This window comes from Leuconostoc citreum (genome assembly GCF_007954785.1).
Classification (GTDB): Bacteria; Bacillota; Bacilli; order Lactobacillales; family Lactobacillaceae; genus Leuconostoc; species Leuconostoc citreum.
Map to the genome: position 1 here is coordinate 1,268,771 of NZ_CP042410.1, position 115,343 is coordinate 1,384,113.

The 115,343-nt window shown below is 39.5% G+C and carries 111 protein-coding genes, 2 tRNA genes and 3 rRNA genes (2 of these 116 running past the window's edge); 13 read left to right on the forward strand and 103 right to left on the reverse strand.

Going from position 1 to position 115,343, the window contains the following annotated elements:
- Together FGL72_RS06240 and FGL72_RS06245 are read left to right on the forward strand one after the other, a co-directional pair.
- Positions 1 to 331, forward strand: partial view of a redoxin domain-containing protein gene (locus FGL72_RS06240; RefSeq protein WP_085698751.1) — the 3' portion only. Its footprint begins 236 nt before the window's first position; the window shows 331 of its 567 coding nt (coding positions 237-567); the start codon falls outside the window, past its left edge; it ends in the stop codon at positions 329 to 331.
- A gap of 13 nt (positions 332 to 344) precedes the next feature.
- Positions 345 to 2,027: an FAD-dependent oxidoreductase gene (locus FGL72_RS06245; RefSeq protein ID WP_146992859.1), complete on the forward strand. Its 1,683-nt coding sequence runs from the start codon at positions 345 to 347 to the stop codon at positions 2,025 to 2,027.
- A gap of 20 nt (positions 2,028 to 2,047) precedes the next feature.
- Here FGL72_RS06245 and FGL72_RS06250 read toward each other — a convergent pair whose 3' ends face one another.
- From FGL72_RS06250 to gmk, 18 genes are all read right to left on the reverse strand, one after another.
- A complete protein-coding gene (locus FGL72_RS06250; protein ID WP_004905769.1) occupies positions 2,048 to 2,851 on the reverse strand; it encodes an alpha/beta fold hydrolase in 804 nt (267 codons plus the stop codon).
- Positions 2,852 to 2,879: 28 nt separating this feature from the next.
- Positions 2,880 to 4,289: a dihydrolipoyl dehydrogenase gene (gene lpdA / locus FGL72_RS06255; protein ID WP_004905771.1), complete on the reverse strand. Its 1,410-nt coding sequence runs from the start codon at positions 4,287 to 4,289 to the stop codon at positions 2,880 to 2,882.
- Positions 4,290 to 4,291: 2 nt separating this feature from the next.
- A complete protein-coding gene (locus tag FGL72_RS06260) occupies positions 4,292 to 5,614 on the reverse strand; it encodes a dihydrolipoamide acetyltransferase family protein (RefSeq protein ID WP_085698748.1) in 1,323 nt (440 codons plus the stop codon).
- Positions 5,607 to 6,587: an alpha-ketoacid dehydrogenase subunit beta gene (locus FGL72_RS06265; RefSeq protein WP_004909115.1), complete on the reverse strand. Its 981-nt coding sequence runs from the start codon at positions 6,585 to 6,587 to the stop codon at positions 5,607 to 5,609. Before FGL72_RS06265 ends, FGL72_RS06260 begins: the two co-directional genes overlap by 8 nt.
- Position 6,588: 1 nt before the next feature.
- Positions 6,589 to 7,725: a thiamine pyrophosphate-dependent dehydrogenase E1 component subunit alpha gene (locus FGL72_RS06270; RefSeq protein ID WP_004903237.1), complete on the reverse strand. Its 1,137-nt coding sequence runs from the start codon at positions 7,723 to 7,725 to the stop codon at positions 6,589 to 6,591.
- A complete protein-coding gene (locus FGL72_RS06275) occupies positions 7,718 to 8,728 on the reverse strand; it encodes a lipoate--protein ligase (protein WP_004905777.1) in 1,011 nt (336 codons plus the stop codon). Before FGL72_RS06275 ends, FGL72_RS06270 begins: the two co-directional genes overlap by 8 nt.
- 151 nt (positions 8,729 to 8,879) lie before the next feature.
- Positions 8,880 to 9,281, reverse strand: a complete 402-nt coding sequence (locus FGL72_RS06280) for a rhodanese-like domain-containing protein (protein WP_004903241.1) — start codon at positions 9,279 to 9,281, stop codon at positions 8,880 to 8,882.
- A 61-nt stretch (positions 9,282 to 9,342) separates the two neighbouring features.
- Complete coding sequence (locus tag FGL72_RS06285; RefSeq protein WP_004903243.1) at positions 9,343 to 10,026, reverse strand: adaptor protein MecA; 684 nt, start codon at positions 10,024 to 10,026, stop codon at positions 9,343 to 9,345.
- 70 nt (positions 10,027 to 10,096) lie between these two features.
- Complete coding sequence (gene spx / locus FGL72_RS06290; RefSeq protein ID WP_004903245.1) at positions 10,097 to 10,531, reverse strand: transcriptional regulator Spx; 435 nt, start codon at positions 10,529 to 10,531, stop codon at positions 10,097 to 10,099.
- A gap of 140 nt (positions 10,532 to 10,671) precedes the next feature.
- Positions 10,672 to 10,788, reverse strand: a 5S ribosomal RNA gene (rrf, locus tag FGL72_RS06295).
- A 91-nt stretch (positions 10,789 to 10,879) separates the two neighbouring features.
- A 23S ribosomal RNA gene (locus FGL72_RS06300) occupies positions 10,880 to 13,791 on the reverse strand.
- 192 nt (positions 13,792 to 13,983) lie between these two features.
- Positions 13,984 to 14,056 (reverse strand) — tRNA-Ala (locus tag FGL72_RS06305).
- Between the two features lie 114 nt (positions 14,057 to 14,170).
- Positions 14,171 to 15,720, reverse strand: a 16S ribosomal RNA gene (locus FGL72_RS06310).
- The 16S, 23S and 5S rRNA genes sit together here with 1 tRNA gene alongside, the layout of an rRNA operon.
- 431 nt (positions 15,721 to 16,151) lie before the next feature.
- Positions 16,152 to 16,520 (reverse strand): hypothetical protein, encoded by a 369-nt coding sequence (locus tag FGL72_RS06315; protein WP_004899984.1) that lies wholly within the window; start codon positions 16,518 to 16,520, stop codon positions 16,152 to 16,154.
- A gap of 12 nt (positions 16,521 to 16,532) precedes the next feature.
- Positions 16,533 to 16,913 (reverse strand): CvfD/Ygs/GSP13 family RNA-binding post-transcriptional regulator, encoded by a 381-nt coding sequence (locus tag FGL72_RS06320; RefSeq protein ID WP_004899987.1) that lies wholly within the window; start codon positions 16,911 to 16,913, stop codon positions 16,533 to 16,535.
- Between the two features lie 40 nt (positions 16,914 to 16,953).
- On the reverse strand, positions 16,954 to 17,463 hold the full coding sequence (locus FGL72_RS06325) for a peptidylprolyl isomerase (protein WP_004899989.1): 510 nt from the start codon (positions 17,461 to 17,463) through the stop codon (positions 16,954 to 16,956).
- A 43-nt stretch (positions 17,464 to 17,506) separates the two neighbouring features.
- Entirely contained in the window at positions 17,507 to 17,719 is a 213-nt protein-coding gene (gene rpoZ, locus FGL72_RS06330; RefSeq protein ID WP_004899992.1) for a DNA-directed RNA polymerase subunit omega, read from the reverse strand.
- 11 nt (positions 17,720 to 17,730) lie between these two features.
- The gene (gmk, locus tag FGL72_RS06335) at positions 17,731 to 18,327 is read right to left on the reverse strand and encodes a guanylate kinase (protein ID WP_012305066.1); all 597 of its coding nucleotides are present in this window, start codon (positions 18,325 to 18,327) and stop codon (positions 17,731 to 17,733) included.
- A gap of 257 nt (positions 18,328 to 18,584) precedes the next feature.
- On the opposite strand from gmk, the gene FGL72_RS06340 reads away from it, so the two are divergent.
- Positions 18,585 to 18,926 (forward strand): hypothetical protein, encoded by a 342-nt coding sequence (locus FGL72_RS06340; protein WP_004899998.1) that lies wholly within the window; start codon positions 18,585 to 18,587, stop codon positions 18,924 to 18,926.
- A 23-nt stretch (positions 18,927 to 18,949) separates the two neighbouring features.
- On the opposite strand, the gene FGL72_RS06345 is transcribed toward FGL72_RS06340, so the two are convergent.
- The 28 genes from FGL72_RS06345 to FGL72_RS06480 form a co-directional block, all read right to left on the reverse strand.
- On the reverse strand, positions 18,950 to 20,026 hold the full coding sequence (locus tag FGL72_RS06345; RefSeq protein ID WP_040189914.1) for a hypothetical protein: 1,077 nt from the start codon (positions 20,024 to 20,026) through the stop codon (positions 18,950 to 18,952).
- Between the two features lie 29 nt (positions 20,027 to 20,055).
- Positions 20,056 to 20,406: a hypothetical protein gene (locus FGL72_RS06350; protein WP_004900002.1), complete on the reverse strand. Its 351-nt coding sequence runs from the start codon at positions 20,404 to 20,406 to the stop codon at positions 20,056 to 20,058.
- 155 nt (positions 20,407 to 20,561) lie between these two features.
- Complete coding sequence (locus FGL72_RS06355; RefSeq protein ID WP_085699707.1) at positions 20,562 to 21,143, reverse strand: hypothetical protein; 582 nt, start codon at positions 21,141 to 21,143, stop codon at positions 20,562 to 20,564.
- Positions 21,143 to 21,544 carry a DUF948 domain-containing protein gene (locus FGL72_RS06360; protein WP_004900007.1) on the reverse strand — a complete coding sequence of 134 codons (402 nt, stop codon included), beginning with the start codon at positions 21,542 to 21,544 and terminating at the stop codon, positions 21,143 to 21,145. Before FGL72_RS06360 ends, FGL72_RS06355 begins: the two co-directional genes overlap by 1 nt.
- A 129-nt stretch (positions 21,545 to 21,673) precedes the next feature.
- Positions 21,674 to 23,230: a ribonuclease Y gene (rny, locus tag FGL72_RS06365; RefSeq protein WP_004900009.1), complete on the reverse strand. Its 1,557-nt coding sequence runs from the start codon at positions 23,228 to 23,230 to the stop codon at positions 21,674 to 21,676.
- Between the two features lie 99 nt (positions 23,231 to 23,329).
- Positions 23,330 to 23,797, reverse strand: coding sequence for an SsrA-binding protein SmpB (gene smpB, locus FGL72_RS06370; RefSeq protein WP_085699709.1), 468 nt, complete (start codon positions 23,795 to 23,797; stop codon positions 23,330 to 23,332).
- A gap of 26 nt (positions 23,798 to 23,823) precedes the next feature.
- Complete coding sequence (gene rnr / locus FGL72_RS06375; RefSeq protein ID WP_004907333.1) at positions 23,824 to 26,148, reverse strand: ribonuclease R; 2,325 nt, start codon at positions 26,146 to 26,148, stop codon at positions 23,824 to 23,826.
- A 71-nt stretch (positions 26,149 to 26,219) separates the two neighbouring features.
- Positions 26,220 to 26,456 (reverse strand): preprotein translocase subunit SecG, encoded by a 237-nt coding sequence (gene secG / locus FGL72_RS06380; RefSeq protein WP_277750946.1) that lies wholly within the window; start codon positions 26,454 to 26,456, stop codon positions 26,220 to 26,222.
- Between the two features lie 86 nt (positions 26,457 to 26,542).
- Positions 26,543 to 27,316 (reverse strand): TrmH family RNA methyltransferase, encoded by a 774-nt coding sequence (locus FGL72_RS06385; protein ID WP_004905141.1) that lies wholly within the window; start codon positions 27,314 to 27,316, stop codon positions 26,543 to 26,545.
- A 60-nt stretch (positions 27,317 to 27,376) separates the two neighbouring features.
- Positions 27,377 to 28,291, reverse strand: coding sequence for a membrane protein insertase YidC (gene yidC / locus FGL72_RS06390; RefSeq protein WP_085699711.1), 915 nt, complete (start codon positions 28,289 to 28,291; stop codon positions 27,377 to 27,379).
- A gap of 51 nt (positions 28,292 to 28,342) precedes the next feature.
- A complete protein-coding gene (locus FGL72_RS06395) occupies positions 28,343 to 28,615 on the reverse strand; it encodes an acylphosphatase (protein WP_004900024.1) in 273 nt (90 codons plus the stop codon).
- Positions 28,593 to 29,699 carry a sensor histidine kinase gene (locus tag FGL72_RS06400; protein ID WP_085699713.1) on the reverse strand — a complete coding sequence of 369 codons (1,107 nt, stop codon included), beginning with the start codon at positions 29,697 to 29,699 and terminating at the stop codon, positions 28,593 to 28,595. Before FGL72_RS06400 ends, FGL72_RS06395 begins: the two co-directional genes overlap by 23 nt.
- A gap of 9 nt (positions 29,700 to 29,708) precedes the next feature.
- Complete coding sequence (locus FGL72_RS06405; protein WP_004900027.1) at positions 29,709 to 30,398, reverse strand: response regulator transcription factor; 690 nt, start codon at positions 30,396 to 30,398, stop codon at positions 29,709 to 29,711.
- A gap of 98 nt (positions 30,399 to 30,496) precedes the next feature.
- A complete protein-coding gene (locus FGL72_RS06410; protein WP_004907344.1) occupies positions 30,497 to 31,042 on the reverse strand; it encodes a DUF177 domain-containing protein in 546 nt (181 codons plus the stop codon).
- A complete protein-coding gene (locus tag FGL72_RS06415) occupies positions 31,039 to 32,232 on the reverse strand; it encodes a nucleotidyltransferase (RefSeq protein WP_004905144.1) in 1,194 nt (397 codons plus the stop codon). Before FGL72_RS06415 ends, FGL72_RS06410 begins: the two co-directional genes overlap by 4 nt.
- The gene (locus tag FGL72_RS06420) at positions 32,229 to 32,987 is read right to left on the reverse strand and encodes a class I SAM-dependent DNA methyltransferase (RefSeq protein WP_085699715.1); all 759 of its coding nucleotides are present in this window, start codon (positions 32,985 to 32,987) and stop codon (positions 32,229 to 32,231) included. The genes FGL72_RS06415 and FGL72_RS06420 overlap by 4 nt, the downstream gene beginning before the upstream one ends.
- A gap of 47 nt (positions 32,988 to 33,034) precedes the next feature.
- Entirely contained in the window at positions 33,035 to 33,406 is a 372-nt protein-coding gene (gene rsfS, locus FGL72_RS06425) for a ribosome silencing factor (RefSeq protein WP_004900035.1), read from the reverse strand.
- A gap of 20 nt (positions 33,407 to 33,426) precedes the next feature.
- A complete protein-coding gene (yqeK, locus tag FGL72_RS06430) occupies positions 33,427 to 34,017 on the reverse strand; it encodes a bis(5'-nucleosyl)-tetraphosphatase (symmetrical) YqeK (protein WP_146992861.1) in 591 nt (196 codons plus the stop codon).
- Positions 34,010 to 34,648 (reverse strand): nicotinate-nucleotide adenylyltransferase, encoded by a 639-nt coding sequence (locus FGL72_RS06435; RefSeq protein WP_004905147.1) that lies wholly within the window; start codon positions 34,646 to 34,648, stop codon positions 34,010 to 34,012. Before FGL72_RS06435 ends, yqeK begins: the two co-directional genes overlap by 8 nt.
- 13 nt (positions 34,649 to 34,661) lie before the next feature.
- On the reverse strand, positions 34,662 to 34,976 hold the full coding sequence (gene yhbY / locus FGL72_RS06440; RefSeq protein WP_004905148.1) for a ribosome assembly RNA-binding protein YhbY: 315 nt from the start codon (positions 34,974 to 34,976) through the stop codon (positions 34,662 to 34,664).
- Positions 34,976 to 36,121 carry a ribosome biogenesis GTPase YqeH gene (gene yqeH / locus FGL72_RS06445; protein ID WP_085699717.1) on the reverse strand — a complete coding sequence of 382 codons (1,146 nt, stop codon included), beginning with the start codon at positions 36,119 to 36,121 and terminating at the stop codon, positions 34,976 to 34,978. The genes yhbY and yqeH overlap by 1 nt, the downstream gene beginning before the upstream one ends.
- Positions 36,111 to 36,647, reverse strand: coding sequence for a YqeG family HAD IIIA-type phosphatase (locus FGL72_RS06450; protein ID WP_036058343.1), 537 nt, complete (start codon positions 36,645 to 36,647; stop codon positions 36,111 to 36,113). Before FGL72_RS06450 ends, yqeH begins: the two co-directional genes overlap by 11 nt.
- A gap of 112 nt (positions 36,648 to 36,759) precedes the next feature.
- Entirely contained in the window at positions 36,760 to 37,419 is a 660-nt protein-coding gene (locus FGL72_RS06455; RefSeq protein ID WP_004905150.1) for an aggregation-promoting factor C-terminal-like domain-containing protein, read from the reverse strand.
- Between the two features lie 270 nt (positions 37,420 to 37,689).
- Positions 37,690 to 38,928, reverse strand: coding sequence for a PTS sugar transporter subunit IIC (locus FGL72_RS06460; RefSeq protein ID WP_004900053.1), 1,239 nt, complete (start codon positions 38,926 to 38,928; stop codon positions 37,690 to 37,692).
- 88 nt (positions 38,929 to 39,016) lie between these two features.
- Positions 39,017 to 40,015 (reverse strand): D-2-hydroxyacid dehydrogenase, encoded by a 999-nt coding sequence (locus FGL72_RS06465; RefSeq protein ID WP_004905151.1) that lies wholly within the window; start codon positions 40,013 to 40,015, stop codon positions 39,017 to 39,019.
- Positions 40,016 to 40,168: 153 nt separating this feature from the next.
- Positions 40,169 to 40,771, reverse strand: coding sequence for an ATP-dependent Clp protease proteolytic subunit (locus FGL72_RS06470; protein ID WP_004900057.1), 603 nt, complete (start codon positions 40,769 to 40,771; stop codon positions 40,169 to 40,171).
- A 126-nt stretch (positions 40,772 to 40,897) separates the two neighbouring features.
- A complete protein-coding gene (gene whiA / locus FGL72_RS06475) occupies positions 40,898 to 41,842 on the reverse strand; it encodes a DNA-binding protein WhiA (protein ID WP_004905152.1) in 945 nt (314 codons plus the stop codon).
- Positions 41,842 to 42,816, reverse strand: a complete 975-nt coding sequence (locus FGL72_RS06480; RefSeq protein ID WP_004900061.1) for a gluconeogenesis factor YvcK family protein — start codon at positions 42,814 to 42,816, stop codon at positions 41,842 to 41,844. Before FGL72_RS06480 ends, whiA begins: the two co-directional genes overlap by 1 nt.
- A gap of 248 nt (positions 42,817 to 43,064) precedes the next feature.
- Here FGL72_RS06480 and FGL72_RS09760 point away from each other — a divergent pair, with 248 nt between their 5' ends.
- The gene (locus FGL72_RS09760) at positions 43,065 to 43,187 is read left to right on the forward strand and encodes a putative metal homeostasis protein (protein ID WP_004900063.1); all 123 of its coding nucleotides are present in this window, start codon (positions 43,065 to 43,067) and stop codon (positions 43,185 to 43,187) included.
- 52 nt (positions 43,188 to 43,239) lie between these two features.
- On the opposite strand, the gene uvrA is transcribed toward FGL72_RS09760, so the two are convergent.
- The 33 genes from uvrA to FGL72_RS06645 all read right to left on the reverse strand — a co-directional run bounded on the left by uvrA (position 43,240) and on the right by FGL72_RS06645 (position 86,135).
- Complete coding sequence (gene uvrA, locus FGL72_RS06485; RefSeq protein WP_004907372.1) at positions 43,240 to 46,110, reverse strand: excinuclease ABC subunit UvrA; 2,871 nt, start codon at positions 46,108 to 46,110, stop codon at positions 43,240 to 43,242.
- Positions 46,111 to 46,229: 119 nt separating this feature from the next.
- Positions 46,230 to 48,236 carry an excinuclease ABC subunit UvrB gene (gene uvrB, locus FGL72_RS06490; protein ID WP_004900068.1) on the reverse strand — a complete coding sequence of 669 codons (2,007 nt, stop codon included), beginning with the start codon at positions 48,234 to 48,236 and terminating at the stop codon, positions 46,230 to 46,232.
- 72 nt (positions 48,237 to 48,308) lie between these two features.
- Positions 48,309 to 50,468: an LTA synthase family protein gene (locus FGL72_RS06495; RefSeq protein WP_004905154.1), complete on the reverse strand. Its 2,160-nt coding sequence runs from the start codon at positions 50,466 to 50,468 to the stop codon at positions 48,309 to 48,311.
- An 85-nt stretch (positions 50,469 to 50,553) separates the two neighbouring features.
- Complete coding sequence (locus FGL72_RS06500) at positions 50,554 to 50,820, reverse strand: DUF1797 family protein (protein ID WP_012305061.1); 267 nt, start codon at positions 50,818 to 50,820, stop codon at positions 50,554 to 50,556.
- Positions 50,792 to 51,850 (reverse strand): lysylphosphatidylglycerol synthase transmembrane domain-containing protein, encoded by a 1,059-nt coding sequence (locus tag FGL72_RS06505; RefSeq protein ID WP_004905156.1) that lies wholly within the window; start codon positions 51,848 to 51,850, stop codon positions 50,792 to 50,794. Before FGL72_RS06505 ends, FGL72_RS06500 begins: the two co-directional genes overlap by 29 nt.
- 17 nt (positions 51,851 to 51,867) lie before the next feature.
- Positions 51,868 to 52,875 (reverse strand): LTA glycolipid anchor biosynthesis glycosyltransferase, IagA/BgsA family, encoded by a 1,008-nt coding sequence (locus FGL72_RS06510; protein ID WP_004900074.1) that lies wholly within the window; start codon positions 52,873 to 52,875, stop codon positions 51,868 to 51,870.
- On the reverse strand, positions 52,876 to 54,105 hold the full coding sequence (locus FGL72_RS06515; RefSeq protein ID WP_085699719.1) for a glycosyltransferase family 4 protein: 1,230 nt from the start codon (positions 54,103 to 54,105) through the stop codon (positions 52,876 to 52,878).
- Positions 54,106 to 54,247: 142 nt separating this feature from the next.
- The gene (locus tag FGL72_RS06520; RefSeq protein ID WP_004900081.1) at positions 54,248 to 56,029 is read right to left on the reverse strand and encodes an ABC transporter ATP-binding protein; all 1,782 of its coding nucleotides are present in this window, start codon (positions 56,027 to 56,029) and stop codon (positions 54,248 to 54,250) included.
- A 1-nt stretch (position 56,030) separates the two neighbouring features.
- The gene (locus FGL72_RS06525) at positions 56,031 to 57,749 is read right to left on the reverse strand and encodes an ABC transporter ATP-binding protein (protein WP_085699722.1); all 1,719 of its coding nucleotides are present in this window, start codon (positions 57,747 to 57,749) and stop codon (positions 56,031 to 56,033) included.
- Between the two features lie 136 nt (positions 57,750 to 57,885).
- On the reverse strand, positions 57,886 to 59,868 hold the full coding sequence (locus FGL72_RS06530) for an ABC transporter ATP-binding protein/permease (RefSeq protein ID WP_004900085.1): 1,983 nt from the start codon (positions 59,866 to 59,868) through the stop codon (positions 57,886 to 57,888).
- A 38-nt stretch (positions 59,869 to 59,906) separates the two neighbouring features.
- Positions 59,907 to 60,404 (reverse strand): NUDIX domain-containing protein, encoded by a 498-nt coding sequence (locus tag FGL72_RS06535; protein ID WP_004905159.1) that lies wholly within the window; start codon positions 60,402 to 60,404, stop codon positions 59,907 to 59,909.
- 29 nt (positions 60,405 to 60,433) lie between these two features.
- A complete protein-coding gene (locus FGL72_RS06540) occupies positions 60,434 to 61,084 on the reverse strand; it encodes a YfbR-like 5'-deoxynucleotidase (RefSeq protein ID WP_176606018.1) in 651 nt (216 codons plus the stop codon).
- A 64-nt stretch (positions 61,085 to 61,148) separates the two neighbouring features.
- Positions 61,149 to 63,695 (reverse strand): bifunctional lysylphosphatidylglycerol flippase/synthetase MprF, encoded by a 2,547-nt coding sequence (gene mprF / locus FGL72_RS06545; protein ID WP_004907382.1) that lies wholly within the window; start codon positions 63,693 to 63,695, stop codon positions 61,149 to 61,151.
- Positions 63,682 to 64,419 carry an alpha/beta fold hydrolase gene (locus FGL72_RS06550; protein ID WP_004905161.1) on the reverse strand — a complete coding sequence of 246 codons (738 nt, stop codon included), beginning with the start codon at positions 64,417 to 64,419 and terminating at the stop codon, positions 63,682 to 63,684. The genes mprF and FGL72_RS06550 overlap by 14 nt, the downstream gene beginning before the upstream one ends.
- 51 nt (positions 64,420 to 64,470) lie before the next feature.
- Positions 64,471 to 64,842: a preprotein translocase subunit YajC gene (gene yajC, locus FGL72_RS06555; RefSeq protein ID WP_004900100.1), complete on the reverse strand. Its 372-nt coding sequence runs from the start codon at positions 64,840 to 64,842 to the stop codon at positions 64,471 to 64,473.
- Between the two features lie 88 nt (positions 64,843 to 64,930).
- Positions 64,931 to 66,148, reverse strand: a complete 1,218-nt coding sequence (tgt, locus tag FGL72_RS06560; protein WP_004900103.1) for a tRNA guanosine(34) transglycosylase Tgt — start codon at positions 66,146 to 66,148, stop codon at positions 64,931 to 64,933.
- 161 nt (positions 66,149 to 66,309) lie between these two features.
- A complete protein-coding gene (locus FGL72_RS06565) occupies positions 66,310 to 66,921 on the reverse strand; it encodes a JAB domain-containing protein (protein ID WP_085699726.1) in 612 nt (203 codons plus the stop codon).
- A gap of 29 nt (positions 66,922 to 66,950) precedes the next feature.
- Positions 66,951 to 68,354 carry an MFS transporter gene (locus tag FGL72_RS06570; RefSeq protein ID WP_085699728.1) on the reverse strand — a complete coding sequence of 468 codons (1,404 nt, stop codon included), beginning with the start codon at positions 68,352 to 68,354 and terminating at the stop codon, positions 66,951 to 66,953.
- A complete protein-coding gene (locus tag FGL72_RS06575) occupies positions 68,351 to 69,532 on the reverse strand; it encodes a bifunctional folylpolyglutamate synthase/dihydrofolate synthase (protein WP_085699730.1) in 1,182 nt (393 codons plus the stop codon). The genes FGL72_RS06570 and FGL72_RS06575 overlap by 4 nt, the downstream gene beginning before the upstream one ends.
- Before the next feature lie 105 nt (positions 69,533 to 69,637).
- The gene (cshA, locus tag FGL72_RS06580) at positions 69,638 to 71,206 is read right to left on the reverse strand and encodes a degradosome RNA helicase CshA (protein WP_004900112.1); all 1,569 of its coding nucleotides are present in this window, start codon (positions 71,204 to 71,206) and stop codon (positions 69,638 to 69,640) included.
- A 38-nt stretch (positions 71,207 to 71,244) separates the two neighbouring features.
- Positions 71,245 to 72,381, reverse strand: coding sequence for a serine hydrolase domain-containing protein (locus FGL72_RS06585; protein WP_004905167.1), 1,137 nt, complete (start codon positions 72,379 to 72,381; stop codon positions 71,245 to 71,247).
- A 20-nt stretch (positions 72,382 to 72,401) separates the two neighbouring features.
- Positions 72,402 to 73,736 (reverse strand): UDP-N-acetylmuramoyl-tripeptide--D-alanyl-D-alanine ligase, encoded by a 1,335-nt coding sequence (locus tag FGL72_RS06590; protein ID WP_004900118.1) that lies wholly within the window; start codon positions 73,734 to 73,736, stop codon positions 72,402 to 72,404.
- Between the two features lie 113 nt (positions 73,737 to 73,849).
- Positions 73,850 to 75,226 carry a 23S rRNA (uracil(1939)-C(5))-methyltransferase RlmD gene (gene rlmD / locus FGL72_RS06595; protein WP_004907390.1) on the reverse strand — a complete coding sequence of 459 codons (1,377 nt, stop codon included), beginning with the start codon at positions 75,224 to 75,226 and terminating at the stop codon, positions 73,850 to 73,852.
- Positions 75,227 to 75,356: 130 nt separating this feature from the next.
- Entirely contained in the window at positions 75,357 to 75,623 is a 267-nt protein-coding gene (locus tag FGL72_RS06600) for a type B 50S ribosomal protein L31 (protein ID WP_004900125.1), read from the reverse strand.
- A 104-nt stretch (positions 75,624 to 75,727) separates the two neighbouring features.
- Complete coding sequence (locus FGL72_RS06605) at positions 75,728 to 77,014, reverse strand: UDP-N-acetylglucosamine 1-carboxyvinyltransferase (RefSeq protein ID WP_004900127.1); 1,287 nt, start codon at positions 77,012 to 77,014, stop codon at positions 75,728 to 75,730.
- Between the two features lie 80 nt (positions 77,015 to 77,094).
- Positions 77,095 to 79,554 carry a phenylalanine--tRNA ligase subunit beta gene (gene pheT, locus FGL72_RS06610; protein WP_085699734.1) on the reverse strand — a complete coding sequence of 820 codons (2,460 nt, stop codon included), beginning with the start codon at positions 79,552 to 79,554 and terminating at the stop codon, positions 77,095 to 77,097.
- 2 nt (positions 79,555 to 79,556) lie between these two features.
- On the reverse strand, positions 79,557 to 80,606 hold the full coding sequence (gene pheS, locus FGL72_RS06615; protein WP_012305059.1) for a phenylalanine--tRNA ligase subunit alpha: 1,050 nt from the start codon (positions 80,604 to 80,606) through the stop codon (positions 79,557 to 79,559).
- A 317-nt stretch (positions 80,607 to 80,923) separates the two neighbouring features.
- On the reverse strand, positions 80,924 to 81,286 hold the full coding sequence (locus tag FGL72_RS06620; RefSeq protein WP_085699736.1) for a winged helix-turn-helix transcriptional regulator: 363 nt from the start codon (positions 81,284 to 81,286) through the stop codon (positions 80,924 to 80,926).
- A gap of 71 nt (positions 81,287 to 81,357) precedes the next feature.
- Positions 81,358 to 82,224 (reverse strand): ROK family protein, encoded by an 867-nt coding sequence (locus tag FGL72_RS06625; protein WP_004900140.1) that lies wholly within the window; start codon positions 82,222 to 82,224, stop codon positions 81,358 to 81,360.
- 20 nt (positions 82,225 to 82,244) lie between these two features.
- Positions 82,245 to 83,702, reverse strand: coding sequence for a sucrose phosphorylase (gtfA, locus tag FGL72_RS06630; RefSeq protein ID WP_146992863.1), 1,458 nt, complete (start codon positions 83,700 to 83,702; stop codon positions 82,245 to 82,247).
- A 231-nt stretch (positions 83,703 to 83,933) separates the two neighbouring features.
- Positions 83,934 to 84,317, reverse strand: coding sequence for a VOC family protein (locus FGL72_RS06635; RefSeq protein ID WP_004907397.1), 384 nt, complete (start codon positions 84,315 to 84,317; stop codon positions 83,934 to 83,936).
- Between the two features lie 65 nt (positions 84,318 to 84,382).
- Positions 84,383 to 85,114: a DUF6198 family protein gene (locus tag FGL72_RS06640; RefSeq protein ID WP_004900146.1), complete on the reverse strand. Its 732-nt coding sequence runs from the start codon at positions 85,112 to 85,114 to the stop codon at positions 84,383 to 84,385.
- A gap of 4 nt (positions 85,115 to 85,118) precedes the next feature.
- On the reverse strand, positions 85,119 to 86,135 hold the full coding sequence (locus FGL72_RS06645; protein ID WP_004900149.1) for a zinc-dependent alcohol dehydrogenase family protein: 1,017 nt from the start codon (positions 86,133 to 86,135) through the stop codon (positions 85,119 to 85,121).
- A 189-nt stretch (positions 86,136 to 86,324) separates the two neighbouring features.
- Between FGL72_RS06645 and FGL72_RS06650 the strand changes: the two genes are divergently transcribed.
- Positions 86,325 to 87,293: a LacI family DNA-binding transcriptional regulator gene (locus FGL72_RS06650; protein WP_085699891.1), complete on the forward strand. Its 969-nt coding sequence runs from the start codon at positions 86,325 to 86,327 to the stop codon at positions 87,291 to 87,293.
- Positions 87,294 to 87,325: 32 nt separating this feature from the next.
- Here the strand turns inward: FGL72_RS06650 and FGL72_RS06655 are convergent, their stop codons facing one another.
- From FGL72_RS06655 to FGL72_RS06690, 8 genes are all read right to left on the reverse strand, one after another.
- Entirely contained in the window at positions 87,326 to 88,246 is a 921-nt protein-coding gene (locus FGL72_RS06655; protein WP_085699889.1) for an NAD(P)-dependent oxidoreductase, read from the reverse strand.
- Positions 88,247 to 88,265: 19 nt separating this feature from the next.
- Entirely contained in the window at positions 88,266 to 88,667 is a 402-nt protein-coding gene (locus tag FGL72_RS06660) for a cytidine deaminase (RefSeq protein ID WP_004905938.1), read from the reverse strand.
- A 51-nt stretch (positions 88,668 to 88,718) separates the two neighbouring features.
- Positions 88,719 to 90,506, reverse strand: a complete 1,788-nt coding sequence (gene pepF / locus FGL72_RS06665; RefSeq protein WP_186727994.1) for an oligoendopeptidase F — start codon at positions 90,504 to 90,506, stop codon at positions 88,719 to 88,721.
- A gap of 87 nt (positions 90,507 to 90,593) precedes the next feature.
- Positions 90,594 to 91,631 carry a competence protein CoiA gene (locus FGL72_RS06670; protein ID WP_085699887.1) on the reverse strand — a complete coding sequence of 346 codons (1,038 nt, stop codon included), beginning with the start codon at positions 91,629 to 91,631 and terminating at the stop codon, positions 90,594 to 90,596.
- A 48-nt stretch (positions 91,632 to 91,679) separates the two neighbouring features.
- Positions 91,680 to 93,119 carry an ABC transporter substrate-binding protein/permease gene (locus tag FGL72_RS06675; protein WP_186727979.1) on the reverse strand — a complete coding sequence of 480 codons (1,440 nt, stop codon included), beginning with the start codon at positions 93,117 to 93,119 and terminating at the stop codon, positions 91,680 to 91,682.
- A 94-nt stretch (positions 93,120 to 93,213) separates the two neighbouring features.
- Positions 93,214 to 93,966 carry an amino acid ABC transporter ATP-binding protein gene (locus tag FGL72_RS06680; RefSeq protein WP_004900167.1) on the reverse strand — a complete coding sequence of 251 codons (753 nt, stop codon included), beginning with the start codon at positions 93,964 to 93,966 and terminating at the stop codon, positions 93,214 to 93,216.
- Positions 93,963 to 95,411 (reverse strand): ABC transporter substrate-binding protein/permease, encoded by a 1,449-nt coding sequence (locus tag FGL72_RS06685; protein WP_004907404.1) that lies wholly within the window; start codon positions 95,409 to 95,411, stop codon positions 93,963 to 93,965. Before FGL72_RS06685 ends, FGL72_RS06680 begins: the two co-directional genes overlap by 4 nt.
- Positions 95,412 to 95,553: 142 nt before the next feature.
- Positions 95,554 to 96,615 (reverse strand): BMP family lipoprotein, encoded by a 1,062-nt coding sequence (locus tag FGL72_RS06690; protein ID WP_004900172.1) that lies wholly within the window; start codon positions 96,613 to 96,615, stop codon positions 95,554 to 95,556.
- A 203-nt stretch (positions 96,616 to 96,818) separates the two neighbouring features.
- Here FGL72_RS06690 and FGL72_RS06695 point away from each other — a divergent pair, with 203 nt between their 5' ends.
- Complete coding sequence (locus FGL72_RS06695) at positions 96,819 to 97,802, forward strand: sugar transferase (protein WP_085699885.1); 984 nt, start codon at positions 96,819 to 96,821, stop codon at positions 97,800 to 97,802.
- A gap of 28 nt (positions 97,803 to 97,830) precedes the next feature.
- Here the strand turns inward: FGL72_RS06695 and FGL72_RS06700 are convergent.
- From FGL72_RS06700 to zapA, 13 genes are all read right to left on the reverse strand, one after another.
- Positions 97,831 to 97,901: transfer RNA gene (locus tag FGL72_RS06700), tRNA-Cys, on the reverse strand.
- A gap of 80 nt (positions 97,902 to 97,981) precedes the next feature.
- A complete protein-coding gene (locus FGL72_RS06705) occupies positions 97,982 to 98,377 on the reverse strand; it encodes an immunity protein Imm33 domain-containing protein (RefSeq protein WP_040189881.1) in 396 nt (131 codons plus the stop codon).
- Between the two features lie 49 nt (positions 98,378 to 98,426).
- On the reverse strand, positions 98,427 to 98,729 hold the full coding sequence (locus FGL72_RS06710) for a hypothetical protein (RefSeq protein ID WP_004900181.1): 303 nt from the start codon (positions 98,727 to 98,729) through the stop codon (positions 98,427 to 98,429).
- Complete coding sequence (locus FGL72_RS06715) at positions 98,713 to 99,495, reverse strand: YibE/F family protein (protein WP_085699884.1); 783 nt, start codon at positions 99,493 to 99,495, stop codon at positions 98,713 to 98,715. The genes FGL72_RS06710 and FGL72_RS06715 overlap by 17 nt, the downstream gene beginning before the upstream one ends.
- Positions 99,492 to 100,571 carry a YibE/F family protein gene (locus tag FGL72_RS06720; RefSeq protein WP_133286271.1) on the reverse strand — a complete coding sequence of 360 codons (1,080 nt, stop codon included), beginning with the start codon at positions 100,569 to 100,571 and terminating at the stop codon, positions 99,492 to 99,494. The genes FGL72_RS06715 and FGL72_RS06720 overlap by 4 nt, the downstream gene beginning before the upstream one ends.
- Before the next feature lie 5 nt (positions 100,572 to 100,576).
- Entirely contained in the window at positions 100,577 to 101,503 is a 927-nt protein-coding gene (gene dnaI, locus FGL72_RS06725; protein ID WP_085699880.1) for a primosomal protein DnaI, read from the reverse strand.
- A 1-nt stretch (position 101,504) separates the two neighbouring features.
- The gene (locus FGL72_RS06730) at positions 101,505 to 102,842 is read right to left on the reverse strand and encodes a DnaD domain protein (RefSeq protein WP_146992868.1); all 1,338 of its coding nucleotides are present in this window, start codon (positions 102,840 to 102,842) and stop codon (positions 101,505 to 101,507) included.
- Entirely contained in the window at positions 102,829 to 103,449 is a 621-nt protein-coding gene (gene coaE / locus FGL72_RS06735) for a dephospho-CoA kinase (RefSeq protein ID WP_085699876.1), read from the reverse strand. The genes FGL72_RS06730 and coaE overlap by 14 nt, the downstream gene beginning before the upstream one ends.
- Positions 103,449 to 104,180 (reverse strand): DUF975 family protein, encoded by a 732-nt coding sequence (locus FGL72_RS06740; RefSeq protein WP_040176600.1) that lies wholly within the window; start codon positions 104,178 to 104,180, stop codon positions 103,449 to 103,451. Before FGL72_RS06740 ends, coaE begins: the two co-directional genes overlap by 1 nt.
- An 8-nt stretch (positions 104,181 to 104,188) precedes the next feature.
- Positions 104,189 to 105,031: a bifunctional DNA-formamidopyrimidine glycosylase/DNA-(apurinic or apyrimidinic site) lyase gene (gene mutM, locus FGL72_RS06745; protein ID WP_085699874.1), complete on the reverse strand. Its 843-nt coding sequence runs from the start codon at positions 105,029 to 105,031 to the stop codon at positions 104,189 to 104,191.
- Positions 105,032 to 105,207: 176 nt separating this feature from the next.
- On the reverse strand, positions 105,208 to 107,613 hold the full coding sequence (locus FGL72_RS06750) for an endonuclease MutS2 (RefSeq protein WP_085699872.1): 2,406 nt from the start codon (positions 107,611 to 107,613) through the stop codon (positions 105,208 to 105,210).
- A gap of 65 nt (positions 107,614 to 107,678) precedes the next feature.
- Complete coding sequence (locus FGL72_RS06755) at positions 107,679 to 108,200, reverse strand: CvpA family protein (protein WP_004900200.1); 522 nt, start codon at positions 108,198 to 108,200, stop codon at positions 107,679 to 107,681.
- Positions 108,197 to 108,601 carry a cell division protein ZapA gene (gene zapA / locus FGL72_RS06760; RefSeq protein WP_004900204.1) on the reverse strand — a complete coding sequence of 135 codons (405 nt, stop codon included), beginning with the start codon at positions 108,599 to 108,601 and terminating at the stop codon, positions 108,197 to 108,199. Before zapA ends, FGL72_RS06755 begins: the two co-directional genes overlap by 4 nt.
- A gap of 72 nt (positions 108,602 to 108,673) precedes the next feature.
- On the opposite strand from zapA, the gene rnhC reads away from it, so the two are divergent.
- The 3 genes from rnhC (at position 108,674) to FGL72_RS06775 (ending at position 110,625) form a co-directional block, all read left to right on the forward strand.
- A complete protein-coding gene (gene rnhC / locus FGL72_RS06765) occupies positions 108,674 to 109,600 on the forward strand; it encodes a ribonuclease HIII (RefSeq protein WP_048801701.1) in 927 nt (308 codons plus the stop codon).
- Between the two features lie 30 nt (positions 109,601 to 109,630).
- The gene (locus tag FGL72_RS06770; protein WP_004907417.1) at positions 109,631 to 109,927 is read left to right on the forward strand and encodes an AFWIR motif membrane protein; all 297 of its coding nucleotides are present in this window, start codon (positions 109,631 to 109,633) and stop codon (positions 109,925 to 109,927) included.
- A 209-nt stretch (positions 109,928 to 110,136) separates the two neighbouring features.
- The gene (locus FGL72_RS06775) at positions 110,137 to 110,625 is read left to right on the forward strand and encodes a hypothetical protein (RefSeq protein WP_004900212.1); all 489 of its coding nucleotides are present in this window, start codon (positions 110,137 to 110,139) and stop codon (positions 110,623 to 110,625) included.
- A gap of 44 nt (positions 110,626 to 110,669) precedes the next feature.
- Here FGL72_RS06775 and FGL72_RS06780 read toward each other — a convergent pair whose 3' ends face one another.
- The gene (locus tag FGL72_RS06780; RefSeq protein ID WP_040189873.1) at positions 110,670 to 112,043 is read right to left on the reverse strand and encodes a carboxylesterase family protein; all 1,374 of its coding nucleotides are present in this window, start codon (positions 112,041 to 112,043) and stop codon (positions 110,670 to 110,672) included.
- Positions 112,044 to 112,064: 21 nt separating this feature from the next.
- Positions 112,065 to 112,649, reverse strand: coding sequence for a TetR/AcrR family transcriptional regulator (locus tag FGL72_RS06785; RefSeq protein ID WP_004904292.1), 585 nt, complete (start codon positions 112,647 to 112,649; stop codon positions 112,065 to 112,067).
- Positions 112,650 to 112,818: 169 nt separating this feature from the next.
- Here FGL72_RS06785 and FGL72_RS06790 point away from each other — a divergent pair, with 169 nt between their 5' ends.
- A complete protein-coding gene (locus tag FGL72_RS06790) occupies positions 112,819 to 113,331 on the forward strand; it encodes a ClbS/DfsB family four-helix bundle protein (RefSeq protein ID WP_004900220.1) in 513 nt (170 codons plus the stop codon).
- Between the two features lie 11 nt (positions 113,332 to 113,342).
- On the opposite strand, the gene FGL72_RS06795 is transcribed toward FGL72_RS06790, so the two are convergent.
- On the reverse strand, positions 113,343 to 113,816 hold the full coding sequence (locus FGL72_RS06795) for a TspO/MBR family protein (protein WP_085699870.1): 474 nt from the start codon (positions 113,814 to 113,816) through the stop codon (positions 113,343 to 113,345).
- A 115-nt stretch (positions 113,817 to 113,931) separates the two neighbouring features.
- On the opposite strand from FGL72_RS06795, the gene FGL72_RS06800 reads away from it, so the two are divergent.
- From FGL72_RS06800 to FGL72_RS06810, 3 genes are all read left to right on the forward strand, one after another.
- On the forward strand, positions 113,932 to 114,558 hold the full coding sequence (locus FGL72_RS06800; RefSeq protein ID WP_040176595.1) for an NAD(P)H-binding protein: 627 nt from the start codon (positions 113,932 to 113,934) through the stop codon (positions 114,556 to 114,558).
- A gap of 44 nt (positions 114,559 to 114,602) precedes the next feature.
- Entirely contained in the window at positions 114,603 to 114,944 is a 342-nt protein-coding gene (locus tag FGL72_RS06805; protein ID WP_004900229.1) for a hypothetical protein, read from the forward strand.
- Positions 114,945 to 115,098: 154 nt separating this feature from the next.
- Positions 115,099 to 115,343 carry the 5' end (the start) of a GNAT family N-acetyltransferase gene (locus FGL72_RS06810; protein WP_085699868.1) on the forward strand. Its footprint extends 292 nt past the window's final position, so 245 of the gene's 537 nt are visible here — the first part of the coding sequence; its start codon is at positions 115,099 to 115,101; its stop codon lies off the right edge, out of view.

A 115,343-nucleotide genomic window follows, 5' to 3' on the forward strand; every position in this document is an offset into this window, starting at 1 on the left:
TCATAAAGCCTGGGCCGAAGCAACAGATACCATCGCTAAAGTAAAATATCCAATGCTTGCTGATCCCGCTGGCAAATTAGCACGTTTCTTCAATGTCTTAGATGAAGACGCCGGTTTAGCATTCCGAGCTGTCTTTATCGTGAATCCTGAAGGGAAAATTCAGTCTTATACAATCAATAATATGGGTATTGGTCGTAATGCCGAAGAAATTCTCCGTACACTAGAAGCCGCACAATTTGTGGCTGAACACGGCGATCGTGTTTGCCCAGCAAATTGGCATCCAGGCGAAGACACCATTGCTCCTAGCTTAGATCTAGTTGGTAAAATTTAAGAGGCTTAAATTCATGACAAAACCCCACATTTATGACACTTTGATTATTGGTGGTGGTCCAGCCGGGCTTTCTGCTGGTATTTATGCTGGCCGTGCCACGATGGACACATTGATTATCGAAGGCAACCAAATCGGTGGACAAGTTACAACCACATCAAGTGTCGCCAATTATCCGGCGGTAAATACCATTGAAGGTACTCAATTGGTGAATAACATGAAGCAACAAGCTGATGCGTTTGGTGTTAACTTTGTATCCGATACCATTACATCAGTTGACTTTAGTCAACCAGCAGTTAAAACCGTTTCAGGCAAGCAAAATACTTATCAAGCTCGCAGCGTTATTATCGCAACCGGCGCCCAACCTCATCAAGTTGGTTTTACAGGTGAAAAAGAATTTCGTGGCCGTGGTGTTGCCTATTGTTCAACTTGTGATGGCGAATTATTTAGCGGTTTGGAAGTTTTTGTCATCGGTGGTGGTTACGCCGCAGCTGAAGAAGCTGAATATTTAACACGTTTTGCTAGACATGTGACTGTTGTAATGCGCTCCGATGATTTTACTTGTCCGCCACTAACAGCCGATCGCGCGCGACTTAATGACAATATTACGGTTTGGCCAAACACTGAAGTGCAATCTGTTTCGGGTAAAGATTATTTAACTGAAGCTGTCTTTATTAATAATCAAACACATGAAAAGAAAGTCTATCATGTTGCTCAAGGTGACAACACTTTTGGCATGTTTATTTATGTTGGGACCGACCCGCAAACTGATTTATTCACAGAAAAGTTAACACTGGACGATGATAAATACATTATCGCTGACAACAAATGTCAAACTAATATTTCCGGTGTCTTTGCTGCTGGCGATGTGATTGCTAAGCCACTACGTCAGATTGTCACTGCGGCGGCTGATGGTGCAAATGCTGCAACAAGTGCCGAAGTTTATGTCACAAATCTTAAGAAAGCATTGCATATTCCTATTCAACGCACACAGATTACAAAAAAACACCAGCAACCTGACAATATGCGACAACAATCGCAGCTGGGAGATGAACCACATACTGCAACCCAACATCAAGGACAATGGTTCGATCAAAATTTAATCAAGCAACTCCAACCTATTTTTGACCAACTATCCAAAACAGTCATTCTGTCTCAAATCACAGATAATAGTGATAAAAGTCATGAATTATCGTCATTTTTAACCGAATTAGCTGCATTAAGTCAACATTTAACGTTGCGTATCACCGAAGCAAAAGCCGCCGACATGCCATTATTACCACATTTTACGTTGCTCAATGAAAATAATGCGGCAACAGGTATTGCATTTAGTGGTATTCCCACTGGTCATGAATTAAACTCGTTAGTACTTGCGCTATACAACGTTGCTGGCCCAGGACAAAAACTTGATACGCAGCTTCAATCACGTATCAAGGCTTTACCAGCAACTGATATTAAAGTTGGTGTGTCGCTAACCTGTCATTTTTGTCCAGATGTTGTTGCTGCCTGTCAGCACATCGCAGCTCTTAATCCACATGTCTCAGCTGAAATGATTGACTTACAGCTTTTCCCTGACATTAGAAATTCGCATCACATTATGAGTGTGCCAGCGATGATGATTGATGATCAACCAGATATTATTTTTGGCAGTCAAACGATGTCAGATATCGTGACAGCAATTGAAAATGTAAATGCATAAATAAAAAAACGCCACACAACTCAGGTGGCGTTTTTTATTGAGATTATTTTCTGTATAAAATTGCTAACAATTTGATTAAAGGTGTCTGGTGCTTCAATATGTGGTATATGACCGGCATCTTTGATAATAACATATTCGCCTTTAGTAGCTAATTGGCTTGTCACCACTGCATGTTGGGCTGGCCACAGAGGCGATTTATCACCCGCAATAAAGAGATGCGGGACTTTTTCACGCGCAACGACATCACGCCAATCTTGCAATAGGCTATTAAATAATAATGGTGCATTATATTGAAAATCAAATGGCTTATAATGCAGACTAATTTGACGTTTCATTTGTTCTGATAGCTTAATATTGGTTAATTTCGTACCAGGAAGCTTGCTCATTGCTTCAGTAACATGCTCAAAATCGGCTTGAAATAAACCAAATTGCCAGTCTTTTTGCTTAACCATGACCGGGACTTGATCTTCTGTAATGATGCCCAAAACGTTATCATCTCCATATAATGACAAGTAGGCCCAAATCGAGCTAGCCCCCATTGAATGCCCTAATAATATAGGCTTTTTTAGCTTAAGGCTTGCAATTAATTCAGCTAAATCTTGCCCATGACGTGATAATCGCATCCCATAGTCAACATTGTCACTATCACCATGATTACGTCTATCATAGGTAATCACTTGTAACCCGTTTGCAACAAGCTGATCAATCTGTCCAGACCACGTCGCCTGATTACCTGAATAACCGGCAACTAATATGATTGGTTGTCCAAAACCATAGATATGATAGTCTAACATCACATGATCATTTGTTGTCAGTTTTGCCATGTTACTCCTTTTAAGTTCAGAAAATCTGTTAAATATGAATTGGTAAACCATCCGCTAATTCAGCTGTATCCATGATGGCTTCGCCTAATGTTGGATGTGGATGAATTGTGAGTGAAATATCATTGGTGGTCAAACCATTTTCAATCGCCAGTGATAACTCTGATATCAAATCAGAAGCACTGGGACCAACGATTTGCGCACCTAACAAGCCATGTGTTGCTGTATCACTAATTAGTCGAATAAATCCGGTTGTCTCATCCATCGAGATAGCACGCCCATTAGCGGCAAATGGGAATTTAGCAATCTTAACATCTAGTTGCTTTGCCTTAGCAGACTCTGGCGTTTCGCCAGTTGTCGCCAACTCAAACTGTGTATACGCCACGGCAGGCAGAGAATAGTGCAAGTCATGTGCTTGAGCTTCACCAGCGATCGCAGCAGCAGCTATTTTACCCTGAAAGCTCGCCTTATGTGCTAGCTGAGGGCCAATTGTTACATCCCCGATTGCATAGATATGTGACACATTTGTTTGCATGGTATCCGCAATTTCAATTAAACCTCGGTCACTTAGCTTGATATCCGTATTATTTAAACCTAATCCATCTGTATTAGCCCGACGACCAACAGCAACTAGCAAATAATCGCCAGTTATCGTATGTTCTTCCCCATCTACTTCATAAGTCAAACTAACATCTTGGTCAGTTTGTTGTGCTGATTTTGCCATGGCAGATGTCACGATATGACCACCATGTTGTTCAAAATCGGCTAATACTGGTTTCGTCATTTCCGCATCAAAACCATTGAGCGTATGATCTAATCCTTCAACAATTGTGACTTCGGTACCTAAGTTAGCGTAAGCACCACCAAGTTCTGACCCAATGACCCCGCCACCGACAATAATTAATTTTTTGGGAATATTTTCCAAACTCAAAGCCCCAGTTGAATCAATAATTCGGCCACCAAAAGGCATACTAGGGATTTCAATTGGTCGCGAACCTGTTGCTATAATGGCGTTGTTAAATTGTAGCAATTCATGGCCGTCCTCTTGCACCACATTCAATGTTTCATTATCGTTAAATGTCGCTTCACCTTTAATGATTTCAACGTGATGCTTCTTTAATAACATACTGACACCACTCGTTAAAGTATTGACAACTTTATTTTGTTTCCAATCTTGTACTTTTTGCCAATCTAATGTAGCACCATCGATATGCAAACCAAATGGTGTTTCTGCCAATGCATTACGATAATGATGTCCAACATTAATCAATGCCTTTGATGGAATACACCCAATATTTAGGCAGACGCCACCAATATTTTCACGTTCGATAATCGTGACATGCTGTCCCAATTCCGCTGCACGAATCGCTGCGACATAACCACCAGGTCCTGAACCGATTATTACTGTATCAATTTCACGTGCTTGTGCACCAACAACCATTATTAAACCTCCATTAGCATATAAGCCGGATCAGACAATAATTGCTTCAAATAATTCAAGGCACTTTGTCCTAACATGCCATCAATTAATCGATGATCATATGTCAAAGACAACTTCATATTTTGTCCAACAACAACTTCGCCATCATCGTTGATGATCGGTTCCTTCACAATTGAGCCCAATCCCAAAATCATGACTTCTTTACCGTTAATAATTGGTGTAAACCATTCACCACGAGCAGAACCGATATTAGAAATCGTCATTGTGCCACCCTGCATTTGTTGCGGCTTAATACTACCATCACGAACAGCCTCGGCTAATGCTGCTATTTCTCGTGCGATTACCAAAATTGACTTGCGATCTGCATGTGCAATGACTGGTACGAATAGGCCAGATGGGGCATTGACCGCTATGCCCATATTGACATCATCATGATAGACGATTTCTTGTGTGGCCATATCCAAACTAGCATTTAATTCAGGGAATTTCTTGGCCGTTGCTGCCAGCGCTTTAACGACATAAGCAAGGTAGGTCAAGCGAATGCCATCTTCAGATGCCTGTAGTTTGAATTGACGACGATGTGCCACTAATTTGCTAACTTCAACTTGGTCAAAATTAGTTACCGCTGGGATATCCGTATGTTGCGTGCTCATTGCTTTCGCAATTGCCTTTCGGATTGGCGTCATCGGCTGACGGCCTTCTCGCAAAGGCTCAGGGATATCAATGGCGTTGTGTTTTGCTGGCTCTTGTTTAGGCTGTGGCGCAACTGGATTAACAGCAGGTTGAATAGTTGCTGTATCTGCTCCCGCTGCTGCTTCATTAGGATTAAACTTTTCAACATCCGCCAACGTCACATGACCATGACGACCAGTCGCAGGTACTTGCGTGAGATCAATCCCCTTTTCAAAGGCTAGATGACGTACTGATGGCATAGCTAGGACATGCCCATTAGCTGTTTGAACCGTTGATGATTCAACGTCAACTGAGGTCACTGTAGGTGTATCTGCTACTGTCTGTTGACTCTCAGTAGCAGAATCTGTGTTTGTTGTTGTTGCATCGGCTTGTGGTGAGGCAGACGCACCACTACCATCCCCATCAAATTCAATTAAATTATCGCCTACAGATACCGTTGTGCCAGCATCCACAAATATTTTAGTGACCTTTCCGCCGTAGGGTGATAAAATTTCTTGAATTAATTTATCATTCTGAACTTCGGCAACAGGGTCGTCCATTGCAACCTCGTCACCCACTTTAACCAACCATGAGGTAATATCTCCCTCAGCCATGCCTTCACCAATATCTGGCATTTTGAAAATCTCAGTCATAATTAACAACCTCCATTACTTTAGCAACCACATCATCAGCTTTAATCATCCAGTCATTTTCAGCTTGACCAAACGGATAAACTGAATCCGGTGCTGCCACGCGCCCAATTGGTGCCTTTAAATTAAGAATAAAGCGTTCCGAAATTTCGCTCATGACGTTAGCCCCAATCCCTGCCATACGTTGCGCTTCTTGTACAACAACAACACGTCCGGTTTTTGCGACTGTGGCGCCAATACTTTCGATATCTAATGGGGAAACTGTCCGCAAGTCCAAAACCTCAGCAGAGATATTTGACTTCGCCAATGTTTCGGCTGCTTTAAGCGCAACAGGGACACCACCGCCATAAGAAATAATTGATACATCACTACCTTCTCGTGCAACAGATGCCTTATCTAGGGGTGTTGTATAATAACCTTCTGGCACTTCCCCCTTCAATGAACGATATAAATGCAAATTTTCTAAAAAGACAACAGGATCATTGGATTCTATGGCGCTTAATAATAGGCCTTTTGCATCAGCTGGATTAGCTGGCATGACAACACGAATACCGGGAATTTGCGACACCATGCCTTCCAAATTATCCGCATGCATTTCCGGTGTTTTCGTGCCACCACCATAAGGCGCACGTACCACAATTGGCATTTGACGTGTCCCATTAAAGCGGAATCTATTCCTTGCCATTTGTCCAGCAATTGAATCCATGACTTCGAAAACAAAACCAAAGAACTGGATCTCCATGACTGGTCGATAATTTTGTGTAGTCAAACCGATTGCTAAACCACCAATACCAGATTCCGCCAGAGGCGTATTAAATACACGATCTTCGCCATACTTTGCTTGCAGTCCATCTGTTGCACGGAAGACACCACCGTTTTTACCAACGTCCTCACCAAAAATCAACACATCATTATCTTTTTCAAGCGCTAAATCCATCGCTTCTCGTACTGCATCGATATAACTTTTAGTAGCCATGTTACTTTCCCTCGCTTTCGAAACGCTTAATCTGTTCTGACATCGCATAACTTGGGACTTCAAGCGTATTTTTGACGAAATCAGAGATTTTTTGCTTTGGTACATTATCAGCAATCTTAATCTGTTCATCGATCAGAGTATTCACTTCAGCAATATAAGCATCTTCTTTTTCCTGATCCCAGATACCTTTAGTTGTAATATATTTTCTCATGCGTATTAATGGCTCTTTTTGCCACCAAGCATCGATATCATCTTGCGTACGATAGCGTAATGGATCATCACCGGCAGTTGAATGTGGTTCCAAACGATCTGTGATTGCTTCAATCAGAACTGGTCCTTTGCCACTCGTAGCCCAAGTACGAGCCTCTTTTGCAGCTAGATACATCGCAATAGGATCGTTGCCATCAACAACCAAACTTGGTATTCCAGCAGCCCAACCTTTTGCAGCTAGATGCTTCGCAGCTGTTTGTAACCGTCGTGGTGTTGAAATCGCATAACCATTATTCTGCACGAAGAACACAGCATTGGCTTGATAAGCACCAGCAAAATTAATGCCTTCATAGAAATCACCTTGCGATGTACCACCATCACCAGTGTAGGCGTACACAACAGCATCTTTTTGTCTCTTCTTTAAACCAAGTGCAATACCGGCAGCTTCAACGTATTGTGCACCAATGATAATTTGTGGCATCCAAGAATTTACTGGCTTATCATCAGCCGTAGTGAAGACATTTCCTAGTACGTGTCCTCGCGACCATAGAATAGCTTTCCAAATTGGCCAACCCTTAACAATAATTTGTGGAATATCACGATATCCTGGCATTAGCCAATCGTCATCGTTAAATGCATATGAGGAAGCCATTTGTGATGCCTCTTGTCCAGCTGTTGGCGCAAAAAAGCCAAATCTACCTTGCTTAGCTAATTTAGTTGAGCGAATATCCAATTGGCGGCTTAATAGCATACGCTTCATGATATTAATTAAATCATCATCATCTAACTCAGCACGCTTTACTGCAGTTTCATCAACAATGGCCCCATCAGCAGCCAGCACACTTAACATTGGAAATGTATCGTCTTGTGCCGCAATCTGATTATCAAAATCCAATGCTTTCTTATTTGTGTCTACAATATCAACCATGAACCTTTACCTCATCTTTCTGAAAAAAAGTTGTCAATAACTCGTCTTGTGTAATGCTACCAAAATATTGGCCATCCGCATTTCGCGCAAGTACCTCGCGAATAGCATCGCGTGTAAAGGGAATACCTATAAACTGTGCTTTAATTTCACGCCAATCTCTAACGCCCAAAAAATCACCCGTGAAGTTAATATCCGTTATTTTACCAGCCACAGCATCAATATGAACATCAATGCTCCCACCAGTATATTTTGCATGATTATTATACATAAATTCTGGGCTCTTACCATAATTCCAATCCCATGTTGCAAATTGGTTATCACGTAATGCTAGTATGGCTGATTTTTGTTCCTGACTTAATTTGTATTCTTGATCTTTTCCCTGATTGGATAAGTAGTATGTCAATTGTGAAATAAATTGATCAATGGTTAAGTCAGTTGGCGCGTAATCTTTAATATTACCTACACGCGCACGTACCGATTTAGCAGCTTTAGAAATAAATTTCTCATCAGCAACATTCAATGCACGAACCATGGCGTCAACATCTGTATCCCATAGCAGTGTCCCATGATGCATCAAGTAGCCACCTGCATATCTTTGCGCATTGCCCGATACTTTTTTACCTGCAATTTCCAAGTCATTTCTACCAGACAAACTGACACGAATACCTAACGACTCTAATGCATCAGCCATCGGTTTGACAAACTGATGAAAATCGACCTTAGCACTGCTCGCCACTGGCACAAAAAAAGTAAAACAAATATTTCCTAAATCATGATAAACAGCCCCGCCACCAGATACACGACGCACAACTTGAATATCATGTGCTTTGACATAATCTTCATTCACTTCGGAAAAAGTATTTTGATTTTCACCAACAATGATTGCGCGTTTATTTTGCCATAAAGCAAAAATTGGTTCGTTAAGCTTTAAATTTCTTAAAAGCCATGCATCCATCGCAATATTTGTATAAGCGTCTTGATTAAAATAATTAATATACCGCATTGCTTTACCTTCCTATTGTAAGCGCTTCCATACTACACCTTTAATTATACGCTTGTTTACTGAAAATTGAATACCCTTTTCATGATTCGTTTATTGATCTAGCAAAAGAGCTGATAATGTTATCGTCATAACATTATCAGCCCTATAAAAATTATTTTGTTTTTTTACCATTATATTGCGCAAAACCGCCACGCAAAAGAAAGATGTTATGCCTATCATAACCCTGCTTCTTCAATGACTTACTAGCACGAATAACATCACGTAGCCGCTCACCATATAAGAAAATATCGCGATCTTTACGTAAACCAGACTTGCCCTGTGTGAAATTCATCGCTGGCATATTACGGGCACCCATGATATGTGAGCGCTTATAAGACGCAGACTCTCGAACATCAACAATCTGGCCAGATTCTTCAGATATTTTATCAGCAAATTCTGCTGACTTTAACAATACACCAGTTGATTTTGCAGTCATAATAACCCACAACCAAGTTCCCAATGTCATTAATAACCATAAAACGATTAACATTAGAATCGTCACTACTAAATTCATGTTCTACCTCTTCCAACTTACATCAATTGTTTTATTATATCAAAAATTAACACGGTTAGCTTTAAAAAATACGATTAATTTCTTCCAGTGCATTGTCTTGAAATACTATTTCAGCGTGTTCTCGCAATACATCCATATCCTGATTACTTTCTTCAGCGAATTCAATCACTTGCGCTTTGTGGTCTGCCAGCATATCACTCGTCAAATCATCATTGCGGAATCTTAACGTTAAATAAAAGATTTTGTCGTAACGATATAAGTCTGATTCAACGGTAACACCACGCAGTAGCTGAGATATTGTAATTATTGTTTCAAAATTGGGCAACTTCAGAGTTAAAATATTACTTACTGGTTCTGTTTGCTTATCTGCGATCATTGGATGAGCCTCACCATCATCAGATTGTTGCAACTGAGAGCGTCGCTCTTCAGAAACATCATCAACACTATCTTGCTTGTTTTTAGCATAAGACATTAAATTATTTATCACATCGCCAACCTGCTCATCTTCATTTAAACGAGAAATAAATAATTCAAGACCATTTTTGTTTGGTAGTATTTGGAAAGTCACCTGATCATCGTCACTAAAATCATGATCAACATCTACTTCAGATAAAATACTATAAAAAAACGATTCTATCTTATCATGATTACCCAATAATTCCATGATTGAAATACCACGTTCTTTTAAATCGTTGTTTTCAATCATGACACGAATGGTATTATCATTAATGCGTTCCATCTCCATTATGGTCACCACCTTTCATCACTATTTTAGTCATACACAAAGTCAAAAGTAAAGAAAAAAGACTGACTGTTCAGCCTTCTTCAACTATTAAATCTTTGGCCTTTTCATTAAAATCAGCCTTAAAAGTCGCTCGAATCAATTCTCTTTGGCGTACTTCGCGTGGCAAGAAGCGACGAATGTCATCATCATTATAACCAACTTGCATACGTCGCTCATCAATAATGATTGGCCGCTTTAATAACGAAGGATGCGTCACAATCAAATCAATTAATGTATTGATAGAAATATTATCTAAATCAAGGTTAAGTTGAGAAAATATTTTGGAACGCTTAGAGATAAGTTCTTCTGTTCCGTCTTCTGTCAGACGAAGCATTGCCTTGATTTCTGCAACACTTAAAGGCGTTTTATTTAAATTACGTTCAACATAGGGAATATCATGATTTTCTAACCACTGTTTTGCTTTACGGCATGAGGTACAACTTGGTGACGCGTATAATGTAACCATAGCATGCTGCCCTCCTTACTTCGAAGTAATTAAAATATATAATTGTAAACAAATTACCATACTCAATTATAACAAATACGAATAAAAAAGTATATAAACGCATAAAAAAAGCACTCTTCTCAGAGCACTCCCTATGTACGGCACCGCATCTTCCTATCCTCGCAGCCAGCGATCCGGCAACTACTTTCGGCGTGATAGAGCTTAACTTCTGTGTTCGGAATGGGAACAGGTGTGTCCTCTATGCTATCAATACGACACCTTTGAGTTATTCACTCAAAACTAAATAGTATCAAATTCTTTCTCTTCATTAAACCACTCATATTACGTTTTGAACTTCCGTTCTTGACTTTGGTTAAGTCCTCGACCGATTAGTACTAGTCCGCTACATGCCTCACAGCACTTCCACTTCTAGCCTATCTACCTCATCATCTCTAAGGGGTCTTACTTCATTAAGAATGGGAAATCTCATCTCGAGGCGAGTTTCACACTTAGATGCTTTCAGCGTTTATCTCATCCAAACATAGCTACCCAGCAATGCTCCTGGCGGAACAACTGGTACACCAGCGGTTTGTTCACCCCGGTCCTCTCGTACTAAGGGCAACTCCTCTCAAATTTCCTGCGCCCGCGACGGATAGGGACCGAACTGTCTCACGACGTTCTGAACCCAGCTCGCGTACCGCTTTAATGGGCGAACAGCCCAACCCTTGGGACCGACTACAGCCCCAGGATGCGATGAGCCGACATCGAGGTGCCAAACCTCCCCGTCGATGTGGACTCTTGGGGGAGATGAGCCTGTTATCCCCAGGGTAGCTTTTATCCGTTGAGCGATGGCCCTTCCATGCGGAACCACCGGATCACTAAGTCCTACTTTCGTACCTGCTCGAGTTGTAGCTCTCGCAGTCAAGCTTGCTTATGCCTTTACACGCTACGAATGATTTCCAACCATTCTGAGCAAACCTTTGAGCGCCTCCGTTACCTTTTAGGAGGCGACCGCCCCAGTCAAACTGCCCGCCAGACACTGTCCACGATCGCGATAAGCGACCAGTGTTAGAATGTTCATACAACGAGGGTAGTATCCCACCGTGCGACTCCGTCTAGACTGGCGTCCAAACTTCTACGTCTCCTACCTATGCTGTACAAGCAGCACAAACATTCAATATCAAGCTACAGTAAAGCTCCATGGGGTCTTTCCGTCCTGTCGCGGGTAACCCGCATCTTCACGGGTATTTAAATTTCACCGAGTCCCTCGTTGAGACAGTGCCCAGATCGTTACGCCTTTCGTGCGGGTCGGAACTTACCCGACAAGGAATTTCGCTACCTTAGGACCGTTATAGTTACGGCCGCCGTTTACTGGGGCTTCAATTCATACCTTCGCCGAAGCTAAGCACTCCTTTTAACCTTCCAGCACCGGGCAGGCGTCAGCCCCTATACTTCATCTTACGATTTTGCAGAAACCTGTGTTTTTGATAAACAGTCGCCTGGGCCTATTCACTGCGGCTCATGTTGCCATGAGCACCCCTTCTCCCGAAGTTACGGGGTCATTTTGCCGAGTTCCTTAACGAGGGTTCTCTCGCTCACCTTAGTGTTCTCCACTCGACTACCTGTGTCGGTTTGCGGTACGGGCAGTGTAATACTTCCTAGAAGCTTTTCTCGGCAGTGTGACATCTCAGACTTCTCTACTTTATTTCGATCCGCATCACAGCTTGTCCTTATAGTAGAAAGCATTTCACTCTCTACAAAACTTACTGCTTGCACGCACATATCCATCAGTGCGCATCTGGTAGCCTCCTGCGTCCCTCCATCGGTCAAACGCATTACTACTGGTACAGGAATCTCAACCTGTTATCCATCGACTACGCTTCTCAGCCTCGCCTTAGGTCCCGACTAACCCTGGGTGGACGAGCCTTCCCCAGGAAACCTTAGTCATTCGGTGGACAGGATTCTCACCTGTCTTTCGCTACTCATACCGGCATTCTCACTTGTAAGCGCTCCAGCAGTCCTCACGGTCTACCTTCGTCGCCCTTACAACGCTCTCCTATCGCGCACTTACGTGCACCCGCAGTTTCGGTAATATGTTTAGCCCCGGTACATTTTCCGCGCAATGGCACTCGACTAGTGAGCTATTACGCACTCTTTAAATGGTGGCTGCTTCTAAGCCAACATCCTAGTTGTCTATGCACTATCACATCGTTTTCCACTTAACATATATTTAGGGACCTTAACTGGCGATCTGGGCTGTTCCCCTTTCGACGGTGGATCTTATCACTCATCGTCTGACTCCCATTCATACATATCTGGCATTCGGAGTTTATCAAACTTTGGTAACCCGAGATGGGCCCCTAGGCTTAACAGTGCTCTACCTCCAGTATGCTTATAATGAGGCTAGCCCTAAAGCTATTTCGGAGAGAACCAGCTATCTCCAAGTTCGTTTGGAATTTCACCGCTACCCACAGTTCATCCGAGCATTTTTTAACATGCACCGGTTCGGACCTCCAGTAAGTTTTACCTCACCTTCATCCTGACCATGGGTAGGTCACCTGGTTTCGGGTCTACAGCATCGTACTATTCGCGCTATTCACACTCGCTTTCGCTGCGGCTCCGGTCTTTCCACCTTAACCTCGCACGATACCGTAACTCGCCGGTTCATTCTACAAAAGGCACGCCATCACCCATTAACGGGCTCTGACTTCTTGTAGGCGTCGTGGTTTCAGGAACTATTTCACTCCCCTTCCGGGGTGCTTTTCACCTTTCCCTCACGGTACTGGTTCACTATCGGTCACTAGGGAGTATTTAGCCTTACGGGATGGTCCCCGCAGATTCCGACCGGATTTCACGTGTCCGGCCGTACTCAGGATCCTGAAAAGAGTGTGCTCTATTTCGCTTACGGGGCTATCACCCTGTTTCGCCAAGCTTCCCAACTTGTTCTGCTATAAAACACTTTTGTAACTCTTATTTATCAGTCCTACAACCCCAACATGCAAGCACGTTGGTTTGGGCTCTTCCCCGTTCGCTCGCCGCTACTTAGGGAATCGATTTTTCTTTCTGCTCCTGCTGCTAATGAGATGTTTCAGTTCACAGCGTATTCCGTCGTCTATCCTATGTATTCAGATAGCGACAACTCTTTTCGAGTTGGGTTTCCCCATTCGGAAATCTCTGGGTCATAGCGTACTTACCGCTCACCAAAGCTTATCGTAGTTAGTCACGTCCTTCATCGGCTCCTAGTGCCAAGGCATCCACCACGCGCCCTTATTAACTTAACCTATACAACTTGCGTTGCGGTTTCGTTTTATGAGTTGGTCATTTTTCAGACCTGCGATTAAACCGTTCTTTTTAAAGAACTTCTTTTTGTGTTGTTTCTCGGTTCAATTTAGAATAATGTTTCCATTACTTTTAAAAGAATTTGTTACTATTCAGTTTTCAATGTACAACCAAGACAATCTTTCGATTGCCTATGGAGAATAGCGGGATCGAACCGCTGACCCCCTGCTTGCAAAGCAGGTGCTCTCCCAGCTGAGCTAATTCCCCATAGGATCATCTTTTGAACATGATACCTATTACAGTACCACACTCAAAACTAAACAAAACTTTGAACATTTGAACTTGCAATCTAATGCACTGTCACTTTCCGATTATCCTTAGAAAGGAGGTGATCCAGCCGCAGGTTCTCCTACGGCTACCTTGTTACGACTTCACCCCAGTCATCTGTCCTGCCTTAGACGGCTCCCTCCCGAAGGTTAGGCCACCGGCTTTGGGCATTACAAACTCCCATGGTGTGACGGGCGGTGTGTACAAGACCCGGGAACGTATTCACCGCGGCGTGCTGATCCGCGATTACTAGCGATTCCGACTTCGTGCAGTCGAGTTGCAGACTGCAGTCCGAACTGAGACGTACTTTAAGAGATTAGCTCACCTTCGCAGGTTGGCAACTCGTTGTATACGCCATTGTAGCACGTGTGTAGCCCAGGTCATAAGGGGCATGATGATCTGACGTCGTCCCCGCCTTCCTCCGGTTTGTCACCGGCAGTCTCGCTAGAGTGCCCAACTGAATGCTGGCAACTAACAATAAGGGTTGCGCTCGTTGCGGGACTTAACCCAACATCTCACGACACGAGCTGACGACGACCATGCACCACCTGTCACTTTGTCTCCGAAGAGAACACTTCTATCTCTAAAAGCTTCAAAGGATGTCAAGACCTGGTAAGGTTCTTCGCGTTGCTTCGAATTAAACCACATGCTCCACCGCTTGTGCGGGTCCCCGTCAATTCCTTTGAGTTTCAACCTTGCGGTCGTACTCCCCAGGCGGAATACTTAATGCGTTAGCTTCGGCACTAAGAGGCGGAAACCTCCTAACACCTAGTATTCATCGTTTACGGTGTGGACTACCAGGGTATCTAATCCTGTTTGCTACCCACACTTTCGAGCCTCAACGTCAGTTGTTGTCCAGTAAGCCGCCTTCGCCACTGGTGTTCTTCCATATATCTACGCATTCCACCGCTACACATGGAGTTCCACTTACCTCTACAACACTCAAGTTAACCAGTTTCCAATGCCATTCCGGAGTTGAGCTCCGGGCTTTCACATCAGACTTAATCAACCGTCTGCGCTCGCTTTACGCCCAATAAATCCGGATAACGCTCGGGACATACGTATTACCGCGGCTGCTGGCACGTATTTAGCCGTCCCTTTCTGGTATGGTACCGTCAAACTAAAATCATTCCCTATTTTAGCATTTCTTCCCATACAACAGTGCTTTACGACCCGAAAGCCTTCATCACACACGCGGCGTTGCTCCATCAGGCTTGCGCCCATTGTGGAAGATTCCCTACTGCAGCCTCCCGTAGGAGTTTGGGCCGTGTCTCAGTCCCAATGTGGCCGATCAGTCTCTCAACTCGGCTATGCATCATTGTCTTGGTAAGCCTTTACCCCACCAACTAACTAATGCACCGCGGATCCATCTCTAGGTGACGCCGTAGCGCCTTTTAACTTTATATCATGCGATACTAAGTTTTATTCGGTATTAGCATCTGTTTCCAAATGTTATCCCCAGCCTTGAGGCAGGTTATCCACGTGTTACTCACCCGTTCGCCACTCGCTTGAAAGGTGCAAGCACCTCTCGCTGCGCGTTCGACTTGCATGTATTAGGCACGCCGCCAGCGTTCATCCTGAGCCAGGATCAAACTCTCAATTTAAATGAATTTAAATTCATTGTTTGAAGATGTACTCTTCGATTAAACTGACTAATTGCTATATCTCTATAACGACTATCCGTTTATTGTTTGTTACGAATTGACTTCGCAAATTTGTTTTTGTTATTACTGCTAATAACTAGTCACAGATTCGTTTGTTCAAAGTTTTGTTCAGTTTTCAATGTGCTACTTGTTGTCGCTGAGACAACTATATTATCTTATCAGCTTTCGCTGCCGTTGTCAACACTTTATTTCGTCGCTTACTTTCGCTCGCATCGCTTTCGCTTTTTGACAACTTTATTACTATACTTTATTCTTCTCGCTTTGTCAACTACTTGCTCGCAATAATTAATAAAATATTTGTTGTTATCCTCTGTTACCAGACAACTATTAATACTATACACCGTTTTTTAAAATTGTCAAGCCTTTTACAATTATTCTTCAAAACTAACAAAAGATGTTGTTTGTAGTGTTTCTAATAGTGTGTGTAGCTTATTAGCTGGTACAAACTTAAGCTGATAATTCAAGGCTTTTTCTACCGCATCCATATTAGGCACTTCGAAAGAATACAATGACATTAATGTGCCGTTATCTTCTACACTTGTTAGCTCGCCCAATCGCCATTGATCAAAATCCACCGATCCCAACGTTTGAAATTCTCGCAATACGGCCCCTAGTGAGGTGTCGTGGTTATGCCTATGCATCTTTGCAGTGAAAAAATGGTACCCATTGGTATCTTCTTTAACTAAAAAATAAGGTAAATCATTTTTAACTGATATAGCTGTTGCTGCAATAAGTGACATTCTTTCTCTCCTTCACTGACCAATACGCGTTAAAGCTTCTTTGATCCACGCTTCGCGGTGTTTTTCAATGGCAGAAAAACCATAGTTCAAATGATTATTTGTCCAAAAATGCTTACGAAGATTAACATTCTTTGGTAAAACTTGTGATGCGTGCATGTCCTCTTGACGCAAAGACAGGCTTATTTTTTTATTATATTGTTCAATATCCAGCACTGTCACGACAACTGGCTTGCCGATACGTAGCTCATGTTTTAAATCGTGTACTATGCCTGATTTACATTCAGAAATATGAATCAATCCCTGTGTGTGATCATCTAATAGTACAAAGGCGCCATATGGTTGTATCCCAGTTACACGACCACATAGCTTTTGCCCAATATGGTAAGTTGTCATAATTAAAACCTCATTTTTATTATAACAAAAAAGCAGACCCTTAGTCTGCAATTTCTATCGTATTGATGGTAACATTCTCTTTTGGCTTATCGTACATGTCAACAGCAACGCCTGCAATTTTATCGACAACTGCCATATCAGAAATCACTTGTCCAAAAACAGTATGCTTACCATTTAGCCATGGCGTTTCTTCAGTTTGAACAATAAAGAACTGTGAACCATTGGTGTTTGGGCCGGCATTCGCCATTGAGAGCGCCCCGCGTACATTGCGCAACTTGTCCGAAAACTCGTCTTCAAAACTACCGCCCCAGATACTTTCACCACCCATACCTGTACCATTAGGGTCACCACCTTGCACCATGAAATCTTTGATCACACGATGAAAAATACCGTTGTCATAGTAACCGTTTTTAGCGTGCGTTACAAAATTTTCTACAGTTTTAGGTGCAAGATCAGCAAATAGCTTAACTTGAATATCACCTAACGTTGTTTTAAACGTTGCAACTGGACCGGCATAATTTTGTGCATCTTGTTGTGGGTATTCTGTCATATCAAGTGTTCCTCTATATTATTTAATGTGTCTTAACGCGATGTTAAACTTGGTCTTCTAAATCGGGATCAATAATAACATCCCCATTTTCAATTTCTTCTAAAGCTTTACCAACTGATTTATTTGATTCGAACTTTTCTTGCGTGGCTGGTAAACCCGCGTCGAGTTCCCTGGCACGCTTAGCACCAAGGGCAATTAATTTGTAACGAGAATCAACTTTTTCAAGTAGTTTGTCAACTGAGGGGTAAAGTAACATAATAAATCTCCTTATAACGTTTTTTCAAAAACGCGCGCGACCCGAAGGCGCTCTGCTGTAATAATTGCTTTAATACGTTCTACCGCATGAATAACCTGATCGTTTTCCACCGCATAATCGTAATTTATCATTTGCTTAAGTTCTTCACGTGCTGCAGTGACACGCTTTTCAATCACTTCTTGCGAGTCTGTTCCACGTCCAACCAAACGCTCACGTAAGTTTGTTAAATCAGGTGGTGTCAAGAAGATATAAATGCCTTCTGGCATCTTTGATTTAACTTGTAATGCACCTTGAACATCAATCTCAAGAAAAACATCACGACCACTAGCCAATGTCTCATCAATAAAACTCTTAGGTGTACCGTAATAATTGCTGACATACTGTGCATACTCTAGCATGTCACCATTTGCAATTTTCTCTTCAAATTCGTCATGTGAAACAAAGAAATAGTCTTCACCATCTATTTCGCCAACGCGTGGCTGTCGCGTTGTTGCTGAAATAGAATACTGAAAATCAATCCCGTCTTCGTTAAAAATAGCCTTGCGCACTGTCCCTTTTCCAACGCCGGAAGGTCCAGATAACACAATTAGTAAACCACGCTGCGTCATCATTTTTCCTCTTTAATGTACTAATGGGAATATTATACAGGTTTTAAGCGCTAGACACAACGGTTAGCTAGTTCTTATAATAAACTGAATATATGTTCCCCTAAGTTCAAACAGCCAATTAAAGCATTTAATTGGCTGTTTGAATGATATTTTAAAAAAATAAGAGATTTAAAAAAGATTAAATCTGATTAATTTATTTGCTTTTTTGAACATTTGTTCGTATGATAGACATATCAAGACATGCAAGGAGTGGATTAATGCAGAACTATCTTATACAAAATCCAATTGAATCTTTCTTTCATCACACCATAACTGCTATAAAGAAACGTTTTTCTCCTAAAAAGCGTGTCCCCTTGAAAGAACAGTTAACTGCTGAGGAATTAATTACACGTTTAGAATATGCTTTAAATAGTGAGGAAGCTGTTACTATACAGATTAACGATTCCTTATTATCTGAGGAGGTGTCTGATTTATTTGGTTACGTCTACCAAGATAATCATGGCCATGTCCTACTACAATCACCCTCTACACATCAGTTCCATAAAATATTGCCAGGAACCATTCGTCATATCACGCATCAAAAAAGATACAGCTGTTAGTTATCAGCTGTATCTTTTTTGATTTAAGCACGCGTCGCTGTGTCATCTATCGACATGTCTGCTAACAGATAATTTAAGGCACTAACATCAATGTAGCGATCAACGTAATCTAAATTATCTATCTTATCTTTCAATCCTGTGATGGCCTGCTTGCTGCTTAAGAAGGTCAAATACGACTTAAGCTCCCCGCCAATACCATCCAAGTCTTGCCATTCTGGTCGCCAATAATCTAATAAATGATGAACAGTGAACGCCTTGAGTGCCTCAGCTGACCAAGAATCATGCGTCAAACCATATTCTTTTGCCATCCCCTCATGGAACGCATATAGCATCGCAGTGACATTATCACTAACAACGTCTTTAACTGATGCTAATTTGAACTGCCCCAATTTAATTTTTGCATATGCAAGCTCGGTTTCAAGCACTGAATCTGTTATTGAAATAGTCGATTCTTCAACCTCCGCGTTTTTTAATGACCGCAAAACCGGTGATAATCCCTTAAACGTTTCATGGATAACAGCTAAATTAAAGTCATCATCAGCTTCATTTTCTGATAAGAACTTAAACTGTAATGTATCGATGGCCTGAGAAGTTTTCATCATCTCTGCAACATCCTTACCTTGCCACTTAAAGAAATTAATCGCCATAACGGTTCTCATAATCATTCGCCAAAAGTTGATATCAAACTTTGGTGCCTGTGCCACAAAACGAGGATTAACACTCGATTCTTTTACGATAAACTTTTGCATATCATATAATACTGGGACAAGCATGACAAAGTATCGCCAATCTTTATCATCACTATTCACTAGTGTCGCTTGCATAACTTCACTTAAATTAACAGTTGCGCGCTCATTACTTGTAAACGCTGAAAAATTCTGATTTACCATCATCGCAATCACATCGTCTAAAAAGAATGAGGCAACCTCAAATGTCTCCCGACTATACTTGTCATGGTGTGTCAGATAGTAACGTGCTCTTAAAAACCCAGCAAATTCATCATAATTAAAAGGTGGTAATTTCTCTTCATGTTGCTTTTTATGCTGCTTTTGGTTAATATGCTTTATCTTTTTTATTTGCGCTGACTTTCCTTGTTTCATCTTTATTCGTCTACCCTTCTCAATGCATATTAGACACTAAGGTCTAAACTATATTTGCCATTACCAAATTCACGTAAACGAAACTGAAATACCTGCTCGCCACGAGATAATTCTGGTGTTTTAATTGTAGCTTGTCGGCTACCCTCAAGTTCGGCAATTTCAACAGCACCATTAATTGCTGACATAACTGGTGCGAATTCCTTTGCATCTGCCGATACATAAAACAACTCCGCATGCCCGTAAGTAGCAGATTTGCGAATTAAATTAACGGATACTTTATAACGGTTGGCATCAAAAACAATATGATTGAAATTGTAATCGTGTACGTAGTGGAATAGGGATGATAAAAATGCTGTTGCCTCAAATTTGTCTTTTGCCATTAAATCTTATTGCGTGATAGTTAACACGCTTCCTTCTCATTTGTCTTTTGTTAATTTCTATTGTACCTGTAAAAATAACAGGTTACCAGAAATTATTATGAAAGATGTTTTATCATAAATCAAAAAAAACTTGATTCTGTAATCAAGTCCGTATATTACTTATCTTTTTTTAACTTTTCTTGCACATCGTCTTTAATTTCAGTAGCCTTTTCAGTGGCTACTTGTGCTGTTTCGTCGACTTTCTTAGCAGTTTTTTCAACAGCATCATCAACGTGGGATTCAGCTTCTTGAGACAAATCACGTAACGCCTCTTCTAAGGTTAAGTCATCTTGTGTCAATTCAATATCTTCATTGCCAAACTTATCACGCAAATCGTGTAATGAATCCTGTGCTTTATCAACATAAGTAGCGGCTAAATCTTTTGCTTTATCAACATAAGGTGCTGCTTGATCAGCTAAATTTTTAACTTGTTCCGCTGCTTGGTCAATTTGTTCACCATATTTATCTTGCCCCTTAGCCTTAAGCTCTGAAGCACGATCTTTGGCCATTTCAGTCACATCACCGGCAAAATCAGCTGCAACATAGGCTGCATCATAGGCCTTGTTACGTAATTTGTCACCGGTTTCACTAGCCTTTTCTTTTAATTCATCTTGCTTATCTTTAGGTAAGGCTTTAAATGCTGCTATTGCAGCAGCCCCAGCTAATATACCTGCTAAAAATACTTTTGCTTTTGACATCACTTTTTCTCCTTTTTAGCTGCTTTTTTGTTTTTATATCGTTCCATGGCTGTTTTAGCCATTGCCGAAGCCACACCGCTGGCGCCAAAACTAGTAGCTGCCTTTGCTGTTGAAAATTTACTTGTGACATTCTGAACTGTCGCGTTCAACTGTGACACTGTTACGGATAAGTCGGCCACAGCCTGGACAGTTGGATCTAATGTTTTAACTTTACCATTAACATCATTTAACAATGTATTGGCATTACCAAGAATTTCATTACTCGACCTAGCTATAGTGTCAACATCGACTGTGATAATACTCAAAGATCTTGTTAACCTGAGTAAAAAAACGCCAATAAACAATACCAGTAAAAGAAATGCTATGGCAAAAATAATAAGCGCAAGCTGTCCTAGTTCCATAAATCCCTCCATATGTTAATGTTTGTTCTTGTTAATTGTTGATTTGATGATAACTATATAAAATTTCTCTCGTATAGTACTTCTAGTATAACAAAAAAAGTTACTCAATGAAATGAGTAACTTTTTCTCTTAGTGTGCGTAATCTGTTGCACGTGTTTCACGTACGACTGTTATCTTGACATGTCCCGGATATTCAAGTTTTTCCTCAACATCTGTTTTTATGTCATGCGCTAACACTGTCGCTTGCAAATCATTTAATTTAGTTGGTTCAACAATGACGCGTACTTCACGCCCAGCTTGTATAGCAAAAGCCGTTTCAACACCATCATAGTGATTAGCGATTGCTTCCAAATCTTTTAGACGTTGAACATAATTTTCTAATGATTCGCTACGTGCCCCAGGTCTAGCAGCACTAATTGCATCTGCAGCTGCTACAAGCTCCGAGATAGGAGAAATTGTCTCAACATCACCATGATGTGAAGCAATTGCATTAATAACAACTGGTTTTTCGTTAAACTTTTCGGCTAGGCGAACACCTAGTTCCACATGGGAACCTTCAACTTCGGCGTCCACAGCTTTACCGATATCATGTATTAAACCAGCGCGCTTCGCAAGCGCGACATCCATTTTAAGCTCTGCTGCCATCATTCCCGCAAGTTTTGCGACCTCTATCGAATGTTGCAACACATTTTGACCGTAAGACGTACGATAGTTCATACGACCAATCATTTTAATCAAATCAGGGTGAAGACCACGTAAACCAAGTTCAAATACCGCTTCTTCACCTTTTTCACGTATTGTTTCGTCAATTTGCCGCTTTGCTTTTTCAACCATCTCTTCGATGCGTGATGGATTGATACGGCCATCAGCTACAAGAGCATCTAACGCCATCTTAGCAATCTGACGTCTAATTGGATCAAACCCACTCAATACGACTGATTCAGGGGTATCGTCAATAATTAGATCAATACCCGTTAATGATTCTAATGTCCGAATATTACGACCTTCACGGCCAATAATACGGCCTTTCATGTCATCGCTTGGCAAATGGACAACTGAAACAGTGACATCAGCCACTGCATCTGCAGACGACCTTTGAATTGCTTGCACGATAACATTACGTGCACGTTTTTCGGCCTCACTGGTTGCGTCTTCTTCATATTCTTTAATCAGAGCGGCGCGTTGTCTCACCAAACGTTGTTTCGTTTTGCTTAAAATTTGTTCTTTCGCATCTTCAGGCGTTAGTTGCGCAATTTCCTCTAACTTTTCTTTCTGAGATGTGACCAGGTTATCAGCAAGTTTCTGCTTATTATTCGCATCATCTAATCGCTGTTGTACCTGGTTTTCTTTTTGAATCAATTGTGCATCACGTTGATTCAAGGCCGCATCTTTTTTGTCGAGGTTTGAGATACGGTCTTCAAGCCGTTGTTCTTGTTGTTGCAGCTGCTTTTGACGATCTTTGAAATCATTATCAACTTGATGTCGATAATCTTGCGCCATTTCTTTTGCATCAGTCTTAGCTGCACGTGTTAAACTTTTAGCTTCATTATTCGCTTGTTCAAGAATGTTATCTGCAATTTGTTTCGTTGAAGTGATTTTCTTTTTGTCAGATGACAAATGTAGATAATACCCTACACCAATACCAATTACAATTGCGAAGAGCGCCGAAATGATTGTCACTGCCATGAGTTTCTTTCCTTTCAGCTTGTGAAATTTTATTATTCACATATATTAAGTATATCTATAAACATAGATAACGTCAAACAAAAAAAGGCTAATTAGCCCTTAATGTTTTAACCGTCGACCGAGTTCACGTTCTTGATCCCGGCGCTTAATATCATCACGCTTATCGTATTGCTTTTTACCCCGACCAATACCAATTAATAACTTGGCAAAACCATGCTTGAGATAAACTTTTAGCGGTACAATTGTCACCCCCGGTTCAGTGACGGCTTTTTCTAATTGCCTGATTTCACGCTTATGCAATAATAATCGCCGCGTGCGTAAGGGATCAACATTAAAACGATTACCTGCCGTATAGGGTGCAATGTGAACGTTTGTTAACAAGGCATTGTCATCATGTATTGTGACAAAGCCATCTCCTATTGTAATCTGGCCTGCACGTACAGATTTAATTTCCGTACCAGTCAATGCTATGCCAGACTCAAAAGTCTCAGAAATAGCATAATTAAAGCGTGCCTTGCGATTTTGTGCTAACACATTATGCTGATCTTGTTTTTTGTTTTTAACCATAATGACTAGCCTCCAGCAAAATAATTTTAGAAATTACGCTTTGAATCACGTTTTTGCCCTTGTTTTGCATCTAATGGCCCACGTTTTGGCTTTGGACCCTCTGATTTCCCACGACGTTCATTTTTTCGGCGTTCATCGCGATTACGGCCCTTACCAAATTTACCAGCAGACTTTGATGCTACACGGATAGCTGTTGTTGGTGCACTTTCAGGATTAACTAACATGAAATCAACTGTACGTTCTTCCTTGTTGACCCGCAAAACCTTGACTCGCACTTTTTGACCAATTTGGAAAATACGATGTTTTGATCGCCCAATAAGTGCCGCATGACCTTCATCATATTCATAATGATCATCAGTTAAATTAGAAATGTGCACAAGCCCTTCAACGGTATTCTCTAAACTAATAAACAAACCAAATTTTAAGGCAGAATTGATAACACCTTCAAATTCCAAGCCCACCTTATCCAACATATACTCGGCTTTTTTCAAGGCATCGACATCACGCTCCGTGTCAATTGCACGTCGCTCACGCGTGCTGGTATCTTCACCAATTTGAGCTAATTTATCAGCATACTTAGCTTGTGATGCCACACCAAGGCCATGTTTAGCGTACCACTTAATTAAGCGATGAACCGTTAAGTCAGGATAACGGCGAATAGGCGATGTGAAATGGGTATAATATGAAGCCCCCAAGCCAAAATGTCCAACTGGATCCGGTGAATATTTAGCTTGCTTCATTGCACGTAACATCATAGTTGAAATCATTTGTTCAGCTGGGTCACCTGCAACATCTGACATCAATTGCTGAAGCATCGTTGGTGTCACTTTACTAGGATCGCCATAAACAGGATGTCCTAAAGCCTTTGAGAATTCAAAGAATGATTTTGCACGCTCTTCATCTGGCGTCTCATGAATACGATACAAAAACGGTACATCTAGTTTGTCAAAATGTTCAGCTACAGTTTCATTGGCAGCCAACATAAATGACTCAATCATACGTTCTGCTGTACCACGTTCTCGTAGCTTAATGTCCACTGCCTTACCGTCGTTATCGACAATAATTTGTGCCTCAGGGGCATCAAATTCAATGGCACCACGTTTTTTACGCATATTATAAAGAATTTCGTGCAGCTCGCCCATCACTTTAAACATTGGGGTTAACTGTGCATATTCTTCTTGAACAAAGACATCGCCTTCAAGAATTTTGTTAACAGCGTCATAAGTCATCCGTGCATGTGACTTAATGACCGATGTATGCAAGCGATGGCTAACAATTTTGCCGGCTGGATTAATTTCCATTTCAGCTGACATCGCTAAGCGAGCAACATTTGGGTTTAACGAGGCAATACCATTAGAAATATTACGTGGTAACATGGGAATAACGCGATCAGTCAAGTAAACCGAAGTCCCACGATGATATGCTTCGGCATCAATCAGAGAGCCTTCAGTGACATAATGAGACACATCCGCTATGTGTACACCTAAATGATAATTACCATTATCCAATTTCCATGCCACAACAGCGTCATCAATATCCTTTGTATCCGCCCCATCAATGGTAACTAGCGTTTGATCAGTAATATCCTCACGCCCTGCCCAGTCTGAATCTTGGACATCAGTTGGTATTTTAGCGGCTTCGTCTAATACCTCTTTAGGAAATTCACTTGGGACTTTTTTGGCATGGACAATTTGTAAAATATCCATGCCCGGCTCATCTTTATAACCCAATGTTTCAGTGACATGTGCGACTAATTCGCGTGGATGCACTTTGTCAGGGAACCGCGTTACTTCAGCAACCACTACCTGTCCATCATTAGGTGATAGACCTGTTTTATCAATCAATACTTTAAAATTGATTGCCTTTTTATCGCTTATTTTTAGTTCGCCAATCATATCTTTCACTTCAGAACCTAATGAAAATGTCCCAACAATGTTTTCATAAGCGTGTTCTAATATTTCTTCCACTTTACCTTCTGGCCCTCTATCAGGCGAAGGAGAAGGCTTAATTGTGCTCACGCGAACTTGATCCCCTTGCATCGCTTGCAAAGTGTTTTCCGGATTAATGAAAAAGTCTGGCAATTCATCATCATATTTAACAAAACCAAAGCCCTTATCGTTGGCACGATATGCGCCAAGAGTATAACCAGTATTGGGATTATATTGATATTTGCCTGCATCAAATGTCAGCTCACCATCACGAACCAAGGCATCCATAGCATTAACAACACGCTTATATTCAGCAATGCTAGTCATACGTAGGCCATCAGCCAAGTTTTGAGCAGTAAATTCTTGAGATTGATTAGCTTTTAGAAAACCACTAATCTGGTGTTTTAATTCTTCTAATGTCATTTATTTTTCTTTCTAAATTTTATACAAAATAAAAAGTCAGTCTACAAAAAAGCAAACTGACCATTATAATTTTAGTGTGCAGATAGATACATCAATACAAAACCAATGACGAACCAAAGTCCGCCTAAAATGGCAGTTGCACGACGCATAACAGCCTCAAAACCTCGAGACTTGCGTTCCGCAAACAAATCGCCCGCGCCACCAGATAATGCTGATAACGCATCTTGTTGCTTACTTGGTTGCATCATGACTGTTACAATGAGTAAGAAACCCACAACAATCAGAGCAATAGTGAGTGCTTGTTCCACAGTCATAACCTCTACTTTAAATCTTTATTCTTTATTATAGCAAAAAAAATTGTGACTTGCATAAAAAATATTTTTACGCAATGAAATTAATTTCCTGCCGCTAAGCTAAACATCAAAATACCACCTGCAATGGCAACGTTAAGGCTTTCTGCTTGGCCTTGAATAGGTATATAAAGATTAGCAGTTGTCTTGTCAGCAAGAGATTCAGCCATTCCTTGACCTTCATTACCTACAATCAATGCAAATTGCGTGCTTGGTTGAATCGTACGATAAGATTTTGCTGCTTCATTAAGCTGTGAACCGTATACTGGTAGACCATTAGCCGTCAAAGCATCTGTCCACTCATGCAAATCACCATTTAGAATTTCCAAATGAAATTGTGATCCTTGCATTGCCCGCACCACTTTTGGCGAATAAGCATCTGCAGTACCAGTACCCAAAACAACGCCACGGAAGCCAGCAGCATCTGCAGTACGTACAAGTGTTCCTACATTACCAGGATCTTGAATATTATCTAAGAATAACCAAGCGCCATCATGTACATATGTAGGATCAAACGTTTTATCTGGCAATGAAATTTCAGCAAAAATACCTTGTGGTGTATTTGTACCTGCGATATGCTTTGCGACTTCTTCGCTCACCTCAAAAGCTGGTACACCGTGTGGCACATCATTTAAATGTTCAGCCATTTGTGCTTCAGTCGCCATAACTGCATGAAATTTAGCCTTAGCCTTAATAGCCTCTTCAACTAAATGCCAGCCGTCCAAGAGATATGTTCTGTTTTCTTGGCGACCCTTTTTTGTTGCAAGTTTAGCCCATGCTTTTACACGACTATTTTGATTTGATAAAATACGATCCATTATTTTCTACTTTCCTTTTGTAAAACTAACAAAAGTACGTCAAGATTTTGACGTACTTAATTAGCGCTGTTGCTTGCCTGCATTACGTGGCTTGCCGTTGCGCTTTGACTGCTTATCCTTAGTGGTCATATCATCTGTCGTCTGTTTTTTGACAGCTGGTTTAGCAGTTTCAGACATCAAATCATCAGCCGTTTTCTTAATCTTAAATTCCAATGCCACACGTTTTTCAAGACCTGGTCGTTGGAAATGTTGAATCAGCGTTTGAATCAGTGCAAACAAACCACCAACAACAAAGTACAAACCAATGGCACCGCTGGCAATCATGGCAAAGCCAAAAATCATAATCGGACTAATAAACATCATTGCCGCCGACGTCTTTTTTTGCTCTTCCGGCATGTGTTGCATGGCTAACCATGCTTGAATGAGGTAAACCAAACCAGCAATAATTGCAAAAACAATTTGTGGGTGACTTAGATTAAATCCCAAGAATGATGCCCCTTTTAATGCAGGTGCATGCAAAATCGCTGAATACAATCCTGAGAATACCGGTAATTGCATTGCCATGGTTAGAAAAGAAATACCACCAATAACACTGACATCATTTTCTCGGTACAATGACATCATTGCCATGCTAGCTTTTTGTTGTTCTGCGGTCGTTCCTGCTTTACGTGACAAGGCTTGCAATTTGTCAATTTCAGGCTTCAAAGTTTGCATCTTAATCTGATTGATGGTTGTATTAACCTGTTGGTTCAAAAAGAATGGTAGCAAGACCAAACGCAAAATTGCCGTGATAATGATAATTGCCCAACCGATACCATTGGGACCACCAATCACATGCGCAATATTTGTCATAATATCGGCTAATGGATGCCCGATCCAACGGTACATCTTACTGTGTTCATCATAACCGCCTGTAATTAAAATGATATCTAAAATTACAAAAGCCGCAGTCAAAACGCGCTTTACTTGTTTCATATTGTTTATTTTTCTCCTGGTTACTACAGAAGTTCATTATACCAATAATTCTTACCTAATAGCAAAGTTATTCGCATTAAAAGTCGCAATTAGTTTTTTAGTGACCCCATCAACTTGACTATAAAAACCTGGGCCCGTTGCAATATCATGCAAAAAAACAGCCATATTTTCAGCATCCCCTTGTGCTGCAATTGTGACAGAACCATCTAATTCGTTTTTTACCCAACCTACAATATGATGTTTATCAGCGGCCTGTTTTGTGTACCAACGAAATCCCACGCCTTGTACACGTCCTATGACATTAATTTGATAGCTTTTGATCATTTTTATTCTCTCGCTGTAGTGGTAACCGAATCGTAAACACCGATCCTGAGCCGAGTGCACTCTCTAACGTAATCTCCCCACCGTAAGCTTTAACTAGCCGTTGTGCGATACTTAATCCCAAGCCGTTACCTCCCTTAGCACGAGATCTCGCTTTATCAACACGATAAAAGCGGTCAAAAACACGTGCCGCATCCTCACTTGATAACCCTTCACCAAAATCTTGAATCCCAATTTCAACGCGATTAGTCGTTTGCGATAGTGCAAAATGAATTTCCTTACGATCAAGTGAATACTTCACAGCATTATCAGCCAAAATAATCAAAATCTGTTCCATATGGTCTTGCCGGACTTTGACATTAGCATCTTGCGTTAAATCGTCATCCAAAGTGAAAATAAAATCAGGATGAATCAATTTAAAGTTGTCAAACACACGATGCACTAAGCCACCAACTTCAGTCACTTCTTGTACGTTTTCAATCGGAATTTGTTCAGCACGTGTTAAGTTTAACATCTCGTTAATCAATGTTTCCATTCGCTGCATTTCAGCCAAGGAAGATTTTATCGAGTCCTCTAGGACTTCCGGCTCATCTTTACCCCAACGATTAAGGAGATCCATATGACCTTTAACAATGGTAACAGGTGTGCGTAATTCGTGAGAAACATCCGACACAAATTGTTGTTGCGCTCCAATCAAGCTCTGTAAACGATCTATCATGCGATTGAGTATATTCACTAAATCATAAAACTCATCATTTACATTTGCACGAACGGCTCTGACGTTGGTCATCGGATCGTCTTCAAAAGCTTCGATTGTTGTCTTAATCGATTTTACTGGTCTTAGAATATACCGTGTTAACATAAAGGCAAAACCAAAAACAAAAAGTCCACCTAATAAAATTGTGATACCAAGCCATTGATAAAGGGTCTCAGGTAATCGGCCATAGTATTGTTTTAAAATCTGCGATAATACAAAAGCAAAAATAATAAAGATAACAAAAAAACCAGACGCCATCCCCAATGCTAATTGCCAACTCAATGTGAAACGACGTAAGGTTTTTTCAGTTGTTTTTTTAGTCTCTGTCATTATAATCAATCAGCTACGCATAACATATCCAGTACCACGTACCGTCTGAATATATGAGGCCTTACTTTCTGGATCATCAATCTTATTACGCAAATATCGAATATAAACATCAACAACGTTGGTTTCAACTTCGGAATCAAATCCCCAAACTTCTTTCAACAATTGCTCACGTGATTGCACCACATTAATATTCTCAACTAAAGTAAGCAACAAATCATATTCACGCTTAGTCAAATTGATAATTTGATCATCACGACGTGCAATGCGATTTTCTTTTTCAATACGTAAGTCCTTAAAATTAATGATAGCACGATGCTTATCACTCGACTCTGTCTCAATTGCAATACGACGCAATAATGAGCGAATACGTGCTAGCAATTCTTCAATAGCAAAGGGTTTTACCAAATAGTCATCCGCCCCATAATCCAAACCTGATACACGATCAATGACTGAATCACGCGCTGTCATCATAATAATTGGCGTTTTCTTTGATTCACGCAAGCGACGTGCTACTTCAAGCCCATTTAGTTCAGGCAACATCAAATCAAGCAAGATGACATCGTAATTATTTTCCAATGCTGAATCAAGCCCAGAACGCCCGTCCAAAACAGTTTCAACTTCATAACCCTCGTGTTTGAGTTCAAGACCGATAAACTTTGCCAAGTTTTCTTCATCTTCAACAATTAATACTTTACTCATTCTTTGTCCTCAACATTTAAATCGGCTCATTGCCGAATCCATATTTCTTTTACTTCCCCTTATTCTAGATTAATTTTTTCCTTTTTGCAAGTATTTTCTCATTCTTTGAAAAAATCATCTAATTTTGCAAGCCTGGGGTCTAATTCCGCTTCTTTTTTCGCTTTTTTCTCATTTTCAAAAGTTTCTTCGCTAATAACATGCCAATCATTCCCCGATGGTAGAGTATCAGAGGCCTTTTCTTCAGCCGTTAAAATTTGTAGCGGTAATGAAGCTACGATATTATCTAAAATAGCCGTATCAACATCGAGTGTATCACTTTCTAAAACAAAAACTGCTTCTGTTTCTTCAAATTCTGTTAAGCGCGTTTCATCTTCGATATACCGTTCATCAAACGTCATATCAATATCTCGCAGTACGGGTGCCAACGATCGAGATGATGGCACTGTTACTTTTCCAGTGACTTGGATATGTAACAATAAATCATCATTATCGTAGTAGCGAATAAAACCTTTAACGTTTAGGGGGGTTAGCCCCAGAATTGTTTTTGGGAATCTTTCTTTGGCTAGTGATGCTAGTTCAAGTACTTCATCAAATTCCAACGAACTTTGCCGAAATTTTTGAAGTTGGTTTTTATTATATTTCATTTATCTTCCTTTGTATGAGCTTGTGTAAAATGAATGGGTTGCCGTGCGATATCTTGTTGCTGACCTGGTTCACGAGCTAATAATTGCCAAAGTTTTCCTGCCTTAAAATCTAAACGCAGATTGGCTTTGGCTAAATGCTGATCAACCTTACTAATGAGTGGTAAGGTGGTTGTTTTTTTAGCACCATTCAGATAAGCTTGCCCCTTGTCGGTAAAACCCAAAATACGTAAATAAGGGTCCTGCATCGCTGCTTGCATTTGGTCTACTTTAACATTTAATAATGTATACAGTAGTGTGCGCTGAATACGAGCAAACGTGTAACGCTTGGACTTGACGGCCTTGATAAAGCTTTGATAACTTTGCGGTCCTGGTTCACCAAGCGCAACTGCAGCTAGCCGATGCTCTAGTCCTTCTGCCATTTGGTAAACTTGTCCTAATTGTCCTATTGTATCAGTCATCAAACGATATTTTAATAACGGCCAGAATTGTGACTCAAAATCAACAGTATGATTAGCAGATGAAATATCAACTAGTGTCTGATTAGGCACCACGCCCTTCACTTTTTCTAGTTTGCCCTTATGAAGTGCGAGTCGAATCGATGATGCTGACGCGATTGTTTGATCATCGGTGAAACTTTGGTCATGATAGCCTGCGGCGACGCGCTGAATAGCATGTAATTTAATTGGGGAATTCAAATTTAGTATCGCTTTAGCATAACCAAAAGCTAAAATATCATTTGGATCTTCTAATTTAAAGCCTGTTTCTGATTCCAATTGTGTTGCATAGGCTTGCGCAAACGTTTGGTTTTTCTCTTGAAAAGCCTTACCTCCCTGAACACTAGGTGCTTGTTTTGCTAGGTTTAAAAAATCAACCGTTGCGTGCTCACTGCCAAAAACAACATCTTCAACGCCAAGTGCAGTTAATAATTTAATTGCTCCCTCAGCGAATAAATGACTGGGTTGTACCGCATAAAAAGTTGGTAGTTCGATAACCAAGTCAACACCATTTGCTAATGCGGCCTGAGTACGTGTCCATTTGTCAAATAAGGCTGGCTCACCACGTTGCACAAAGTTTCCAGACATTACAGCAATAACCACATCTGCCCCTGTTACCGCCTTAGCTTGCTGAATATGATAAATATGCCCATTATGAAACGGATTATATTCTGTTACGAGACCAACTGCTTTCATATTTTCACCGCCTTAAAGAACCAACGTGATGTTTCATCGTTGACTGAATGATTACCAAAATCAGCCATTACTTGCACGTCTTTAAAGCCTGCTTCTTCGAGGGCTTGCTGGTAAACAATCAAGTCATACGTTTGCTCATGATGAATCTCTCTAAGTATTTTGAAACCATCAATCGCCTCATCATAGACAAAGAACTTCAAATCATGATCGACACTATTAATGCTATCTCCAGGGTATGATGTCCACATGAAAATATTGTCTGCATCATCATCATTGTTATAATAATAGTCTTGATACAACTCATTCACCTGATACGGTGTAATGACGTCAAACAATAATTGCCCGCCAGTATTTAAGTGCTGTGCGGCTTGTGCTAGAGCTGCTTTAAAATCATGTAGGGTAGGCAAATAATTAAATGCGTCCGCAAAGCTAATAATTGTGTCATAAGTCTTTGGCCAGTCTGACCAATCACGCATATCTGCTTGCAACAAGTTGATATCAACTTTTGCCGCTTGCGCATGCCGTTGTGCTAACGTCAACATATCAGCAGATAAATCTAAAACGTCCACTGCGTAGCCATCTTCAGCTAGTAGTACGGCCAATCGACCAGCACCACCACCCAAATCTAAAATCGTCCCTTTTGTTGTATGCACCTTAACGAATGCTAACCAAGCCTCGTACATATTATCATCAAATAATTGATCATACTTTTCGGCAAAAGTCGAATAATTTTGTTGTAAGTTTTCATCAGTCATATATTATATTTTAACAGAAAAAAAGACAAGCTGCTGCTTGTCTCAAACTAGTCTGCTATTAATAATGTCGTTAAATCAACATATGGCGCATCATGCCACAACCGTTCCAAATTGTAAAAGTCACGTTGTTCGGTTGAAAAGACATGCACAATCACATCCCCCAAATCGACCAGAACCCAGTCAGCTGATTGAAACCCTTCAATTAGTTTCACTTCACCGCCTGCTGCTTGAACCTTATCTTTCACTTCTGTCACGATAGCCTGCACTTGACGGTTAGAAGCAGCATCTGCAATCACAAAATAATCTGCCATCAAACTCACATTGCGCATGTCTAATGCCACAATATTATTTGCTTTTTTACCATCAATAGCTTTTACCGCTGTTTCTAAAACAGTATTCACATCTAACGCTGTTGTCAAAATTAATCCCTTAACTTTCTTTAATTTAATAGTCCCCGGTTTAACCAGTAATTATAAGTCGTGATACTTTTTGGATAAATCGGCGTTTCTTTTTTCACTAACCGTAACACAGTATGCACAATCTGGTAGCGCACACCAGCGGCCAGTGATTGATCAGTTATCTGACGTGCTGTTTCTACACCAGGGAAATCACGTCCTTTTTCTAAATAATCAGCCATAAACAATACCTGAGATAATGGTGTCATTTCCTCGGCACCACCTGTGGTATGCTCACGTACTGCATTTAAAATTTCGTCATCTTCAATACCGAGTTCATCTCGAATAATCTCAGCCCCAACAACCCCATGCCAAATATAGTTGCCCCAATTAAGTAAATCAGAGTTCAAATGTTTTGCTTTAATCACAGAGAGAAATGTTTCATCTGAAAGTTCTTTGGCATAGTCGTGTACCAGTGCCGCGACTTCTGCTTTATCTTCGTCAACACCATTATCATGTGCTAGTTTCACCGCATAATCACGTACACGCACGCTATGTTGAAAACGATAATCAGATAATTTGTCTGCAACGCGTGTCTCCAGTGTTTGAATTGTACCATTAAAATAATTAGTCATAAATGCCTCTATACAGATTATACTCCTGAATAAAGCATGCTTCACGTTCCGGAACTAAATAATTAATACTTTGATTTAATCTTAACTTTGTTCGAATGTCTGAGGAACTGATAGCAATATCTGGGACATCTAGCCAAACAATAGGATAGTCTGACTCATGCCGATTACCACCGCGTGCCCCAGCAACAAAAGTCACCAATCGCGTCAACTCATCAATATAGTCCCAAGTCGCTAATTTACTGACTTTTTCACCACCAAGGATAAAAAAATACTCATTTTCAGGATGTTGCTCAACCAAATCGCGCATTGTCTGGTACGTATACGATTTCCCACCTTGTCGAATTTCACGTAGCTCGATATCAAACAGTGGATTACCCATGATGGCCATTTTAACCAGCTGTGCACGATATGATGGCTCAACGGCACTAGCATGTGTGCCGTCAACTGGAACAGCATTAGGCATCCAAAATATTTTTTCTAATCCTAATTGTTTGCCAATACTTTCAGCTAGTATCAATTGCCCAATGTGTGGCGGATTAAATGTTCCGCCAAATATACCAACACGTTTTTTAGTCGGCATGGTCACAGTATCGGGTTGAATTTTTGGGTAAACCGTATACGTCCCATTCATAGATTTTACCGCCTTAAATCTTAGCTAGTGCGACTGAAATTTTTTTATATTTATCTTCTTCAGCAGGCAAAAACAAAACTAAGGTACGACCAATTGTTTGCGCCACTGTAATATTGGAGTGTGCTTGAATAAAATCTGCTACGTCTTTGACACTCTCATCAGCACCTTGCTGTAAGCTAACTTTTATTAATTCCCGTTTTGCTAGTGCTAAAACAATTTCATCGACCCATTTTTGTGTTAAGCCATTCTTACCAATCGAAAAAATAGGTGATAGTGTGTTTGCCTGTGAACGTAAAAATCTTTTTTGTTTTCCTGTAAGTTCTAACATTAAATCATTGCCTTTCTAATAAGGACTGAAACACCTTGTGGCGCCCAACCCGAAACTTCAATACCCGCGGGCACAGTTACCCAACCTAACCCTGCAAACACAATATCACTTTTTTCTGTTGTATGGAATTGATGTTTAACAAGCGTCGATGTGGTGACTTGTGTTGGCGATGGTGCTAATAGGTTCCCGACATGTTTTTGATAAAAATCATCCGCGCCTAGTAGCTTTGTACGATGTAAATTTAAATTATTTTCAAAATAAGCAGTTACTGCACTACGTTGTCCTGCTTCAAAATCAAATCTGGCCAGACCACCAATAAAAATTGTCTGTTCCGGATTTAGTTGGTAAGTACGTGGCTTGATTTCGTTCTTAGGTAACGCGTACTTAAGATTCTTATCATCTAACACATGAGCAATTTGATCACGCTTGATAATGCCAGGTGTGTCAATCAAAAATTGACCATCAGCTAACGGAATTTCAATACGATCTAAGGTGGTTCCTGGGAAACGAGACGTCGTAATTAAATCAGTGACACCTGTCCGAGATTTGATAATTTGGTTAATCAACGTTGATTTACCAACATTGGTTACACCAACAACATAAACATCGCGCCCTTGTCGTAGCGTATCTACCTTGTCTAACAAATCATCTAAATTTTGTGGCTTAGTTGCTGAGGTCAAGAAAATGTCAGCCGGCTGAATACCTTGTGCCTTGAGCTCCGCCTGCAACCAATTTTTTAGACGGTTTTTATTCAATAATTTAGGTAGTAAGTCAACTTTGTTCGCAACAACTAAAATTGGATTATCCTGACCGACGAAGCGTGGTAATCCTGAAATTTCAGAACCTGTGACATCAAAAACATCAATAACATAGACAATCAATGCCTTCGTCTCAGAAATCTGATGCAACAACGTTGCAAAATCATCGTTTGTCAGCTCTACTGGTTGAATTTCATTGTAGTGTCTTAAGCGGAAACAACGTTGACAAAGCAGTTCATCACTATCAATTGTCTTCTTAAGTGCACTCATTGGTAAATAACCTGATTTATTTGCATCCGTCACTTGCATCAAAGCACCACAGCCGATACAGCGAATGCCCTCTGATAATTGTTCTTGGATATATGTTTCTGTTATTTCAGTTGTCACGAAGTGATTTCTCCCATTTCAAGTGTGGATGTGCTTTAAAAACAATTTTTTTAACAATTTTTTCAACGCTACGGTTTATCCAAGTCTGCCACATGTCAGACTCGATTAAACGTTTTACTAAAACGCTTCTCACCCCTGCCCCATGAGCCGCCCAAACATCTGTAAGCATTTGATCACCTACCATTATGACAGACTCACGCTTTAAATGATGCGTTCTTAAGACATGAAGTATGCCACGTGGTAAAGGCTTTAAGGACCAAGACACAAATTTCACTCCCAGTGGCTCGACGGCTTTAGCAACACGTTTAGTGGTATTGTTTGAGACCACAATCAATTCGATGCCACCCTCGCGTAAATCTTGCAACCATTGCTTTAATTCAGGGGTGCCATCTGGATTATTCCAAGCCAATAACGTGTTGTCTAAATCAGCCAATACTGTCGTAATACCGTGGGCTTTTAAATCTTCAACTGTCAAATCGTATATTCTTTCTACCATGTAGGTAGGCGTAAAATGTTCTAAGCGCATCGATAATCCATCATCCATTTTATTTATTCTATCTTATTATACACTACTATCTTGTTAATTTATAACAAGTCGCACCAGACAAAATAAAAGGTAACAGTACGCTGTTACCTTTTTAATACCAATTATTTGATTGCCAATGAGAAATTGCATTATCAACCGTACCATAGCGCTCCGCGATATATTTTTGCATTGCTTCTAATTGCACATCATAGTTTCCACGGTAATTCTGACCTGGCACATATTTATCATAATATGATTCTGCCAATTGTCCAATACCATAATAAGCACCATTTGTTGCATGTGCATCGCCATGGCTTTCACGTGTAATCAGCCACTGAATGTCACCCGTATTAGTCACTGGCTTTGGCGCTGCTGTGGCCACTACGTTTGCAGATTGTGACGATGGGACTGACAATTGATCGTTGGTTTTTGGTTCAACAGCAACCTGCTGTTCATTCATATCAATATGATTCAGTGTTTGTGTTTGCACCGCTGGTGCTGGTTCAGCCTTCGCTTCATTTTGTTTGACACTAGCTTCTGCTGTCAATTGCTGTGTACGCTCTGGCTGATGGCTTTTACTAGCACTAAGCTGGATACTATTGACATCTGATAATGATTTTACAGCGTCATCAATACCAATAACGTTAACCTTTTCACGATCTGGCTTAGTATAGGTCACATGTTCTTGATTGGCATGTGTTGGTGTTCCAAAAATTCCCAAACCACAGCTTGTAATTGTTGCACTTGTAAGTAATATTTTCTTTAACATCATGCTTTCTATTGTCTAATCCCAATGTTACAAAAGCATGACACCAGTTACTAAATGAACATACAATATATAAATATTAAACATTATCACGCTATTTGTTTACCATTAAAAAATATTAAACGTTTAACAAAAAAGCTGAAAAATAACGCACTTTGATAGTGATTTTAGGAGTTGAAAAAATAAATTATTGTCAGCGTCACATAACTAACACATACCTGTCATAAAGAAGCAAAAAAGACGAGATACGCTAACATATCTCGTCTTAAAAATAATTTACAAGTCTTGTTGGAAGTCCATTGGTGTGTATAGCTTTAGTAACTTACTAAAAACATATTGTGCAATGAAACCAGCAATGATTGGCACAATAATCCAAGCAATCAGTGCAGTTACGGGGTTAATAAAATGATTCATTACACTAGCTGGCACTGCCGCATCTTTAACCATCGATTGGATTGGCGATACTAAACCAATATACCCAAACCCTGCTGTCGTTGGCGTTCCTTGAACATTAAACAAGGCTACCGGAATACCAGATATAGCGGCGGTTAATAAGAATGGTAGCATCGTTAATGGCTTAGCAAACACTGAAGGCATCATGCCTTTCATGGCACCAAGTGCAATAGCAACGGTCACACCAGGCTTATTGACGCGCCAAGAGTTAATCAGCAAGACGATTGTTGTCGCTACAACACCCATCGCTGCAGCACCTGAGCCGATGCCTGATAATGAGATGGCAAGCGCAATACCAACAGTAGACACTGGTGTAATAATAATAATTGAAAATGCCATTGCAATGAGCATTGCCATCGGTATAGGCGCCAATTTAGTAAATGTTTCTACTAATTGTCCAATCCAAGTGGTTACCGCACCAACATAAGGTGCAATAGTTTTACCAATTAGGCCAACCCCACCACCAACAATTATTGGGCTTAAGATGATAGCTACTGACCCAAAGCCTTTCAAGTATCGAGACACAAGCCATGTGACCAATACGGCAATCGCTGCAACAATCATCGCATTGATAACATCCCCGGCACCATTAGCTATATAGATATTACTAGGTGCGACCGTCTTGATGCCAGTGACTGGGTTAACAAATCCGGCTGATACTTTGGCCCATTTAATTGAGCCAGAAGCAACTGCCGTAGCAATTGCTACCACACCAACATCCAAACTTTTCATTTTAAATTGTAAGGCAACAGCCATACCAATCAAAAATGGAATAAGTGATGTAAAGAGCGTCAAAATCGCACTGAGGTTAGCACCAAAAGCAGTTGTGCCTAAACCAGAATACTGAATGATGTACTTCATAACAGCTGAAGGTAAAACACCAATCAAAATTCCTTGTGCTGAACCTGAAAGCACTTTAAAGAAAAAGTCCTTAAGTTTTAATTCGGTGGCACCACTAAATGTTACTGGTGCACTTTCGGAGGCTTTACGTGCATATTCTTCATTACGCACCATTTGTGACTCCTTTGTGGCCCATTTCTGGCCATCTGCTTTAATAGTCATAATTTTCCCTACTACTTTTAAACAAGTTCACTAATCGTTTCAATTCACACTAAAGCCCGCGCAAATGCCCGGGCTTAGTCAATAAGTCTTAATACTTTACAGCAATACTTGGTGTCTCACCCTTGGCAAAAGCTACAGCAGCATCAAATGATTGGTGTACCATTTCTTTTACAGCATGTGTTGTATAGAATGCAGTATGTGGTGTTACAAAGACGTTTTCACGAGAAATCAAGTCATCTAAGCGCTTGTCATCAAGCCCATTAACTGACCAATCCTTATTGAACACACCCACTTCGCCTTCGTAAGTATCCATAACAAAGCCAAACAATTTCTTTGAATCCAAGGCCGCAACAACAGCATCAGTATCCACAAGTAGACCACGTGATACGTTAACTAAGACAGCATCGTCTTTCATCTTAGCAATTGTTTCAGCATTAATCATTTGATCATTAGTGCCTGGGATGTGAGGAATGTGTAGCGATACAATATCTGATTGTGCTAACAATTCGTCCAATGTGTCAACGTAAACGCCTGTTTTTTCTAATTCAGCATTACGATAGACATCATAAGCAATCACTTTTGCACCAAATCCTTGCATAATCTGCATGAATACACGGCCTATGTGACCTGTCCCAACCACACCAACAACTTGGTCACGTACTTCGCGACGGATTGTTGGTTCCCAACGCAAGTCACGTTTTTGTACTTTATTTTCCATGACTTTAGCTTGTGACAATAATGCTGAAACTTGAATTGCTGCATGTTCTGCAATTGCGTTAGGTGAATAAACAGGCACGTTAGATACGTTGAAATTGAATGCCTTAGCAGCATCAAAATCAATGTTATCTGTTCCCACATTACGAAGTGACAAGTTTGTCACCCCATTTTCAGCTAGGGCAGCTAACGTCTCACGTGAATAATCTAACTGTTGATAAACAACTGCTGAGTCTGAACCTTTAGCTAAAGCTGCTGTTTCAGGGGTTAATAATTCTTGAGTATAGTCAACTTCAACTTCAGGATGAGCTGACTTCCAATCTTCAAGTGATGGCTTCTCGTCATCACGAATACCATAAGCAAAAATCTTCATAAGATCCTCCAAAATTTATATTACCACTCTATTTTACCCCATTTTGTGCATTTTTGCACGTGAAATATTAACTAAACTTATTTTTATATCATAGCCATAATATTGTATTTAATGCAAACAAAAAACGCAGACGATTACCCCTGCGTTTTTTGTTTATTTAGTTGTTGGCTTTTCACCAGATTTTGTTAAAATACCGTCAATAAAACCGTAAGCAAGTGTTTCTTCAGCGCTCATCCAGTGGTCACGTTCAGTATCACGGGCAATAGTCTCCAAATCGCGATCAGAAGCATCAGCTAAAATTTTATTCAACTTGTCACGTGTCTTGGTTAATTGTTCAGCAATAATTGCCATATCTGTTTGCTGTGTTCCGCCCACAGCACCACCCATTGGCTGGTGAATAAGGTATTCAGCATTAGGCAACATAAAGCGATGACCTTTTTCACCAGAACTCGCAATAATTGTTCCCATAGAGGCTGCTAACCCCATGACAATTGTTGTAACTGGTGCTTTAATAAAGTTCATTGTATCTGTAATTGACAGTCCAGCAGTAACTGATCCGCCTGGCGAATTAATATACATTGAGATTTCTTTTGTTGGGTCTTGCGCTTCCAAAAAAAGCAATTGGGCAACAATTGACGTTGCCATGCTATCTTCTACTTCACCTTGTACTAAAACGATACGATCTTTTAACAAACGTGAAGGCAAATCATAACTTTCACGTCCATTGGCAGTTTGTTCAATAACTCCTGGCCACATAATTGTTAGGCTCCTTATTTAAAATATATTCGCAACATAACATTGTTGCAGTTTACCGCTTTTAATTAGTCAAACAACGGCTTAAGACTATTTTAGCACAAACGCATGAAGAGTGCTAAAAATTGCCTACAATTTATTTAAGTCGTATGTCACGCCAGCATTGATCATATCTTCTAATGCTTTTAATTTTCTCATACGATGATTTGCACCTGATTTACTAATCTCAAGACGATCACCTAACTCTGCTAATGAATCATCAGGGTGTTCTAATCGCGCCTTAGCGATATCACGTAATTTCTTTGGCAATAAATCTAAATCACCAATTTCATTAGCAATAAACAAAATTTGTTGCACTTGTTTATTAGCGGCATCAGCTGTTTTTTGAATGTTAGCTAGTTCCGCATTGGTCATACGATTCACAGAATTACGCATATCACGCATCATTCGGATATCCTCGAAGCGCAACATTGTTTGAGTAGCCCCAATAGTTGATAAAAAATCGACTATCTTTTCAGCACGCTTAATGTATATGACATAACCCCCAGAGCGATCAATAATCTTTGCCGGCAAACCAAATTCAGCCATCATTAATCTTAACGTTTCCGCCAACTCTTCATGCGTTGTAAAAATTTCAAGATGGTAATTAGCCTTCTCAGGTGAATTAACGGACCCGGCCGCCAAAAAAGCGCCGCGCAGAAAGGATCGTCGTTTATCGACTTGATTCAATATTCTGTCAGGAATATCGGGGTGCAAACCAAACGGATCAACACCCAAATCAGTTAATACATCTGATACTTTGTTTTTGAGTAACACGCCGTATGACTTATGCTGTGACATGTAGTTGTGTTCGGCAACTGTCACTTCGACTTCTATTTGTGTATAATTTTGTTTCAATAGTGTATAAATGCGCCTGGCAATGGCAGCATTCTCTGTTTTAACTGAAACGGTTTGATCTATGCCTAATGTGCTAACACCATTCATGCGCATCAGTGCAGAGAGTTCAGCTTTGGCATTACCATCATGAACACGTAAACCTGTTAACTCTTTTTTCACATCTGCTGCGTAGGACATTAACTATTCTCCAAAATTTTTAACAATTCTAACATGATTTTTTCACCATCATGAAATGCACCAGCATCACGTAATTGCAAAAAATCACCCGGTACTTCGACAGCGCCTTGTACTTTAACAGCTGCCTCATCTAGTTTAACTTGATGTGAAATTTCATCCCATTTTTGATAATCAACGAAGTCTTCTGGCACAACGGCATTATTCGCAATGACATAATCAATCACTGGGGAACCAATATGCGCGTTCAGGGCTAGTAAATGTTGCGCATCAGTATAAGCATCCGTTTCACCTTTTTGCGTCATGATGTTAGATATATAAACTTGCTTAGCCTGTGTTAACCGTAAGGCTTCGTTAACTTCTGGCACAACAACATTAGGTAATATAGAGGTGAATAAACTACCAGGACCATAGACAATCATATCCGCATCTAAAATTGCCTGGACAACTTCAGGGGCAGCTTTAGGTGCTTCGCCTGGTTCATCTCCAGTGACCCACACGTGGTCAATGACTTTATGCGCGTGAGTAATTTCAGACTCTCCAGCAATGACTTCCCCATCTTTAAATTCTGCATGTAAAATTAGCGGTTCATTCGAAACAGGGTAAATACGCCCTCGCACGCGCATAAACTTGGCTAAATATTGCACAGCATCAAAAATATTACCATGCATTTCTGTCATTGCTGCAATAATTAAATTGCCGACAGCATGCTTAGCAAAAAAATCATCTTTGGCATTAAAACGATATTGCATGACTTGCGTAATCGCTGGATCAACATGTGACATAGCCACTAGTATATTTCGAATATCACCAGGTGGTACGATGTTAATATAGTTTCGCAGTAGGCCACTAGAACCGCCATCATCTGCAACAGTAACAATTGCTGTCAAATCAATTTTTTGTTTGACAAGTGGTTTAATAATGACGGGTAATCCTGAACCACCGCCAATGATTACAATTTTGGGTTTATCTGGCATACGTTATATAGTAATCTTTGAATTACACATACATTAATGACGCATAACGTGCCACTTTCATCTGTATCCAAGGAGTCACTTCGACCTTTCGATTTTTAACTTCATTATTATAATTACATTTTATCATGTTGTTGCAATTTTCAGAAATTTTGATATACTAATAAATTGTAAGTGAGATTGCTAGCAAATTGCTCTCTTAAATTTGCCGTCCCTATTTGCAAATAATCAAATTGGAGATCTATTACATCATGACAGAAAAATTAGACATCGCTTCAGCAGCACGTCATCTGAAAAGCCCCAATATTAAAACACGTAAGCGTGCTTTAAAGGCAATTCACGATTTAAACCTGCGAAAAGGCGCATCAAAGTAACTTAAAATAAAAAGCATGAACGCTTAATCGTGTTCATGCTTTTTATTTTAAATTATGCTTTATTTTCTTGGCGTGCTTTGTCACGCGCCATAATTGTCTTCAAATACTTACCAGTATATGATGCCTCATGTTTAATTACTTTTTCTGGTGTGCCGGTAACCAAAACATTACCGCCACCTTCACCACCTTCAGGCCCCATATCAATAAGCCAATCAGCCGACTTAATAACATCTAAATTATGCTCAATCACGACAACGGTATTACCGCCATCAACTAAACGCTGCAATACTAACAATAAACGGGAAATATCATCCACATGAAGACCAGTCGTTGGTTCATCTAGAATATACATCGTCTTTCCATTCGACCGGCGATGTAATTCCGAAGCCAACTTCATACGCTGGGCTTCACCACCAGACAGAGTTGTTGCTGATTGCCCTAATTTAATATAACCCAAACCGACATCACTGATCGTCTGTAGTTTACGCGCTATTTTTGGAATTGGTGAAAAGAACGCCAATGCTTCGGTCACAGACATCGCCAAGATTTGTGAAATATTAAATCCCTTGTATGTTACTTCCAGTGTTTCTGAGTTATACCGCGTACCACCACAGACTTCACATGTAACATAAATATCGGGAAGAAAGTTCATCTCAATTTTAATGACACCATCTCCGCGGCAGTTTTCACAACGACCACCCTTTGTGTTAAATGAAAAACGCCCCTTATTATAGCCTCGCATTTTAGCTTCATTCGTTTGTGAAAAAAGATCCCTAATATCATCAAAAACCCCCGTATAAGTCGCAGGATTTGAACGTGGTGTACGCCCAATTGGCGTTTGATCAATATCTACTACCTGATCAATATTTTCAACTCCCTCAATCGCACGGTATTTTCCGGGTTTTTGAGAGTTATTATTCAGTTTTTGCTTCAATGCACGTTTTAGAATTTGGTTAACCAGTGTTGATTTTCCTGAACCTGAAACACCCGTCACAACAATAAACTTAGCCAGCGGAAACTTAACAGTCACATTTTTAAGGTTATTTTCGCGCGCACCCTTTATTGTTACCGCATTACCATTTCCCTTGCGCCTCTTATCCGGTATAGGTATGAAGCGTTTTCCTGCTAAATATTGACCAGTAAGCGATTTATCGTTGTTAGCAACGTCATCTGGTGTACCGGTGGCAACAATTTCACCACCTAAAATGCCAGCACCCGGCCCAACATCTATCAAATAATCGGCAGCCATCATCGTGTCTTCGTCGTGTTCAACAACAACTAATGTATTGCCCAGGTCACGCATATTATCCATGGCATGTAACAACATGTCGTTATCTCTTTGATGCAAACCGATTGAAGGTTCATCAAGTACGTACAATACACCTGACAAATTTGATCCAATCTGCGTGGCTAAACGAATACGTTGTGATTCGCCACCAGAGAGTGTGCGTGCTGAACGTGATAGTGTCAAATATTTCAAACCAACGCTTTCTAAAAAGCCTAGGCGATCTTTAATTTCTTTAACGATTGGTGCTGCAATTTCAGCATCTTGCTGCCCTAATACCATTGTATTAAAAAAATCAAGTTCCTGATCTACTGGCAATTCTGACACTTCACCAATATGCTTACCATTAATTTTCACTGATAAAGCCGCTTGATTTAAGCGATAACCATGACACGTTTGGCACGCTAGCTCAGTCATATAATTTGCCATTTGATCACGTGTGAAATCTGAATTTGTTTCATTAAAGCGTCGTGAGATATTGTTAATCACTCCCTCAAAAGGCATATCAACATCACGCACGCCACCAAAATCATTTTTATAGTGGAAATGAAAATCCATTGTCCCTGAACCATATAATATTAATTGCTGTACTTTTTCAGGTAACTTCTCAAACGGTTTATCCATATCAATATTAAATTGTTCCGCAAACTGCTGTAACATTTCTGGATAGTAGTTTGACGATATTGGATTCCAAGGTGCAATGGCGCCTTCACGCAAAGTTTTCTTAGTGTCTGGTACAACTAAATCAATATCAACTTCGCGTGTAACACCTAGCCCTTGACAAACTTCACAGGCACCCAATGGCGCATTAAAACTAAATAAACGTGGCTCTAAACGACCCACTCGAAAGTCTCTCAAGGCGCCAAGATAATGGTCTGAAAATTTGAGTGGTGCAACAGGTGTTTCCCCTTCACGCACAGCTACATTAAGCGTTACTAACCCATCAGTTAATCGCACAGCAGCCTCAATTGAATCAAATAAACGTGAACGTCCATCGTCCCGCAAAACAACACGATCAACCATCACATCAATATCGTGCGCTTGGTTTTTATTTAACTTTGGTGTATCAGTATCTAATTCAATAATTTTCCCGTCTACGCGAGCACGAATATAACCCTGTTTTCTCATATTATCAAAAGCCGTTTCGTGTGAACCACGTTTATGACTGATGATAGGCGCAAAAACTTGTAGACGACTTCCTGTTGCGAGCTGCTGATAAACTTTCTCGACCATCTGGTCGATTGTCATAACAATTTGTGTCCCATCTTCCGGATCATCAGGCCGCCCAACACGAGCAAAAAGTAATCGGAAATAGTCATTAATTTCAGTAACTGTTCCAACGGTTGATCTTGGGTTGTTAGATGTCGTTTTTTGGTCGATTGAAATTGCTGGAGATAAACCGTCAATCGAGTCAACATCTGGCTTGTCCATCTGGCCTAAGAACTGTCTGGCGTATGAAGATAGACTTTCAACATAACGCCGCTGGCCTTCAGCATAAAGCGTGTCAAAAGCCAAGGAAGACTTTCCTGAACCGGACAAACCGGTAATCACCGTGAGCTTGTCTTTTGGAATATCAACATCAATATTTTTTAAATTTTGGGTGCGTGCACCACGTATTTCTATATTTTTCTTTGCCATTTAATTATTATTAAGCTATGTGCTCGATGGTAGATTGTGTAACAAACTACCGCTACATGATAGTCATAGCTCAGCCCTTCATTCTCTCTTAGTTTTGATACTGGTAGTAAAATTTGCTATCAAAGGCTGGCCTTCAAGCTCATCACACTATCACGAAGTTGTGCTGCTTCCTCGAAATTCAAGGCCTTTGCTGCAGACTTCATTTGACTTTCCATATTTTTAATAATGGCCTGTTGCTCATCTTGCGGTAAGTCTCTGAAGGCTACTTGTGTCAAATCAATTGTTTCAGCCCCACCATCGGTTTCCGTGCGGACACTGATACGTTCTCGAATGTCTTTTTTAATTGTCGTTGGTACAATATCGTGTACTGTATTATACTGCATTTGTATTTCACGGCGCCTTGCAGTCTCGTCCATGGCTTCTTGCATTGATTTTGTAACGCTATCAGCATACATAATGACATGGCCATTAGCGTTACGAGCTGCACGCCCGATTGTTTGTATGAGCGAGCGTGGATTGCGCAAAAAGCCTTCCTTATCTGCATCTAAAATTGCCACTAATGATACTTCAGGGACATCAATCCCCTCTCGCAATAAGTTAATCCCAATCAATACATCATATTTTCCTAAACGCAAATCACGAATAATTTCTGTACGTTCTAACGTTTTGATATCCGCATGTAGGTAAGCTACTTTGATACCGACGTTTTTAAGGTAATCAGTCAAGTCTTCTGCCATACGTTTTGTTAACGTTGTAATAAAGACACGCTCATTTTTATCAGTTCGTTTGTTAATTTCGCCAACAAGATCATCAATTTGTCCCATAACTGGACGTACTTCGACTTCTGGATCTAATAAACCTGTTGGTCGTATAATCTGTTGTGCAATGTGATCTTTTGTTACACGCTCTAATTCATAATCACCAGGCGTTGCCGACATATAAATAATTTGATTAACATGCTTTTCAAATTCTGGCAGCTTTAATGGTCGGTTATCAAGAGCCGATGGTAGGCGAAAGCCATAATTGACCAGTGTCTCTTTACGCGCACGATCACCGTTAAACATTCCTCTAACTTGCGGCATCGTCACATGACTTTCATCAACAATAATCAAAAAATCTTCAGGGAAGAAATCGAGTAAAGTAAAAGGTGGCTCGCCTGCTTGACGGCCATCCATCCAGCGAGAATAATTTTCAATACCACCAACAAAGCCCATTTCTTCAAGCATGGCTAAATCATATTCGGTTCGCTGCTTAATCCTTTGGGCTTCTAATAACTTACCTTCTTGTTCAAACTTGGTAACTTGCGCTGCCATTTCTTGACGAATACCATTTAATGCGCGTTGCATTTGATTATCATCCGTCATAAAATGTTTTGCTGGATAAATAGACACGAAATCACGTTCTGAAGCTGTCTCGCCGGTCAGGGCATTGATTTCTCTAATACGATCGATTTCATCACCAAAAAATTCAATTCGCAGAGCGACCTCGTCTTCAGAAGCCGGAAAAATTTCTACAATATCGCCACGTACACGAAAAGAACCACGATGAAAATCAATATCGTTACGTGTGAATTGAACGCCTATCAAATCACGCATTAACTGGTCACGTCCATATTCATTACCAACACGCAAGTTAATGACGTGTTCTTGATATTGATGTGGATCGCCTAATCCAAAGATTGAACTCACAGAAGCCACAACAATGACATCACGACGAGATAGAAGCGAACTTGTAGCCGAATTACGTAATTGATCGATTTCATCATTGACGGCAGAATCTTTTTCAATAAAGGTATCAGAACTGGGGACGTAGGCCTCAGGTTGATAGTAATCATAATAAGAAACGAAGTACTCAACCGCATTGTTTGGAAAGAATTCTTTTAATTCACCATATAATTGTCCCGCCAACGTTTTATTGTGACTTAAAACTAGTGTCGGTTTCTTAACGGTTTTAATGACATTTGAAATGGTAAATGTTTTTCCTGTGCCTGTTGCTCCCAACAAGATTTGTTCTTTAACACCTGCATTAATTCCACTGACTAACTGGCTAATTGCCCGAGGCTGATCACCAGTTGGCTGATACTTAGACACAACCTCGAAATCTTGAGCCGCAACATTTTCACGCATAGGTTTCTTCTTTCATAGACTTTTAATATTATTATACAATAAAACGAACAAACGTTCTATTGTTTGCTCGTTTTATTTACTACTGCTACTACTATTATCATTATTTGCTGCTGATGTCCCATTGAGTTCGGGCGCATCAGTTTTGTACATATCCAAAGTCGATTTGCCATTATTTTTAGCGAGTACACTAGACGGATTTGTTTTTTGCGCTTCCTTAAGCCGGTCTAAGCCAGTGCTCTTTTTATAATCAAAATCCTTTTTATTAACTGGATGGAAATCAGAACGACCTGTATCAAAACGTAATAAATCGCCAGTAATTACAGCATCTGAGTAACTCAATACCTTATTGACATAATCTTGCGTTGTTGTTGCAATCTTTTTCAACTCTGAATCAGAATCGAGTGTCACTTGCTGCCCATTCGTGGTATTGAAATATTGATTATTATATTTCATATACTTTGGCGTAATCCAATTACCATTACGCATTGGTACGACACCTTCATACTTTGGTGACAACATATCCTGACCAAACATCGTCATGTTATCATCTGGTACCCCTAATAGGTCAAGCAACGTTGGTAGCATATCAATTTCGCCACCATAAGTGTGGTTAATCCCACCCTTTAAATTATTGCCATGAATCATGAAAGGTACTTTCTGGAACTGTGCCAAATCGTAATTCGTGACTTTATCTTTACCAAGTAGCTGTGCAATCGCCGGTTGATGATTTTCCGAAATACCATAATGATCACCATAAAGCACAAAAACAGAATTATCATATAAACCAGCTTTTTGAAGATAAGTCATAAGTTCACCAAAAGCTTGGTCTAAATAATGGGCAGTTTGAACGTAGCCATCAACTGTATTGTCGCCTGTCGTGGTTGCCGGAAAACTAATATTTGCTTTATCAATTTCGTATGGATAATGGTTCGTTACAGTTATCAGCTTGGCATAGAAAGGTTGTGGTAATTGTTCAATATATTTCGCACTATCTTGCAAGAAAATTTTATCCTTCAAGCCATAGCCAACATTGAAGTTTGGCTTACTAGCATTAGGATAGTAAGCTTTTGAGAAGAAGTAGTTATAACCAAATGATTTATAAGTATTATCGCGGTTCCAGAAACTAGCCACATCACCATGAAAAGCTGCTGTCGTATAGCCACGTTGGTCTAAAATACCTGGTAGTGACTCAAATGTATTATTCGTGCCATATTTCACCATTGCAGATCCAGTTGCTAGACCGTATAACGAATTTTCTTGCATCATTTCAGCATCTGATGTCTTACCTTGGCCCACTTGATTATAAAAATTATCAAAACTTAATGTATGTTGATCATGGTAAAACTTATTCAAGTTCGGTGTAACTTCACGATTGTCTACTTTGTAATCAATTAAAAATTGTTGAAATGATTCTAAATGAATCATAAACACATTCTTACCTTTTTGCGTACCATAATATTGGATGTTATCAGGTAATTTTTGTGTGGCAACAAATTTCTTAATTTTTGTTAAATCAGCCGGCTTGGCTCTTTTACGACTCTCTGTTTGATTATACGTTTGTACGGCATTAAAGACAGCATATTCATTTAGTCCTAAATATTTCACAATATAATTGTTATCAAATGAACGTGTCAACAGGCCTGATCGATCTGCTGAAGCAATTCCAAAATCAACTAACATCAAAGCAAAACCAAGTATTGTAGTTAAAATAGCAAATTTCTTTTGAACACCTTTACGGTCAATTGTGAGTTGCTTGAATACCACCAACAAGATCAGAATGATGATATCAACAAATACCATATAATCTGACCAGTGAATAATTGCCGCAATTGATTTACTCAAATTATTCCCCGTTGAACTACCTGAACTTAGAATACCCATTGAGAGAAAGTCAGAAAATTCGCGGTAATATAAAACATTGGCAAACAGCCAAATCGACTGAATCAGATTAAAAGCAATTGCCACCCAATAACTAACCACACCACGGAAATACAGTGCGATACTCAAAAATATAATGGCAGTTGGTATTGGATTTAGGAACAACAGAAATTGCTGTGTCGCACCTTCTGCACCTAAATTAAAATTCATATGATAATTGACAAAAGTCTTAAACCAAACAAGCACAACATTTAAGACAAAAAACCAAACCAGTGGTGCAGATGTATCCATTGTGCGTTTAATTTTTTGCCAAATTGTTTTCAGACTTGGGATTTTTTTAAAACGGTTAAACATATTCTTTTCCTTCACATACCTACAAACTATAATACTTTGACTGAGACGAGCATATACAGCTTAGTCGTCAATATAACACTGTCAATCAAAAGATTAATTTAAAATCATGTAGGACATCATAAATTTCAATGGCTACAAGGTCAATGTCATCAAACTGAAAATGACGTATTTGGCGGTGCTCATACACGGTCCAAATCTTTGTAAGCTGGTCGTATTCTACTCGTAACGCTTCAATGCCAAAAACATCAAAACGCCGGCTTTGAAATTGATTGTCAGTTGCGTCAATCATAGCGCGCAAACGACCCAATATCTGATTTAAATCACTAATCTGGTGATTTTTTTGTATCTTCATGGTTGCTCCTTGTAACATGGCGCGCTGGTATCATATACGCCACAATACCAGCAAATAAGCCAAAATAATAGGTAATCAAGCGCCAAATTAAAATAACAAGTATTAATGTTGCCGGATTTTTAACAAACGGTGAAAAAAGCAATTGGAAGCTCAGTTCAGCGCCACCAACACCACCCGGAATCGGGAAAAGTGATATCACCATCACAATCATAATATTCATTGTCACAATTAGCCATGGATTGGTTTCACTGTAACCAAAAGCGCGAATAACAAAATAAGGTATCATATAGAAGACAATCAATTGTAAGGTTGTGAAAAATGTACCACCTAACAAAGATTCCCAACTACTAATCACACGACGTGATTCTTGATGAAAGTTGTCAATTTTTTGTTTAACTGTTCTAATCAATCGCCTATAACGCACTTCTGACATGAATCTTTTGAATAGCGGAGACACCATATCCACAATTCTGATCGTTAGCGCTGGCCAAAACATGACTAGTGCAATACCTACGATTACCACTGCATGAATGGCAATTGCAAACGGAATAAATGTTGCAAACGTTGGGTCAACTTGTGCATATATAAAATGCTCTGCGGCAAAATAACCTATCACAAAGCATACGACCACCACAACTTGATAGACTAAAAATTTCATCAATATGACTGATAATGCTCGCCCTGCTTCAACACCTGAACGTGTCAGTCCATAAAGTTGTGCTGGTTGCCCACCAGTTGCAAACGGTGTCACGCCTGTCCCAAGTTGGTTCAAAAGCGGTACTCGCAATAACGCGACAACAGAGGTTTTTTTGCGATCTGCTTGATTAAGCATCGCATAGGTGGCTGCTGATTCTAAGAAAAACGATATGATCATCATGAGCAGCCCTAAAAAAAGCCAACGCCAATCCAAATGCTGTAAAGCAAGTTTCAACTGTTCGCCCTTGCCACGTAATTCATTTGTTAAAAAGTAGACAACAACAGCAGTGAGTACAATAACGATAACTGCTGATATTTTATCTCTTCTTGACATATTTCCCCCTAACAGGTTTATGTGTTCAACACGGTCTGATAAACACGTTTTAACTGTTGCCCTATTTCAGGCAAGTTGCGTTCCACCGCTAATTGGTACCCTGCGTCAGTTAAATCAGGTAGTTCATGATTTAATATTTTAACCATTAATGTTTCAAAAGCAGCCACATCTTTAGCTTTATAGCTATTAATGCCATCAGCCAGCCAATGATGATAAACGGGTATATCCCTGACTAGCACTTTTTGCTTAGAAGCCAAAGCTTCAAGGACAACTATCCCCTCTGTCTCTTCAAACGATGGATATAAGAAGAGGTCAGCACCTTGATAAGCGCCTTGAATAACATCCCCTGTAATATAACCTGGAAAAATAAGGTTTCTTGGATGATTACCCTTAATCAAGCGACTAATTTTTTGGGGCACTAAACGTAAGTCTGTGTAGCCAAACCATATAAAAACATATTCAGGGTGTTTCTTTGCCAAAGTGACAAAATCAAGAATGCCTTTTCTTTCAAAAAATAAGCCAACACTAATAACCACTTTTTGTTCCGGTGATAAATCAAAATAGTCACGAAATTTTTTTACTTTTTCGTCACTCGCTGCATACTTCTCTAGCGGTATGCCATTAGAAATAGGAGCAATATATTGGCTCAGTCGATAACCGCGTAGTAGTTGTTTAGAATAAGGTGTTGGCGTAATAATGGCATCTGCTTTTTTATATAATGAGACGAGATAACGTTTAAAGAACGGTGCAATCAGATTAGATCCAGTGAATGAATTCCGAAAATCTTCATAGGTTGAATGTCCATGATAGACAACCTTTTTACCCATTTTGTGCGCTTGGTTGACCATGTAATGACTCTTCACACCGTAAGTATTAATGTGCAAAACATCATAGTCACGCGATTTAGGATCAGTTGTCACCTCAACGTCAGTATAACTGAGTGCCCTTTGTTGTAATTTGAGCGCACGACCAATACCTGATTTAGCGATTAATTTCTGATTTTCAAAATAAAGTAGTACTTTCACTTAATTTCTCCTGAAAGGATTACGCAGTATGCGCTTCATATAGCCAACTTCGTCATCTGTGGGGTATTCATCATCTACATCGTCACTTTGATGATAGTCCGATAAAACGTCTTGGTACAAAGACAAGACACGTTTAGCAAAAGTATTGGCATCGACATCTTGCATTTTTTTAGCACGAATTGCCTGATCTTTAGCTGCTGCTTGATGTGTAAGGTATTTTTCAATGCCAGCTAATAATTCATCATAATCAGAAACTAGCGTACCAATGGCATCATTATCGACTAAATTATCGAGGTATGGCGAATGAATTGCCACAAATGGTCGATTGGCCGCCATTGCCTCAATAAAAGTCAACCCTTGCGTCTCTGTATCTGAAGAACTAACAAATACATTACTCATTTGATAATAGTTCATGATATCATCATGATTGACCATACCTACAAAAGTGACTTGCTTCTCTAGTGACAATTCACTGACTTGTTCTTCTAACGACTTACGTGCTGGACCGTCACCAGCAATAACGAGTTGCGCGTCTGGCCATGTTTGCAGTAATTCTGAAAAGACTGAAATAGTCAGTGCAACATTTTTTTCAAACGCTAATCGACCTAATGATAAAATCACAGGCTGTCGCGATGAAAAGCCAAACTGGTCACGCAAGTTTTGCCTTGCAACGCTTGGATTTGGTAAAGCCACACCGGTAGGAATAATACGTATAGGTGCTTTTACACCATAGCGTAGTAGCGTTTCTTGTACTAATTGAGATGGGGCTATCACCGCTGACATACCCATCATATAAGCTTTCATAATCGTACCCACACCCTTAGGGCCTATTAACAGCCCTTTAGCCACGTAATGCGTATAATCTTCATACATCGTATGATAAGTATGGATAACTGGAATCTTTAATTGACGGCCTACAATTTTACCAAGTAGCCCCAGAGAAAACTCTGTCTGAGTATGAACAATGTCAAGTTGTATCGATTTTGCAATCTCAACTGCTTGTATTAAGCCACGAAAAGCTAAACGTCTGTCCTTAAATCCCACATAAGCTACGCTAGAGAAGCGATAAATATGTGGTTCAAATTTATTTTTAGGTACTTTCGGATCAGTCGAAGTAAAAATATAAACTTGATGGCCTTGAGCTTCAAGTGCATCTTTGAGTGTTTTAATTGATGTTGCGACCCCACTTACTTGCGGAAAGTAGGTATCAGTGAAAAGACCAATATTCATTGTCTCCTCCATATTTTGTGTCAATAGTAGATTTTAAAAGCCTATGAATTGCAATATTACCATTATAACATAACTTACCACGACTTCAGATAAACCAAAGACGTCGCTAATAAAAAAGCTACGTCTCAAGACGCAGCTTTTTTTACTCAAAAACCATTTGATTATGATATAGTTCAGCGTAAAAACCATTTTGTTTAACTAATTCATCATGGTTACCTTGTTCAATCACACGGCCATCTTTTAAGACAACAATTTTATCGGCTCCTAATATTGTTTTGAGTCGATGCGCAATAACGAAACTCGTCCTACCTGCAATGACATTATCCATTGCAGCTTGTATACGAGATTCGGTAACCGTATCAACGTTTGAGGTCGCCTCATCTAAAATCAAAAACGTTGGGTTTGTTAAAATAGTACGGGCAATGGAAAGTAATTGCTTTTGGCCTGTTGAAAATACCGATGTTTCATCGTTGACAAAAGTATGGTACTGATCAGGCAGTGTCATAATGAAATCATGGATATTAGCTTGTTTAGCCGCACTCATCATCGCCTCATCTGTCGCATCTGGTTGCCCAAATTTAATATTATCAGCAACAGTACCACTAAACAAAACTGAATCCTGCAGGACAATACCAACATGTTCTCGCAACGACTTAATATCAAATTCGCGAATATCAACCCCGTCAAATTTTACTGAGCCACCAGTCACGTCATAAAAACGATTTAATAGGTTCATCACCGTTGTTTTGCCTGATCCTGTTGGACCCACGAGCGCAACCATTTCGCCTCGATTAACGTTAACCGTGACATCATGCAAAATTTCTTTATCTTTTTGATAACCAAATTTAACCTTATCCAGTGTCACATCTTTTTGGATGGCCGTTAATTGATGACCATTTTTAGGGTTAATTTCTTCAGCCTGCTCATGCACTTCAGACAAGCGACGTGCACCTGTAACTGCGAGTTGTAGCATATTATAAATAGAAGTAATTTGTGTAATTGGTTGGTAATACTCTTGCGAATAGTTTACAAACACAACAATCAATCCCAAACCTGCAGCAGTGCTCATACTGCCGCTAACTACAAGCCATGATCCAAAGAAAATAACAATGGCCAAATTAAGTAAAGAAAGGCCCTGCATCAATGGAAATAATAGGCCTGAGTACATCTGTCCTTTGAATGTCGCTTGACGTACTTTTTCATTATAAGGTTGGAATCCAGCAATGGAAGACTGCTGCAGTCCTTGTGTAATAATAATTGCTTCACCATTGATTTGCTCATTAATATAACCATTCATTTCACCAGTTGCATCTTGCTGCATATCTATGTAACGACGCGCTTTAGAAATGACAAACCAGGCAACTAAGATAGCCACAGGTGTAGTTGCCATCGTCACCCATGCTAAGGCAACATTCTGACTAAACATCATCCAAATGACAGCCACAAACAACGCAAATTGCGACAACAATTCGAAAATAGCTTGATTCATCGCATTAAATATATTATCTAGATCAGAGGTAAACAATGATAGAATTTTACCGTCACGATGCGTGTCAAAATACTTAATGGTCATACGCTGGAGTTTACTAAATAGCCCAATGCGCATTTGGCCTGAAGCCTGAGCCGAAATACGTGATGCCAAAAAGCTCGAAATAAACATCGTTATAGCGGTTAGTATGAAGAAAATCATCATTGCTTCAAGTGCCTGATAAAAAGCTGTCTTGTTAGCCTGACTTTGCGTTATGGGATTCATATATTGGCCTAAGTATGTGGATAATGCTGTGATAGCTTTACCCATATAAATTGGCGCTTGTACTTGAAAATAAGTCGAAACAGCTGTCACAACAATGGTAAATGACAAACCCAACCAATAGCGTTTGAGGTAGGTTGCAAAATATTTTAATGAACGTTTTAAGTCTTTCACGCTATGATGCTCCCTTCGCTTTTTGTGTCTGATAAATTTCAGAATAAATAGGTGATGTTGTTAACAACTCTTGATGCGAGCCGATGCCAACTAATTCGCCTTGGTCTAATACGAAGATACGATCAGCATGAATAACTGAACTAATTTTTTCAGCAATCACAATCGTGGTTGTATTAGACAACTCCTGATTCAGTGCCTCTTGCACCAATTTTTCAGAACGGGCATCTAAGGCAGAGGTTGAGTCATCCAGAATCAGTATTTTTGGATTACCAATAACGCCACGGGCTATTGATAAGCGTTGCTTCTGACCACCAGATAAGTTTGCAGATCTTTCTTCAACATAATGATCAAACCCATCATCATAGCGATTGATAAATTCTGCTGCTTGCGCAATATCAGCTGCTTTTTTTAGTGCTAACTCATCTGCATCTTTACTGCCTTGGCGTAAATTATCAGCGATGCGGCCACTAAATAAAATTGCCCGCTGTAACACGTAAGAAACCGCTGAACGAAGGGATTTTTCATTAACAGACTTCAAATTGACCCCTCCAACAAGGACATCTCCCTGTGTCGGATCATACAACCTTGGGATTAATTGTGCTAACGTTGTTTTCCCAGAACCTGTTGCCCCAACAATACCAATCATCTCTCCGGCATGTATGTCAAAAGAAATATTTTTCAGCGATGGCCTATCATCATTAGGATATGTAAAGGACACATTCTTAAATGATACTTCACCTGATAATGGCTGTTCAGGTGCATCAGCACGATAAGTTAAATCCGGCACCGTTGCTAATACAGCGCCTATACGTCCAAGTGAAATAAAACCACGTGAAGCAAATGTCGACATCAAACCACCAATCATAATTGCGAAGAAAATCTGCATTAAGTATGAAATAAATGATGTAATAGCTGCTAAGTCAGTTGGATGTGCAACAACACTTTGCCCAACAAAATAAACAGCGGCACCAATGGCCACGTAAGAAATCAGCATGAACATTGGAATCATGGTAGAAAATAAATAGCCAATCATCGTGGTAACACGGGTCAAATCATTCGAGTTATCGGTAAAGTGCTTAATTTCATTATCTTCTTGATTGAATGACTTAATCACGCGAACACCTTGAAGACTTTCTTTGGCGATGGTGTTTGTTTTATCAATCAACTTTTGAATTTGAGAAAAATATTTACTCATTTGTTTAAAAACAATCTGAGAAGATAGTGCAATTAAAATGACCATCAAAACAACAATCCACCACAACCGTGGCAGTGTAATGAGCGCCAAAATAAAGGCCCCAATAAACAAAATGGGAATACGTGTTAATGATTGTAAAATCATCATAATTAATTGTTGTACTTGGTTCACATCATTTGTCATGCGAACAACCAAATTACCCGCAGAAAATTTTTCAATATTTCCGAATGAAAAAGATTGAATTTTTTGATATTGATTGGCTCTCAAATCAGCAGCTATACCTTGTGAAATCTTAGCAGCAAAAACTGTATTGATAACACCCGCAATCAAACCAATGATGGCTAAAATAATCAACTCCGTTCCATAAAACAAGACATTTTGTTGATCATTTTTGATAATAGCTGTCATCACGTGCTGTAGCAGTCTGGGCTGCCATAGTGAGGCACCAGCCATAATCACAACAGCAAGCAACGAAAAAAAGATATCTTTGTGATATGGTTTAGCATGTTCTCTTAAAATTTGCATTACAAACTCCTTATTCATACATCAATGTTATCAAAATCCTTAACTATTGATGAAAAGAAAGATTTTACTGTAACATCTACTCTAACACAAAAAAATCAAAAGTGAAAAAAAGCGCATTCATGTGCGCTTTTTTGAATTAATCTGATGCTAATGCATCTATTGTATTCAATTTTGCAGCACGACGTGACGGCACAAAACTAGCAACTAACGCAATCACAAGTGAAATCACAACAGCGAAAATAACATTGCCAATTGATACTTGCACAATACTAAAATGAATTAAACCATTCAGTGCCTGATTCATCACGACTTGTGCAACATAGGCTAGAACAATTCCCAAAACCGCAGAAATCATGCCAATTAATAAGGCTTCGTTTGTAAACAAGCCTCTGATATCTTTTGCACGCGCGCCTAATGCGCGTAAGACACCGATTTCTCGTGTACGCTCTGAGACTGACATATAAGTTGTCACAATAATCATAATAGCCGATACCAATAGTGAGATCCCAGCAATAGCTGCCAAAACATAAGAAGCAAGACTGGTAATCGTATTGATTGTGCCTAGGATATCATCCATAGATACACCAGCAAATGTTTGCATACCATCTGTTTGTACTTGGTTAATCCGCTTCATTGTGGCCTTCACGTTCTTTGTGTCGCGAATTTCAACCGAAGCATAGTTAGCATCTGTTACAGCGTTATTCTTCTTGAGATCTTTTTGAATCGTATCCCAATTTTGTATAAACATCTTACCAGATTGACCACCATCAGTCATACCAGCAATTTTTGCTGTTGTCGCAATGGGAATCGGGTGATTATCTTGGTCAAAAGCAATATAAGTAAAAGCAATATCTTTACCAATGAGTGCTTTATAATTACTTTGAATTTTCTTAGCAAATTCACGATCAATGAGAACTTCACCATCACCAGCCTGGTGACCTGCCTTGATTGTTTTCTTGGCATACTGAGGTGTCCATGATTTCAGCTGGACTGGTTGAGATTTCACATTGCCATAAGTAAATACGGCATTGTTAAACTGACCACCAGCATAAACATTATCCACACCCTTAACTGATGCCAACCGTTTAAGAGTTGCCTCATTCATTGTGGTTGCTTTGTAATCAGTGGCCATCAGTTGCATCGTTTCTTGCATGCGTTCTGTTGCATTAGCTTGTTTATTGGTGGTTGTATTACGCACAACTGTCTGATAGTTTGGATTGACTAAGTCATTAACCTGGTTAGCAATATAACCCTTAATACCATTACCTAATCCCAAAAATAGTATTACTGAAAAGACACCAATAGCTGACCCAATAATAATCAAAGCATTTTGTAATTTTTTATATTTCAAATGATCAAAGGCCATGTCCCATACTGAAGCCGCTTTGAGCGGTCGTGACTTAAAGCGTTCAGTAGCAGTAGTTGCCAGAAACTTGTCCTTTAGCTGTTTTTCTTCATCAATTTTACCATCAGACATATGTAGAATACGCGTCCCATATTCTGCAACAGCCTGCGAATGCGTCACAACAATAACAAGCTTGCCTTCTTGGGCAATTTGTTCAAGTAGCTCTAAAACTTCCGCTGTGTTAGCTGAATCAAGTGCCCCAGTGGGCTCATCAGCAATCATGATATCCGGATCGGATGCCAATGCTCTTGCAATGGCAACACGTTGCTTCTGTCCACCAGATAATTGTGAAGGATATTTATTAATATGATCAGCCAAACCAACTTTCGTCAATAATGCTACGGCGTGCTTTTTACGCTCACTAGCAGATAAATCAGTCATATTTAAGCTGGTTTCGACGTTTTCTAAATTCGTTTGATAGTTAATTAAGTTAAAACTTTGAAAGATGTAGCCAATTGTTTCCCGACGATAAACATCTAACTTTTTTTCCTGTGTATGGTCCAACTTTTCGCCATTAACTAAAACAGCGCCTTCAAAGTTGCGGTCCAAACCACCAATAATATTCATTAAGGTTGACTTACCACCACCGGATTCGCCTAGTATTGAGACAAATTCACCCTTTTCAAAGGATAAATCAATGCCATTTAACACAGGGAAAACCTGTTTGCCTAAGTAATAGGATTTTTTGATATTCTGAAGTTCTAAAAATGCCATGTTAACCTACTTTCGTTTTCTAACTGTGTTATTTTACACTACTCGCCATGCTCTCTCAGCCATGGCTGCTCACTAACCATATTATCGTTCAGCACGCGATGCAACGTTTTTTGCGCCTGTGGGACAAACATTTTTGGCACAGGATTTATTGGGACAAATTGTAAATCTAGTGTCTCAACGCCGTCCTTTCTCAGTGTACCGCCAACCTGTTCAACTTCAAAGCCGATACCTATTGTTTCTTGCGCATCACCCCAAGAATTTTTATCTGTCACATGGGTTGCCATACCTAACATCCTCGTAACGGCAACATCTAACCCAGTTTCTTCTTTAAACTCTCTTACCACGGCTTGCATCGGTGAGTCGCCATATTCTAAATAACCACCTGGAAACCCCCACCCCTCGTCGGAATCCCAGCGCTTTTCAAGTAATATCGCGTCATGTTGCTTATTCCACAATACGCCAAATGCTGAAACAAAAATCATGCCCTCATGACCTATTTTTTCACGCATACGACTAATATAATTTTGTTCTGTCATCTGATATCCCCCCATTTTTTCTCAGTCAGTTATTGTTGTGCTGCAGCAAAATCTGGTAACAGACTTTTAGCTAAGTCAAATAACAAGTCCTTATGAATGAAATCTTCTGAAAAAATATCAGGTAAAATATCTGTTGCAATGTATTTAACACTCGCCATATGTTGAAATTCAGCTAATGCTTCCAAACTGCTTTGGAAAATGTTAACAAAAACAGGTTCTGGATTGAATTTTTCTAATTCACCGTAGGCCTCATACATTAAGTCAACTTTATCGGCAACAGATAATATTTCACCTTCAATCGTTTCATCTTTTCCTTCACCCAATCGCCGGGTGTAGGCTGCTTGAAATTGTGTCGGAATTTCAGTTTTAATGAAATTTTCAGTCATCGTATCTTCAACATCAGCTAACATTGAACGCAAGGTTGCGGTGGCATATTTAACTGGTGTTTTAATGTCGCCAATAAAGCGCTCAGTATAATCATGGTTCAGCGCTTTTTCATAGACCGATTGCCAGTTGATGGTTTTACCATTTTGCTCTTCGACATCTGCTAGAAATTGTGCAATCTGCGCCACTTTCCAAGAATGCGCCGCAACATTGTGTGGTTGATATTTGAAAAATCCTGGTGCCCGGTTGATGAGCTCTAACTGATTCATCCCCATAAAAAATTCGTGCATTGGCATCATTAATTGGTCTATGACACGCATCAGTGAGATAATGATGGCATCATATTTCCTCCTCTATATATTAAAAATCATTATCTTTATCATACACGACTTTAAACGCTGGTGCACGTTTGACACCCTTATTATCAATTTTGAGTAAGCCAATCATTACCATGATAATCCATGATTTTCTAGAATAGGCAATATACATCGGCACCCATGTTTTTGTGAACTTACTCTTATAATGATGTAACCCTTCAAAGGAATACACTTTTGAGCCAAATTGATAAACCAGATTAGCTAATCTTTCTCGACCAAAGCTTTGCCTATGTTGTCCAACATTAGCTAACGGTGACATGCCTAAATTAAGTGTTTGTAATCCTTGAGACTTGGCATAAGCAATTGTATTAACAAACAAAACATCCATAACGCCATTTGGCGCTGCCTTTGTGAATCTCATTAAATCTACAGCCATTTGTCGTTCGGTATGGGACGTTACTAAAGTGGCATAAGCTTCAATTCGATTATCTTTAGATAAGACAGCAATCGGGTAACGTTGTATATAATTCTGATCAAAGAAACCTAAGGAATAGCCTTTTTCCTCTCGCCCAGCTAACCATTCATCACTAATTTTTTGTAATTGCTTCAAGATTTCTTCATTAAACGGTGGTGTGAGAACTTTAAATTCAAAACCAGCTCGTCCAGCTTGATTAACAACAGACCGGACATTCTGCATTTTTTTACCCGCCGTAGAGAATGCATCTAATACAACATGTGCTTCTTCTCCTAATTTGAAAAAATCGTACCCAAATTCATGTGCTAACATCGCAATTTGTTCACTCACTTCGTAAAACACTGGTACGTAGCCTAACACATCAGCATCATCAACAAATTGTTGCATCGCTTCAGCAAAATAGCTCGCATCACCAAAAGGATCACCCATCACCATAGCTTTATTGTTAACTAATCTAAACTGCATGCCTACGCTATCTTCGTGATTGACTTGATAATAATAAAAGCGTTTATCACCTAAAAATGCTAGGTTGGTATAATGCGTATCGCCAATTGTTAAAATACGATTAAGCCGTATTTCATCAAATGATTCACCTAATTGTTGTTGATGGGCATGTAAATAGCGCGATAGCAATAAGCTAAAGGTAGCAACAACTAAAATAACAATGGCGCCCATAACCCACCAGTGAACAGAAGGTATCATGCCTCGTTCATGAAAATGATAGTTGTGTTTAAATATTGGCGTATTTACAATACCGAGTAATAAATAACTGATAATCAACGCACCCCAAATTGCCCCGTCAACAATTTGCTCTTCCCATGAATGAATAAATTGTTCTCGGTATAAGGTTTGCCGAGTTGTCATAAACGCGAATAACAACACCCCCACCAAAACCATCGGTACAATGTGCCGATATTCAAACAGTGCATAAATAATAATGACAACTAATAAGACGATAGTTGACTGATACGCCCTTTTAACACGATTGGCCACCCCTCGGGCACTAATGAGTAATAAAAATCCCAACAAAATATTTGGTAATTGATTAGCTAAAGCATATGTAATCGGCCAAGACCGTAAATGATTTAATATCATAACACGCTGCACAATGGTTGGCATTGTGCCTGACAAAACCAGTAAAATACCAGTCAAATATAACATCACTGTTGTGACTTGATGTGTTACTGCGCGTGCAACATAATGTGGCACACCACGGTAATCGCTATTAATTTTTTTGGATAGTCGATAAATCAGTAAAATAAACGCACTCAGCAAGGGTATTACATTATATACGACACGGTATAAAATAAGCCAAACAACCACCTGATCCGAGTTGACTGATAAATCTGATAGGATAAAAAGTACAGCCACATCAAATGAGCCCCACGTACCTGGTGTCATGGAAACTAAAGCAATTGTACTGGCTAAGATGAATGCCAGCATCATAATGGCCAAGCGCAAATGAATTCCTAATGTGACACCGATAGCAACAAATAGCGCCATTTGTAAAACAAAAGAAGCGAGTGATACCGTTAATAGCCGTTTAACAACCAATAAGTTGATGCCTTGCCAAAAATGAAAACGCGGTACGATAGAAATGAAACCAACAACAATAGCCATCATTAAGATGGCTATTAACCAAATCATGTTTTCTTCAAATCCCGTCAGAAAATGCAGCCATATTGCGACAATAGCAGCAGCACTTGCCACTAATAAACCAGTAAGACCCAACAAATATACTTGAAGATAGGGCTTCAAATGACTAGATTTTTTTTGATCAAAATAGAACACTCGCCGCAATAGCAAACTCACTGTGCCAATAAAACCAGCATTAATATTAAAAACGTTAATCAACCAAGCACGTTGTATCAAGTCAGTTCGTTTAATATTGTATGCTTGCCAACGTGCCAAAATAAAGTCACTCAACAACGTGGGTACAATAGTGACAAATCCAAATATAATTAGCAGTAGCGCTTGCCACCAAGTAATTTGACTAATTGTTTCTAGAATCATGTTCCACGTAATCTCACGCGTCATAAAGACTAGTTGGCTAATCAATATTACTGTAACCGCTGGAATAATTAAATGTGACAAGATTGACTTAATTTTTGGCATGTTTTATTCCCCCGAGTAAAAATGGCATGACTAATCGACTAAATTTTTTAGGATTAGTGTAAGTTATAAAATGACTGTGTCTAGGTATGACCATCATTTCAGCATGTGGTAATAATTGTCTGATTCTCTCAATGTGTCGACGCTTAACCAAGTCAAAGCTACCGATGACGAGTAACACATCACCCGCAACACGCTGTAAATCGCCCCGCGAAATGTTGAGTGGCTCACTCATAACATGCAGCTGTTTGTGGCGCCGGGCTGCATAATGACTAATCGGTGCTAATACACGCGTTAAATGCTGCGCAAAACTATCAAGCCACCATAGAATCTTATAAATGCCTTTTTTACTGAGGTTTGGTGCATTGAGTACCATCCGATAAACACGATTAGGGTATACAGTCGCATATTTTATAGCGATATTTGCACCATCACTATACCCGAGTATAATAAATTGCGACAAATTAAAAGTTTTTCTCATAAACTCAATGTCTGAAACTATAGCCATAATTTCTATTTTATTTTTAGTATTGGAAGAGCGACCATGGCCGCGTGAGTCTAGCGCAATAACATGAAAATATCTTGCATATTGCTCAATTTGAGGCTTAAAATAACGTGCAGAACTACCGTTCCCATGCAACAAAAAAATGGTCGCATGTGTCATACTACCATATTCGTCATATACAATTTTTGTCCCATCCGGCACGATAATTGATTTTGTTGTCATTTAGTAATTTCCATTCAAAAAAGAGAGCTATTGCTCTCTTTATTATACCGCTTATTTATCTGAAGGCTTATCAGTTTCAGATGTAATATTTTCTTTTGCATCTGCAGTTTCATCTTTAGCAATAGGCTTCAAATCTTCGACTGCAACTGTTGGTTCTGCCTTTGGTGCTTCAGGTACGATTGTACGAATAGCTGCCATATCAAATGTTAAGATGACACCTTCTGCATCTAGATCAACTGTCTTTGCAACTTGATCAACACTATCTACAACCGCATGCAAACCACCAATTGTTATAATCTTTGTGCCTTTTACTAGGTTACTTTGACGTTCCTCTTGCGCTGCACGTTGCTTTTTTTGTTGGCGGCTCATAAACCAAAACATACCAACAATCAAAATTAATGGGAGAATCAAACTTAAATTCATATAATATTTCCTACTTTCTTAACTGATACGATTCATTGTTGTGTAAACAGTATAACTTAATTATACCAAACAATACACAATAATTGTCTTAAAATAAGCGCGCATTTGGCTTATTATAACCGTATTCTTCCATTACTCTTGCTCGGAATTCAAGTAATTCATCATTTTCGATGGCCGTTCGCATATCTTCCATGAATTGTAACAAGAAACGTAAATTATGTTGCGATGCTAGTTGGGCACCCAATATTTCGTTAGCGTTAAACAAGTGATGCAAATACGAACGTGTCAAATTTTGGAAAGGATTGTAGTCTGGATTATCGAATTGTGCTTGATTACCGAATTGCGCTTGTCGAATATGATTTGGTGAATAGTAGCTCAAATCAGGATCCAATGGTGAAAAATCATTTTTGTACTTAGAATTCTTGATAACAACGCGGCCATAGCGTGTCATCAAGGTCCCTTTACGTGCAATGCGAGTAGGCAACACAGAGTCAAACATATCTACACCGCGAATTACACCGTCAATCAGTGAGTCCGGTGCAGCAACCCCCATGAGATAACGTGGCTTATTTTCTGGTAATAATGGCATAGTGAAATCTAGTACACGGTTCATTTCCAGTTTGGATTCCCCTACAGATAGACCACCGACGGCATAACCTGGTAGGTCCATTCCCACCAAGCCATTAGCCGATTCTGTACGGAGTGCCTTGAATCCAGCGCCTTGCACAATACCAAACAATGCTTGTTTTTCAGGATTACGATGCGCAACTTGTGCTCGATCAGCCCACCGTAAAGAGCGCTGCATTGATTCTTTAATATAATCGAAACTTTCAAAATACGGAATCGCCTCATCTAACTGCATCATAACGTCAGATCCCAAGTTATTTTGAATACGCATGGCCACTTCTGGTGATAAAAACATTTTATCGCCATTAACATGGTTTTGGAAGGTAACGCCTTCTTCTTTTAGCTTTCGTGCATCTGATAGAGAAAAAACCTGAAAGCCACCAGAATCCGTTAGAATTGCTTGATCCCAGCCCATATACTTATGTAAGCCACCAGCTTCGGCAATTAATTCATCACCTGGCCGTACCCATAAATGATAAGTGTTACTCAAAATAAATTGCGAACCAATTTCTTTTAACGCTCGTGTACCTACACCTTTGACTGCACCTTGTGTACCGACAGGCATAAACATGGGTGTCTCAAACGTCCCATGTGGCGTATGTATACGCCCTCGACGTGCCCCTGTATGTTTTTCGGTATGAAGGTGTTCGTACCATACTGCTGGATGTTCTTGTCCCATGTTTTATCTGTTAGGCTAAAGACGTTGACTATGCAACGGCGCAATAGCTTATTCCTTTTCTATCAATGTCGATATCAAACTTACCCATATTATTTTACCAGTTTTTGATGCACAAAAAAAGTAGCGTGTTCTTGTGCAGGCGGCATATCATCATGATCTAATTAAGCAGGACACTTGAGTTGTGCATTTTCAGATAAACTCCAGTAGCTGTCATAGGTGACAACAAAAGAATCAAACATTGGCACCGCCATCTGATCACCTAATTTCTTTAACCGTTGACTAAAGGCGATATCGGTATCCGATGGCATAACATTCCCACTCGGGTGATTATGAATTATCATAAATCCTAACGCGTTTGCTATCAAGACGCGCTGAAATATTTCACGTGGTGAAGATTGGACACTGGTTAAACTACCAATAAATACCGTTTCCCAACCTATAACATTTAACTGGGCATCAAGTAGTGCCACACACAACTGTTCTTGCTTAAAATGACCTAATTTCTGCTGAGCAAAGTGGCCAATATTTTCGGAAAATTTTGCATTTAATAATACTGGTCGTATACTCGCTGCCACCTGCTGCCCAATCGCAATACCGGTGAGCAATGCGCCATGTAACGTTGGATTATCCGCAATAAAATCCATCATCGTATCATGCCCAATCTCATTCAAATCATAATCATGGGGGAAAAACCGTCTTAAGTCATCAACGCCCTTACGCCCATCATATCCTAGCAATGTATAAAATTTTTCGACTTGATCATCTAATATCATTTTCTACCTCTTACTAGAATGATACGTGATTAAGCCTTGTTATTCACAACCCTTAACGCCCTAAGCGATAGTGTTGCCGCCACAATAACAATAATGATGTCTAACCCAAATAGCCAGGTTGTCCCAAGACTTGTTTTGGCCATATAGTTCAAAGTGCTATTGTGGTTTTGAAAAATAGTCATCACACCAGCAGCAAGTGCAATACCGACAGCTGCTGAATAGTTATTGGTTGCTGAAAAAATTGAATTTCCCGCACTTTGGTACGCAACCGGTACATGGCTGATTGCATGTGTCATGTTGTTACCAAACCAAAAGCCGGCACCAAGTTGCACTACCATAAAGCTCAATGTCATATTGAAAACACCTAATGGTAAAAATAGCATCATCATTGCACCAACAATAATCATTGTTATGCCAGTGACGATTGGCAATCTAGGCCCGTAACGATCGTAAAGTCTACCAGAGACAATAGCCATAAAAGCATAACCCAGTGCGCCAGGCAATAACGTCAGCCCAGCCACTTGTGAATTTTTCAAAAGTACAATTTGAAGCGCCATTGGTATGGCATAATTAAATGTTAAATTTGCGACCTGTGTCGTAAAAGACGCCGCAACACTCAAAGAAAAACTCTTAAATTTAAAAATAGCCGGATCAATCAGTGGATATGTAATACGTTTTGATCGTTTGAAGTAACTCAGCAAGCTAATAATCATTACTAGTAACAAGACAACACTAATCACATTGATCAATCCATGTGTGCTAAGTCGTTCAATTAAGAAGATACCTGATATAAAAAACAAACTTAATTGTAACCAGCCGAATAAATCCAATTTTTCTCGGACGACCTCTGAAACTTGTCTAATTGTAAACCAGCCTAAAATAAGTGACCCTATCTGAACAGGTAACACAACCCAAAACACTGTACGCCAACCGAAGTTTTGCGTTAAATAGCCGCCAAAAGCCGGTCCAATAGCTGGCGCAAAAGAAATTATTAGTGAACCCAAACCAACCATTGTGCCGCGCTTTTTTTCAGGTACCTGTTCAAAAATAACATTGTACATCAGCGGCATGCCAACACCGCCACCGATGCCTTGTAACAAGCGGCCAAACAAAGTCAGACCAAAATGACTACTGACTGCGTCAATTAAAACCCCTAAAATCGATATGACTGTCGCTACAACAAATTGACTACGATTGGTAAACCGCTTCTTCAACCATGGTGACAATATAACTACCATACTTGTCAATAAAATAACACCAGATGTTAACCATTGCACTGTACTTGACGGCACATTAAAGGTTCTCATCAACACTGGGAAACTAACATTCAAAGCCGTCTCCAACATAATATCGGAAAAACCTAAAAGTCCGATTGCTAACACACTCAATATTAAACGAATGGATAATTTTTTTTCAGTTTGTATTCTCATCATAGTTGATTTCTCACCTCACTAACAAAATATAAAGAACCTGTAAAAATTGTCATATCACTATGACTTTCATGAAAAGCTGTTTGCCAACTATCAGCCGTCTTGATGGCATATTGCTTAGCAACTGATGAAATATTTAGGCTGTGTCTACCGTTAGGGCCAGTAAAAGGTACCAGCACAATATCAAATTTAGCTTGTGTCAAAATATCGCTGAAGGCTAACACAACGTTTTTATCCATCAGACTGCCGATAATTAATGTCTTCGTTTGCTTTTCATATTCTCCCGTATTCAGGGCGGTCACTAATTGCATTAACCCTTGGTAATTGTGTGCGCCATCGATTATGATACCTGGCCTAATTGTCTCAAAACGCGCAGCAAACTGGCTTTGCTTCAGACCATTTTGAATTTGTTCAACCGTAATACTCTCATCAAAAGCGTTGACTGCCGCCACTGCAGTGGCAGTATTTTGTACTTGATATTGTCCAGGTAGACCTTGCTCAAATTGGCCAGAATGTCCATGAATTATTGGCCTTTTTGATCGCTTTTCAATAACCCATTGCGCTGCTTCTGGCAATTCACCTATCACAACCGCCATATTATCATGAATTATTCCGGCTTTTTGCTCAGCGATTGCTGCGATGGTATCACCTAACAGCGCTTGATGATCTAGGCCAACACTTGTGATGACAGCAACAGTTGCGTTTGGCATCACATTTGTCGAATCAAGTTGACCACCAATACCCACTTCGATAACCAAAGCATCTAACTTTTCACGAGCAAAATAGGTCATCATAATTGCCGTCAAAACTTCAAATTCGGTGGGCACATCTGGTGCCAACTGTTGATCCACAGTGATTAATTTTTTTTCTACTAATTGTGCCACTTCTAGTAAGTCTTGTTCGGCAATCCACTGATTATTAATCTGTATTCTCTCTCTAAAATTAACAATATAAGGGGAAATAAATAAACCAGTACGATAACCTGCAACACGTAAAATGTTACTAGCCATTGTAGACACTGATCCCTTACCATTTGTACCAGTCACATGGATTGCCGGCGGTAATTGCTCTTGCGGATTATCTAATGCATTTAAGAGCGTAAACATACGATGCAGAGATTCCTTTTGCCCACCCTTTGGGCGGCTATGAATAAAGGTAATCGCGTCTTCTACTGTCTTCATGACTATCCTCCAATAAGTGCAATTGTACTGGGAAATGAAAAACCGACCAACAGCTTGTTTGGACGGTTTCATCGTTTTATCTAAGTAGTTATAAATAGCTCAGTGTTAATCTTTTTCACGGACAGTGAATTCACGACGCTGGCGTGATGAATTATTTGATCGTCCCTCATTTGAACGACCATCACGACGCTTGTAATCACCAAAACGACGTTCACTGTTACCACGACGCTCACGGTTGCCACCACCGTTTCTTGAGCCGCCACTGCGATTACCACCACGATAACCACCGCCATTGCCACGACGATCGCCACCACGGCCACCACCATTACGTGACCCACTACCATTTCTACGCCGTGGTAATGGCCGTTCGCGGGTAATTTCAACTGGTGTATTCTGCTTTTCCAAATCTGCTACAGATGACAAAAGTGCTGCCGCTAATTCTTCTGAAGAATACTGGTTTGTCAACTTATCAACTTCTGTTTGAATTTCGCTAACATCTGTTTTTTTGACAATATTATGCACTTCATCTGCCGCATTTTTAATTTTACCAATACGTGCTTCTTTCAAAGAAGCTGGCTCCAATGGTGTCATACGTTTCTTGGTAAGATCTTCAACTGCGCGAAGGTAATCCATTTCATTTGGTGCAACTAGTGTTACTGAAACGCCTTTAGCGCCAGCTCTACCTGTACGGCCAATACGGTGAACATATGATTCAGGATCTTGAGGAATATCAAAGTTATAAACATGTGTAACATCCTTAACATCCAAACCACGTGCAGCAACATCAGTTGCTACCAGAATATTGATTTCGTGTGATTTAAACTGTGCCAAAACGCGTGAACGCATTTGTTGCGTCAAATCACCGTGCAAGCCAGCTGCACGATAGCCACGTGCTTCTAGACCACGTGATAATTCTTCAACACGACGCTTGGTACGACCGAACACAATCGCCAACTTAGGTGCTTGTACATCAAAGATGCGTGTCATTGTATCAAACTTTTCATTCTCGCGCATACGTACAAAATACTGGTCAACTAAATCAGTTGTCAATTCTTTTGCTTCGATTTGAATATGCTCAGGATTAGTCATGAATTTGACACCAATACGCTTAATAGCTGGTGGCATTGTTGCTGAGAATAGCAATGTTTGACGATCTGCTGGTGTGTTCTTGATAATTGATTCAATGTCATCCAAGAATCCCATATTTAACATCTCGTCAGCTTCATCCAACACCAATGTCTTAACATTATCAATTTTAACTGTCTTACGGTTAATATGATCAAGCAAACGGCCTGGTGTACCGACAAGAATTTGTGGATGCGATTTCAAGTTTTGAATTTGACGACGAATATCTGCACCACCAAAGACAACTTGCACATCAACGTGCTTATCACGGCCTAATTTTTTAAGTTCCTCAGCCGTCTGAATTGCTAATTCACGTGTAGGTGAAACAATTAAAGCTTGAATGTTTTTATTACTTAAATCAATGTGTTCTAATATTGGCAAACCGAAGGCAGCTGTTTTTCCAGTTCCTGTTTGCGCTTGTCCAATAACATCTTTACCCGCTAATGTTAGCGGAATTGTTTTTTCTTGGATGGGTGTTGCTTCCACATAGCCATGTGTTGCAATAGCATCCAAAATATCTTGTGACAAACCTAATTCACTAAACTTCAAAATTTTTCTCCTCTGCGCTTTGTAGCGCCTATAGCCATCTAACGTGTTTTAATGGCTGTCATTTGTGTAAATAGTGCTTTTGCCAGCGGTTGCCAGCTTTTCCCTCTTACGCGGCTGTTGCTTAACAAAATAACTGCACTACGTCCATTATTTGTTATAACAATTGTCGGTTCAAACCCATCCAATATGCCATGGCCACTATTGTACTTACCCCAATGATATAAGCCACTTGAATAGGATTCTCCGACAACTGGTTGCCACATATCATGCAAACGTGAGACAGTAATAATCTTGTGATCAATCAACAAGCGATAATAACGATATAGCATGCCCGCAGACATTGCCACATTGCCGGTGCCCGTTTCTCGTGCGTACTGACGCGGATTATCGGGGACGATATTACCATTTTGATAAGCTATCGTTCGATGCTCACTATGCATAAAGTTTTCATAGTTAGCAATATTCAAATGATACTGCTTATTAAACACATTGTTAAATAGCTCCCAATAACTTTGGTGCGTAATCTTCATTAAAATGCCAGCTAATAAACGAAAATTAATAGCTTGATACGTCCACCGATTTGATGGTAACAGCTTAACATGGCTGGCATCGAAGTTAACATTATCTAACTCAGAGATAACGTTTTGATCTTCGCCTGTTTGTGATAAACCACTAGTCATCGTCAATAACTGCTTAATCGTAATTCGCCTTGCATTAGGTACGTTAGGGTAATATCTTGCTAACAGTGTTTCTAGACTCAGCTTCCCCTGCTGAACTTGTTGCATAATCAACGTTGCCGTAAAACTTTTCTGTATTGAGGCAATTTGGAACAGTGATTGCGGGTTATTGAACCGATCTTCTGCCTCATTCGCATAACCGTAACCCTTTTGCAAAATGATACGATTATTTTCCACAAGCAAAGCAGTCCCTGTAAAACCAGCTTTTTCAAGTTGATGGTTAGCCGATACAGCGTGATCATTGTCTTCAAGAAAAACATTTTGATCAATCTGATCTAACGCATCTTGTGTTTCTGGATGTGCGGCCTCAGCTTCATGCATTTTGGTAACTTGATAGAATCCCCAAGTACCAACGCCTAAGATTAGGATAATTACCGTAGTAATCAGAAAATGACGCCACGTAAAATATTTAAGTTGACGATGTTGTGTACGTTTCAATGCTGCTTCCCCAATGACAACTAAGGTTGTTCAGATGTGAGCTGCTGAACAACTTCTTCTAAATGAATCCCATGGCTGGCTTTTAGCAAAATAACGTCACCGGGCTGACTGATAGCCAATAAATCTGAAGCCAATTGCTTGAGCTGATCCGTTTGATACAAATGCACCCTTTCCACACCCATTTTTGACATTAAAAGTGGTGCGGTATTTTGATTAAATAATGATCCTACTAAGTATACACCGTCAACATCTGTATCGAGTATTTTTGGTCCCAATTCAGCGTGAAGATGATTTGCTTGTGTTCCCAATTCTAGCATATCGCCTAACACAACATACTTTCGCCGAGCAGGAAGTGACTTTAAGGTTGATAATACAGCAGCAACAGCTGTTGGATTAGCATTATAGACATCACTAATTAAAACAACGCCTTGTGATGTCACTAATCTTTCAGTTCGATTTTTCGTCAAATCAAAGTTTTTTAATGCCAAGGCGGCATGTTTTAAATCAATAGATAGTAGCTTACCCGCTGAAATCGCTGCGAGCGCATTCATAACATTATACCTACCCATGACAGGAATTGCAAATTTTTGTTGTTCAAATGTAAATGTTGTGACAGTAGCCAAGGCTTGAATGGCCGATACTTTTTCGCCAAAGTACTGCCTATCACTTTTAACAGCTGCTTGCGTCAACAAGGGCTCATCAAATGGCACAAGTAAAATACCATCAGATTTAAGTCCCTGTGTAATTTCTAATTTAGCACGGGCAATGTTATCTCTTGTCTGAAAAAATTCAATATGTGCTTCACCAATCATTGTAATAATCGCAATATCTGGCATGACCAAGTGTGATAATACCGTTAGTTGCCCAGGGCGGTCCATGCCTAATTCTACAACCAATACTTCTGTGTCATCTGGCATAGACAATAACGTCATAGGCACACCAATTTCGTTATTATAATTTTCAGGTGTCTTAAATGTTTTAAATTTCGTCGACAAAATAGCCGCAGTCATGTCTTTTGTCGTTGTCTTGCCGTTGGACCCCGTAATAGCAATAACCTTTGGATTAACCATTTCACGACGATATTGTCCTAATCGTTGTAAAGCTAATAATGTATCTGGCACAATAATAGCTGGTATATCTGGTGTTATAGCATGCTGATCATCAACTAGCACTGCCACAGCACCGTTAGCCAAAGCTTGTTGTATATAAAGATGACCATCATGTTCTGACACGAGGGCTACAAATAAATCACCTATCTTAACTTGTCTAGAGTCAAAGGCAACACCAGTAATATCGGCGTCCCCTTGCGAATTAGCCTGAAGCACTGAAGCAATGTTTTTAAGTGAGTCGTTCATTTTATCTCCAAAATAAAAGCACCGTTTTATCTAGCCAATTTTGTACATGACATACAACAATATCATATAGCCATCTTGGTGATACGCGGTGTTTCTGTCATACGTATATTATATCAAGAATTTTTCTTAAATACTGTAATACTTTCTACATGCGATGTTTGTGGGAACTGATCCACTGGCAATACTGGTCCGTCAATATGATAACCTTGCTGCACTAATTCTGACGCATCACGAACTAATGTGACAGGATTACAACTGACATATACAATCCTGTCAGGAGCCATATCTGTCGTTGCTTTAATCAACGCATTGGTTAATCCCCGCCGCGGTGGATCAACAAAGACCACATCAGGTTGTAGGTTGGCTTCTTGCCATAATTTAAATTGTTGTGGCGCATCTGCCAAAATGTATTCCGCATTATCGACGTGATTCATCCGCATGTTTAATTGTGCATCTGCCACAGCACCAGGTACAACCTCAACCCCAAGTACTTTTCGAACCTGTTTAGCCACCGTGATACCAATTGTGCCAATACCTGAATAAGCATCAATAACAATATCTGTTGTTTTTAAATCAGCTTTACGCGCCGCTAAATCGTACAACACCTCTGTAGTCTGTGGATTAACTTGATAAAAAGAGTTTGGGCCAATGAGAAAAGTATAACCTAACAAGGTATCCTTAATAGCCGTTTCTCCCCATAATGTCCGATTATTTGGACTCAACAACACATAATCTTTTTTAGGACTGTAATTAAAAATCAGACTCTTAAGTTCAGGGAGGTTTTGTCGTAATTCTTGTGTAATTGCCGACTCATGATTAATCTGCGCATCATTTGCGACGAGAACCACCATCAATTCATGTGAATAATAGCCACGGCGAATCATAATATATCTAATAGCGCCCACCTGTGTATCAGGATCATAAGCACTAATTTGATAATTTTCTAATACTTCACGTACAGTAATAATCGCTTGGTCGATGTTGGCATCATTGACGAAATAATCAGTCATAGGAACCAATTCATGTGTTCCACGACGATAAAAACCACTAGTTAAATGACCATTTTGCCATTTAACAGGCACAATTGTCTTATTACGATAATAGGTAGGGTTGGCCATACCTATCGTACTATCAACAACAACTTCAATATTTTGTGCTTCAAATAAACGCTTTACCTGTTGCCGCTTTAATTCGAGTTGTGCCTCATATTTCAAATTAACTAATGGTGCTGTTCCCGCCTCAATTAAATATTGCCTTTGACTGTCCTGACGTTGATCAGAAACTGTTAATCGCTCGATAATTTTAGCATAGCCGGAAAATTTATCAACTTGAATAACTTCAATTTTGAGCATTTCGCCAGGAATCGCATCGGCAATATACAATGGATATTTTGACGTGACATAGACAATCCCCATGCCATCAAGTCTAATATCATCAACCGTTGCAACGATTATTTCATGTAATTTAACTGGAAGAATTGTTCTCGACATTATACACAACATATGATTATCGCAAAACCAAATAGCAAAGCTGCAATAACAATATGCCCTCCATTTCTCAATAATAAGATGAATAAAAAATAAAAGCGCTCACTACCGTGAACGCTTTTACTAAGAACAATTACTTGTCTTCGTTGTTCTTAAAACCAAATCCAGCAAACTTCTTGTTGAACTTGTCGACTGCACCATCGGCTTGCGTGAACTTTTGCTTACCAGTGTAGAATGGATGTGAGTCAGATGTGATATCCATACGGATAACTGGGTATTCTTGACCTTCAAATTCAGTTGTATCATTTGATGTAACAGTAGAAGCTGACAAGAACTTCTTACCTGTTGTTGCATCAAGAAAAACAACTGGACGGTAATTTGGGTGGATTTCTGCTTGCATAACTATTTCTCCTTAGCGCCCTGAAACTTCTGTAACAGAGTCAGTATATAACTAGTATAGTTTATCATATCATGATTTACGTTGCAACATATTTTATCAATGGTTCACGGCATTAAATTAATCAAGTCAATGCCTTCAATTGAAACATCTGCACCTAAGGCAGTTAGCTTATCTTGAATCCGATCATATCCTCGCAAAATATGATCTGCATCATTGATAACCGTCTCACCTTCAGCCATAATTGCTGCTATCACAAGAGCTGCGCCAGCACGTATTTCAGCAGCTTCTACATCTGTACCAATTAATCTCGGTGAATAATTGACACGAATATGCCCTGGCTTTTCAGAATCAACGTCTCCACCCATACGACGTAATTCTGCAATATGCTTCACACGCTTAGGGTAAATGGTATCTTGAATCATGCTTTCCCCATTGGCCATTAATAGTAATGGTGTAATGGGCTGTTGTAAATCAGTTGCAAACCCAGGATAAGGCATGGTCTTGATACTAACTGGTTGCAATTGGTCTGAAGGGTAAACATGTATGGCATCTTCGCCAATATCCAAATTAACCCCCATCTCAATGAGTTTTGAGGTATATGACTCCAAGTGCTCTGGAATAACATTTTTGATTGTGACTCCGTCACCAAAAGCAGCAGCCATACTCATATAAGTACCGGCTTCAATACGATCTGGAATCACTGTATGCGTGTTACGCGCTTTCAAACTTGGTACACCAGCAATACGAATAGTATCTGTTCCAGCCCCACGAATATTGGCACCCATGTTATTTAGAAATGTTGCAATATCAATAATTTCTGGCTCACGAGCAGCATTTTCAAGTATAGTTTGCCCTTTAGCACGCACGGCAGCCAAAATAATGTTAATGGTAGCCCCAACCGATACAGTATCCAATGCTATACGTGCACCAATCAAGCCATTTTCAGTGGCATCAATATGGATAATGTCATTAGTTTCAGTGACTGTTGCACCAAGTGCTTCAAATCCTTTAATATGTTGATCAATTGGTCGACGACCTAAATTATCACCACCAGGGAAAGTAACTGTTGCGCGATTAAAGCGTCCTAGTAATGCCCCCATAAAATAATATGAGGCACGCAAAGACTTAATCGCGCCACTTGGCAATTCACTTTCCGTGATTTGCGTTGGATCAATGTCTAAATTACCATTTTCAAAATTGGAATGCACATTCATTGCATCCAAAATTAATTGTAAGTTTTTAACATCAAGAATCTGCGGTACGGTGTCGAACTTAACCGGTGTATCAGCTAATATTGCAGCTGGAATAAGTGCAACTGTTGAATTCTTTGCACCACCGATTGTGACTTCACCATGGAGACGTTTGCCACCACGAATAATTATTTTAGCCATGAATTTTCCTTAAAAAACGTTATAGTCCGTTTTTAATTATACAGTGAATTCTTCTTGAACTCAAATCAATTTGCCTATGGTCACCGAATGTCTGCACCCAACTCAGCTACAAGGGCTTTTGTGACAACCTCAAAATCATCATTAACTTCTGCTTCGACTAGTGTGCCTTCATTATTTTGATAGGTTAACTGATAAGCTAACGACTTTTTACCGGTTGGGAGTTTGTCTCCTGCATAAACATCAAATAGTGTCACATCAGCTAGCTTACTACCTGCAGCTTGGTGGATAACTGTCATCACTTGTTCATTTGTGATTGTGTCGTTTATCAACAGCGCAACATCACGGCTTACTTGTGGGAATCGTGTCACCGGTTGATAACTTACTGTTTCCTTTGCAGCAGACATGACAGTAAACAAATTCAACTCAAAACCATACACTGGTGTCATTTTTTTAGCACGTGTCATTTTAGGATGAATTTGACCGACAAAGCCGAGATAAACATCATCAGTGTATATATCGGCAGTTCGCCCTGGGTGCATATTAGCGTGACGGTCAGTCGCAACGTACCGCACGTTTTTAACACCGATTTGCTCTAGATAAGCTACAACAATACCCTTTATATCATAAAAATCAACAACACGTTCTGCTTTTTCTTGTTGCCAAGATGACTCAACAATGTTGCCAGTCAGTACACCAGCCAAATGTTCAATTTCAGTTGGCAATTCGTTTTTGCCATTGGCCACAAATACACGACCTTGCTCATAGAGTGCAATATCTCGCACACTGTGATTAACATTATACGCAACATCTTCTAGTAAACCAGCTAATAAGTTTTGCCGTACTGTTGTACGATCAGAACTCATTGGGTAATCTAATGTTACCACTTTGGCTGCTGGGTTTTCTGCGAACTGTTGCGCTTTTTCAGGTGTTGTTAAGGCGTATGAAATCGCTTGGTTCATGCCCAAACTTTCCAAAATTTTCCGACTAGCACGAATTTGCCTTTGTGCTTTGGTCAGGCTGCCTGGTGTTGTTGGCCCATATGGTAAAGTAACCGGTAAATTATCATAACCATACAGTCGAGCAATTTCTTCAATTAAATCTGCTTCAATACTCATATCTGGACGACGCGCTGGTAACACAACGTTAATTTTCGAATCCACTATCGTGTACTCAAATGCTAAACGGTCGAGGATAGTCGTCACATCAGCTAGTGTCAACGTTGTGCCTAGGATATGATTCACGCGATTAACAGTTATCGCTTGTTGGATTGCTTCACGCGGTTGGTTGACAGCAGTCAGTAATCCGCGTGCAACTTGCCCTGTAGCTAATGTGTCTACCAAACTTGCAGCATGGTCTAAGGCTGTAAACGTATGATCACTATTCACGCCACGTTCAAATCGTGATGACGCTTCGGAATGAATGTTGTGACGTCGAGCGGTAGCACGTACTAAACTTGGGTTAAATACAGCCGACTCAATCACAATATTTTTGGTCGAACGATCAACTTCAGAGCTCATACCACCCATCACACCGGCTAACATCAATGGTTGTGCATCATTTGTTGCAATAACAATATCTTCGCCGGCTCGTAATTGACGCGTTTGGCCATCAAGCGTGGTGAGTTGTTCATTGTTTTTGGCGCGGCGTACTGCTAACTGTTTTGTTGTTAATTTATCTAAGTCAAACGCGTGCAGTGGTTGCCCATAAACTAACATCATGTAATTCGTGATGTCAACAACGTTATTAATTGGTCGCATCCCCGCATTCCACAAACGCTTTTGCAACCAAAGTGGTGAGTCTTTCACTGTAATATTATTAATGACACGAACAGCATATTTCGACGCTAGTTCATCACTTTCGACCGATATTTGAATCTGGTCGGCTGCCAACGGCTCATATTCAACTAAATCAAAATCGGGGATGACAACTTTTATGCCAAGCATTGCGCCAAACTCATAAGCTGTACCCAGCATTGATAGCATATCAGAGCGATTGGGTGTCAAATCTGTATCTATGACCGGTTCATTCATGCCCAAAATAGCAATGGCATCATCGCCAGCATGCACATTATCTTCTTCGCCAAAAACATAGATGCCCGCATCAAAATCCTTAGGAGCAATTTTATTATCAAACCCAATCTCTTGCAGTGCCACTAGCATACCAAATGAAGTTTCACCACGCAGTGTCGCCTGCTTTATTTCTATTATATCATCGGTATTATGATCAATGATATGTGACCCAACTTGTGCCAAAATAACATATTGTCCTTCAGCAACATTTGGTGCGCCAGTAACAACTTGAATCAACTCATCTTGGCCTATATCAACCTGGGTAATCACCATATGATCTGAATCTGGGTGTGGTGCTACCGTTTTGACTTGAGCAACAACTAAACCATCTTGCTTACCAGCCAGTGTTGTGACTGAATCAACTTCAACACTTGTTCGTTCAATACGTTCAGCCAAATCAGCAGCTGATTGTTCATCTACGGCAACGCTTTCTTCTAAATACTCATTTAACCATTTTAGACTTGTCTTCATTGTTAATTTCCCTTTCGATTGAACTGTGACAAAAAGCGAACATCGTTCAAATAGAATTGACGAATATCATCTACACCGTACTTCAACATAGCAAAGCGATCTGGTCCTAAGCCAAAGGCAAACGCGCTATATTTTTCCGGATCAATACCATCCATTCGCAAAACATTCGGGTGGGTCATGCCTGCACCAAGCACTTCAATCCATTCAATATCCTCTGGTTTCATATCTGGCGTGACTTCATTCCAAGATACGTCTACTTCAACTGAAGGTTCCGTAAATGGGAAATAAGATGGTCGCATACGAATTTGATGCTTTTCGCCAAATAACTTTTGCATGATTGATAACAACGTGCCCTTTAAGTCGGCCATGGTAATATTTTCGCCGACAACCATCCCTTCGACCTGATGAAATTGGTGCGAATGTGTCGCATCATCAGTGTCACGACGATACACCTTGCCTGGCGCTATCATTTTTAATGGTCCTTTTGAAAAATCATGTTTTTCCAACGAGCGTGACTGCACAGGTGAAGTTTGTGTGCGTAATAAGATTTCTGGCGTAATATAAAAGGTATCCTGCATATCACGTGCTGGATGGTCTTTAGGTAGATTTTCACGTTCAAAATTATATTCATCCGTTTCAACCTCTGGCGAATCAACAATGTCATCAATGATTTCAAACCCTAATCCCAAAAAGTGCTGTTCTATTTCATCGATGATTTGTTGCAAAACGTGGGGCTGACCAACTTGGTGTGCACTACCTGGCAATGTCACATCAATTGTTTCAGCAGCTAATTGCTCATTTAGTCGTGCCGTTTCTTCTGCTGCCTTTTTTTGTGCTAACAGGGTCGTAATCGTTTGGCGAACATCGTTTCCAATTTCACCAACCGTTTTACGCTCTTCTGGCGCAACATCCTTCATACCCTTTAATAAGGCCGTTAACTCACCTTTTTTCCCTAATAAGCTCACTCTTAGCGCTTCAACATCCGCTTCAGTAGCATTAATTCTTGCGACAGCTGTCGCTTTTAAGGCTTTAAGATCTTCAATTAAACTCATCATTTTTCCTCTCTATTATGCCATTTAGTTTATCTAATCTAATCCTGTTGCAACAAAAAATCCCATGTTATCTTCTCTTAAGATAACATGGGACGTCAAACAACCGTGGTACCACCCAATTTTCTGATAAATTACCAGCTCTAGGACTATAACGCAGTCTTACGTTGGTGATTAAACCAAACACTCATGACTGAAATTCATTGCATCGTTGCATGATGATATTTACACCAAATATATCACTCGCTTAACATGAAAAACGCAATTACTAGGCCACTCTCCGTGTAAAAGTATATTAAATCACTTATAGTATATCATGCTCAGTCATTACTGTCTGCATGTTTTGCTTGCGTGACATCATTATATTTATCGGACCACTCGTGTATCGCAGCCATCATCGGCCGCATCGCCTCACCAGCCTCAGTTAATTTATATTCAATTAAGCTAGAATTATCATATGTTACACGCTTAACCAAGTGTACGGATTCTAACTCTTTGAGTCGCTCAACTAACACACGGTCAGAGCAACTCACAATGGCTCTCGAAAGTTCCAAAAATCGTTTTGGTCCACTAATGAGGAGCGTCTCAATAATGAGTCCGTTCCATTTTCTGCCTAAAATTTGAAATGTATTAGTAAAATTTTGGCATAGAATACTCTCTGTATTATCTATTGTTTTTGTCATGAGATTGCCCTCGAAATTATTGATATGTTAATAATAACATAGAACCATAACGTTGACAAAAAGTAAGAATTTTACAACAATGTTTTAGCCAAATAGAAGCAACCAAGAATACCAGCGTTATCGCCGTTAGCTACTGGCACAATGTAATCTTCTAAATCAGGTACATCTAAATAATCACTCATTTGTTCAGCAAAACTCGCACGAATCAATGGGAATAAGGTTTCGCGATGTGGCACACCACCACCAAAAACAATCTTTTCTGGTCGCAAAATCATGGTATAGTCTAGCGCTGCTTGTGCTAGATAAAAGGCTTCAATTTCCCATGCCTTATCTCCGTCAGGAATTTCTTTAGCACTCTTATGCCAACGCGCTTCAATGGCTGGACCAGCTGCCAAGCCTTCCAAACAATTATCCCCGTGGAATGGACAATGACCTTCATAGTGATCTTCAGGATGCTTTTGCAAGAAAATATGTCCAGCTTCTGGGTGCCCATAACCACTCACCAATTTGCCACCTGACACAATACCAGCACCAACGCCCGTACCTACTGTCAAGTAAACCATATTTTGAGCATCTTTGGCAGCACCAGTCTCAAATTCAGCCCAACCAGCACCATTTACATCTGTTGTCCAGAAATAAGGAATATCACGCCAAGCCTTCATACGACCTAAGAAATCATAGCCTGACCAACCATGTTTTGGCGTGTCCAAAACATAACCATATGTTTTAGATTCAGGAACAATGTCAATTGGTCCAAAAGCAGCGATACCAATAGCATCAATATTGTCAAATTGGTCAAAAAACGCAATAACTTGATCTAATGTTTTCTCCCCATCTAATGTTGGGAATGCTGTCCGTTCAACAATATTATAATTTTCATCTGCTACGGCGACCACAAACTTTGTGCCACCTGCTTCAATTGCGCCTAATAATCCCATGATTCTTTTCTTCTCTTTTCTTATTTGTTTTGTAAGACTGTCTTGCCATTTGCTGTGATGACAAAGGTGCGTGTCTTGGCATTAGCTAGCAAAATAGCTATATTATCTCCGGAATGATCCGTTCGTGTAATTTTAATATCATGTTCTGATGGTGTCTCGACAGTGATTGTCCCATCCAGAGCAAATGCTGAAAACTGATTACGCCATGATAATAGTGCCAATAAGTCAGCAACAACTGGCCGCTTAACAGCTGATTTTATTTCTTCACGAGTATAGTAATGACGATTAATATTACGACCTTCTTTTGAAGATTCCAACAAATCAATATCATTCTCACCTGCAAGTAACCCAACATAATAAATTTGTGGAATACCAGGTGCAAAAACTTGGAAAACACGACTCAACAAATATGCGGCATCATCATTGCCTAAAGCTGAATAGTAAGTTGAATTAATCTGATAAATATCTAAGTTATTATACGCAGCTGATGAGTAGGTCTTTTTGACATTGGCACCAACTTTGTATAATTCCTCAGAAGCATAATCAATTTCTTCGTCCGTCAAAATATCACGTGCGTCAACAACCCCAATGCCATCATGCGTATCTAACGTCGTGAATTGTTTCATCGGAGACTGTTTGAGCCAGTTGGCTAGTCGATTTGTTTTGCCTGAGTAAAGCGTATAAAGTACTGTCATTGGCAAAGCAAAATCATAAGTGAAATAACCATGGGCGTTGATCTTTTGAGGAATTGTATAATGTTCATGAATTTCTGGTAAAATTTCAGCATGCATAGGTGCCAAAATGTCACGCACTTCGTTTAAAACAGTCCATATTTCTGGTTCGACAAAGAAATCATTTGTCCCAACTTTCTTAACAGCATAGGCGAAAGCATCTAAACGAATCAAATTGGCACCATGTTTGACCATGTCTTCTAGCGTTGCTTTAATGAAGGCTTTAGCAATTTGAGAATTAACATCAATATCAATTTGTTCTTCACCAAATGTATTCCAAAGATGCTCTGTCGTGCCATCAGCAAAAGTGATTTCTTGAATTGGCGCCTTGTCTTTGCGCTTATAAATAAGGTCGACGTCTGCTTGAGTTGGTCGATCTGGCCCAGCCTGTTGCCAAAACTTTTCCCAGCGAATGAAGAAATCACGGTACTTTGATTGATCGTGATTTGCTTTAAAATCTTGATACATCTCCGATTCACGAGAAATATGGTTGATCATAAAATCAAACATCAAATAGTATTCTTGCCCAAGTGCCTCAACATCATCCCAATCACCAAATGTTGCATCAACACGCGTGTAATCAGAAGGGGCGAAGCCACGATCACCTGTAGAAGGGAAAAATGGTAACAAATGTACCCCGCCAATCGCATCGCCAATGTCTTCCTTCAAAACTTGGTGGACTTCCTTGATATTACTGCCCAAAGAATCAGCATACGTAATGAGCATTGCTTTGTTTTGAATTTCCATGTCTTTACCTTTGTCATATTCAGTTTTTGTTAAGCGCTTACATAACTAGTTTAATCGATTATATTGATACATGTCAAGCGCTTGTCAGCACTTATTATTGAAAAGAACAAAACAATCATATGTCATTTTTTCTGAAAACAAATTGAAAACACGATGATATCAACTATCTTTTAACATTTCTAAGCAATAAAAAACGCACACTTTTATTCAAAGCGTGCGTTTTTTTATTTATTATTTTACAATTTCACAAAATTCAACGATAACAGCGTCTGGTCCTTCAATATTAAAGAACTTAATACCTTTTTCCCAGAAAGCTAAATGTTGTACTTCTGAATCGATTAGCTTGAAACCTTCAGCCTTTGCAGCAACAAATGCTGCGTCAGCATCAGTTGTATCCATAGAAATATGGTTAATTGCACCAGGCTTACCAGCAACCTCGTCCTGCTGCCAAGTTTCAATCACGAGGTTGTCACGCTTCATGAAAATAACATTACCAACTGGAAAATCACCTGTTTTAGTGAAACCTAGCTTTGTCCAAAAGGCTTCAGCAGCTGCTAAATCTTTTGTGGGAATACCAATGTGTTGTACGCCTGAATAATAATCTGAAAATGACATGTTATGCTCCTATAATTTAGAATGCAAAGGCTGGAACGATATGTTGTCCCACGTCTTCATGATAATTAAATTCCTTGATGTTTAAGATTTGGGAAAATCGCTTTATCTCCCCAACCCGTAATCCCACCTTGAAATAGAAATGCGAACACTGTACCGACACCATAATTGGTAAAATCAGGCAAGATAATAATAGCAATAATACCAATAATTGTTGGCGGAATATATGACGCCCACATCGCCTTAGCGGCAGAACCTTTGAAATACTTAAATCTCAAAATCTGCATCAAATCATCTGCGGGATGTAGGACAAGGTTTGTACGTTGATAAATTGAAATAGCAATTGCAATCATTGCAACACCAATGAAATTCAATACAGTATAACCTATGGTTGTCATGACACTATGTGACTCGGGTAGCACCTGTGAGAACATACCTGCAAAGAAACTAATCAACACTGAGAAAGGTACCATGAAGGCAATATTGCCAACAAACTTTTTCCAATCAAAATAGCCTTGTAAGAATACATTCAATATTGCAATTAAGACACCTACAATGAAAAATACCCAACCAAGCATCAAATTTGATCCTTGAAACACTGCTTTATTAAAACCTGATTCAGCGGCTGTCCAATAAGCAGAGCCCAGAAAAGCTGGGTGGATTTTTTGACTTGTAACGACTGTTAAGACATTACCAGCCGCGTTGATTACCAAAGAAAGCACAAAATATGATAATGAGGCGCCAATCGTCAGCGTGCGACCATTCTTAGATGTCGTCTGTGCTACGTTTTTAGCGTTCATGAAATTATGCCTCTTCTCCACCAACTTTAACAACAGCCTTTGAAACTACACCAAGCTTACCATTAACAAAGTCATCAACTGTGTTATAGTCCAATTCGTGAGACATCAATGCTTCTACGTTCAACTTGCCTGATGACAACAAAGCCAATGAATCTTCAAATGCATTAGGGTTAATAAATGAACCTTGGATTGTCAATTGCTTTTGGAAGACTTCGTATGTGTTCATTTCGAACTTAGCATCAGGACCGCCAACACCAAACATCAATACTTGTGCACCACGTGCTGAAGCTTCAATAGCAGCTTCTTGTGTTTGTGGCAAACCAACAGCTTCAATGATAACATCGTATTCGCCTTCAGGAATCTTGTCACCCTTCATCGTGTTGAAGGTATTTTTAACACCAAACTTTTCTTTGTTCATTGCCAACTTTTCGTCAACGATACCAGCCAGGTCAACTTGGTGAATACCATAGGCTTGCAAAATTTGTACAAAGAGTTCACCCATGAAGCCATCACCAATAACCAAAGCTTTTTGGTATGGTGTTACTTTCAATAACTTAATACCATGGACAGCACATGAAATTGGTTCAACAACAGCTGCTGATTTCAATGATACGTTATCAGGAATTTGATAAACGACTGAAGCAGGTGCTGTAAAGTACTCTTCAAAGCCACCATCGCGTGTCACACCAACGGCTGACAAGTTTTCGCACAATTCTGGACGACCTGTACGGCAGAACTTGCATTGTCCGCAATAAATATTAGGATCAACAGTCACACGGTCCCCTACTTTAACATTGGTTACAGCTGAACCAACTTCGGCAACAACACCTGAGTTTTCGTGTCCCAAAACGATTGGAGGTACGGCTGGAGCTGAACCTGGCAAACCAGCATACAAAGCGTGGTCTGTACCACAAATACCCGCAAACGCAGTATGAATTTTCACCTCGTTTGGTTTTACTTCTGGTTGTGCAATATCTTGCAATTCCAGTGACTTAATGCCTGTTAATACTAATGCATCCATGATTAATGCTCCTCTTTTCTTGTGATTCCTTTAACTTACAAGGACAATGTTAAACCTTAAATTTTTTGTTGTCAAGCGTTGTTCAAAAAATATATTGCAGTAATCATCGTGAGCGTTTACAAAACCGTGTATAATGGACTAGTATAAATATAATTTTTGAGATTAGTTTCTCCACCAATGGAGGTGTTTATGGTTGCAAAGCTAAGTGACGTCGCTGAATTAGCAGGTGTCTCAGTAACAACGGTATCACGTGTGATTAATAGTTATGGTTCATTAAGTCAAAAAACAATTGATAAAGTCCACACTGCTATGCGTGAATTACATTATCAACCTAATGCAATGGCAAGGTCTTTACAGGGAAAATCTTCCCAATTTATCGGTCTTATTTTTCCTAACATACAAAACCCTTTTTTCACAGCACTTGCAAGTGAGATAGAACAACTTTTGTTTGAAAAAGGATACAAGGTTATTATTGCAACAAGTGCAAATAATATAGAAAAAGAACAACAATATTTGCAAATGCTTGCTGCTAATCAGGTTGAGGGTATTATTACATCATCACATAATCTTGGCATTGAAAGTTACAGCAATAGTTTGCTGCCTATCGTCGCTTATGATCGTCATCTGTCTGATAATGTGCCAATTGTTAGCGAAGACAATTACCAAGGTGGTTTTCTTCTTGGTAACTACCTTGTCTCACAAGGCGCCAAAAATCTTTTAGTATTGAACGATAACGATCAATCAATCTCGCCTACGTCAAAACGTTATAACGGTTTTGTTGATGCTGTCGGCTCAAAAAGTAAGATTAGTGCTCTGGATTTTGATTCCAACAAAATATCCGAACCAAATATTATTCAAGACATCGTAAAGGATATCCAAACGCAGAATATCGATGGAGTTTTTGCTTATAATGATATAATGGCTATTCAACTGCAAAACGCACTGCGAACTGCAAACATTCGAGTTCCTGAGGATGTCATTGTCGTTGGTTATGATGGCTCACCAATTGTGCAATTACTTCATCCTGACTTACCAACGATTATTCAACCAATTCACGAAGCAGCGCAACGCTTAATTGAAGTGTTATTTGCTGAAATCAATCAACAATCAACTGTTAAAAACGATTTACTACCAGTCACACTACATGAGCCAAAATAAAAAACCACAACCAAATCTGGTATGTGGTTTTTTTATGCGTTCACCTGATTCAATGGTGCTTCGTTATTTAATACACGCACAACTTCTTTTGCTGCAGCTAATCCGACAGCATCAAAAGCTTCTCGAGACTTAGCAGCAACATGCGGCGTGATAAATGTATTAGAAAGACCTAGTAAGGCATTGTTGTCAGAAATTGGTTCGTTAGTGACAACATCTAAACCAGCTCCAGCAATTTCTCCGGACTTTAGTGCATTAAACAACGCGTTTTCGTCCACGATGGCACCACGTGCTATATTCACTAATACCGCAGTATTTTTCATTTTTTTAAACACTTCAGCGTCAATCATATTCTGGGTATCAGACGTTGCCGGCAAGGCTAACACAATAAAATCAGATTGCGAATAGATTTCTTCTAAAGTTGCCATACGTCCATTTTTAACTGATTTACTATGTCGCGCATAAGCTAGTACCTCAACGTTAAAACCAGTTAAGAGTTCATCTACTTTTTGACCAATCGCACCAAAACCAATGATACCAATTTTCTTATGTGACACTTCTTGTCCTTTGGCTGGGGCATCTGTCTCATCCGTGATGCTTTGTCTCTCTTGATAAAATAAACGTCCGCTCATGAGCATGTGCATTAAGGCTGTCTCTGCAACAGCTGTTGCATTAGCACCAGGTGTATTTGTCACAATGACATGTTGCTGACTGGCGTCCTCTAAATTAACGTTATCATAACCGACACCATACCGCGCAACGATTTTCAAATCCGGAAGCTGAGATAATATGTGCTTATCCACTGGATGCATCATCAAAATCATCCCATTCAAATCCTGATTCACTAAGAAATCGTCATCATTTTTTTGTTGATTTGATATTACCTCAATATGATTGGACTTGAGGTAATCAATGGCAACCTGAGCAATACCATCAAATACTAATACTTTTTTCATTGTTTACTCCTTCGTTTGCTTAATCTAATCCATTAAATGAACCAGGCATTAATGAAGCAATATTCGTTTTTATTTCTTTACCTGAATCATTAATTAACCAAATCGGCATATCTGGGTCAAAAAACTCAACCATCACTTGCCGACATGCCCCACATGGTGCGATTGGTGCTTTTGTACGTCCCGCAATCACTAACCCTTCAAACTGTCGGTAGCCGGCAGCCATCGCACTAAAAATGGCCGTTCTCTCAGCACAATTAGTCAAACCAAAAGAAACATTCTCAATATTAATACCTTTAAAAACACGCCCATCAGCGACTTGTAGTGCAGCACCAACTGGAAAGTTCGAATATGGTGTATATGTCTCATCAAGAGCCATTAAAGCGGTGTTGATTAATTTTTCAGGTGCTGAATTTGGCGACATAATAACTCTTCTCCTCGTTAATAGTTTACCACAGCAGAACGAGTGCTTGTCTTAGTTTGCAAGTAACTTTTCTAACTGGTTCAGTCGCGTTTCAAAGACATGGAAAGCTTGGTTCAGATAATCTGACTGGCTCATATCAACACCAGCTTTTCCAATAACATTTAGCGGATAATCAGAGGCGCCAGCACGTAAATAATTTTTGTAGTCATTAGCACCATCGTGATTGATAATACGGTCAGCTAGTGTTGTAGCAGCTGCTTCACCTGTTGCATATTGATAAACATAGTAATTGTAATAAAAATGCGGAATTCGTGCCCACTCATACGCAATAGCCTCATCAGGAAACAAATCTGGGCCATAATACTTTTGATTTAATTCACCATAATAACTACTCATTTTATCAGCCGTTAGAGCCTCGCCCTCAGCAGCTTGTTGATGAATCCAATCTTCAAATTCTGCAAATTGCGTTTGTCTAAAGACCGTCCCTTTGAAACCGTCTAGATATTGGTTCAAGACATAAGCTTGCACCTTAGGATCATGATTAGTTTTCAGTAAATAATCTGTTAATAGACTTTCATTCGTTGTAGAAGCAATTTCTGCCAAAAAAATGGGGTAGTCACCGTAATGATAAGGTTGTGTATGTCTTGTTAAATAAGAATGAACAGAATGTCCCAACTCATGAGCTAAAGTATAAACATTATTTAAATTATCTTGCCAATTCAATAGAATAAAAGGATTGGTATCGTACGCGCCGCTAGAGTATGCTCCTGTCCGTTTACCCTTGTTTTCAACAACATCTATCCAACGTTCATCAAAGGCACGCTGGACAATACGCACATAATCCTCGCCCAATGGCGCTAATGCTTTAATCACAATGTCTTGCGCCTTATCATAGGAAACATCAAATGTAACATCATCAACTAAGGGCACGTATAAGTCATAGCTATGGACGTCTTCAACACCCAACACTTGACGACGTAACGAGACAAATCGATGTAGTAATGGCAAATGATCATTAACTGATTTTCTTAGGGTCTCAAAAACCGTTGTAGGTAAGCCATGTGGTAAAATAGCGGCCTCGCGCGCTGAATTATAATGTCGTGCTTTCGCCAAGAAATTATGGCCTTTCACATGCGATGACAGTGTTGAAGCAAAAGTATTTTGAAAACTAATATAGCTGTCATAGAGTGTATCAAATGCTTCCTGACGTAGGTCGCGTGATTGCGATTCTAATAATAGACTGTACAAACCATTAGTCAAAGGCACCAGTTCACCTGTTTCAGTATGCACATCTCCGAAAGACAGATCTGAATTATCAAGCACACCAAATGTATTTTCAGACGCATTAAAAATATCACTAGCACCAGCTAGTAGCGCTTCTTGTTCAACAGGTAGTGTGTGTGGCTTTTGTAAACGAATCGTATCAAATAAATGACTAAATGGTTCTAACCCAGGTGTTGCTAGATACTCAGCTAATACCGTATCAGGAATGCGCAATACTTCAGGCTGAAAATAGGCCGTCGCTTCACTAACTTCAGCCCAAAGCGCCTGTACTCGAGCGTTAAATGCTGCATACTGCTGATTAGTTGTGTCTTGATCATATATTTGGTGGGCGTAGACGTAAACTTTCTCTAATAAACGTTCCAACGATAAATCTGCCACTAATGCCGCTTGTAACATGTCAGCCGAATCACCGACGTGCCCAACGAAACGCGTCATATTTTGAGCTGATTCATGAACTTTTTGAAAAGTCTTTTCCCAGGCCTCATCTGATGAAAAAATAGTTGTTAAATCCCATGTTAACGCTGTTGGCACTTCATGACGCTTTATCTGTGGCATATTATTACTGATCAACACTTGCTGCTTCATTAAGAAGACAAAACAGCGGGTGTTGCGTTCCTTTCTAAGATATAATATCTTATTTTATCACTTTTTTCTCACTTTATCTAACTTACCTGCAAGCGATATAAACCAGGGCAGCTCACTCAAAACACATAAATAATCTCCCTGTAAAAATATGTAGCCTTGTTGTTGCAAACTATCTAGCAATTTTTTTACTTGGCGCCATCTAAACCTGTCACTTCCTGCTACATAAGTAAATAATTTGTCTGCAATGCACCGTAAACGCACTTTATGACCAATCCCTACTTTTTCAATTAAACAAACTGCTAATAAACGCCATTGCCAGTTTGCAATTATCAGACCAAAAGTCTCACCATAATGTATCCACAACGGTGCTAGAATAATCAGCCTATTTTGATTATAAAAATAACTAATCATTTGCTGATTGACTCTTTTTTGTAACAGCAGATTTTGCAATTTATAGATTTGTTTTTTGATATCTAACGGCCTTTGTCTTGACAGCTTAGAAATAACAGTGAAAGGCATTGTATCACAAATTTCGGTATAGTGGACACGCTCAAAGTCCTTTTTGATAAAATGGCCGCGATGAATATAATGCCCTTGCGTTGGTAAATAAAAAACAACTTGATCATGAGCAGTCATGAATTTTAAAATCGTTTTTTGTGATAAATGCCGTTCAAAATAAGTCTCCCCTAGTATCCATATCACATCAATATTTTGACGCCGATAGCCTTCATTACGTTCAGCCAGTCTCTTTTGAGATATAGGACTACACTGATATTCAATTGCAAGCTGTTTATCCCCTATAGTTAACAAAATATCTGGCCTCTGCTGGATAGCTACGAGCTTAGCTTCAATTTGAACAACACCGTGAGTAGCCAGTTGCTCAGCTAATTGTAGTTTACCAGATAGATGCGCAGCTGTTTCATTCTCAGAGAATGTCTGACATTTTGCACCAACAATATGCGCAAAATGCTGCTGTTTGATGTCACCAACACGTAATATAACTGGTTCATGACAGCCCGGACAATTAAATTGACTATTTTTTTTAGCATCACGTGCCAAAACATATTGTTCTTTTCGATTAATTGCAACAAACATAAAAGCCTCCAAACCATAATACGGTTTGAAGGCTTTTATAACACATAATTATTTAATTTTTTTCTCAACCCAGTTGCTTAACCATGTTAATAGTGTGATAACAATCAGATATATCACCGCTACAATTGCCCAGACACGGAAGCCTTGAGAGTTACGCGCAACAATTAATGTTCCTGTTTGCGTTAATTCAAGCAAACCAATGGCTGACAAAATTGAGGTGTCTTTCAACGTAATAATAAACTGATTAATAAAGCTTGGCACCATAATACGTAGCCCTTGTGGCATGATTACTTTGCGCATAGCGCTATTATAATTCAAGCCAAGTGATCTTGCCGCTTCCATTTGACCACGTTCGACAGCTTCAAAGCCACCACGAACAAACGCACCGGTGTAAGCACCTTCATTTAATATCAAGGTAATAATACCAGCCGTAAAAGCCGGAATCTTGACCCCAGTGACACCAGGTAAACCAATATAAATAAAGAACGCTAATACCATTAAAGGTAAGCCACGGAAAATATAAATAATCGTTGTCGATACACCACGTACCCACTTCAACTCACTGACACCCATGACACCTAATAAGGTTCCCCAAATTGAAGCTAATACAATCGCAATCACAGTGAGTTGCACTGTTTGCCACAAGCCCTTTAAGAAGGCTGCTTTATTGGCTGTTAAAATCCCCAATACTGTGCTATTATCTTTCTTACTGCCAGAAAATGTTGCTTGACTAGCACCTAGATACTTAGCTGTAATTTTATTATACGTACCATCAGCTTTAATTGCTGCAAAACCTTTATTAAAGGCAGCTAGTAGGGCTTTGTTTTTTCCCTTTTGAACCGCAAAACCGTACCAACCCGCATTACTGGGGTTATCAGCGTTCATGATTTTGAGTTTCATGCCATTTTTAATTGCGTATTGAATTACTGGCATATCTTCAAATGTTGCAGCCGAGTTCCCCACAGCAACATCATTGTACATCGTATCTGTATCATTGAAATACTTGACATTAAAACCGTATTTACTCTGTAAAGATTTACCGTATTCAGACGCTGCCGTCCCCGTTTTCAACGCAACAGTTTTCCCTTTTAAATCAGCTAACTGTTTAATGGTGCTATTTTTTTTAACAATCCAGGCAACACCAGTTTTATAATAAGGCGTTGCAAAATCGTAAACTTCTTTACGTTCTGGGGTAATTGACATCCCCGCAATAATACCATCAGCCTGGCCATTAGAGACTAGCTGAGCGGCAGAATTAAAGCTCATCGGTTTCATTGTATAGGTGAAACCTTCACGTTTAGCAATTGCTTGCATCATGTCCTGTTCAATACCGACATAATTATTATTTTTATCTTGAAATGTAAATGGTGCATAAGTTGCATCAGTTGTAATGGTGTAGTGTGGTTCAGATGCTTGACTCGTTGAAACGAAAGTAAAGAAAGCAGCGAACGTTGCTAGACCAAGTAAACATTTTTTTAACATAGTCATGAACTCTCCCTTATCCCACAAAAAAGTCGACCTAGTGGTCGGCTTTTTTAATTATTTTGATCATATATTAAGCCAAGAGCAGTATTGTCAATGCTTAAGCGTGCATAACCTTACTCAAAAACTCTTGTAATCGTGCATTTTTAGGCGCATTGAATACTTGTTCAGGTGCACCAGATTCTTGTATTTTACCGGATTCAAAGAATACAACACGATCAGCAACTTGCTTAGCAAATCCCATTTCGTGAGTAACAATGATCATGGTCATACCTGAGTCAGCTAGATTTTTCATAACTTCAAGCACATCGCCAACCATTTCTGGATCTAAAGCCGAAGTTGGCTCATCAAACAACATAATATCAGGTGACATTGCTAAGGCTCGCGCAATAGCAATACGTTGTTTTTGACCACCAGACAGTGAATTAACTGAAACATCTGCTTTATCTGCCAAACCAACAGTATCAAGTAATTCACGTGCCTTCTTCTCAGCCGCAACTTTATCTAACTTGCCCAATTCAACTGGGGCCAGCATAATATTCTCAAGTACGGTGTAGTTATTAAATAGATTGAAATTCTGAAACACCATGCCGATATTTTCACGGACTTTGTTAATATCTGTCTTTTTATCAGAAATATCAAAACCATCAACAACAATTGTGCCATCATCTTGTGTTTCGAGTTGGTTAAGCATACGTAAGAAAGTAGACTTACCAGAACCAGAAGGGCCAATCATTACGACAACCTCATTTTCAGCAATATCTAATGAAATATCGCGTAAAACATGATTATCGCCATATGATTTATTAACTTTGTCGACGTGTACTTTTACTTTTTTTTGTGCTTCACTCATGCACGTGTCCTCTTTTCTACCCAATTACTCAACCATGTGAGTAAAGTAATCACAATCAAGTATATCACAGCTACGATAGCCCATACACGAAAACCTTGAGAATTACGTGAAACAATCAGTGAACCTGTCTGTGTTAATTCTAAAATACCAATCGCCGATAGGATTGATGTATCTTTTAACGTAATGATAAATTGATTAATAAAACTTGGTATCATAATTTTGAGACCTTGTGGCATAATAACACGTCGCATAGATTTACTGTACGGTAAACCAAGTGACCGTGCCGCTTCCATTTGACCACGATCGACAGCTTCAAAGCCACCACGGACAAATGCGGCGGTATAAGCACCCTCATTTAAAATAAGCGTTAATAATCCTGCGGTAAAGGCGGGAATTTTAGTTCCTATCACACCAGGCAAACCAATATAAATAAAGAATGCCAATACCATCAGTGGCAACCCACGGAAAAGATAAATAATTGTTGTCGATATTGCCCTAATCCATGGTAATTGGCTAACACCCATAACACCAAGTAAAATACCCCAAATTGAAGCCAATACAATGGCAAATACGGTCAAAATAACAGTTTGCCATAATCCTTGCAAAAAGGCGTTACGGTTGGCATTTAAAATACCCATGACCGTACTGTTATCTTTTTTACTACCGGTAAAAGTCGCGGCACTGGCGCCTAAATATTTGGCGACAATCTTGTCATAAGTACCATCTTTTTTAATTTCGGCAAAACCGTGATTAAATGAAGCTAATAACTTGGCATTTTGTCCCTTTTTGACAGCAAAACCATACCAACCAGCTTGTATTGGTGCTTTTGGATTCATAACCTTTAATTTGGTACCATTTTTAACAGCATATTGAATCACTGGTAAATCACCAAAAGTTGCTTGTGCATTATCATTAATGACATCATTATACAGCGTGTCTGAATCATTAAAATAAGTCACCTTAAAACCATACTCTTTTTGTATAGATAAAGCATAGTCAGCACCAGAGGTACCAGTTTTAAGCGCAACAGTCTTACCCTTCAAGTCTTTTAAGGCTTTAATATTTGAGCCCTTTTTAACGGCCCAACCAATACCTGACCGATAATAAGGTGTCCCAAAATCATAAACCGCTTTGCGTTCATCTGTAATAGACATCCCCGCAATAACGCCATCAGCCTGATCTGAAGATACTGATTGTGTGGCGGCATTAAAACTCATAGGTTTTAATGTGTAGGTGAATCCTTCACGCTTAGCGATTGTCTTGAGAATTTCTTGATCGATACCTGTATACTGATTATTTTTGTCTTGAAAATCAAAAGGTGGATAAGTCGCATCAGTTGTAATCACATAGTTTGGCTTTTCTGAAGCGTTAGTATAAGCCGTTCCACTAATCAAAGATACGAATGCAATCAAAGATAAAATTAAAAATTGACTTGTTTTTTTCATAGTAACTTCATTCTAACAGCATCATCTTCTTAATTTTTGATGAATGTTAGCTTTTATGACATGTTAAAATTTCGTTATATTTTTTATTTTGAAGGCGCAATAAAGCGCCTCAAGCAAATTGAGGCGCTTGTCATGTCATCATTTATGGATGCACAGGCACCTTGATATCACCTGAGATAATCTTCTTCTGCGCTGATTCGATAGCTGACCATACTTCTGAAGAAGCGGAATCCTTAGCTACACCAACACCGTTTTCCTTCAAACCATAAGTAATGGTCTGCCCACCAGGGAACTTGCCATCCTTTGCCTTATTAGAAAGTGACTTAACAGCATTATCAACACGCTTAACGGCTGATACAAGAGTAAAGTTAGACTGCTTATTGTCTTTATCCTTATAATCACCATCGCGCTTTTGATCCATGTCAACACCGATGACCCAAACCTTTTTATCAGAATCGTCTGATAACTTTTGGTTCGTTGCCTTGGCTTCAGCAAAAACACCAGAGCCTGTGCCACCAGCTGCTTGGAAGATAACGTCAGCACCACCAGCAACCATTGAAGCAGCAATAGTCTTACCCTTAGCAGCATCGGTAAATGAATCAGCATACTGAGTTACGACTTTAATATCTGGGTTTGTTGCCTTGACACCAGCTTTAAATCCAGCTTCAAATGTATCGATAATATCACCATGAATACCACCAATAAAACCAACTGTCTTTGATTTTGTTTGTTTTGCTGCCGCAACACCAGCCAAGTATGATGATTGCTCTGATTTAAAGGCTAAAGATGCCACGTTCTTATCAGGCACAACAGCATCAACAATTGCAAAGTTTGTTTTTGGGTTCGCCTTAGCTACTGTATTCATAGCTGGAGCTGTCGCAAAACCAACACCATACACAAGCTTATAACCACCCTTAACGGCTGTTTGAAGATTTGTCTTAATATCTGACGCATCTGTACTTTGGAAGTAATTATAACCCTTCGTGCCTTGCGACAACTTATTATCTTTACCATAGGCTTTCAAACCTTCCCAAGCTGATTGGTTGAATGATCGGTCATCGATACCACCACCATCAGTAACTAAAGCAACCGTATAATTATTTTTACCGGCTGATTTTGAATTTCCTTGCGTTGCAGCATAAATACCACCACCAATGACTGCCACTGCAATAACACCAATTCCAATTTGCGCTGAACGTTGCATAATAAGTTATAACGTGTAAGCCCATTTTGCTTACACATCTCCTCTCAAATTTATAACTCTATTATGCGACATATCATGGTTAAAACCATGATAATTTCATTAAAATATCATTTAAAAAGCGAACATTATTATTTTTTTATTTATTTAGTTCGTTTTTAGAAACTTTTTGCAAACTATGGTTCGGATTTTGGTAAAATAAGCTTATGTCTAATTTCATTACCCATACAATTGAACCTTGGATGCCTCCAGGTGCACTCAAAGCCAAAGCCGATTACGCGCATATTGCTGATCAATCTGGGTGGACCGTGTTACCCTTAGCTCGCTATAATGATGCACGTTACGATGATGCAACACGTACGCAGTTTATTAATTCATGGTTACAGCAAGTCAACACAAACGATATTGTCCTACACCAGTTTCCTTCATATATGAGTGAAAAATTTGAAGTACAGTTCGCCAAAACATTAAAAGCACGCCAAGTTAAACGTGCCATTCTCATTCACGATATTGAACCATTGCGACTGATGAAACATCCAATCTGGGAATTTGATTTATTAAATCTTTATGATATCGTTATTGTTCATTCTCAGGCCATGAAAGTGCAACTTCAGTCATTGGGTGTCACAAGTCAATTCATAATACAACCTTTATTTGATTATTTGGGACTATCATACCCCTTTGTATCCTTTAGTCATGAGATTAACTTTGCTGGTACTTTTCAAAAATCACCTTGGTTGCAACAAGCACAAAACGTACATATCAATTTATTTGGTGCTAAACCAAAAAAATGGCGCGACACAACCTTTCCCGCTAATGTGACCTACAAAGGCAACCTTGATCCTGAGCAGTTAATCATGGCTTTTCGTGATGGATTCGGTCTCATTTGGGATAATGATTTTGAGGATAAAACGTACAAAACGTATACTAAATATAACGCACCTCACAAAGCAAGCCTTTATATTCGCGCCGGCTTACCGCTCATTGCTTGGCGCGAAAGTGCCATTGGCCAAATAATTGCCGAGCAGGAAGTTGGTTTTGTGATTGACAAGTTGAATCAGTTACCAGCGCAGCTATCTGAGACTACAGCTGCCCAATTCAATCTATGGCAACAAAATATGCAACCATTAGCACAGCAACTTGCTTCTGGTTATTTCACAAAAGCGACTTTAGCACAATTAACACAATAAAAAAGCGCTGCTAATGCAGCGCTTTTTAAGGTAATAACCGGAGTCGAACCGGCGATGACGGTTTTGCAGACCGTTGCCTTACCACTTGGCTATATTACCATGATTAAGGCTTGTCATTTTTTAAACCACAACAACGTTTATAATTATAGGGTAAAATCACCTAAATTACAAACACTTTGTTAATTATTGTCATTTGCCATCACTTCACCTTGCTTAATTACTATATGTGGTGTAATTGTGCCATCAGATAACCAAATCGGTGTTTGCGATTTTGGCTCCCACCAGCCTTTAATCTGATTGCGATTCACAAATACTAAATCAGTACCGTAAGGTAAATCTAAAATATATTGCAGGCTTGGTTCAATAGCTAAGGCAGTTGCCACAACAACTGGCATAAAGTTATTTGGTTCTTGGTTCCATTGCTCATTATCATTATCAGCAAATAGCAGCCAGCCCGTATCTTGTGACTGCGTTGGGGCTAACTCTCTATAAATCCAGCGTAAACTGCCACTACCATTCAATAGATGTTTGGAAACCAGCACAACCGCTTCTGGTTGATAAAAAACAGATTGCATAACATTTTCCTCTTAAAAATACTTGTATCGGTATTTTGGCTAAACATGGTCAGCCTAACTTATTTTCTAATAAAATTTGTGTCATGGCTTCCGCCATCTCAGGTGTACGTTGCCACTCTTCCCAACCGTCATACTCCAATGGCAGTAGTTGATAGTTAGCATTAATGTAATTTTCTAATTGTTCTACATAAGAAGATCTTGGAATATTAATTTTTAAAATGCGTACTGACTTGATGTAGCCGTGCTCAGCTGCATATTCAGCACGCCCATTGTGTGGTATATTGCCAAGTTCATAATATATTGAACCATCTAAACGCGTTATTTCTTCAATGAGATTAAATGTCTCTTTCATGCCTTATCCCCACTTTTTGCTGTCTCACATTATCACGTACCACTAACCAACTCGCAACCCAAATACTCAACAGAATGCCTAGCATCCCCAGTAACATTGTCACAACTTCAGTTGCCAACAGCTTAGCATTAATAAACATAGCAATCGGATATTTTAAGCGTACAAACCAAATAATTAACGGTAAATTACTGCCCAATACACCAAAAAACAGTGTATTAATTGCTGTCCCTAGAATTTGTCCACCAATGATTTTTGCATGGCCATATAGACTGCTACTGGTCATTTCTGGTGTCCGCTCCAACACTTCATTTAAATCGGCTACAATAGCCATCGCTGCTTCAGCAACTGCACCAAGAACAGATAACAACATCACGGCAATCGCCACATCACCAAAATGAATACCAACAGTTAGCGACAGTCCTTCTAGTTCTTCAGAATTTTCGGTTGTAAAGCCCTGAAATTGGCCAAAATATTGCATAATAACGGCAATTATCATTAAAATAGCAACAACAATAACACTTGTTTTAAAGGCATTGTTTGTGACCTCACTATTTTCAGCACCTAAATAAATGGCGACAGCCAAAATGATTAGACTCATGATACCTGTAATAATATAAACATTAAATTGCCAATTAATTAAAACAATCAGAACAAAAATAGCTGCAAAATTCAGCAGCAGACCAATGAACACTTTTAGTCCTTGCATATGACCAACTAACAGCATCAATACAAATAAAATAATAATTAATACACCGATTGTATTCATTGCCTACCTGCCTTTCTTGTCAGTGCGAGACCAACAATAACACTGGTTACAGGTACCGCCAAAACAATTCCGATGGCTGAAATGACAGTTTGCAAAATACCAAGATTCATCACTTGATCCATGATGTAGGCCCAGTTATTGCCATTACGTAACATCAAAAAGACCATTGGCAAGGTCTCAGCTATAAATATCATAAATAACACATTCATTAATGTACCCATAATTTCGCGGCCAACAGACACACCGGCATGCCAATAATCACCAAACTCACGTATGCTATTTTCACGTCGCATCCCAAATTGCATCGCCACAATATCAGAAGCCTCATCCATAACAGCGCCCAAAACACCAATGACCGTTTGTGCCATGAATAAGGTGGCCGGTACTTGTGTAACATATGACATGGTCTCAAAATGGACACCAACATTGTGAGTTACATCCAAAACAATAATTAATAAAATAATTGTCAAGAACGTAGTGATTAAGGTGGCTGCTAAAGTTAATGCCATCTGTAGTGTTCGACCCAGAACCAGAATCAAACTGACTGCCGCGAAAAGTATACTCAAAATACTAAAAATCAATAAAACATTCGTATCTTTGTTATGAATATCTACCAACAAAGCGACGCCAAATAAAGCAATATTAATCAACATACTCAATAATAGCCAACTCGTCGCACGCCACTTACTATACATTAATAACAGCGCCAAAAAGAATGTCATTAATGCACCGACCCAAGCATCACGTTTCAGCGATAAAATATGTGTATTGGCAGCAACCTTTTCTAATAATAATTGGTCTCCAACACGATATTTTTGTGTCATCACTTGTGATTTTGCATAGTCATTGTGAATGACAATAATCCTTTTTTCCCGATTCAATAACTTGACAGTTAATCTTTGTGTTATCATGACGTCAGCATTGCCATGTTCATCGGTGGTTTTTTGTGTCACCGATGCCTGTACTTGTGTCACTTGGCCAACTGGATTCTGATATAAAAAAGCATCGTGTCGTAAAAAAAGCCAGACAAAGAGCACGACAACCAATAACAAGCCATATTTTATTGTGTGCCTCATATTTTTCAATTATCTAACCGTCTATTCTTACCGGATACAGTGATTTGTCGCGTCAGAAATTTCACGCGTTGCATCAATCTCGCAGCCTTACCTTTGTCACGGTCATCTCGTGTTTCAGCCAAATAAGACGTTAATTCCGTCATATCAAAATTTGAAGTTATAAATGTCGTCAACTCGTTTTGCATGCGATATTCTAAAATAACCCCTAGAATATCGTCACGTATCCACATACTTAAATTTTCAGCACCTAAATCATCTAATATTAATACGGGTATGCTTTTTGCTTGTGCCATCATGCGTGATTTCAAGTCATTAGATCGCCCAATAGCATCTTTCAAATCAGCAGCAAATGACGGGAAATGCAACATCATTACGCCAATATTATTGGCCGCTAAAGCATTGGCTAGCGCCCCCATCAAATATGTTTTACCGACACCAAAATCACCATACAAGTACAACCCTTGTGTATACTGGTCTGGTTTAGCGATTAGTTGTGTTAACGTCTCTACAATTTCTGTCACTGCCTCTGCACGACCAGATTCTACGGCGATGGTCTGTAGATCAGCATTTTTAATCGCCTTAGGCATTTTATAAGTAATGAGCTTATCAGCCTGCATCAACTGTTGCTGCTTTTTTTCATCGGCAACGTAACGAACATGTGGGTAGCCTTTTTCAATCTCTAGTTGTGGATAATAACCAGGATATAAAGACTTTTCCCCAGATTGAATACGTTTTTTTTGTTGAATAAATTCATGTAAGTCCATCATTTTGAGTTGAAAAGCATCTGCTTTCAGTTCTTTTTGATGTGCAGACCAAAATTGACGTATATCTGAGTCCTCAGCAATACTTTGTACAATTTCGGCTAGTTTAGTTTCTTCAATTTTAGGATATTTTTGTTGAAATTGTTTGAGAATGTCTGATAAATTTTGCATATTAGTTTCTCGTCTTTATATTCTTTAGTTTAGCTAACGCAGCGGCAGCTGCATCGGTGCCCATGTTTGCTGACGATTCCGGTGCTACTGTTTTTGCCTGTTGTTGTAAAAATTTAGGCGCTGTTTTTTCAATTTTTTTAGAGCGACTAAAACGTTTTTCCTGTCTGGATAAATTAGCTTGTTGATGTTGCTGAATTTGAACTAATGCTTTTTCAGGAGAATCAACACGATTTTGCGTCCATGAATCAGCAATTGTTGTGACCAAAGCGCCTTTTAGACTATCATTCTGCAGACCAATCAACACATAATGGACCAAAATATTGATAACTGCCATTGGCAGAACACTTTGTGCCACTAAATAATCCACCAAATCACGTTCATTTTTTAACACTAAGCCATTTTTTAGCGTCGTTTTAACATAGGCTAAAAAGTCTTGGGCGCTCGTTGTATTTGCAATTTCAATCAAAGCCTTAGCTTCTGAATTTTTAATCTCTGGCATCCTATTTTTTTCGTCAGTTACTTGATTAGTAGCCGGTACCATCACAGATTGTGGTCGCGCTACTTGCGCTCGTAATAAGCGTTGTACATCTTTTTCACTTATTTCATGTTTATCAAGACTGACACTCTGACTGATGATATTTGCTAATGTCACTTCATCCACACCATAGTTTAAATGCATGGCAACTAGAAAATTATGGTGTTTCTCGATTTCATCTTTCGTTGTACCATGTACCATCTCTGCCATATCATTGAAACTAAAGTCAGTTGCTTCTGCAGTAACCTTTGCCTCTTGATACGCTAATGGTGTGGTTGGTACACTCTCATCACTTTGATTCTGAAAAACTTGTAAGAACCGCGCAGAAATATCCTTGCCTAATAGTTCCTTTTGCCCCTGAACATCGTAACGCATTTGTAGTGTTAAATAGCGTTCTTCACCAACAAATTTATATAAAAGGCCAGCGAGTAAGGGCTCTTTGAAAAAGCGATCTGCCATTAATGGCATCATCAACCGATAGCCGTAAACTTCACCTACAGCATCGTGTTCATAAAAAGTTTTAATGAGTCCTGCAGCCTCAAGACGGCGACGAAATTTAACAAAATTAGGTAAACTAATATTCAAACTATCTATCAAAAAATTATGATCTTGTCGATGTAACTGATTGGCTGTATAAGGTAACTCATTGACTAACAAATGATACAAGGCATAACTTGTCGAGCCAATAAAAGGCAAATATAAAGTAAACACACGTTCTAGGTCGTCTGGTGTAATAAGATGATCACTTCGAATGAAAACACCTGAAGTGGCGTGAAATTCAATTGTCTCACTACTTTGTGTCATATTCTGGTGCAATGTCCTTTAATTTTTCTATGAGATTGTCTACTTGTGCTTTCAGCTGTGATTTATCCCCGTTATTATTAATCACGTAGTCAGCACGAGCTACTTTCTCTGCAATTGGCATCTGTGTACGCATACGGTTTTTGGCTTGTCGCTCATCTAAACTGTCACGAGATTTTAAGCGCGCTAATTGTACCTCAGGGTCAGCGCTGACAACAATGATTTTATCCACATGATAATTTTTATCATATTCTCGTTCGAACAAGAGCGGGATGTCAAGGATTAAAACAGGTACGTGTTGTGTGCGCCAAAAGTTTATTTTATCTGCCATCACTGAACGAATCGCTGGTTGCATAATTGCATTCAATCGTTGTAATTCACTTTGATTATCAAAAACAATATTCCCTAATTGACTACGGTTTAACACACCGTTTTCAATGACACCGGGACCAAAAGCGAGTTTAATGGCTTCTAGTGTATGCGTGCCAGGCTCAACAACTTCACGTGCCACGACGTCGGCGTCAACAATTGGCATCCCTGCATCTCGTAGCATGGTACTGACTGTCGATTTTCCAGTAGCAATGCTACCCGTTAAACCAATAATAACCATTAGGCCGCCTGCCTTTCTGCTAATTTGAGCGTCAAAAGATGACGCGAATAAGCAACACGTGTGGCATTAAGATAGGGAATGACATAAATGTAAGCTAGTCCTGCTGTTACAAAACCTAAAATATGCCAACCAATAAAGCTCAATTCCAACAAAAATAACTCCCATTTACGACCAGCCATTAGTCGACGACTAATCGTGATGTAATCAGTTAACTGACGTTGACGTGTCCCATGTTCAATATCTATTTTATAAATGAAATAAGTCTGTGAATAAGCAAAATACTTAACCACTCCTGGTACAATCAATAATAATGTCCACAAAAACATCAAGACACTTTGGACAATAGCTAACAACAATGTGTGCCAAATATTACCATGCGTAAAAGCTTGAAAAGCGGTTTTTAGGGTTGGTTTTGTTTTGGGTTGCTCATACCAGTCAATTAGTGTCCAACACACACTCCACGTCAATACAAGCTGCACTGCTTGACTCAAAATATCTTGAATCGTCTCATACATTTGGCTAATACGATCATCACTAGAAACACTAACATCACTTATCGTTGCGAATTGTCGGAATACAATATACAGAGATAAGAGTGTACTAACTGTTGTCAAAATCGTTAAAACAATTGGTACGATGTTGATTTTAATAGCTGTGCCTAAACGACCATGATATAACGCACGTGCTTCACGCTTAACATTACGAATGCTAATTGGTTCTATTGAATTCATTCTTTCTCCTAAATAACTGAATTTGGTTTAAGCTGGCAAAACGGACAAAATGTCGTACCACGTTGTCCAACCTTAATCTTTGACATGGAAGTGCCACAACGTAAGCACGGTTGCCCCACACGTCCATAGGCTTGTAATTCATTTTGGAACTGACCGACTTCGCCAAAAACATTGCTAAAACTATGCACGGTTGTTCCATGATGCTTAATGGCTCGTGCCATTTCGTCAATAATATTTTGTCTTAAAACGGCTAACACTGTTCGTGACAAACTATTGGTTGGCGTTTCAGGATGAATTTTACTCTGCCAAAGCACTTCGTCAGCATAGATATTACCAATGCCAGCAATTTGATTTTGATCCAATAAGAAGCTTTTGACTGGCTTCTTTGATTTGGCAAACGCAGTCACCATATAATCTAAGGATAAATCATCAGCAGTGGGTTCTGGACCCAGTTTTGCCAACGAGGGCACGTCAATTTTTTCATGTCCTGTTGTCGCTAAAACCATTCGTCCAAAACGACGTGTATCGTTATAGAAAACGGCACGATTATCCGATAGTTCAAAAATAATTTCCGTGTGTTTATGTGGTGTTGCTTCACGCGGTTCAACAGAGTACTGCCCTTCCATGCGCAAATGAGAAACAATGGTATGGCCATTGGACAAACGTAATAATAAATACTTTCCTCGGCGATCAATTGCTGTAAAAGAGGCATTCATAACGCCAGTAATAAAAGCATTTGAATCACCGCTAATGACTTTTGGATACGGTAATTTCACCTGAACGATATGTCCACCAATAATTAATTTTTTTAGACCACGGCGAACCGTTTCAACTTCTGGTAACTCTGGCATACTGAACAAATTCCCTTTCTAGCCAAACACAATGATGCGTTGACAGTGTGACGGCATGTCGTTAATACTCATTTTACCACAATAAAAGCTGTAGCAATTTTTACAGTATATAGCCTGATAAAAAAAGAAGCTATGCAACTAATGCAATGACTTCTTTTTAAACAAACAACAAAACTTTATGATAATTCAGCAATTGTTGCCCCATCCCCACCTGCGTTAGCGTTAGCAAAGTGGTAGGCCTTAACACGACGATCAGATCTTAAAAACTCGGTGACACCTTGTCTTAAGGCACCTGTCCCTTTACCATGGATAATCTCCACAGTACCAAGATTAGCAAGCACTGCAGTATCTAAATAGCGATCCAATTCTGCCAACGCTGCTTCATATCGGACGCCACGTAAATCCAAACGAGACTTCGCTGTCGCACGTGCTGAACCAGAAGCCGTCTTGGTTTTAACAATTTTCTGTTGTTTTTGTTTGGCTTTAGATTGTTGGGCTTTGGCAGTTGCTTCTGTTTTAACAATGTCATCTTCGTCAACAAGCATTTTTAAAATACCCATCTCAACTTCCCATTGTCCGTTACTGTGCTGTTTAATTAACGTTCCCTGCTGGCCATAGGATTGCACAGTAATCTCATCACCAGCTACTAGCTGTTTAGCTCGCTTGGCTTTTTGAAGTATCTTATTCTTTTCCAGACTACTATTTTGGCGCAAGCCATCCAGCTGACGTTTTTTAGCCTGTAAGTCTTGCTCACTAAGCTCACCCGCACTTTGACCTGCATTTAGTCGTGCTTTACGAATTTCTGAGATCATTTGTTCAGCTTGTTTTTTAGTTGCTGCAACAATATGATTCGCCTCATTTTTGGCATCTAATACAATCTTGGCGCGCTCTTTTTCCAACTGCCGTTGCTGTTCTGATAATGCTTCTGATTGTTTTTCCGTTGCTTTTAATTGTTCAGAAAGTGCTACATCATGTTGCTTAACCGCGTCACGTTGCGCAACCAAATCAGCAATCATTTGATTAAGATCTTGATCGGCATCGCTAGTCAAAGCTGTTGCTGCACCAATCACATCGTCGCCAAAACCTAAGCGCTTAGCAATTGCCAAAGCATTCGATTGACCTGGTACCCCCATCAAAAATTGATAGGTCGGCTTTAACGTACTGACATCAAAAACCATTGATGCATTAAGCGTTTCCGGTCGGTTATAACCATATAGCTTCAATTCCGGATAATGTGTGGTTGCAATCACAAAGGCACCCAAGCTAGCAACTTTATCTAAAATAGCAATTGCCAGTGCAGCCCCTTCAGCAGGATCCGTACCGGCGCCTAATTCATCAAAAATAACAAGCGTTTTATCGTCAATACGATCAATCATCGAGACGATATTAGCCATATGTGAACTAAAGGTTGATAAGCTTTGCTCAATTGATTGTTCATCACCAATATCTGCAAAAATTTCATGAAACACACCAACAGTTGATGGGCGTTTTGTCGTAATAAACAAACCAGATTGCGCCATCAACTGTAATATGCCTAGCGTCTTGATAGTTATTGTTTTACCACCTGTATTGGGACCCGTGATAATAATAGCCTTATAACCATCGCCAAGTGCAATATCATTGGCAACAGCCAAATCTTTGTCTAGTAGCGGATGCCAAGCTTGTTGCAAGTCAACTTTATTTTCTGTATTAACCATCGGCTGCATAGCATCCAACCGAGCTGCTAGTCGTGCCTTGGCATTTACAAAATCAAAATGCCCCAGAATCATCACATTATTGGCGATTTCTTCTGTGTGTGGCGCTAAGGTCGCTGATAGTTCTTGTAGCACACGTTGTTCTTCGGCTTGCTCTTGGACACGTAGTTCACTTAATTTGTTGTTAAGCGTCACAACTGCTTGTGGCTCAACATACAACGTTTGTCCCGTCTGACTCTGATCATGGACCACACCGCCAAATTGACTACGATACTCAGCCTTAACAGGCAAGACATAGCGATCAGAGCGTATGGTCACAATTGGATCACTTAAATATTGTGCCGTCTTGCCTCGCGTGTATGCTTGCATTCGATTTTTAACTGCCTGCTCTGTTCCGTTGATACGGTCACGCACATGCTTCAATTCGTAGGATGCCTCATCATTAAGGCGGCCTGAGGAATCAATGGCAATCTGAATTTGACGTGTGATATCAGGCAATGTCACTAAATTCTTGGCTTGTTCAGGTAGCACACGTAATGATTCGCCTATCGCCTCGTCCTGCATTTGCTCAAAAAAACTGGCAATCGTAGTTGTGTTACGTAACACGAGACTCATTTCAGATAGTTCAGTGGCACTCAAACTTGCTTCAATATTCAATCGCTTTAAGTGTGGGGTAATGTCACTCAATTTAGATAGTGGTATACCACCCTTTAAGCGATCAATCAAAACAGCATCGGCTGTTTCTGCTAACCAGTGATTAATCAGATCAACATCACTGACAGGCTGTAGTTCATTAGCTTCTTGCAAACCTGTTGGCGTTGATAAAAAATCATTGAGTTGTAATTTAATTTTATCGTATTCTAATGTTTGTAAAACTTTATTATTCATATTTGTTTAGTATCTATCTTATTTATAGGCTGTACGAAAGTTATCACAATAAGGTGCCCATAAAATTATAGCCACCAATGATAAATTTGTTCAGCGAAAAAAGGGACATTGTCGAGGATCTGATTTAACTGGGGTGTGTTCAAGAACTGGTCTTGAATCCATGTATTTGGGACAACCGACAATAATTGGAGTGTGAAAAAAGCAATCACTGCACCAATAAAGCCGTAGAGGATACCACCAAGTACGCCATCAACCCACCCTAATAGCGGAATATGTCGAATAATTTTTAAGGAACGTAACACATAGTGACTGATTGCACCACCAACCATAAGTAATACAATAAACACTAGTCCTGAGCCCAAAAATTGTGTCCCGTGACTAACCACATCTTGTGGTACACTCGTTCTTACAAATTGCCCGTTCACGAAATTAGTTACTACTGAACCAACTGGCTTGGCAAATTTAATTGCTATATACCAAACAACAAACCAGAGCGCAATTCTTAATAAACCATTGACAAAACCATGTCGATAGCCGGATATAAACCATATTAAAATAAAAATGATGGCAGCGCCAAGTAAAATCATATTGAGGTTCCTTGTTTAAAAAGTTTATTAGTTGATCGTGCCTGGCTATCTTGCTTCGCGTGGTCAATAATTGAGCCAATCGCACTTTTTGATTCACGTCTTGTTGCCGGTTTCGTTGGTTGTTCACGCGCTGCTAACATTTTTTCTAGCTCAACAACTTGTTTTTTTAAGTTGTCTACTTCAGCTTGCTTATATAATTGATCTGATAATGCATTAAAAGTCAATAACATGGCTTGATCCATCGTTGAAATTTTAGGGGCAACAACTTTAATTTGTTGCCACTCCTTATTCAACAAAGTTTCTACTGCTTTAAAGTGTGGTAAGCTTGCCTGCCCTGAAATGATGTAGTTTTTACCAGCCAAATTTGCTTTATATTGTCGTTTCTCTTTTTGAGTTGCCATTGTATTATCCCTTATGATGTCCTACCAATTATACACCATATTTTTCTCAACAAAAACTGATATACTTATATTATGCAAATCGTTCTTCAAGTTTCTATACCACAACTTAAAAAAATGGCGGCCTATTACGCTCCTTACGCTGTTTCCAAAGCACCAAAAGGTGCAGTGTTTGCAGCTAAATTATCACAAGCAACAGTAACAGCTTACAAATCTGGTAAAGTCCTATTTCAAGGGAGCGGTTTTAAAGTAGAAGCTGCTCGTTGGCAAGACAATGCAAACCAGCCGACTCAAAAAATGAATGCTAGTCACGTAACGCCAGGTGCGACTATCCCAACTGATTTTGCTAATTGGTCTGTTATTGGGTCTGATGAGGTCGGTGCGGGAGCCTACTTTGGCCCACTGACAACAGCGGCTGTTTTCGTATCTAAAAATGACCTTGATTGGGTAAAAGCGCTGGGCATAGCTGATTCAAAAACTCTGACTGATGCCAAAATGCGGGACATAGCCCCTGAAATTATTCAACGCCTCCCTCACCATGTGGTCAATTTATTACCAGAAAAATACAATGCCCTACAGCCTCACAATAATGTTAATCAACTCAAGGCCATCTCACATAATTTTGCTTTGCATAAAGTCTTAGAAAAAATTGCGCCAATAACACCTGATGCCATTTTAATAGACCAATTCGCCCAAGCAACCACTTATTTCAACTATTTATCAAAAGCACAACAAAGCCCAGTCATTAGACAAAATGTTTATTTTACAACCAAGGGCGAACAGTACCATTTAAGTGTTGCAGCTGCTTCTATACTCGCTCGTGTGGTAGAATTAGATACTATGGTAGCTTTAAGTCACGAAGCTGGCATGACGCTCCCTATTGGAGCAGGAAAAGCTGTGGATTTAGTTGCGGCAAAATTAATACGTCAAGGTCAAGATTTAAATCACTTTGCTAAACTACATTTTGCAAATACGGCTAAAGCTAAATCACTCGTCAATTAAATTTATAACTTATATACTGGAGGCTCACTTATGTTTTTCATGTTATTCGTACCGCTACTTATTGTTTTATTTGTCGTTTATTTCTTCGCTTCTCTTTTTGCTAACACATTTGGTATTCTACCAAGATTGATTTTAGCAATTGTTTTTATTCTCTTAATCAGTTTTGTTATTAAAAACTTTTTCGCAGTGGTTGGTGTCTTGCTACTCATCGGCTTAGCTTTCTGGATCCGCGCAACATTTATTCAACCACCTAAACAACCCCATCACGACAGTCATGATCAAACATTTGATGGCGATTTTGAAGAAGTCGATAAAGATAAACATTAAAATCAAAAAAACACTTCGCGATAATTCGTGAGGTGTTTTTTAATGCATATCTTCTTTTTAAAACACACTAATAATTAATAAGCATTTTTCTTTATATTCTAAGTTCATTCTGATATGATTGTTCTATTGAACTATTTTAATTAGCATAGTTTATGTTTTCTTATGCACATAATTTCACAATTTATACATATCTGAAAGTAGTTACTATTATGAAAAATTACAAACCCACCTTACGCACATTAGTGCACCATCCGACAACGTTAGCTTTGGCTTTGGTAAGCACCATGGTCATGTTTATGTTGACTTATAATACCGTCATTCGCTATGGTTTCTCTTGGCCAATTTTATTAAATGTCATCAAAATTTATCCTCTGGCAGTTATTTTCATCTATTGCTTAAGGACTTATGTGACCTTACCACTGGTCATACGCCTGCACCACTACTTCCCAAAAGCTATTTCAAACAAAATTCCGCGTCATATCACTGTGCCTTTGCTGGTTATTACTGGTAACGTCTCGATTATGATGGCAATTCTTACGGAAACACATCGTCAGCTATATCCGCTGTTTTTACCTGGTTATATAGATAATTGGGCCAAAACCTTTTTTGTCGCTATTCCCTTATTCTTTTTTATTGTTCGACCCGCGATTATTTATATCTTTAACCATTTAAAACTGCGTTTTCCAAAAGTCGATTAAAAAAAGGTCTCCTTGACGTAAGGACACCTTTTTTTAGTTAACAGTTATTCAACTATTCTTTGAATTGAACTGGTTTTATTAAACACCATCGTCTCAGAATCATTTGACGTCAGTTTTGGCCATGTCAAGTTCGGTGCAATATTTGGATTGCCATACTTAATAAACTGATAGAAATAACTTTGCATTTGGTGTGCTAATTGCTGAGCTGATAACTGATCCATGCCAGCTAACATCGGCGCATTGTCCCACATTTCAAAATTATCAAATATAAACGGCAATTCGATACAATGACAAGCCAAAATGTTTGGGTCAGCTGCCGGATAGGCCATTACATATTGGAAAACATCATTATGCCTATCTGCCATTGCCTTAAACAGTCTGGATGTTGGTTCAGTAAATATCGTTGTTGTACTCGTTGCAATAAAATCTAAATAATCGGCTTTTTTACTTTGTGGTGTTTGATGAAAAAATGAGGTCGTCTCGTGCGTTGTCGTTCCGCCAAAGATTGCCACATGACCTTGCGCATGTCGCACAGCTTCAGAAATAATATCACCCTTTAACAGTTTGCCGTCAATCATTGGAATAAATCCAGTAGGAACATAATCGTGCGTCCGCTTTTGCATGGCTAACGTTACCGCTCCCTGTGCGGCAATTAATTCATCATCGGCCACATCTAATAGTTTTGAAGCTTGTTTGCTAGATAAATTAAAATGTGACAACAGTAGGGATGCGAGCAGTTGCGCATTTTCTTCCGATAAGGCTTCAACACTACCAGGAAAACTCATTAATCCAAGGCGATTAAAGAGTTGATAACTCTCGTCAGAAGCTAGTAAAGCTAAGCTGTACCAGGCTCCGGCTGATTGACCTGCCACTGTTACTTGTTCTGGGTCACCACCAAAGGCACTAATATGACGTTTTACCCATTTTAGGGCTGTGATCAAGTCATTCAAAGCTAAATTACCATCAGAGATGCCAGGTAATCGTAAGTTTCCAAAAACGCCTAGTCGATAATTAACGGTGACAACGACAACATCCCCATTCTCAGCTAAATGACGTGCATCATACCATGATAATGCCCCGCCACCTGTCAGAAATCCACCACCATGAATCCAGAAAAGCACAGGCTTTTTTCCTCTGACATCCGGTGTCCAAACGTTTAAGCGAAAAGCATCCTCACTTTGATTCTTTTCCCCTGGCTTAGAACCCATAACAGAGGCTAAACGATTTGGCCCTTGCTTGAATATCACACCAGGTTGCCTAGCATCTCGCACACCAGTCCAAGATATAGGTGTCCCGACATGCTTGAAACGCCCTTGATTACTGCCATATGGTACATCATAAAAAGCGCTTGTTTGCCCTTCTTTTGTTCCTAATAATTGCCCTTGTGAAATCGTAACTACTGTTGCTTCATCTGCCATTTTTTACCTCTTCACCTAATACTAGATCATAATACCTTTCATAAATGACGTGAGTATCACGTCAATCGATGCTGTGTCTAACGCTTTACCATAGAAGAACACATTCATATAAACATCACCGAATAGCATATCTAAGACCACATCGATATTAATATCTGCCTTAATCAGCCCATCATCAATGCCCCGTCTTAATAATTGACTTGCCTGCTGTCGTCTTGGCTCAAAGAAACGTTGGTGAAACTGGTCTAATAAGTCGCGATCTTCTAGAATCGCAGTGATTAGTGCACGGCCCAGCGCGCTATCTAAAACAACAGTCAATTCCACGATGACTTGCTTAAAATCATCTAGTAATGGTGCTTCCTGATTGAAAACCACATGATCATCAGCTGTATCAAGGAAGGTTTCAAGTAGTAAGTTTTCCTTGCTACCCCACCAACGATAAATTGTTGCCTTACCCACACCCGCTTCTTTTGCAATCCGTTCTATTGTTAAATTAGCAAATTTAAAATCTTTTAATAGTGTCATTGTTGCTGTCATAATTGCTGATTTGGCTGCTTCATCTCGTGGTCGACCTGCGTGTGTCATATTTGTGTTCAAATTATTCATTGTGACCTCCTTCTGCCACTAATTATAAAACGATACGTTTCGTTTTTCAAGAGAAGATTAAGCGTATAAAATAAGAACATCTTAATGTAGGTAATATCTGCTATAATATAAGTATAATCTCATAAAACCTTGCAAGCATATTTGTTTTATTTTAAGAAAGGATTTTTCCGTGCAGACATATGATAATAAAACAGCGCTTCTAAATGCCATTCAAAGTAATTATGCTAAATACATCAATGAATTTGAAACCATTCCTAATGCCCTGCAAGATAAGCGCATCGACGAGGTTGACCGCACACCTAGCGAAAACTTAGCATACCAGTTAGGTTGGCTGACCGCCATATTGCGCTGGGAGAGTGATGAACTATCAGGAAAAAAAGCCGAGGTGCCCGCACCAGGTTATAACTGGGGACATCTCGGTGATTTATACCAATCGTTTTACCAGACATATGCAGATATGACACTTGAGGACAAAATCGTTTTATTGAATCAGCGTGTCTCGGAAATTTGTGACATGATTACACGGTTACCCGATGAGGTACTCTTTGAAGCTAACCAACGTGACTGGGCATATACCAAGGCACAATGGCCAGTATGGAAATGGCTACACATCAATACTGTCGCACCGTTCAAAACTTTTCGCACCAAAATTAGAAAATGGAAAAAAGTTGCTTTAAGTTAAACTACTGACCATTAGTTTAAAATCAGAACAGCAATTGATAGATACGATGCAAACAATAGCCAAGCAAGATATGGGATTAGTAAATATTTTACGCGGCGTTGATCTAACACTAATAACCAAACAACTAAACTATCCATCACAACAATCATGATTGAGGCTAACCATAAATTGGCAAAAGAGAAGAACACCACCGTCCAAAGTATATTCAAAGTCAATTGGCCATACATGGCATAATATATGACCTGCCTATTGGTTGTCACACTGCTAAGCTTGGCACAATAAATGCCAAGTAGAATATATAAAATACCCCAGGCAGGGCCAAATAGCCAGCGTGGTGGTGCAAGTGGTGGTAAGTTAAATTCGCCATAGACTTTAGCAATTGACACACCCCTAATCCACTCGACGCTAAATGACGATAAAGACCCTAAAATTAAAATAGCTACTGTAAACAATACAGCTTTCACTGGGACAGATAATTGTTTCATCATGATTCTCCTTTTTACTTTTCTATTCATCCTATTACTCTATTCTAACATTCGACGGCCACGTATTTTAAACTGATCACTTGGACAAGGCAACATTGTTAAGGAGGTAACTGATATGACCACAACCAAACAAAAAATCGTTATAGCTGGTGGTACTGGCTTTGTGGGACAAGGCATCATTAAACAACTACCACCACAATTATTTGATGTTCACAGTCTGTCACGCCATGGCCGTCAACCAAAGAATGGCGAGTCAACGACCTACCATGCCGTTGACTTTAATCAGCCTGATCAGCTACAAGCTGTTATCATGGATGCTGATTGGGTGATTGACGCAATTGGTATTCTATTGCCTAACCCTATCAAAAAACAAAATTACCAAAATAGTAGTTACGAACCGGCAAAAAAATTGATCGATGTTGTCGTGCAATCGCCAAAAACAAAATTTTTGTTTGTTTCAGCTAACACCGGTCCCTTCTTTATGAGACCCTATCTCAAAGCAAAACGTGCCGTTGAGAAAGATATGGCACAACTACTTCCTAAGCGTTCTTTTTCGGTTTACCCAGGAATTATTTTTGACAAAGATCGCACCAGTTCTTACCTACCTGGCTTAATGGTGGCTCGCCTGCGAGGCATATCTTACTTTTATAAGCTAAGGGCAATTCCTAGAACATACTTCGCTAAAGAAATTAAAAAAATATTATTAGGTCATCGTAGTGAATTACAACAGCGACGTGTGTAATCACGCGCATCCCTATCACGAGAAAAACTTTAAGGAGAGAAAACATGGATGAAAATGGCACAAACGTACCTGCTGAAGTGAAAGGCTGGAACTGGGGCGCTTTCATGTATAACATTTTTTGGGGTATTGGCAACAAAACCTATTTGCCTTTACTATGCTTAATTCCCGTTTTTAATTTTGTTTGGATTTTCGTATGCGGCTTTAAGGGTAATGAGTGGGCTTGGCAAAAGAATGATTACAAGGATGTGGCGACTTTTAAGGCCGTACAAGCCACATGGAACCGTGCTGGGCTAGTGCAGTTCGTTATTACAATTGCCGCTATGATTTTGTATTTCTTATTCTTTGCTGCCATGGTATCATCGCTTATCAATTATTCACATGATTAAAAATATCATGGTTAAATATCAAATGTGCAAATGCTTATCCACATTAAAAGATGTTCTAGAGGGTTGCGTATGACTGCAATAGAGTTGACTTAATCTATATTTTTCTTTAATTTCTGTAAATCATTATATGGCACATTAAAGAAAAGAGAAAAAAATGTTTATAGGTAAAAACGTTAAATTGTCACATTATCACGAAGATGATGCTAAAAAACTAGCTGAATGGCAGTGGGATGATGATTTCATTAATCCCTTGTGTAACGATATGATTCATCCTTATACGCCTGAAAATTGGGAAAAATTATTTCGTGAGGCCGCTGATAGTTATGAACGTGTTGAATTCACTGTCAGAAAAATTGACGATAATCGATTGATTGGTTTTGTCGATTTATTAGATATTAG

Coding starts and splice junctions, on each gene's coding strand:
- FGL72_RS06245 (WP_146992859.1), top strand. CDS start 345: ATGACAAAACCCCACATTTATGACACTTTGATTATTGGTGGTGGTCCA.
- FGL72_RS06250 (WP_004905769.1), bottom strand. CDS start 2,851: ATGGCAAAACTGACAACAAATGATCATGTGATGTTAGACTATCATATC.
- lpdA (WP_004905771.1), bottom strand. CDS start 4,289: ATGGTTGTTGGTGCACAAGCACGTGAAATTGATACAGTAATAATCGGT.
- FGL72_RS06260 (WP_085698748.1), bottom strand. CDS start 5,614: ATGACTGAGATTTTCAAAATGCCAGATATTGGTGAAGGCATGGCTGAG.
- FGL72_RS06265 (WP_004909115.1), bottom strand. CDS start 6,587: ATGGCTACTAAAAGTTATATCGATGCAGTACGAGAAGCGATGGATTTA.
- FGL72_RS06270 (WP_004903237.1), bottom strand. CDS start 7,725: ATGGTTGATATTGTAGACACAAATAAGAAAGCATTGGATTTTGATAAT.
- FGL72_RS06275 (WP_004905777.1), bottom strand. CDS start 8,728: ATGCGGTATATTAATTATTTTAATCAAGACGCTTATACAAATATTGCG.
- FGL72_RS06280 (WP_004903241.1), bottom strand. CDS start 9,281: ATGAATTTAGTAGTGACGATTCTAATGTTAATCGTTTTATGGTTATTA.
- FGL72_RS06285 (WP_004903243.1), bottom strand. CDS start 10,026: ATGGAGATGGAACGCATTAATGATAATACCATTCGTGTCATGATTGAA.
- spx (WP_004903245.1), bottom strand. CDS start 10,531: ATGGTTACATTATACGCGTCACCAAGTTGTACCTCATGCCGTAAAGCA.
- FGL72_RS06315 (WP_004899984.1), bottom strand. CDS start 16,520: ATGTCACTTATTGCAGCAACAGCTATATCAGTTAAAAATGATTTACCT.
- FGL72_RS06320 (WP_004899987.1), bottom strand. CDS start 16,913: ATGACAACTTACCATATTGGGCAAAAGCTATGTGGTCGTGTAACTGGG.
- FGL72_RS06325 (WP_004899989.1), bottom strand. CDS start 17,463: ATGACAGAATACCCACAACAAGATGCACAAAATTATGCCGGTCCAGTT.
- rpoZ (WP_004899992.1), bottom strand. CDS start 17,719: ATGTTACTTTACCCCTCAGTTGACAAACTACTTGAAAAAGTTGATTCT.
- gmk (WP_012305066.1), bottom strand. CDS start 18,327: ATGACGCAGCGTGGTTTACTAATTGTGTTATCTGGACCTTCCGGCGTT.
- FGL72_RS06340 (WP_004899998.1), top strand. CDS start 18,585: ATGCAGAACTATCTTATACAAAATCCAATTGAATCTTTCTTTCATCAC.
- FGL72_RS06345 (WP_040189914.1), bottom strand. CDS start 20,026: ATGAAACAAGGAAAGTCAGCGCAAATAAAAAAGATAAAGCATATTAAC.
- FGL72_RS06350 (WP_004900002.1), bottom strand. CDS start 20,406: ATGGCAAAAGACAAATTTGAGGCAACAGCATTTTTATCATCCCTATTC.
- FGL72_RS06355 (WP_085699707.1), bottom strand. CDS start 21,143: ATGTCAAAAGCAAAAGTATTTTTAGCAGGTATATTAGCTGGGGCTGCT.
- FGL72_RS06360 (WP_004900007.1), bottom strand. CDS start 21,544: ATGGAACTAGGACAGCTTGCGCTTATTATTTTTGCCATAGCATTTCTT.
- rny (WP_004900009.1), bottom strand. CDS start 23,230: ATGGCAGTGACAATCATTTCGGCGCTCTTCGCAATTGTAATTGGTATT.
- smpB (WP_085699709.1), bottom strand. CDS start 23,797: ATGGTTAAAAACAAAAAACAAGATCAGCATAATGTGTTAGCACAAAAT.
- rnr (WP_004907333.1), bottom strand. CDS start 26,148: ATGACATTAGAAGAATTAAAACACCAGATTAGTGGTTTTCTAAAAGCT.
- FGL72_RS06385 (WP_004905141.1), bottom strand. CDS start 27,316: ATGGATCGTATTTTATCAAATCAAAATAGTCGTGTAAAAGCATGGGCT.
- yidC (WP_085699711.1), bottom strand. CDS start 28,291: ATGAAACAAGTAAAGCGCGTTTTGACTGCGGCTTTTGTAATTTTAGAT.
- FGL72_RS06395 (WP_004900024.1), bottom strand. CDS start 28,615: ATGATCAAAAGCTATCAAATTAATGTCATAGGACGTGTACAAGGCGTG.
- FGL72_RS06400 (WP_085699713.1), bottom strand. CDS start 29,699: ATGACAGAGACTAAAAAAACAACTGAAAAAACCTTACGTCGTTTCACA.
- FGL72_RS06405 (WP_004900027.1), bottom strand. CDS start 30,398: ATGAGTAAAGTATTAATTGTTGAAGATGAAGAAAACTTGGCAAAGTTT.
- FGL72_RS06410 (WP_004907344.1), bottom strand. CDS start 31,042: ATGAAATATAATAAAAACCAACTTCAAAAATTTCGGCAAAGTTCGTTG.
- FGL72_RS06415 (WP_004905144.1), bottom strand. CDS start 32,232: ATGAAAGCAGTTGGTCTCGTAACAGAATATAATCCGTTTCATAATGGG.
- FGL72_RS06420 (WP_085699715.1), bottom strand. CDS start 32,987: ATGACTGATGAAAACTTACAACAAAATTATTCGACTTTTGCCGAAAAG.
- yqeK (WP_146992861.1), bottom strand. CDS start 34,017: ATGACTAATTATTTTAATGGTACAATTCAAACACTGGAGACACGCGTT.
- FGL72_RS06435 (WP_004905147.1), bottom strand. CDS start 34,648: ATGAATGGGACGTATACGGTTTACCCAAAAATTCAACCCGATACTGTG.
- yhbY (WP_004905148.1), bottom strand. CDS start 34,976: ATGTTAGAACTTACAGGAAAACAAAAAAGATTTTTACGTTCACAGGCA.
- FGL72_RS06450 (WP_036058343.1), bottom strand. CDS start 36,647: ATGCGCTTAGAACATTTTACGCCTACCTACATGGTAGAAAGAATATAC.
- FGL72_RS06455 (WP_004905150.1), bottom strand. CDS start 37,419: ATGATGTTAAAGAAAATATTACTTACAAGTGCAACAATTACAAGCTGT.
- FGL72_RS06460 (WP_004900053.1), bottom strand. CDS start 38,928: ATGACTATTAAAGCAGATGGCCAGAAATGGGCCACAAAGGAGTCACAA.
- FGL72_RS06465 (WP_004905151.1), bottom strand. CDS start 40,015: ATGAAGATTTTTGCTTATGGTATTCGTGATGACGAGAAGCCATCACTT.
- FGL72_RS06470 (WP_004900057.1), bottom strand. CDS start 40,771: ATGTGGCCAGGAGTTATTGAACAAACTGCCAATGGACGTGAAAGTTAT.
- whiA (WP_004905152.1), bottom strand. CDS start 41,842: ATGTCCTACGCAGCAGATGTGAAAAAAGAGTTAACAGGTTTACGTGTT.
- FGL72_RS06480 (WP_004900061.1), bottom strand. CDS start 42,816: ATGCCAGATAAACCCAAAATTGTAATCATTGGCGGTGGTTCAGGATTA.
- FGL72_RS09760 (WP_004900063.1), top strand. CDS start 43,065: ATGACAGAAAAATTAGACATCGCTTCAGCAGCACGTCATCTGAAAAGC.
- uvrA (WP_004907372.1), bottom strand. CDS start 46,110: ATGGCAAAGAAAAATATAGAAATACGTGGTGCACGCACCCAAAATTTA.
- uvrB (WP_004900068.1), bottom strand. CDS start 48,236: ATGCGTGAAAATGTTGCGGCTCAAGATTTCGAGGTTGTGTCTAAGTAT.
- FGL72_RS06495 (WP_004905154.1), bottom strand. CDS start 50,468: ATGTTTAACCGTTTTAAAAAAATCCCAAGTCTGAAAACAATTTGGCAA.
- FGL72_RS06500 (WP_012305061.1), bottom strand. CDS start 50,820: ATGAAGATACAAAAAAATCACCAGATTAGTGATTTAAATCAGATATTG.
- FGL72_RS06505 (WP_004905156.1), bottom strand. CDS start 51,850: ATGTCAAGAAGAGATAAAATATCAGCAGTTATCGTTATTGTACTCACT.
- FGL72_RS06515 (WP_085699719.1), bottom strand. CDS start 54,105: ATGAATATTGGTCTTTTCACTGATACCTACTTTCCGCAAGTAAGTGGG.
- FGL72_RS06525 (WP_085699722.1), bottom strand. CDS start 57,749: ATGCAAATTTTAAGAGAACATGCTAAACCATATCACAAAGATATCTTT.
- FGL72_RS06530 (WP_004900085.1), bottom strand. CDS start 59,868: ATGGCATTTTTAGAACTTCAGAATATCAAAAAATCCTATTACTTAGGC.
- FGL72_RS06535 (WP_004905159.1), bottom strand. CDS start 60,404: ATGACAGAACAAAATTATATTAGTCGTATGCGTGAAAAAATAGGTCAT.
- FGL72_RS06540 (WP_176606018.1), bottom strand. CDS start 61,084: ATGCCAATGCACGAATTTTTTATGGGGATGAATCAGTTAGAGCTCATC.
- mprF (WP_004907382.1), bottom strand. CDS start 63,695: ATGCCAAAAATTAAGTCAATCTTGTCACATTTAATTATTCCAGCGGTT.
- FGL72_RS06550 (WP_004905161.1), bottom strand. CDS start 64,419: ATGACAACAAAATCAATTATCGTGCCGGATGGGACAAAAATTGTATAT.
- yajC (WP_004900100.1), bottom strand. CDS start 64,842: ATGAATTTAAGTTTGATTCTCCCATTAATTTTGATTGTTGGTATGTTT.
- tgt (WP_004900103.1), bottom strand. CDS start 66,148: ATGGGACAAGAACATCCAGCAGTATGGTACGAACACCTTCATACCGAA.
- FGL72_RS06565 (WP_085699726.1), bottom strand. CDS start 66,921: ATGATATTAGATGATCAAGTCGAAAAATTTTATACATTGCTAGGATAT.
- FGL72_RS06570 (WP_085699728.1), bottom strand. CDS start 68,354: ATGATGAGAATACAAACTGAAAAAAAATTATCCATTCGTTTAATATTG.
- FGL72_RS06575 (WP_085699730.1), bottom strand. CDS start 69,532: ATGAAGACAGTAGAAGACGCGATTACCTTTATTCATAGCCGCCCAAAG.
- FGL72_RS06590 (WP_004900118.1), bottom strand. CDS start 73,736: ATGAACGACTCACTTAAAAACATTGCTTCAGTGCTTCAGGCTAATTCG.
- rlmD (WP_004907390.1), bottom strand. CDS start 75,226: ATGTCGAGAACAATTCTTCCAGTTAAATTACATGAAATAATCGTTGCA.
- FGL72_RS06600 (WP_004900125.1), bottom strand. CDS start 75,623: ATGCAAGCAGAAATCCACCCAAATTACCGTCCAGTTGTTTTTCTTGAT.
- FGL72_RS06605 (WP_004900127.1), bottom strand. CDS start 77,014: ATGGCTAAAATAATTATTCGTGGTGGCAAACGTCTCCATGGTGAAGTC.
- pheT (WP_085699734.1), bottom strand. CDS start 79,554: ATGAAGACAAGTCTAAAATGGTTAAATGAGTATTTAGAAGAAAGCGTT.
- pheS (WP_012305059.1), bottom strand. CDS start 80,606: ATGAGTTTAATTGAAGATCTTAAAGCCTTAAAAGCGACAGCTGTCGCA.
- FGL72_RS06620 (WP_085699736.1), bottom strand. CDS start 81,286: ATGACAAAAACAATAGATAATACAGAGAGTATTCTATGCCAAAATTTT.
- FGL72_RS06625 (WP_004900140.1), bottom strand. CDS start 82,224: ATGGGATTATTAGGCGCAATTGAAGCAGGTGGCACAAAGTTTGTGGTC.
- gtfA (WP_146992863.1), bottom strand. CDS start 83,702: ATGGAAATTCAAAACAAAGCAATGCTCATTACGTATGCTGATTCTTTG.
- FGL72_RS06635 (WP_004907397.1), bottom strand. CDS start 84,317: ATGTCATTTTCAGATTATTATTCAGGCGTACAACACATTGGTATTCCC.
- FGL72_RS06640 (WP_004900146.1), bottom strand. CDS start 85,114: ATGAACGCTAAAAACGTAGCACAGACGACATCTAAGAATGGTCGCACG.
- FGL72_RS06645 (WP_004900149.1), bottom strand. CDS start 86,135: ATGGATGCATTAGTATTAACAGGCATTAAGTCACTGGAATTGCAAGAT.
- FGL72_RS06650 (WP_085699891.1), top strand. CDS start 86,325: ATGGTTGCAAAGCTAAGTGACGTCGCTGAATTAGCAGGTGTCTCAGTA.
- FGL72_RS06655 (WP_085699889.1), bottom strand. CDS start 88,246: ATGAAAAAAGTATTAGTATTTGATGGTATTGCTCAGGTTGCCATTGAT.
- FGL72_RS06660 (WP_004905938.1), bottom strand. CDS start 88,667: ATGTCGCCAAATTCAGCACCTGAAAAATTAATCAACACCGCTTTAATG.
- pepF (WP_186727994.1), bottom strand. CDS start 90,506: ATGCCACAGATAAAGCGTCATGAAGTGCCAACAGCGTTAACATGGGAT.
- FGL72_RS06670 (WP_085699887.1), bottom strand. CDS start 91,631: ATGTTTGTTGCAATTAATCGAAAAGAACAATATGTTTTGGCACGTGAT.
- FGL72_RS06675 (WP_186727979.1), bottom strand. CDS start 93,119: ATGACTATGTTAAAAAAATGTTTACTTGGTCTAGCAACGTTCGCTGCT.
- FGL72_RS06680 (WP_004900167.1), bottom strand. CDS start 93,966: ATGAGTGAAGCACAAAAAAAAGTAAAAGTACACGTCGACAAAGTTAAT.
- FGL72_RS06685 (WP_004907404.1), bottom strand. CDS start 95,411: ATGAAAAAAACAAGTCAATTTTTAATTTTATCTTTGATTGCATTCGTA.
- FGL72_RS06690 (WP_004900172.1), bottom strand. CDS start 96,615: ATGCAACGTTCAGCGCAAATTGGAATTGGTGTTATTGCAGTGGCAGTC.
- FGL72_RS06695 (WP_085699885.1), top strand. CDS start 96,819: ATGTCTAATTTCATTACCCATACAATTGAACCTTGGATGCCTCCAGGT.
- FGL72_RS06705 (WP_040189881.1), bottom strand. CDS start 98,377: ATGCAATCTGTTTTTTATCAACCAGAAGCGGTTGTGCTGGTTTCCAAA.
- FGL72_RS06710 (WP_004900181.1), bottom strand. CDS start 98,729: ATGAAAGAGACATTTAATCTCATTGAAGAAATAACGCGTTTAGATGGT.
- FGL72_RS06715 (WP_085699884.1), bottom strand. CDS start 99,495: ATGAATACAATCGGTGTATTAATTATTATTTTATTTGTATTGATGCTG.
- FGL72_RS06720 (WP_133286271.1), bottom strand. CDS start 100,571: ATGAGGCACACAATAAAATATGGCTTGTTATTGGTTGTCGTGCTCTTT.
- dnaI (WP_085699880.1), bottom strand. CDS start 101,503: ATGCAAAATTTATCAGACATTCTCAAACAATTTCAACAAAAATATCCT.
- FGL72_RS06730 (WP_146992868.1), bottom strand. CDS start 102,842: ATGACACAAAGTAGTGAGACAATTGAATTTCACGCCACTTCAGGTGTT.
- coaE (WP_085699876.1), bottom strand. CDS start 103,449: ATGGTTATTATTGGTTTAACGGGTAGCATTGCTACTGGAAAATCGACA.
- FGL72_RS06740 (WP_040176600.1), bottom strand. CDS start 104,180: ATGAATTCAATAGAACCAATTAGCATTCGTAATGTTAAGCGTGAAGCA.
- mutM (WP_085699874.1), bottom strand. CDS start 105,031: ATGCCAGAGTTACCAGAAGTTGAAACGGTTCGCCGTGGTCTAAAAAAA.
- FGL72_RS06750 (WP_085699872.1), bottom strand. CDS start 107,613: ATGAATAATAAAGTTTTACAAACATTAGAATACGATAAAATTAAATTA.
- FGL72_RS06755 (WP_004900200.1), bottom strand. CDS start 108,200: ATGATTTTACTTGGCGCTGCCATCATTTTTATTTTAATATGGTTTATA.
- zapA (WP_004900204.1), bottom strand. CDS start 108,601: ATGGCAACTCAAAAAGAGAAACGACAATATAAAGCAAATTTGGCTGGT.
- rnhC (WP_048801701.1), top strand. CDS start 108,674: ATGCAAATCGTTCTTCAAGTTTCTATACCACAACTTAAAAAAATGGCG.
- FGL72_RS06770 (WP_004907417.1), top strand. CDS start 109,631: ATGTTTTTCATGTTATTCGTACCGCTACTTATTGTTTTATTTGTCGTT.
- FGL72_RS06775 (WP_004900212.1), top strand. CDS start 110,137: ATGAAAAATTACAAACCCACCTTACGCACATTAGTGCACCATCCGACA.
- FGL72_RS06780 (WP_040189873.1), bottom strand. CDS start 112,043: ATGGCAGATGAAGCAACAGTAGTTACGATTTCACAAGGGCAATTATTA.
- FGL72_RS06785 (WP_004904292.1), bottom strand. CDS start 112,649: ATGAATAATTTGAACACAAATATGACACACGCAGGTCGACCACGAGAT.
- FGL72_RS06795 (WP_085699870.1), bottom strand. CDS start 113,816: ATGAAACAATTATCTGTCCCAGTGAAAGCTGTATTGTTTACAGTAGCT.
- FGL72_RS06800 (WP_040176595.1), top strand. CDS start 113,932: ATGACCACAACCAAACAAAAAATCGTTATAGCTGGTGGTACTGGCTTT.
- FGL72_RS06805 (WP_004900229.1), top strand. CDS start 114,603: ATGGATGAAAATGGCACAAACGTACCTGCTGAAGTGAAAGGCTGGAAC.